This window comes from Cupriavidus sp. 86D6, from assembly GCF_057815095.1.
In genome coordinates this window covers 172,017-285,672 of sequence record NZ_JBYPSB010000002.1, presented here as the reverse complement: position 1 = coordinate 285,672, position 113,656 = coordinate 172,017, and the positions used below count along the sequence as shown (strand labels likewise).

At 66.3% G+C, this 113,656-nt stretch carries 98 protein-coding genes and 1 tRNA gene (1 of these 99 running past the window's edge); 49 read left to right on the top strand and 50 right to left on the bottom strand.

Features of this window, described 5'->3' with window-relative positions; all coding sequences use genetic code 11:
- Positions 1–9: 9 nt before the first annotated feature.
- From fdhD to AC3G88_RS06325, 4 genes are all read right to left on the bottom strand, one after another.
- Positions 10–858 (bottom strand): formate dehydrogenase accessory sulfurtransferase FdhD, encoded by an 849-nt coding sequence (gene fdhD, locus AC3G88_RS06340; protein WP_488770985.1) that lies wholly within the window; start codon positions 856–858, stop codon positions 10–12.
- Between the two features lie 13 nt (positions 859–871).
- Positions 872–3,745, bottom strand: a complete 2,874-nt coding sequence (fdhF, locus tag AC3G88_RS06335; RefSeq protein ID WP_488770983.1) for a formate dehydrogenase subunit alpha — start codon at positions 3,743–3,745, stop codon at positions 872–874.
- Positions 3,746–3,818: 73 nt separating this feature from the next.
- Positions 3,819–5,375: a formate dehydrogenase beta subunit gene (locus tag AC3G88_RS06330; RefSeq protein WP_488770981.1), complete on the bottom strand. Its 1,557-nt coding sequence runs from the start codon at positions 5,373–5,375 to the stop codon at positions 3,819–3,821.
- Positions 5,372–5,890: a formate dehydrogenase subunit gamma gene (locus AC3G88_RS06325; protein WP_488770979.1), complete on the bottom strand. Its 519-nt coding sequence runs from the start codon at positions 5,888–5,890 to the stop codon at positions 5,372–5,374. The genes AC3G88_RS06330 and AC3G88_RS06325 overlap by 4 nt, the downstream gene beginning before the upstream one ends.
- Before the next feature lie 136 nt (positions 5,891–6,026).
- Between AC3G88_RS06325 and AC3G88_RS06320 the strand changes: the two genes are divergently transcribed.
- The gene (locus tag AC3G88_RS06320; RefSeq protein ID WP_488770978.1) at positions 6,027–7,118 is read left to right on the top strand and encodes a substrate-binding domain-containing protein; all 1,092 of its coding nucleotides are present in this window, start codon (positions 6,027–6,029) and stop codon (positions 7,116–7,118) included.
- Positions 7,119–7,163: 45 nt separating this feature from the next.
- On the opposite strand, the gene AC3G88_RS06315 is transcribed toward AC3G88_RS06320, so the two are convergent.
- The 3 genes from AC3G88_RS06315 to AC3G88_RS06305 form a co-directional block, all read right to left on the bottom strand.
- The gene (locus AC3G88_RS06315) at positions 7,164–8,870 is read right to left on the bottom strand and encodes a M30 family zinc metallopeptidase (protein WP_488770976.1); all 1,707 of its coding nucleotides are present in this window, start codon (positions 8,868–8,870) and stop codon (positions 7,164–7,166) included.
- A 196-nt stretch (positions 8,871–9,066) separates the two neighbouring features.
- Complete coding sequence (gene ppk2, locus AC3G88_RS06310; protein ID WP_488770975.1) at positions 9,067–10,017, bottom strand: polyphosphate kinase 2; 951 nt, start codon at positions 10,015–10,017, stop codon at positions 9,067–9,069.
- A 100-nt stretch (positions 10,018–10,117) separates the two neighbouring features.
- Complete coding sequence (locus AC3G88_RS06305; protein WP_488770974.1) at positions 10,118–11,173, bottom strand: transporter; 1,056 nt, start codon at positions 11,171–11,173, stop codon at positions 10,118–10,120.
- A 245-nt stretch (positions 11,174–11,418) separates the two neighbouring features.
- Between AC3G88_RS06305 and adh the strand changes: the two genes are divergently transcribed.
- Entirely contained in the window at positions 11,419–12,939 is a 1,521-nt protein-coding gene (adh, locus tag AC3G88_RS06300; protein WP_488770973.1) for an aldehyde dehydrogenase, read from the top strand.
- A 34-nt stretch (positions 12,940–12,973) separates the two neighbouring features.
- On the opposite strand, the gene AC3G88_RS06295 is transcribed toward adh, so the two are convergent.
- Together AC3G88_RS06295 and AC3G88_RS06290 are read right to left on the bottom strand one after the other, a co-directional pair.
- Complete coding sequence (locus tag AC3G88_RS06295; protein ID WP_488770971.1) at positions 12,974–14,872, bottom strand: sigma-54-dependent Fis family transcriptional regulator; 1,899 nt, start codon at positions 14,870–14,872, stop codon at positions 12,974–12,976.
- 69 nt (positions 14,873–14,941) lie between these two features.
- On the bottom strand, positions 14,942–16,450 hold the full coding sequence (locus tag AC3G88_RS06290; RefSeq protein ID WP_488770969.1) for a sigma-54 interaction domain-containing protein: 1,509 nt from the start codon (positions 16,448–16,450) through the stop codon (positions 14,942–14,944).
- Positions 16,451–16,724: 274 nt separating this feature from the next.
- Between AC3G88_RS06290 and AC3G88_RS06285 the strand changes: the two genes are divergently transcribed.
- The 3 genes from AC3G88_RS06285 to AC3G88_RS06275 all read left to right on the top strand — a co-directional run bounded on the left by AC3G88_RS06285 (position 16,725) and on the right by AC3G88_RS06275 (position 20,654).
- A complete protein-coding gene (locus tag AC3G88_RS06285; protein ID WP_488770967.1) occupies positions 16,725–18,116 on the top strand; it encodes a GntP family permease in 1,392 nt (463 codons plus the stop codon).
- 19 nt (positions 18,117–18,135) lie between these two features.
- Positions 18,136–18,912: a 3-hydroxybutyrate dehydrogenase gene (locus tag AC3G88_RS06280; protein ID WP_488770966.1), complete on the top strand. Its 777-nt coding sequence runs from the start codon at positions 18,136–18,138 to the stop codon at positions 18,910–18,912.
- Between the two features lie 173 nt (positions 18,913–19,085).
- Positions 19,086–20,654: a diguanylate cyclase gene (locus AC3G88_RS06275; protein ID WP_488770965.1), complete on the top strand. Its 1,569-nt coding sequence runs from the start codon at positions 19,086–19,088 to the stop codon at positions 20,652–20,654.
- A gap of 10 nt (positions 20,655–20,664) precedes the next feature.
- Here AC3G88_RS06275 and AC3G88_RS06270 read toward each other — a convergent pair whose 3' ends face one another.
- From AC3G88_RS06270 to AC3G88_RS06245, 6 genes are all read right to left on the bottom strand, one after another.
- Positions 20,665–21,408: a response regulator transcription factor gene (locus AC3G88_RS06270; RefSeq protein WP_488771355.1), complete on the bottom strand. Its 744-nt coding sequence runs from the start codon at positions 21,406–21,408 to the stop codon at positions 20,665–20,667.
- Positions 21,409–21,561: 153 nt separating this feature from the next.
- Positions 21,562–21,969, bottom strand: coding sequence for a cupin domain-containing protein (locus AC3G88_RS06265; RefSeq protein WP_488770964.1), 408 nt, complete (start codon positions 21,967–21,969; stop codon positions 21,562–21,564).
- Between the two features lie 4 nt (positions 21,970–21,973).
- Positions 21,974–22,453, bottom strand: a complete 480-nt coding sequence (locus AC3G88_RS06260) for a carboxymuconolactone decarboxylase family protein (RefSeq protein ID WP_487523267.1) — start codon at positions 22,451–22,453, stop codon at positions 21,974–21,976.
- 196 nt (positions 22,454–22,649) lie between these two features.
- A complete protein-coding gene (locus AC3G88_RS06255) occupies positions 22,650–23,150 on the bottom strand; it encodes an Ohr family peroxiredoxin (protein WP_487523035.1) in 501 nt (166 codons plus the stop codon).
- A 15-nt stretch (positions 23,151–23,165) separates the two neighbouring features.
- A complete protein-coding gene (locus AC3G88_RS06250; protein WP_488770962.1) occupies positions 23,166–23,915 on the bottom strand; it encodes an SDR family oxidoreductase in 750 nt (249 codons plus the stop codon).
- Positions 23,916–24,070: 155 nt separating this feature from the next.
- Complete coding sequence (locus tag AC3G88_RS06245; protein ID WP_488770960.1) at positions 24,071–25,042, bottom strand: GlxA family transcriptional regulator; 972 nt, start codon at positions 25,040–25,042, stop codon at positions 24,071–24,073.
- 521 nt (positions 25,043–25,563) lie between these two features.
- Between AC3G88_RS06245 and AC3G88_RS06240 the strand changes: the two genes are divergently transcribed.
- The 3 genes from AC3G88_RS06240 to AC3G88_RS06230 are packed head-to-tail and all read left to right on the top strand — an operon-like array spanning position 25,564 to position 28,357.
- The gene (locus tag AC3G88_RS06240) at positions 25,564–26,391 is read left to right on the top strand and encodes a sensor histidine kinase (protein WP_488770958.1); all 828 of its coding nucleotides are present in this window, start codon (positions 25,564–25,566) and stop codon (positions 26,389–26,391) included.
- Positions 26,392–26,414: 23 nt separating this feature from the next.
- Positions 26,415–27,464 carry a LysR family transcriptional regulator gene (locus AC3G88_RS06235; RefSeq protein ID WP_488770956.1) on the top strand — a complete coding sequence of 350 codons (1,050 nt, stop codon included), beginning with the start codon at positions 26,415–26,417 and terminating at the stop codon, positions 27,462–27,464.
- The gene (locus AC3G88_RS06230) at positions 27,461–28,357 is read left to right on the top strand and encodes a DMT family transporter (RefSeq protein WP_488770955.1); all 897 of its coding nucleotides are present in this window, start codon (positions 27,461–27,463) and stop codon (positions 28,355–28,357) included. Before AC3G88_RS06235 ends, AC3G88_RS06230 begins: the two co-directional genes overlap by 4 nt.
- 100 nt (positions 28,358–28,457) lie before the next feature.
- Here AC3G88_RS06230 and sodB read toward each other — a convergent pair whose 3' ends face one another.
- Positions 28,458–29,036, bottom strand: a complete 579-nt coding sequence (gene sodB / locus AC3G88_RS06225) for a superoxide dismutase [Fe] (protein WP_066739371.1) — start codon at positions 29,034–29,036, stop codon at positions 28,458–28,460.
- A gap of 184 nt (positions 29,037–29,220) precedes the next feature.
- Positions 29,221–30,606 carry an exodeoxyribonuclease VII large subunit gene (gene xseA / locus AC3G88_RS06220; RefSeq protein WP_488770954.1) on the bottom strand — a complete coding sequence of 462 codons (1,386 nt, stop codon included), beginning with the start codon at positions 30,604–30,606 and terminating at the stop codon, positions 29,221–29,223.
- A 1,006-nt stretch (positions 30,607–31,612) separates the two neighbouring features.
- On the opposite strand from xseA, the gene AC3G88_RS06215 reads away from it, so the two are divergent.
- The 7 genes from AC3G88_RS06215 (at position 31,613) to AC3G88_RS06185 (ending at position 36,975) form a co-directional block, all read left to right on the top strand.
- Positions 31,613–32,233: a MotA/TolQ/ExbB proton channel family protein gene (locus tag AC3G88_RS06215; RefSeq protein WP_400395938.1), complete on the top strand. Its 621-nt coding sequence runs from the start codon at positions 31,613–31,615 to the stop codon at positions 32,231–32,233.
- 18 nt (positions 32,234–32,251) lie between these two features.
- Complete coding sequence (locus AC3G88_RS06210) at positions 32,252–32,683, top strand: ExbD/TolR family protein (RefSeq protein WP_400395937.1); 432 nt, start codon at positions 32,252–32,254, stop codon at positions 32,681–32,683.
- A gap of 128 nt (positions 32,684–32,811) precedes the next feature.
- Complete coding sequence (gene lpxK, locus AC3G88_RS06205) at positions 32,812–33,927, top strand: tetraacyldisaccharide 4'-kinase (RefSeq protein ID WP_153946656.1); 1,116 nt, start codon at positions 32,812–32,814, stop codon at positions 33,925–33,927.
- Positions 33,908–34,108, top strand: coding sequence for a Trm112 family protein (locus tag AC3G88_RS06200; RefSeq protein WP_153946655.1), 201 nt, complete (start codon positions 33,908–33,910; stop codon positions 34,106–34,108). The genes lpxK and AC3G88_RS06200 overlap by 20 nt, the downstream gene beginning before the upstream one ends.
- Positions 34,109–34,152: 44 nt before the next feature.
- Positions 34,153–34,962: a 3-deoxy-manno-octulosonate cytidylyltransferase gene (gene kdsB, locus AC3G88_RS06195; protein ID WP_488893239.1), complete on the top strand. Its 810-nt coding sequence runs from the start codon at positions 34,153–34,155 to the stop codon at positions 34,960–34,962.
- A 398-nt stretch (positions 34,963–35,360) separates the two neighbouring features.
- Positions 35,361–36,026, top strand: a complete 666-nt coding sequence (gene adk / locus AC3G88_RS06190; protein ID WP_488770952.1) for an adenylate kinase — start codon at positions 35,361–35,363, stop codon at positions 36,024–36,026.
- A gap of 190 nt (positions 36,027–36,216) precedes the next feature.
- On the top strand, positions 36,217–36,975 hold the full coding sequence (locus tag AC3G88_RS06185) for a 3-hydroxyacyl-CoA dehydrogenase (RefSeq protein WP_066739379.1): 759 nt from the start codon (positions 36,217–36,219) through the stop codon (positions 36,973–36,975).
- Positions 36,976–36,987: 12 nt separating this feature from the next.
- Here AC3G88_RS06185 and AC3G88_RS06180 read toward each other — a convergent pair whose 3' ends face one another.
- Positions 36,988–37,782 carry a helix-turn-helix transcriptional regulator gene (locus AC3G88_RS06180; protein WP_488770950.1) on the bottom strand — a complete coding sequence of 265 codons (795 nt, stop codon included), beginning with the start codon at positions 37,780–37,782 and terminating at the stop codon, positions 36,988–36,990.
- A gap of 132 nt (positions 37,783–37,914) precedes the next feature.
- On the opposite strand from AC3G88_RS06180, the gene AC3G88_RS06175 reads away from it, so the two are divergent.
- Positions 37,915–38,685, top strand: coding sequence for a class I SAM-dependent methyltransferase (locus tag AC3G88_RS06175; protein WP_488770948.1), 771 nt, complete (start codon positions 37,915–37,917; stop codon positions 38,683–38,685).
- 36 nt (positions 38,686–38,721) lie between these two features.
- Here AC3G88_RS06175 and AC3G88_RS06170 read toward each other — a convergent pair whose 3' ends face one another.
- On the bottom strand, positions 38,722–39,627 hold the full coding sequence (locus AC3G88_RS06170) for a LysR family transcriptional regulator (RefSeq protein ID WP_400393042.1): 906 nt from the start codon (positions 39,625–39,627) through the stop codon (positions 38,722–38,724).
- A gap of 94 nt (positions 39,628–39,721) precedes the next feature.
- Between AC3G88_RS06170 and AC3G88_RS06165 the strand changes: the two genes are divergently transcribed.
- Complete coding sequence (locus AC3G88_RS06165; RefSeq protein WP_153946648.1) at positions 39,722–40,747, top strand: bile acid:sodium symporter family protein; 1,026 nt, start codon at positions 39,722–39,724, stop codon at positions 40,745–40,747.
- 66 nt (positions 40,748–40,813) lie between these two features.
- Here AC3G88_RS06165 and AC3G88_RS06160 read toward each other — a convergent pair whose 3' ends face one another.
- A complete protein-coding gene (locus AC3G88_RS06160) occupies positions 40,814–42,325 on the bottom strand; it encodes an N-acetylmuramoyl-L-alanine amidase (protein ID WP_488770946.1) in 1,512 nt (503 codons plus the stop codon).
- A complete protein-coding gene (tsaE, locus tag AC3G88_RS06155; RefSeq protein ID WP_488770944.1) occupies positions 42,319–42,852 on the bottom strand; it encodes a tRNA (adenosine(37)-N6)-threonylcarbamoyltransferase complex ATPase subunit type 1 TsaE in 534 nt (177 codons plus the stop codon). Before tsaE ends, AC3G88_RS06160 begins: the two co-directional genes overlap by 7 nt.
- 16 nt (positions 42,853–42,868) lie before the next feature.
- On the opposite strand from tsaE, the gene queG reads away from it, so the two are divergent.
- Positions 42,869–44,062, top strand: coding sequence for a tRNA epoxyqueuosine(34) reductase QueG (gene queG / locus AC3G88_RS06150; RefSeq protein WP_488770942.1), 1,194 nt, complete (start codon positions 42,869–42,871; stop codon positions 44,060–44,062).
- Between the two features lie 46 nt (positions 44,063–44,108).
- Here the strand turns inward: queG and AC3G88_RS06145 are convergent, their stop codons facing one another.
- Complete coding sequence (locus tag AC3G88_RS06145) at positions 44,109–45,002, bottom strand: AEC family transporter (protein WP_488770940.1); 894 nt, start codon at positions 45,000–45,002, stop codon at positions 44,109–44,111.
- A 153-nt stretch (positions 45,003–45,155) separates the two neighbouring features.
- On the opposite strand from AC3G88_RS06145, the gene AC3G88_RS06140 reads away from it, so the two are divergent.
- From AC3G88_RS06140 to plsY, 6 genes are all read left to right on the top strand, one after another.
- Positions 45,156–45,773, top strand: coding sequence for a chalcone isomerase family protein (locus tag AC3G88_RS06140; protein ID WP_400393052.1), 618 nt, complete (start codon positions 45,156–45,158; stop codon positions 45,771–45,773).
- 105 nt (positions 45,774–45,878) lie between these two features.
- On the top strand, positions 45,879–46,868 hold the full coding sequence (locus tag AC3G88_RS06135; RefSeq protein WP_488770937.1) for a tripartite tricarboxylate transporter substrate binding protein BugE: 990 nt from the start codon (positions 45,879–45,881) through the stop codon (positions 46,866–46,868).
- 270 nt (positions 46,869–47,138) lie between these two features.
- Positions 47,139–47,618, top strand: coding sequence for a methylated-DNA--[protein]-cysteine S-methyltransferase (locus AC3G88_RS06130; RefSeq protein WP_488770935.1), 480 nt, complete (start codon positions 47,139–47,141; stop codon positions 47,616–47,618).
- Positions 47,615–48,523 (top strand): site-specific tyrosine recombinase XerD, encoded by a 909-nt coding sequence (gene xerD / locus AC3G88_RS06125; protein WP_488770933.1) that lies wholly within the window; start codon positions 47,615–47,617, stop codon positions 48,521–48,523. Before AC3G88_RS06130 ends, xerD begins: the two co-directional genes overlap by 4 nt.
- A gap of 22 nt (positions 48,524–48,545) precedes the next feature.
- Positions 48,546–49,037, top strand: a complete 492-nt coding sequence (locus AC3G88_RS06120; protein WP_488770931.1) for an aminoacyl-tRNA deacylase — start codon at positions 48,546–48,548, stop codon at positions 49,035–49,037.
- Positions 49,038–49,152: 115 nt separating this feature from the next.
- Positions 49,153–49,761 (top strand): glycerol-3-phosphate 1-O-acyltransferase PlsY, encoded by a 609-nt coding sequence (gene plsY, locus AC3G88_RS06115; RefSeq protein ID WP_153946639.1) that lies wholly within the window; start codon positions 49,153–49,155, stop codon positions 49,759–49,761.
- Positions 49,762–49,767: 6 nt separating this feature from the next.
- Here plsY and AC3G88_RS06110 read toward each other — a convergent pair whose 3' ends face one another.
- Both AC3G88_RS06110 and AC3G88_RS06105 read right to left on the bottom strand, forming a co-directional pair.
- The gene (locus tag AC3G88_RS06110; protein ID WP_488770929.1) at positions 49,768–51,051 is read right to left on the bottom strand and encodes an ATP-binding protein; all 1,284 of its coding nucleotides are present in this window, start codon (positions 51,049–51,051) and stop codon (positions 49,768–49,770) included.
- Positions 51,052–51,087: 36 nt separating this feature from the next.
- The gene (locus AC3G88_RS06105) at positions 51,088–51,822 is read right to left on the bottom strand and encodes a response regulator (protein ID WP_066739401.1); all 735 of its coding nucleotides are present in this window, start codon (positions 51,820–51,822) and stop codon (positions 51,088–51,090) included.
- Positions 51,823–52,130: 308 nt separating this feature from the next.
- Here AC3G88_RS06105 and AC3G88_RS06100 point away from each other — a divergent pair, with 308 nt between their 5' ends.
- The 4 genes from AC3G88_RS06100 to AC3G88_RS06085 are packed head-to-tail and all read left to right on the top strand — an operon-like array spanning position 52,131 to position 61,657.
- Positions 52,131–53,660, top strand: coding sequence for an MdtA/MuxA family multidrug efflux RND transporter periplasmic adaptor subunit (locus AC3G88_RS06100; protein ID WP_488770927.1), 1,530 nt, complete (start codon positions 52,131–52,133; stop codon positions 53,658–53,660).
- A 22-nt stretch (positions 53,661–53,682) separates the two neighbouring features.
- Positions 53,683–56,862 (top strand): MdtB/MuxB family multidrug efflux RND transporter permease subunit, encoded by a 3,180-nt coding sequence (locus tag AC3G88_RS06095; RefSeq protein ID WP_488893238.1) that lies wholly within the window; start codon positions 53,683–53,685, stop codon positions 56,860–56,862.
- On the top strand, positions 56,862–60,158 hold the full coding sequence (locus AC3G88_RS06090) for an efflux RND transporter permease subunit (RefSeq protein WP_488893237.1): 3,297 nt from the start codon (positions 56,862–56,864) through the stop codon (positions 60,156–60,158). The genes AC3G88_RS06095 and AC3G88_RS06090 overlap by 1 nt, the downstream gene beginning before the upstream one ends.
- A gap of 14 nt (positions 60,159–60,172) precedes the next feature.
- Entirely contained in the window at positions 60,173–61,657 is a 1,485-nt protein-coding gene (locus AC3G88_RS06085; RefSeq protein WP_488770924.1) for an efflux transporter outer membrane subunit, read from the top strand.
- Here AC3G88_RS06085 and AC3G88_RS06080 read toward each other — a convergent pair.
- Positions 61,642–63,285, bottom strand: a complete 1,644-nt coding sequence (locus AC3G88_RS06080; protein ID WP_488893236.1) for a hypothetical protein — start codon at positions 63,283–63,285, stop codon at positions 61,642–61,644. The genes AC3G88_RS06085 and AC3G88_RS06080 overlap by 16 nt on opposite strands.
- Before the next feature lie 137 nt (positions 63,286–63,422).
- The gene (locus tag AC3G88_RS06075) at positions 63,423–64,322 is read right to left on the bottom strand and encodes a LysR family transcriptional regulator (protein WP_153946632.1); all 900 of its coding nucleotides are present in this window, start codon (positions 64,320–64,322) and stop codon (positions 63,423–63,425) included.
- Positions 64,323–64,445: 123 nt separating this feature from the next.
- Here AC3G88_RS06075 and AC3G88_RS06070 point away from each other — a divergent pair, with 123 nt between their 5' ends.
- Both AC3G88_RS06070 and dacB read left to right on the top strand, forming a co-directional pair.
- Positions 64,446–64,907, top strand: a complete 462-nt coding sequence (locus AC3G88_RS06070; RefSeq protein WP_488893235.1) for a PACE efflux transporter — start codon at positions 64,446–64,448, stop codon at positions 64,905–64,907.
- A 93-nt stretch (positions 64,908–65,000) separates the two neighbouring features.
- Entirely contained in the window at positions 65,001–66,590 is a 1,590-nt protein-coding gene (gene dacB, locus AC3G88_RS06065; protein WP_488770921.1) for a D-alanyl-D-alanine carboxypeptidase/D-alanyl-D-alanine endopeptidase, read from the top strand.
- A 143-nt stretch (positions 66,591–66,733) separates the two neighbouring features.
- Here dacB and AC3G88_RS06060 read toward each other — a convergent pair whose 3' ends face one another.
- The 7 genes from AC3G88_RS06060 to AC3G88_RS06030 form a co-directional block, all read right to left on the bottom strand.
- Positions 66,734–67,726, bottom strand: a complete 993-nt coding sequence (locus tag AC3G88_RS06060) for an L-threonylcarbamoyladenylate synthase (RefSeq protein WP_488893234.1) — start codon at positions 67,724–67,726, stop codon at positions 66,734–66,736.
- 6 nt (positions 67,727–67,732) lie between these two features.
- The gene (locus AC3G88_RS06055; RefSeq protein WP_488770919.1) at positions 67,733–68,977 is read right to left on the bottom strand and encodes a 5-(carboxyamino)imidazole ribonucleotide synthase; all 1,245 of its coding nucleotides are present in this window, start codon (positions 68,975–68,977) and stop codon (positions 67,733–67,735) included.
- A 27-nt stretch (positions 68,978–69,004) separates the two neighbouring features.
- Positions 69,005–69,502 carry a 5-(carboxyamino)imidazole ribonucleotide mutase gene (gene purE / locus AC3G88_RS06050; RefSeq protein ID WP_488893233.1) on the bottom strand — a complete coding sequence of 166 codons (498 nt, stop codon included), beginning with the start codon at positions 69,500–69,502 and terminating at the stop codon, positions 69,005–69,007.
- 18 nt (positions 69,503–69,520) lie between these two features.
- Positions 69,521–70,429 (bottom strand): phosphoribosylaminoimidazolesuccinocarboxamide synthase, encoded by a 909-nt coding sequence (locus tag AC3G88_RS06045; RefSeq protein ID WP_153946626.1) that lies wholly within the window; start codon positions 70,427–70,429, stop codon positions 69,521–69,523.
- 107 nt (positions 70,430–70,536) lie between these two features.
- Positions 70,537–71,601, bottom strand: a complete 1,065-nt coding sequence (gene fba, locus AC3G88_RS06040; protein ID WP_153946625.1) for a class II fructose-bisphosphate aldolase — start codon at positions 71,599–71,601, stop codon at positions 70,537–70,539.
- A gap of 112 nt (positions 71,602–71,713) precedes the next feature.
- Positions 71,714–73,159: a pyruvate kinase gene (gene pyk / locus AC3G88_RS06035; RefSeq protein WP_153946624.1), complete on the bottom strand. Its 1,446-nt coding sequence runs from the start codon at positions 73,157–73,159 to the stop codon at positions 71,714–71,716.
- Positions 73,160–73,255: 96 nt separating this feature from the next.
- Complete coding sequence (locus AC3G88_RS06030; protein ID WP_488893232.1) at positions 73,256–74,452, bottom strand: phosphoglycerate kinase; 1,197 nt, start codon at positions 74,450–74,452, stop codon at positions 73,256–73,258.
- Between the two features lie 369 nt (positions 74,453–74,821).
- Here AC3G88_RS06030 and AC3G88_RS06025 point away from each other — a divergent pair, with 369 nt between their 5' ends.
- Entirely contained in the window at positions 74,822–75,931 is a 1,110-nt protein-coding gene (locus AC3G88_RS06025) for a helix-turn-helix transcriptional regulator (RefSeq protein WP_488770916.1), read from the top strand.
- 146 nt (positions 75,932–76,077) lie between these two features.
- Positions 76,078–77,235 (top strand): helix-turn-helix transcriptional regulator, encoded by a 1,158-nt coding sequence (locus AC3G88_RS06020; RefSeq protein ID WP_488893231.1) that lies wholly within the window; start codon positions 76,078–76,080, stop codon positions 77,233–77,235.
- On the opposite strand, the gene AC3G88_RS06015 is transcribed toward AC3G88_RS06020, so the two are convergent.
- The 5 genes from AC3G88_RS06015 to AC3G88_RS05995 all read right to left on the bottom strand — a co-directional run bounded on the left by AC3G88_RS06015 (position 77,232) and on the right by AC3G88_RS05995 (position 84,801).
- Positions 77,232–77,555, bottom strand: coding sequence for an AzlD domain-containing protein (locus AC3G88_RS06015; protein ID WP_092595218.1), 324 nt, complete (start codon positions 77,553–77,555; stop codon positions 77,232–77,234). The two genes, AC3G88_RS06020 and AC3G88_RS06015, sit on opposite strands and share 4 nt — an antisense overlap.
- Complete coding sequence (locus AC3G88_RS06010; RefSeq protein ID WP_153946620.1) at positions 77,552–78,349, bottom strand: AzlC family ABC transporter permease; 798 nt, start codon at positions 78,347–78,349, stop codon at positions 77,552–77,554. Before AC3G88_RS06010 ends, AC3G88_RS06015 begins: the two co-directional genes overlap by 4 nt.
- A gap of 239 nt (positions 78,350–78,588) precedes the next feature.
- Complete coding sequence (locus AC3G88_RS06005) at positions 78,589–79,920, bottom strand: MFS transporter (protein ID WP_488893230.1); 1,332 nt, start codon at positions 79,918–79,920, stop codon at positions 78,589–78,591.
- Between the two features lie 58 nt (positions 79,921–79,978).
- A complete protein-coding gene (locus AC3G88_RS06000; protein ID WP_488893349.1) occupies positions 79,979–81,466 on the bottom strand; it encodes an amidase in 1,488 nt (495 codons plus the stop codon).
- 404 nt (positions 81,467–81,870) lie between these two features.
- On the bottom strand, positions 81,871–84,801 hold the full coding sequence (locus AC3G88_RS05995; protein ID WP_488893229.1) for a DEAD/DEAH box helicase: 2,931 nt from the start codon (positions 84,799–84,801) through the stop codon (positions 81,871–81,873).
- Between the two features lie 243 nt (positions 84,802–85,044).
- Between AC3G88_RS05995 and AC3G88_RS05990 the strand changes: the two genes are divergently transcribed.
- The 5 genes from AC3G88_RS05990 (at position 85,045) to AC3G88_RS05970 (ending at position 88,453) form a co-directional block, all read left to right on the top strand.
- Complete coding sequence (locus tag AC3G88_RS05990) at positions 85,045–85,239, top strand: zinc-finger domain-containing protein (RefSeq protein WP_029051276.1); 195 nt, start codon at positions 85,045–85,047, stop codon at positions 85,237–85,239.
- 129 nt (positions 85,240–85,368) lie between these two features.
- Complete coding sequence (gene waaF / locus AC3G88_RS05985) at positions 85,369–86,391, top strand: lipopolysaccharide heptosyltransferase II (protein ID WP_488893228.1); 1,023 nt, start codon at positions 85,369–85,371, stop codon at positions 86,389–86,391.
- Between the two features lie 10 nt (positions 86,392–86,401).
- Positions 86,402–86,842, top strand: a complete 441-nt coding sequence (locus tag AC3G88_RS05980; RefSeq protein WP_153946616.1) for a YybH family protein — start codon at positions 86,402–86,404, stop codon at positions 86,840–86,842.
- 14 nt (positions 86,843–86,856) lie between these two features.
- A complete protein-coding gene (locus AC3G88_RS05975; protein ID WP_488893227.1) occupies positions 86,857–87,873 on the top strand; it encodes a YheT family hydrolase in 1,017 nt (338 codons plus the stop codon).
- A gap of 10 nt (positions 87,874–87,883) precedes the next feature.
- On the top strand, positions 87,884–88,453 hold the full coding sequence (locus AC3G88_RS05970; RefSeq protein ID WP_488893226.1) for a DUF2946 family protein: 570 nt from the start codon (positions 87,884–87,886) through the stop codon (positions 88,451–88,453).
- 48 nt (positions 88,454–88,501) lie between these two features.
- On the opposite strand, the gene AC3G88_RS05965 is transcribed toward AC3G88_RS05970, so the two are convergent.
- Positions 88,502–90,376, bottom strand: a complete 1,875-nt coding sequence (locus tag AC3G88_RS05965; RefSeq protein ID WP_488893225.1) for a beta-barrel assembly-enhancing protease — start codon at positions 90,374–90,376, stop codon at positions 88,502–88,504.
- 137 nt (positions 90,377–90,513) lie between these two features.
- Between AC3G88_RS05965 and moaC the strand changes: the two genes are divergently transcribed.
- The 3 genes from moaC to AC3G88_RS05950 all read left to right on the top strand — a co-directional run bounded on the left by moaC (position 90,514) and on the right by AC3G88_RS05950 (position 92,200).
- Positions 90,514–90,990 carry a cyclic pyranopterin monophosphate synthase MoaC gene (gene moaC / locus AC3G88_RS05960; protein WP_153946612.1) on the top strand — a complete coding sequence of 159 codons (477 nt, stop codon included), beginning with the start codon at positions 90,514–90,516 and terminating at the stop codon, positions 90,988–90,990.
- 212 nt (positions 90,991–91,202) lie between these two features.
- Positions 91,203–91,679, top strand: a complete 477-nt coding sequence (locus AC3G88_RS05955) for a hypothetical protein (protein WP_488893224.1) — start codon at positions 91,203–91,205, stop codon at positions 91,677–91,679.
- On the top strand, positions 91,676–92,200 hold the full coding sequence (locus AC3G88_RS05950; RefSeq protein ID WP_153946610.1) for a glycine zipper family protein: 525 nt from the start codon (positions 91,676–91,678) through the stop codon (positions 92,198–92,200). Before AC3G88_RS05955 ends, AC3G88_RS05950 begins: the two co-directional genes overlap by 4 nt.
- 8 nt (positions 92,201–92,208) lie before the next feature.
- Here the strand turns inward: AC3G88_RS05950 and AC3G88_RS05945 are convergent, their stop codons facing one another.
- The 9 genes from AC3G88_RS05945 to recA form a co-directional block, all read right to left on the bottom strand.
- Positions 92,209–94,047 (bottom strand): PglL family O-oligosaccharyltransferase, encoded by a 1,839-nt coding sequence (locus AC3G88_RS05945; protein WP_488893223.1) that lies wholly within the window; start codon positions 94,045–94,047, stop codon positions 92,209–92,211.
- A gap of 143 nt (positions 94,048–94,190) precedes the next feature.
- Positions 94,191–94,676, bottom strand: coding sequence for a pilin (locus tag AC3G88_RS05940; RefSeq protein ID WP_488771351.1), 486 nt, complete (start codon positions 94,674–94,676; stop codon positions 94,191–94,193).
- Between the two features lie 266 nt (positions 94,677–94,942).
- A complete protein-coding gene (locus tag AC3G88_RS05935) occupies positions 94,943–95,479 on the bottom strand; it encodes a pilin (RefSeq protein WP_488893222.1) in 537 nt (178 codons plus the stop codon).
- Positions 95,480–95,773: 294 nt separating this feature from the next.
- Positions 95,774–96,469, bottom strand: coding sequence for a TerC family protein (locus AC3G88_RS05930; RefSeq protein ID WP_249640939.1), 696 nt, complete (start codon positions 96,467–96,469; stop codon positions 95,774–95,776).
- A 321-nt stretch (positions 96,470–96,790) separates the two neighbouring features.
- Positions 96,791–97,672, bottom strand: coding sequence for a succinate--CoA ligase subunit alpha (sucD, locus tag AC3G88_RS05925; protein WP_092595242.1), 882 nt, complete (start codon positions 97,670–97,672; stop codon positions 96,791–96,793).
- Between the two features lie 58 nt (positions 97,673–97,730).
- Positions 97,731–98,897 carry an ADP-forming succinate--CoA ligase subunit beta gene (sucC, locus tag AC3G88_RS05920; protein WP_092595244.1) on the bottom strand — a complete coding sequence of 389 codons (1,167 nt, stop codon included), beginning with the start codon at positions 98,895–98,897 and terminating at the stop codon, positions 97,731–97,733.
- Between the two features lie 90 nt (positions 98,898–98,987).
- A complete protein-coding gene (locus AC3G88_RS05915) occupies positions 98,988–99,659 on the bottom strand; it encodes a DUF2889 domain-containing protein (RefSeq protein ID WP_092595246.1) in 672 nt (223 codons plus the stop codon).
- A 402-nt stretch (positions 99,660–100,061) separates the two neighbouring features.
- Complete coding sequence (recX, locus tag AC3G88_RS05910) at positions 100,062–100,529, bottom strand: recombination regulator RecX (protein ID WP_488893221.1); 468 nt, start codon at positions 100,527–100,529, stop codon at positions 100,062–100,064.
- Positions 100,530–100,629: 100 nt separating this feature from the next.
- Positions 100,630–101,691, bottom strand: a complete 1,062-nt coding sequence (gene recA, locus AC3G88_RS05905; protein WP_488770892.1) for a recombinase RecA — start codon at positions 101,689–101,691, stop codon at positions 100,630–100,632.
- A gap of 280 nt (positions 101,692–101,971) precedes the next feature.
- Between recA and AC3G88_RS05900 the strand changes: the two genes are divergently transcribed.
- From AC3G88_RS05900 to AC3G88_RS05865, 8 genes are all read left to right on the top strand, one after another.
- Complete coding sequence (locus AC3G88_RS05900; RefSeq protein WP_092595252.1) at positions 101,972–102,661, top strand: response regulator; 690 nt, start codon at positions 101,972–101,974, stop codon at positions 102,659–102,661.
- Positions 102,662–102,673: 12 nt separating this feature from the next.
- The gene (locus tag AC3G88_RS05895) at positions 102,674–104,248 is read left to right on the top strand and encodes a sensor histidine kinase (protein ID WP_092595254.1); all 1,575 of its coding nucleotides are present in this window, start codon (positions 102,674–102,676) and stop codon (positions 104,246–104,248) included.
- The gene (locus AC3G88_RS05890; protein ID WP_488893220.1) at positions 104,245–104,625 is read left to right on the top strand and encodes a DUF4212 domain-containing protein; all 381 of its coding nucleotides are present in this window, start codon (positions 104,245–104,247) and stop codon (positions 104,623–104,625) included. Before AC3G88_RS05895 ends, AC3G88_RS05890 begins: the two co-directional genes overlap by 4 nt.
- Positions 104,626–104,932: 307 nt before the next feature.
- Positions 104,933–106,624 (top strand): MFS transporter, encoded by a 1,692-nt coding sequence (locus AC3G88_RS05885; protein WP_488893219.1) that lies wholly within the window; start codon positions 104,933–104,935, stop codon positions 106,622–106,624.
- Between the two features lie 224 nt (positions 106,625–106,848).
- Positions 106,849–106,925, top strand: a tRNA-Met gene (locus tag AC3G88_RS05880).
- Between the two features lie 134 nt (positions 106,926–107,059).
- A complete protein-coding gene (locus tag AC3G88_RS05875; protein ID WP_488893218.1) occupies positions 107,060–108,424 on the top strand; it encodes a DUF6538 domain-containing protein in 1,365 nt (454 codons plus the stop codon).
- A gap of 455 nt (positions 108,425–108,879) precedes the next feature.
- Positions 108,880–109,323 (top strand): hypothetical protein, encoded by a 444-nt coding sequence (locus tag AC3G88_RS05870; protein WP_488893217.1) that lies wholly within the window; start codon positions 108,880–108,882, stop codon positions 109,321–109,323.
- 228 nt (positions 109,324–109,551) lie between these two features.
- The gene (locus tag AC3G88_RS05865; RefSeq protein WP_488893216.1) at positions 109,552–110,679 is read left to right on the top strand and encodes a hypothetical protein; all 1,128 of its coding nucleotides are present in this window, start codon (positions 109,552–109,554) and stop codon (positions 110,677–110,679) included.
- Positions 110,680–111,262: 583 nt separating this feature from the next.
- Here the strand turns inward: AC3G88_RS05865 and AC3G88_RS05860 are convergent.
- Positions 111,263–111,550 carry a type II toxin-antitoxin system Phd/YefM family antitoxin gene (locus AC3G88_RS05860; protein ID WP_488893215.1) on the bottom strand — a complete coding sequence of 96 codons (288 nt, stop codon included), beginning with the start codon at positions 111,548–111,550 and terminating at the stop codon, positions 111,263–111,265.
- Positions 111,551–111,965: 415 nt separating this feature from the next.
- Between AC3G88_RS05860 and AC3G88_RS05855 the strand changes: the two genes are divergently transcribed.
- Positions 111,966–112,577 carry a hypothetical protein gene (locus AC3G88_RS05855; RefSeq protein WP_488893214.1) on the top strand — a complete coding sequence of 204 codons (612 nt, stop codon included), beginning with the start codon at positions 111,966–111,968 and terminating at the stop codon, positions 112,575–112,577.
- 984 nt (positions 112,578–113,561) lie between these two features.
- Here AC3G88_RS05855 and AC3G88_RS05850 read toward each other — a convergent pair.
- Positions 113,562–113,656, bottom strand: partial view of a hypothetical protein gene (locus tag AC3G88_RS05850; protein ID WP_488893213.1) — the 3' portion only. It continues 184 nt past the right edge of the window; the window shows 95 of its 279 coding nt (coding positions 185–279); its start codon lies beyond the right edge, outside the window; its stop codon occupies positions 113,562–113,564.

The window sequence follows — 113,656 nt, the reverse complement described above, 5'->3', positions numbered from 1 at the left end:
GCCAGACCCTTATCCAGTATGTAGTCGTTGAGGATGGCTGTAGACCACCATGGTGCCGCCCCGCACGAAGCCGGCCAGCGTGATGCCTGCCGTCTCGGCCAGGCGCACCGCCATGGCCGTGGGGCCGGACACCGCCGCCAGAACGCCGGCGCCGATGGCGGCGGTCTTCTGCACCATCTCGTAGCTCGCGCGGCTGGTCACGATGACCGCGCCGCGCGCAATGTCTTCCTGGCCGCCGCGGGCCAGTGCGCCGGCCAGCTTGTCCAGCGCGTTGTGCCGGCCCACGTCCTCGCGCACCAGCGCGACCTCGCCATCAGGCCGCATCCACGCCGCCGCATGCGTGGCACCGGTGTCGCGCAGCAACGCCTGGCGCTTGTGCAGCACCGCGAACGCATGCTCGAACACGCGCGGATCGAATTCGGCCTGGCTGCGCACCGGTTCCGGCATGCGCATGACCTCGTCCAGCGATTCGGTGCCGCAAAGTCCGCAACCGGTACGCCCGGCCATGGCCCGCCGGCGGCCCTTGAGTTCGACGAAGGCGCCCGTGGCAATCTCCACCTTGACCGTGATGCCCTGCGCGCCGGCCTCGACGTCAACGCCGTAGATGTCGCTGGCGGCCGCCACAATGCCTTCGCTGAGGCTGAAGCCGAGCGCAAAGTCCTCCAGATCGGCCGGCGTGGCCAACATCACCGCATGCGAGATGCCGTTGAACTCCAGCGCCACCGGCACTTCCTCGGCCAGATGATCGACCTCGGTCGTCAACACCCCATGACGCCAGCGGCTGACCGGGAACGTGCGCTGCGCCGGCACCTCGTCGGTGCCGGCCGCGCTGTCCGGAGATGGCACGTCGCGTTTCATCGCCGCTCCCGGGTCAGCCCGCCTGCGCCGTCTCGCTGGCGGCGCGCAGGTGGCCAAGCTGCTCTTCGTTGAACGCCTGGTAGTTGCGCTGCCAGGTGGACGGCTGCGCCACCGGCATCACCTGCACCGCCGTCACCTTGTACTCGGGGCAGTTGGTGGCCCAGTCCGAGTTGTCGGTGGTAATCACGTTGGCGCCCGACTCGGGGAAGTGGAAGGTCGTGTAGACCACGCCCGGCTGCATGCGCTGGCTGACGATCGCCCGCAGCACGGTCTCGCCGGCCCGGCTCTGCACGCCCACCCAGTCCCCGTCCTTGATGCCACGCTCCTCGGCATCATGGGGATGGATTTCCAGCCGGTCCTCGTCGTGCCAGTGCACGTTGTGCGTGCGCCGCGTCTGCGCGCCCACGTTGTACTGCGACAGGATGCGGCCGGTGGTCAGCAGCAGCGGGTACTTCTGCGTCACCTTTTCGTCGGTCGGCACGTACTTGGTGATGATGAACTTGCCCTTGCCGCGCACGAATCCGTCGACGTGCATGGTCGGCGTGCCCTGCGGCGCCTCGGCGTTGCACGGCCACTGCACGCTGCCCAGCTCGTCGAGCTTCTGGTAGCTCACGCCCGAGAACGTCGGCGTCAGGCGCGCGATCTCGTCCATGATCTCGGACGGATGCTTGTACTCCATCGGATAGCCCAGCGCCTTCGACAGCAGCAGCGTCACTTCCCAGTCCGAATAGCCGGCCTGCGGCGGCATCACCTTGCGCACGCGCGAGATGCGACGCTCGGCGTTGGTGAACGTGCCGTCCTTTTCCAGGAACGACGAACCGGGCAGGAACACGTGCGCGTACTTGGCCGTCTCGTTCAGGAAGATGTCCTGCACGACGATGCATTCCATTGACGACAGCGCCTCGGCCACGTGCTGGGTGTTCGGGTCCGACTGGACGATATCCTCGCCCTGGCAGTACAGGCCCTTGAACGTGCCGGTCAGCGCGGCCTCGAACATGTTCGGAATCCGCAGGCCCGGCTCGGGGTTGATGCCCACGCCCCACGCGGCCTCGAAGCTGCTGCGCACGGTCGAATCCGACACATGGCGATAGCCCGGCAGTTCGTGCGGGAACGATCCCATGTCGCACGAGCCCTGCACGTTGTTCTGGCCGCGCAGCGGATTCACGCCCACGCCTTCGCGGCCGACGTTGCCCGTGGCCATGGCCAGGTTGGCGATGCCCATTACCGTGGTGGAGCCCTGCGCGTGTTCCGTCACGCCCAGGCCGTAGTAGATGGCTGCATTGCCGCCGGTGGCGTAGAGCCGCGCGGCGCCGCGCAGCGTTTCGGCCGGCACGCCGGTGGACGCCTCCAGCACTTCCGGCGAATTCTCGGGCAGGGCCACGAAGTCGCGCCATTGCTGGAACGCGCGGTCCTCGCAACGCTCGGCGATGAACTGCTCGGCCAGCAGGCCTTCGGTGACGATCACGTGGGCCATCGCCGTGACCACGGCAACGTTGGTGCCCGGGCGCAGCTGCAGGTGATAGTCGGCACGGATGTGCGGCGAATCCACCAGATCGATCTGGCGCGGATCCACGACGATCAGCTTGGCGCCTGCCCGCAGGCGGCGCTTCATGCGCGAGCCGAACACCGGGTGGCCGTCGGTCGGGTTGGCGCCGATCACCATGATCACGTCGGACTTGGCCACCGAGCGGAATGTCTGGGTGCCCGCCGATTCGCCCAGCGTGGTCTTCAGGCCATAGCCGGTGGGCGAATGACAAACCCGAGCGCAGGTATCGACGTTGTTGTTGCCGAACGCCGCCCGCACCAGCTTCTGCACCAGGTAGCCTTCCTCGTTGGTGCAGCGCGACGACACGATGCCGCCGATCGAATCGGTGCCGTGTTCGGCCTGGATGCGCCTGAACTGCGACGCGGCGTAGCCGATGGCCTCTTCCCACGACACTTCGCGCCAGGGATCGGTGATCTTCGCGCGGATCATCGGCTTGAGGATGCGGTCCTTGTGCGTGGCATAGCCCCAGGCGAAGCGGCCCTTCACGCAGGCGTGGCCTTCGTTGGCGGCGCCGTCCTTGTGCGGGACCATGCGCACCACCTCGTTGCCCTTCATCTCGGCCTTGAACGAGCAGCCCACGCCGCAGTACGCGCAAGTGGTCACCACGTTGTGCGACGGCTGGCCCAGCTGGATCACCGACGTCTCGGTCAGCGTCGCGGTCGGGCAGGCCTGCACGCACGCGCCGCACGACACGCAGTCCGATTCCATGAACGGCTGGCTGGTGCCGGCGGACACGCGCGAATCAAAGCCCCGGCCGCTGATGGTCAGCGCGAAGGTGCCCTGGGTTTCCTCGCAGGCCCGCACGCAGCGGTTGCAGACGATGCACTTGGACGGGTCGTACGTGAAGTACGGGTTCGACTCGTCCTTCTTCATGTGCGTGTGCGTGGCGATCGGCGCGGCACCGCCGGCGCCGTCCGCGTAGCGCACTTCGCGCAGGCCCACCACGCCGGCCATGTCCTGCAGTTCGCAGTTGCCGTTGGTCGGGCAGGTCAGGCAGTCGAGCGGGTGATCGGAGATATAGAGCTCCATCACGCCACGGCGCAGTTCGCCAAGCTTGCCGCTTTGCGTGCGCACCTTCATGCCCGGTTCCACGGGGGTGGTGCACGAGGCCGGATAGCCGCGCCGGCCTTCGATCTCCACCAGACACAGCCGGCAGGAGCCGAACGGTTCCAGGGAATCGGTGGCGCAGAGCTTGGGCACGCCAATGCCGGCTTCGGCAGAGGCGCGCATGACAGAGGTGCCGGCCGGCACGGTGACGGATACCCCATCGATCTCCAGCGTGACCAGAGTGTCGGAATCGATGGCCGGGGTGCCGTAGTCGAAATCGTCGCGAGCGTTCAAGGGATGTCTCCCGTAATGCACTGCTTTTTGTGGATGCGCGCCCCTGAGGGGCACGTCGGTTCTGGAATACCGTTCAGGCGGCGCGGGCCGGCTTGGCCGACAAGCCGAAGTCCTCGGGGAATTCGTTCAGCGCGGACAGCACCGGGTACGGCGTCATGCCGCCCATCGCGCACAGCGAACCCGCCAGCATCGTGTCGCACAGGTCGCGCACCAGCGCCACATGCTTCACGGGCTGGTCGCCCGCGATGATGCGGTCGATCACCTCGACACCACGCGTCGATCCGATCCGGCACGGCGTGCACTTGCCGCACGACTCGATGGCGCAGAACTCCATGGCATAGCGGGCCATCTTGGCCATGTCCACGGTCTCGTCGAACACAACGATACCGCCGTGGCCCACCACCGCGCCAAACGCGGCATAGGCCTCGTAGTCGAGCGGCGCATCGAAGCGCGACTCGGGCAGGTAGGCACCCAGCGGGCCGCCCACCTGCACGGCCCGGATGGCCCGGCCGCTGCGGGTGCCGCCGCCGAAGTCGAACATCAGCTCGCGCAGCGTCACGCCGAACGCCTTTTCCACCAGACCGCCCTGCCGGATATTGCCGGCCAGCTGGAACGGCAGCGTGCCACGCGAGCGGCCCATGCCGAAGTCCTGGTAGAACCTCGCGCCGCGCGCCAGGATCACCGGCACCGTGGCCAGCGAGATCACGTTGTTGATCACGGTGGGCTGGCCGAACAGCCCCTTCAGCGCCGGCAGGGGCGGCTTGGCGCGCACCACGCCCCGCTTGCCCTCCAGGCTTTCGAGCAGCGCGGTTTCCTCGCCGCATACATAGGCGCCGGCGCCCTTGCGGACTTCCAGCGTGAACCGCTTGCCGCTGCCCCGGATGTTGTCGCCCAGCCAGCCCGCCTGCGTGGCGGTGGCGATGGCGGCCTCGGTGGCGGCAATCGCGTGCGGGTATTCGGATCGCGTGTAGATGTAGCCGGACTCGGCGCCCACGGCCAGGCCGGCGATCGTCATGCCCTCGATCAGCATGAACGGGTCGTCTTCCATGACCATGCGGTCGGAGAACGTGCCCGAGTCGCCTTCGTCGGCGTTGCAGACGATGTACTTGACCGGCGACTGCGCAGCCAGCACGGTCTTCCATTTGATGCCGGTCGGAAACGCCGCGCCGCCCCGGCCGCGCAGGCCGGAGTCGAGCACCTCCTGCACGATCTGCGCGGGCTCCATGGTCAGCGCGCGGGTCAGGCCGGCATAGCCCTCGTGGGCGATGTAGTCGTCGAGCGACAGCGGATCGGTGATGCCCACGCGGGCAAAGGTCAGGCGCTCCTGCTGCTTCAGGAACGGAATCTCGTCGGTCAGCCCGAGCGACAGCGCATGCTGGCCGCCGGTCAGCAAGCCGGCGTCGAACAGCCCAGCGACGTCGTCTTCCGTCACCGGGCCGTACGCCGTGCGCCCGGCAGCGGTCTGTACCTCGACCAGCGGTTCCAGCCAGAACATGCCGCGCGAGCCGTTGCGCACGATACGCACGTCGGCGCCGCGCCGTGCGGCTTCGGCGGCGATGGCCTGCGCCACCTCGTGGGCACCCAGCGCCAGCGCGGTGGAGTCGCGCGGAACGAAGATGGTGGTGGTCATGCGCGGGCCTCCTGGTCTTCACGGACGGCATCGACAAGCTTGTCGAACCGTTTGGCATCGACGCGCGCGTGAATGCGGTCGCCAATCATCATCGACGGGCCGGTGGCACACTGCCCCAGGCAGTAGACCGGCTCCAGCGTATATTGGCCGTCGGCCGTGGTCTCGTGGAAGTCGCAGCCAAGCTTGCGGCAGGCGTGTTCGGCCAGCGCGTCGGCACCGACCGACTGGCACGCTTCGGCACGGCACACCTGCACGACGTGGCGTCCAGCCGGCTGCTCGCGAAAATGGTGATAGAACGTGATGACGCCATGCACTTCGGCACGCGACAGGTTCAGGGCCTTGGCGATGACCGGCACGGCATCGGCCGGGATATAGCCCCGGGTGTCCTGGATCTCGTGCAGAATCGGCAGCAACGCGCCGGGCATGTCACGCCTGGCCGCGACGATGCGCGCGATATCTGCGGAATCCGTCCGGCCATTGCCGGCTGGCGCCGTGGGGATGGCGGTGTCTGGCATGCTGTCTCCATTTTGTTCTGTCGGTTCCGAAATCGGCTTTTTTATTCATATTCCGGAACATCACAACGGGCTTTTTGGCCTCTTTATGCGACTATAGAACCGTGTTTTGCCCCGTTCAATATGCTATTTTCCGCATATGCTACGCATTTCGATCCTTCCGCACCTGCAGATCCGCGACGACGCCGCCCCGGCACCCGCGCCAGCACTGGATGTGTCGCGCCTGGTGGCCCTGCTGGGCCTGATCGAATCCACGGGAAATATCGCCCAGTCGGCCGAGGCCATGGCGTTGTCATACCGCTACGCCTGGGGCATCTTGCGCGATGCCGAGACGCTGTTCGGCGGCGCGCTGATCGCCAAGACCCGGGGCCGAGGGTCTACCCTGACGCCGCTGGCGCAACAACTGGTGTGGGCCAGCAAGCGCATTGCCGCGCGCCTGTCGCCCACGCTCGACAGCCTGGCCTCGGAACTGGAGATCGAACTCAAGAAGCTGATGGCGGCCAGCGATCCGGCCGTGCGCATCCACGCCAGCCATGGCTTTGCCGTGGCGGCGCTGCGTGACTTCCTGGACGAACAGAAGGTACGCCACGACCTCAAGTACTGCGGCAGCCTGGAGGCCGCCGCCGCGCTGTCCGAGGGCGCCTGCGACGTGGCCGGCTTCCACGTGCCGGTTGGCGAGTTCGAGGAAGAGACGCTGCGCGGCTTCTCGCGCTGGCTGCACCCCGAAAAGCATTGCCTGATCCACCTGGCCACGCGCCAGCAGGGGCTGTTCGTGCGCCCCGGCAATCCGCTGAACATCCGCTCGCTGGAAGACCTGACGCGTGCCGACGTGCGCTTCGTCAACCGCCAACTGGGGTCCGGCACCCGCCTGCTGCTGGACTTGATGCTGGCGCGGCGCGGCATCGACAGCAGCCGCATCGAAGGCTTCAACAACGGCGAATTCACGCACGCGGCCGTGGCCGCCTACATCGGCAGCGGCATGGCCGACGTGGGATTCGGCGTGGAAACGGCGGCCAGGCGCTTCAACCTGGAGTTCGTGCCGGTGCTCAAGGAACGCTACTTCTTCGCGCTGGAAACGGACGCCCTGCACAGCCCGGCGCTGCAGGGCGCGGTATCGGCGATGAAGAGCGGCAGCTTCCGCGAACGCGTCAACGCCCTGCCCGGCTACGACGGCGAACTGACCGGCACGGTGCAGACGTTCGCCGAGGCGTTTCCGGGGGTGGTGCTGTAGGCCGCAAGGCGCAGCCCCCGGCAATCGCCAACGCACCGCCTCCGCTCAATACACCACCACCGACAGCGTCACGCCGGCCGGCACGCGCACCTTGTCGCTGTACACGCCGTTGCTGCCGCTGCGCGGTGCGATGTAGCTGCCGTAGCCCTGGAGCATCGACGGTGCGGTGGCCGGCAACTTGCGCAGCGCGGTGTACGCGGCGCCGGACGGATCGATTTCCGGCAGGGTGTACGTGCCGTCAGACCACTGCGGATAGCCGAAGCCCTGCGGCGTGAGCGCCAGCGGCATGTTGCTGTTGGTGCTGGTGCGCCAGTTGGTCAGGGCCCGATCGAAGGTCCAGCCGCCGCCAGAGATTGCGGCGGCGAGCACCGCCTTGGAGCCCACCTGCGGGCGGGTCAGCAGGTCGCGGAAGAAGCCGATGCCCAGCTGGCGGTTCAGGAAGCCGCCGAAGCTGCCCGACACCGCATAGCTCTCGCACGACACGCCGAAGCCCGTGAACGCCGTCAGGTTGCAGTTGTAGTCGCTGTAGCGGTAGTAGTCCGGCAGGCGGACGTCGCGGATCGGGTTGTAGTTCGACAGGATGACGCCGCTCAGGAAGTCCTCCATCTGCATCGCCGTCATTTCCTCGAGCCAGGTGTCGTAGGCGTAATCGGCGCCCATGCTGATTTGGCGGCGATAGAAGTTCTGCATGTGCGTGCCTTCGTGCGCCATCGTGGTCTTGACCGACCGCAGGCCAGCCGCATTGCCCAGCGACAGCGTTTCGCTGTCCAGGTACAGCGACACCGACTCGTTGCTGTTCGGTTCCTTGGTCTTCAGGAAGTTGTGCAGACCCCAGAAGTAACCCACGGTGCCGTAGGGCTTGCCGTCGCGGTTGAAATTGAGCACGACGATATCCACCGGCACGCCGGCCGGCAGCATTGACGTGCCGTACGAATTGGGACCCCAGACCCGCCCGCCCACGTTGAGCAGCCGATCGTAGATCATGCTGCTGCCGGCAAAGGCGGTGGCCAGTTCGAGAACTGTCGGATCCGGCACATTGGCAGCCTCGGCGGTCTCCACCCAGACGTTAACGATGGTGCCGTCGCTGGCGGCCACCTGCTTGCGCAGCGTGGCAGCACGCTGGGTACCGTCCGTGTGATACCAGTTGCGGGTGGCGCCTTCCGCCAGGCCCGCGGTGCCGATCGACGCGGCCAGCGGCGCCGGCACGCCCAGCGTGCTGAGCATCGGATCACCCGACGTGCGCGTGGCATCGACCCAGCCCCTGCGGTTGTACTCGCCAATGGCCCGCTGGGTCGTTTCGTCGGCCGACGCCTGGCTCAGCGCCTGCGGCGCGATCATCTCTGCCGCCACCTGCGATGACAGCCCGGCCGGCATGGCCACGGCGGCATCGCCCTGATTGGACAGTTGCAGCCAGATCGTCTTGCCGGCCACGCCGGAAATTGCGTACTGCGCGTCGACCGCCGCGCCAGTGTTGTTCTGGTAGCCCCAGATTCCCGCACTGGAACCCGCGTAACTGCTGACGCTTGCGGCGCCACAGGCGTCGCAGGCCAGGTTCAGGCCGGTGACTGGCACGGGCTGCGTGGTGGGGGTGGTGCCGGTGGCCGTGCTGGCGGCCTGGCCGGCGGCGGCGCTGTCGCCCCCATCACCGCCCCCGCCGCAAGCGGCCAGGGCAAACGCGGCCAGGGCCGCAAGGCCGGTCAATCCGGCGGGAAAACGATGGCGCGTGCCGGCACGCGGGGTCATGCGACGCATTGGGTGGCTCCGAAACTAAGCGGTCTCCGGGGCCGGGCGCGCGCATCGCGCCCGATCGGAGTGGTCACCCAATAACGACGCGGAACGCAGCAGGTTTAGCGCCATTACATCGCTTTTCCGCGATGGTTGGCGCCAACAACCGTTTCAATCTGTCGTGATACGCACGCAGGCCCGCTGCGGGCGCCGACACCGTTCGCTAGTAAATCTCCGGAATGATCATGTTGTCCGGCACGGGCTGGCGGACATAGTCGGCATGCCGCTCGCGCTCGGGCAGGACGATGGACGGCTGCGCCGGCTCCACGTAGGGCATCTGCTGCAGCAGGTGGTGGATGCAGTTCAGCCGGGCGCGCTTCTTGTCCACGGCCTGCACCACCCACCACGGCGCCTCGGAGATATGCGTGCGCTCCAGCATGATTTCCTTGGCGCGCGTGTAGTCTTCCCAGCGGCGGCGTGACTCCAGGTCCATCGGGCTCAGCTTCCACTGCTTGAGCGGGTCGTGGATGCGGCTCAGGAAGCGCATGTGCTGTTCGTCGTCGGTGATCGAGAACCAGTACTTGATCACCTGGATACCCGAACGCACCAGCATCCGCTCGAACTCGGGCACGGAACGGAAGAATTCCTCGTACTGCTCGTCGGTGCAGAACCCCATCACGTGTTCCACGCCGGCGCGGTTGTACCAGCTGCGGTCGAACAGCACCATTTCGCCAGCGGCGGGCAGATGTGACACATACCGCTGGAAGTACCACTGGGTGCGCTCGCGGTCGTTCGGCGCCGGCAGCGCGGCCACGCGGCAGACGCGCGGATTCAGCCGCTGCGTGATGCGCTTGATCACGCCGCCCTTGCCGGCCGCGTCGCGCCCCTCGAACAGGATCACCACCTTGTGGCCCGTGGCCACCACCCAGCTCTGCAGCTTTACCAGTTCGCCCTGCAGGCGGAACAGTTCGCGGAAGTAGAGACGACGCTCGGCGCGCTCGGCTTCGTCGCCGTTGAGATTGGTGTTGTCGCCGGGGCCGCCTGCCTCGCCCGACAGCACGCGCTGCACCACCAGCGGATCGCGGTCTTCCAGCTCCAGTTCGAGCTCTTCGTCGTAGTAATCCGCCACCTCGCGGTGAATGCGCCGGATCAGGGCTTCGTCGTTGTAGTCCATGGCTTTCCTCCATTGCGCGCGCCGAACGGCGGGCGCCTTGGTGACTCATCGTACGCCTGCAATATGGCAATTTTACGAATTGTCATAGAGGCATCATGCATCACATCATGCCGCTTTCCTGCTTGCGGAACGCCCAGCGCCCGGCCAGCACCGTGAAGCTGGCCACCAGCACCACCAGCACCCAGAAACCGTGCGGATGTTCGGCAAGCGGAATCCCGCCCACATTCATGCCGAAAAAGCCGGCCACGATGTTGATCGGCAGCGCCAGCACCGTGACCAGCGTCAGCGTGAACAGCGTGCGGTTGGTCTGTTCGTTGAGCTTGGCGGCGATCTCTTCCTGCAGCAGCTTGATGCGTTCCACGAGCGCGGCCAGGTCATTGAGCACCAATGAGAATTCTTCGGTCGATTCGCGCAATTCCTGCAAATCGGTTTCGAGCAGCCACGCGGGCGGCCGGTTCAGCAGCCGGAACAGCGCGCCGGGCTCGGGCGCCAGCAGCCGCTGCAGGCGCACCAGGCCTCGCCGCATGGCGCCCAGGTCCGCGCGGTTCGACTGCAGCCGCTGCGACAGCAGCTGGTCTTCGATCTGGTCCACGCTGACACCCGTCTCGCGCACGATCTGTACCAGCACGTCGGCCTGGTCCTGCAGCAGGTGCACCACCAGATTCAGCGGCGACCGGAACCGCTCGCCACGCCGCACGGCGGCGCGCAGCCGGTCCACCGACCGCAGCGGGCGCGCGCGGGCGGTGACCACCAGCCGGTGGTCGGCATGCGCCCAGAGCGTTGAAATATCGGTCGAGGCCACGCCGAAGTTGTAGATCACGTCGTTGACCACGGCCAGCAGCGCGGCGTCCTGGCGTTCGATGCGGGTCGAATGGGAACCCTGCCGCAGCGCCTCGAAGAAATCGTCGGGCAAGCCAAGCTGGCCGCGCATCCAGCGTTCGCAGGCGCTGTGCGACAGATTGAAGTGCAGCCAGACAAACGGGCGCTCGGTCTGCGCCACCGCGTCGTCCGGGCCCGCCGCCGGATGCGCGCGAAGCCAGGCGGCCGCGGCACTGGAATCGATCTCGCGCCCCGGCTGCCCCGGTTCGAACAGGAAACCGCTGACCAGACCGACCGGGTCGGAACCATAGCCGGCTTCGACAATGCCCGATTGCATGCAAACTCCCTTCACGTTGCCTCGCGTGACGTTATCACGCCGCCATGACGCCCGGTGCGGCGGCCGCACCCTTTGTACCAGCCTGCAACACCTGCTCCATTCTGGAACACCCCGCCGCCCCTGCCCCCGCGCCCGCCGGCCGCCATCCCGCATGGCAGCGTCGGGCGCGGGCCCGGCACGGCGCTTGCAGTCGGTCCCGGCGTGCCCGATGGCACGACCAACGATATCGACAAGTGGAGCGAGACATGAACATGGCTGAAATTGCCCAGCTGGGCGTGCCCTACCCGTTCAAGGAACAGTACGACAACTACATTGGCGGCGCCTGGGTGCCGCCGGCTGACGGCCAGTACTTCGAAGCCGTCACGCCACTCACCGGCAAGCCGTTCACGCGCGTGCCGCGCTCGAACGAAAAGGATGTGGAAGCCGCGCTGGATGCGGCCCACCGCGCCCGCGCCGCGTGGGGGCGCACGTCCACCGCCGAGCGCGCGAACCTGCTGAACCGCATCGCCGACCGGATCGAGGCCAACCTGACGCTGCTGGCCGTGGCCGAGACCATCGACAACGGCAAGCCCGTGCGCGAGACCTCCGCTGCGGACCTGCCGCTGGCCGTCGACCATTTCCGCTACTTCGCCGGCTGCATCCGCGCCCAGGAAGGCACCATCTCGGAAATTGACCACGACACCATTGCCTATCACTTTCACGAGCCGCTAGGCGTGGTGGGGCAGATCATCCCGTGGAACTTCCCGCTGCTGATGGCCGTGTGGAAGCTGGCCCCGGCGCTGGCGGCCGGCAACTGCGTGGTACTCAAGCCGGCCGAGCAGACGCCCGCGTCGATCCTGGTGCTGATGGAACTGCTGCACGACCTGCTGCCCCCGGGCGTGATCAACGTCGTCAACGGCTTCGGCGTGGAAGCGGGCAAGCCGCTGGCGTCGAGCCCGCGCATCGCCAAGGTGGCCTTTACTGGCGAAACGACGACGGGCCGGCTGATCATGCAGTACGCGTCGCAGAACCTGATCCCGGTGACGCTGGAACTGGGCGGCAAGTCGCCAAACATCTTCTTCGAGGATGTGATGGCTGCCGACGACGCCTACTTCGACAAGGCGCTGGAAGGCTTTGCAATGTTCGCGCTGAACCAGGGCGAAGTCTGCACCTGCCCGTCGCGCGTGCTGATCCAGGAGTCGATCTACAAGGCGTTCATGGCGCGCGCGGTCAAGCGCGTGGAGGCGATCCGCCAGGGGCATCCGCTGGACAAGTCGACGATGATCGGCGCGCAGGCCTCCGAAGAGCAGCTGCAGAAGATCCTGGCGTATATCGACATCGGCAAGCAGGAAGGCGCCCGCGTGCTGACCGGCGGCGAGCGCAACGCGCTGGGTGGCGATCTGGCGGGCGGCTACTACGTCAAGCCGACGATCTTCGAGGGCCACAACAAGATGCGCATCTTCCAGGAGGAAATCTTCGGCCCGGTAGTTTCCGTCACGACCTTCAAGGACGAGGAAGAGGCGCTGGCGATTGCCAACGATACGCTCTACGGGCTGGGCGCCGGGGTGTGGACGCGCGACGGCGCACGCACGTTCCGCATGGGCCGCGGCATCGAGGCCGGCCGCGTGTGGATCAACTGCTATCACGCCTATCCGGCCCATGCCGCGTTCGGCGGCTACAAGCAGTCGGGCGTGGGCCGCGAAAACCATCGGATGATGCTGGACCACTATCAGCAGACCAAGAACCTGCTGGTCAGCTACAACCCTAATCCGCTCGGATTCTTCTGACCCGCCAGGCGCAACGGCGCCGGCCAGGCCGGTGCTAGCGCCGCCGGTAGATGGTATTGCGCGACACGCCAAGCTCGCGCGCCGCGGCACTGACGTTGCCGCCGTGGCGCGCCAGGGCTTCCCGAATGCGCGCCGCTTCCCAGTCGCGCATGCTGCCCGTTACGGCATCGGCATCGTCATCACCCGTGGCCCGGGCGGCCGGCGTGGCCGGCATTGCCGGCTGCGCGGCAAAGTCGTCCGGCAGGTGCTCGACGTCGATCCGCGCCTCGCCTTCGGCCATCAACGCAGCGGTACGCAGCACGCTGGCCAGTTCGCGCAGGTTGCCCGGCCATGCATGCCGGCGCAGCAGCGCCAGCGCCGGTGCGGAGATCGCCTGCGGCCCGTGTGCGCATTCGTCCTGCAGGATGCGCGACACCAGCGCGTCGAAATCGCTGCGCCCGGCCAGCGTCGGCAAGGTCACCGCCAGCCCGTGGATGCGGTAGTACAGATCTTCGCGGAACGTGCCGTCGGCCATCTGCGCGCGCAGGTCGCGGTGCGTGGCGCAGACGATGCGGATATCGACCGGCGTGCTGTGCGTGCCGCCCAGCGCGGTCACCGCGCGCTCCTGCAGCACGCGCACCAGCCTCACCTGCTGCGCCAGCGGCATGTCGCCGATCTCGTCCAGGAACAGCGTGCCGCCGTGCGCCTGCGCGATCTTGCCGGCGTGGCCGCGTCGCCGCGCGCCCGTGAATGCGCCTTCTTCGTAGCCGAACAGCTCGGCCTCGATCAGCGTCTCGGGAATGGCCGCGCAGTTGACGGCCACGAACGGGCCGCTGGCCCGAGGCGAATCGGCATGCACGGCCCGCGCCAGCCATTCCTTGCCGGACCCGGTGCGCCCCAGGATCAGCAGCGGAATATCGCGCCCGCGCAGGCGCGCCACGCGCTGGAGCACGGCGGCCATGCGGGCGTCGCCGGTGTCCAGGCGCGCCAGCGCCGACGACGGCTGGACCGCCGGCTGCGGCACGCTCAGCGAGGCGGCAGCTTCCGCCCGATGCGACAGCCGCGCGTAAATGCGCACGCCGCCCGGCAACGCCAGGTCGCGCAGCAGCGTATCGGCGGTGCCGGACGGCGGCATCGGCAGCCCGAACAGTTCGGTGAAGGTGGCACCGGCCAGCACATCGGCGCGCATGCCAAGCTGGAACCAACCGCTGCGATTGGCGGCCAGGAACGTGCCATCGAACGCAAACGCGGCCATGCCCTCGAACAGGGTGCCGACCAGTTCGGGCCGGCCGTGAAAGCGCACCAGCAGTGCATCGGCAAACTGGGCGGCGAACAACTGGTTCTCGATGGTCTGCGCCGACATGCGCACCAGCGCCATCGTGTGCGGATGAAAACCGCGCGGGTCGCCACTGACGTCAAGCGCGCCCAGCCAGTCGCCCGTCGGGCTGGCAATCGGCGTACAGGAACAGGTGAGCTGGCGATTGGCGTGCAGGAAGTGCTCGTCGCCATGGATGATGGCGGAGCGTCCCTCGGCCAGCGCGGTGCCGATGGCGTTGGTGCCCTTGCTGGCCTCGGACCACGATACGCCGGGCGCCAGCGCCACGTCGCGCGCACGCGCGGCAAAGCCGCTGCCATCGCCGTCGCCCACGCTGTGCAGGATGACGCCGCCGCTGTCGCTCAGCAGCACCAGGCTGTCGGTACCGGCCACCTGCCGGTACAGGCCTTCCATCACGGGCAGCGCCAGGCGGTACAGCGCGCGGTTGCGCTCGACGCGTTCGCCCAGCGCGCGGCGGCTCAGTGGTTGATAGTCGGGAACTTGCGCGGCGTCGAGCCCGAAACCGGCCGAGCGGCGGTGGGCACGGCGCAGCAGTTCGCTGCGGTCGGCCACCTCATCGTGTCCGGCGGCAAGCACGTCGGCCTGCAGGGCATCCTGGAATGTCAGCGCATTGCGCATCGGCGGTCTCCTGGCTGGCGCTCTCGCCGCGATCAACACCAGGGCGGAGCGTCTCTGCCGGCGACCTTATCACAGCCCGCCGCGCGTGGCGGCCAACTTCTTGTAGAAGGCCGCCCGGCTGATGCCGATGCGCGCGGCGGCCTCTGCGACGCGTCCGCCACATGCATCGAGCGCCTGGGCCAGGAACGCGGCTTCGAATTGCGCCATGGCCTCGGCGTAGGTCTGCGCGGGCGCTGCCGGCGCCGGCCCGGGCACGGCGGCCTGCGGGGTCTGCGCGACAGGTGCGGAGGCTTCTTCCCTGGGAACCTCCGGTTCGGCCATCGGCGCCGGGCCGGTGCGCCGCGTGCCAAGCAGCGGCGCCAGCGTGGCCGCGTCCACCGAATCCTCGTCGCACAGCATCACCACGCGCTCCAGCACGTTGCGCAGTTCGCGCACGTTGCCGGGCCAGTCATAGTCGTGCAGCAGCCGCAGGGCATCGTCGCGCAGGCCCATCGGGTGGCGCTCGGCCTTGATGCTAAGTTCCTCGACGATGGCGTACACCAGCGGCAGCAGGTCGGCCCGGCGCTCGCGCAGCGGCGGCAGGTCGATCGACAGCACATTGAGCCGGTAATAGAGATCGGCGCGGAAGCGGCCTTCGGCGACCAGCGCGGGCAGGTCCGCGGACGTGGCCGCGATGATCCGCACGTCGCTGCGCACGATGCGGTTCGACCCCAGCGGCTCGAATTCGCGGTCCTGCAGGGCGCGCAGCAGCTTGCTTTGCAGCGCCAGTGGCATCTCGCCGATTTCGTCGAGGAACAGCGTGCCGCCATCGGCCAGCTCGAACTTGCCGACGCGCCCCTTGCGGTCCACGCCCGTGTAGGCGCCCGGCGCGGCACCGAAGAACTCCACTTCCAGCAACGTATCGGGAATGGCCGCCACGTTGACGGTGACCAGCGGCCGCTCGGCACGCGCCGAACCCGCGTGGATGCCGTGCGCCAGCAGTTCCTTGCCCGTGCCCGTTTCGCCCAGCAGCAGCACCGGCGACTCCACCAGCGCGGCCCGCCGGGCCTGGCGCTTGACCTCCTGGGCCGCCGGGCTGGCACCGACGAAACTGGCGAACGTGTACTTGGCCCGGCGCGCATGATCGAGCGAGCGGCGCGCCGCTGCCAGCTCGGCCTGGGCCCGCGAGTAATGCGCAAAGATCGGCGTCAGCGCCTTGAGTTCGTCAAACAGTGCGAACCCGACCCCGCCGATGGTGCGCCCGTTGTCGTCCTTGATCGGCAGGCGCGTGACGATCATCGGCTCGCGGTCGGTTTCGAGCAGGTCCAGCAGGATCGGCTTGCCCGTGGTGACGACCTCGCGCATCAGGCTGTTCGGAATCACCTGCTCGCAATCGAGCCCGATCGCGTCCTGCGGGTTGGTGAACCCGAAGCGCGCCGCATAGCGTTTGTTGATCCAGACCACGCGCGCGTGCTCGTCCACCACGAACGTGCCTTCGCTGAAGTTTTCAAAGGTGCGGAACAGCGACTCCATGGCACGCCGCGCCACGTAGTCGTAGTCGAACAGCAGGGCGCCACCTGGGTCGGCGATCTTGTGCATGGCTGCGGGTCCGGGGATGGTTGTCTCGATTTGTAGACGCGAAGTGTCTCATAACGGAGACTTCAACGCCGTGCGCATCGCTTGCTTTGTCTCAATGAAGAGACAACGCGAGCCAGACTACACTATTTGCGCCTTATCCTTAACTTTTGGATGTGGCACGGAGCCTGCTAATCAAGCGGTCCCCTGTCATCTGCGCAGGGGACTCTCGCATTACACGGCACCGGGGTAACCTGCCACGGCTCGACCGCATTCAAGAACAAGCAATGGAGACCTCATGTCTTTTGTCATAGTGCTCGCCGCACTGGCCTTTCTCATGTTCGCCGCCTATCGCGGCTACAGCGTGATCCTCTTCGCGCCGCTGGCTGCGCTGGGCGCGGTGCTGCTGACCGACCCGTCGGCGGTGGCGCCCGTGTTTTCCGGCATCTTCATGGAGAAGATGGTCGGCTTCGTCAAGCTGTACTTCCCGGTGTTCATGCTCGGTGCCGTGTTCGGCAAGGTCATCGAACTGTCGGGCTTTTCCGAATCGATCGTGGCCGCGGCCATCCGCTACATCGGCCGCTCGCGCGCCAACGCGGTGATCGTGGCGGTCTGCGCGCTGCTGACCTACGGCGGCGTGTCGCTGTTCGTGGTGGTGTTCGCGGTCTACCCGTTTGCCGCCGAGCTCTACCGCCAGAGCAACATCCCCAAGCGCCTGATGCCGGGTGCCATCGCCCTGGGCGCGTTCTCGTTCACGATGGATTCGCTGCCGGGCACGCCGCAGATCCAGAACATCATCCCGACCACGTTCTTCAAGACCACCTCGTGGGCCGCACCGGCGCTGGGCGTGGCGGGCTCGCTGTTCATCATCATCGTCGGCCTGTCGTATCTGGAATGGCGCCGCCGCGCGGCCGCCGCCCGTGGCGAGGGCTACGGCACGAACCTGCTGAACGAGCCGCAGCGCGTGGAAGGCGGCAAGCTGCCGCCGCCGCTGCTGGCCATCCTGCCGCTGGTGGTGGTCGGCGTGTCCAACTTCTGGCTGACGCGGATGATCCCGCTCTGGTACGGCCAGTCCAACAGTGTGTCGCTGCCGGGCCTGCCCAAGCCGGTGGAAACCAAGATCGCCAGCGTGACCGCCATCTGGGCCGTGGAAGGCGCCCTGCTGCTGGGCATCGTCATCGTGCTGCTGACTGCGTTCGGCGCCGTCAAGGCGCGCTTTGCCGAGGGCACCAAGAGTGCCGTGTCGGGCGCGCTGCTGGCGTCGATGAACACGGCGTCGGAATACGGCTTTGGCGGCGTGATCGCCGCGCTGCCGGGCTTCCTGGTGGTCAGCGATGCCCTGCGCAGCATTCCGGACCCGCTGGTCAACGCCGCCGTGTCGGTCAGCACGCTGGCCGGCATCACTGGCTCCGCATCGGGTGGCATGAGCATTGCGCTGGCCGCCATGTCCGACGTGTTCATCCAGGGCGCGCAGGCCGCGCAGATTCCGCTGGAAGTGCTGCACCGCGTGGTGTCGATGGCCAGCGGCGGCATGGACACGCTGCCGCACAACGGCGCGGTGATCACGCTGCTGGCCGTGACCGGCCTCACGCACCGCGAGTCGTACCGCGACATCTTCGCCATCACGCTGATCAAGACGCTGGCCGTGTTCTTCGTGATCTTCGTGTTCTACACGACCGGTCTGGTCTGACCGCACCCAGGGAAGCATCATGGTCAATCTGCATGGCAAGACCGCGCTGGTCACCGGCTCCACGAGCGGTATCGGCCTGGGTATCGCCCAGGCGCTGGCGCAGGCCGGTGCCAATATCGTGCTCAACGGCTTCGGCGACATCGAGGCCGCCCTGGCAAGCATCCGCACCGTCGGTGCCGAGGTAATCCATCACGCCGCCGACATGCGTCGCCCCGACGAGATCGACGCCATGTTCGCGCTGGCGACCGCGCGTTTCGGCGGGGTCGATGTGCTGGTCAACAATGCCGGCATCCAGCATGTGTCGCCCGTGGAGGATTTCCCGGTGCAGAAGTGGGACGACATCCTGGCGATCAACCTGACCTCTGCCTTCCATACGTCGCGCCTGGCGCTGCCGGGCATGCGCGCCGCCAACTGGGGCCGCATCGTCAACATCGCCTCAGTGCATGGGCTGGTCGGCTCCGCCGGCAAGTCGGCCTATGTGGCCGCCAAGCACGGGCTGGTGGGCCTGACCAAGGTCACCGCGCTGGAAACGGCCGCCACCGGCATCACCTGCAACGCGATCTGCCCGGGCTTCGTCCTGACGCCGCTGGTCGCCGCCCAGATCGACGCGATTGCCCAGCGCGACGCCATCACCGCCGAGGCCGCGCAGGCCCGCCTGCTGTCCGACAAGCAGCCCTCCGGGCAATTCGTCACGCCCGAGCAACTGGGCAACCTGGTGCTGATGCTGTGCTCGCCGTTCGGCGACCAGGTGCGCGGCGCCGCCTGGGCGATGGACGGGGGCTGGACGGCGCAATAGCCGTTTCCTTCCCCTTGTCGCCTGCTCGATGGCCCTGGCACCCGCCGGGGCCATTTTTTTCGCATAAACCGCGGCCAGCTTGTATGCTCTGGGCGTCAGTCTCCCCCGTCGGCCGCTAGCCTGCGCAGGCTGCGGCAAACGCTTCCCGCCCGGAACGCAACCTCCGCACGCTCATGGCACGCCAGAAAATCGACCTGCGAACCCTGATTCTGGGCCTGACGCTGACAGCGTGCATCGTCACGCTGGGCAACTGCCTCTACGCCGCGTACCGGATCGAGCGGCAAACGCTGGTGGAGCGGTCGCTGGAAGCCAACCGGGCCTACAGCGCGCGCGTTGCGTCCTCGATCGACGGGTTCCTGCGCGAGGCGCAGTTTCGGTTCCAACAAGCCGGCGACCGGCTTGCCGATCACTTCGACGACCCCGCGGCCCGCCGCGACGCCGTGGAGCGGCTGACGTCGCTGGGCCGGGATTTTGACGCCGTCGCCATCGTCGACGCCAACGGCCGCATCGTCGCGGCCCTGCCCGAGGCACTGCACCTTGAGCAACGCACGGTCGAGTCGCCGGAACAGATCGGCGCGGTCCGTGGTCGCAAGCCAGTCGTCAGCAACGCGTATCAGTCGCTTGCCGGCAACCTGGTGATCTTCGTCTCCGTGCCGATCTTCGACCGCCATGGCACGTATCTGGGACTGATCGGCGGATCGCTCCATCTGCTGAAGGATGGCCGCCTGCATGAACTGATGAGCCAGCATTTTTTCCTCACCGATTCTGAAGTCTACGCGGTCGATGGCCGGCACCAGCTGCTGTTCCATCCGGTCAAGGCGCGGATCGGCGCCGTCGCCGCGGCCAATCCGGCCACCGAACATGCGCTGGGCGCCCGACAAGGCAGCATCGAGATGGTGGACGCCGACGGCCGCGCGATGCTGGCGGGCTATGCCAGCATCCCCACCGCGCACTGGGCCATCGTGAGCCAGCAGCCGCTGGCTTCGGTGCTGGCACCGATCGACACGCTGATGAAGCGGTTTGTTGTCGCCAGCGCGCCGATTGCCGTGATCGGCTTCGTGCTGATCTGGATCCTGACACGGTACATTGCCAGGCCGCTCAGGCAGCTGGCCGACAGCACCACGTCCACGGGTCTGATCGAAAGCACCGGCTCCGTGGCGCAGGTCAATGCCTGGTACTTCGAGGCCAGCCATCTGAAGCAGGCGCTGCTACACGGCATCGACCTGGCCAGAATGCAGGTGATGGGGCTCGAAATCGCGTCGCAGACCGATCCGCTGACCGGCCTGCTCAATCGCCGCGCGCTCGACGCCAGCTTGGCGGCGCTGGAGGCCAGCGGCCAGCAGGTGGCCGTGATTGCGCTCGACATCGACCACTTCAAGCGGGTCAACGACACCTATGGCCATGATGTTGGCGACATCGTGCTGCAGCGGCTGGCGGAGATGATGCGCCAGGTGTGCCGCGCCACCGACCTGGCGTTCCGGGTGGGCGGCGAGGAGTTCCTGATGCTGCTGCCCGACATGCATGCCGGGTCGGCGGGCGAAGCCGCGGAACGCCTGCGGCGGCTGGTCGAGCAGACCGCCATCGCACCGGTCGGTCACATCACCATTTCGCTTGGCGTCACCACGTGGCCGCGCGACGCCGCGTCGCTGGCCGAAGCCCTGAAGGACGCCGATACGCTGATGTACCAGGCGAAGCAGGCCGGCCGGAACCGCACGGCCGTCGCTGGGCAGGCGTCGGCGTAGGTCTGCGTTGTCAATGCGCGACCATCGGCTGGTCCACCGCGCCCAGGCCGGCGCGCGGCGCCTGGGCGGCCGGCGGCGCGGCCAGCGTCGCGGCCATACGGGCGGTGTCGGCATCCAGTCGCAGATCGAGATCGATCGCCATCTTGACCAGGTCGGCAAACGTGCGCGCGGCCATCTTGCGCATGGCGCGGCTGCGGTGGATCTTGATCGTGACCTCGCTGATGCCGATCTTGCCGGCAATCTGCTTGTTCATCAGACCCGACACGGCCAGTGCCATCACCTCGCGCTCACGGCCGCTCAGCGTCGCAAAGCGCGCGCGCAGATCGTCACCGCATTGCAGTGCCTGCCGGTTGCAGCGGTCCACGGCAATCCCCTCGGTCACCGCGTCCAGAAAGTCCTGGTCGCGGAACGGCTTGGACAGGAAATCGAGCGCGCCGGCCTTCATGGCGCGCACCGTCATCTCGATATCGCCATGGCCGGTGATGAACACCACCGGCAGGCAGATGCCGCGCCGGATCAGCTCGCGCTGGACCTCCAGGCCATTGGCGCCACGCAGCCGCACGTCCATCACCACGCAGCCGGGCACCGGTTCGAGCGGCGCTTTCAGGAACGCGTCGGCCGACAGGAACGAACGCGCCCGCAGGCCGACCGACCGCAGCAGGTCCGCCAGCGCGTCGTTCAGGTCCACATCATCGTCGACGATATAGACCACGGGTTCGGTGGCCTCGCGGCGGCCGCCGGGCGTTGACGTCATCGCGTTCACGATGGGACTCCGGTATCTCTGCGGTGGCCTGGCGGGACGGAACAACGATCGATACGCATGGCGGAGGGATGGGTGAAACCGAGGGGGGAACGGGTGCGGCAGGCGCGCACGGAACTGGCGCGCCTGCCGGCCCGATGGCACCGGCTACTTCACGGGTGTCAGGATCGGCGCGCCCTGATTCTTGATCAGGAACACGATAAACCTGGCCGGCTTGGTGGTGCTGGCGTTGCGCCCGACCGTATGGATGTCGTCGGGACCTTCATGGAAGGTCTGGCCCGGCTTGAGCGTGACTTCCTTGCCGCCCTTCACGCCCATGATGATGGTGCCCTCGAGCACGTAGATGAAGCCGTGGGCATCGTGGCGATGCACCGGATCGTAGCCGCCCGGCGGGTATTCCACCATGACCATCTGCACCTCCTTGCCCGGATACTCGGGCAGCGGTTCGGTGGCCAGCGGCGTGACCTTCGCGTCGGCCGCCGCGGCAAAGGCCGGCGGTGCCAGCAGCGCACATGAGGCAGCCAGCATGGCCGCGATGGACAGGACGCGTCTCATGGCCTTACTCCAGTCCGGCCTTGTCGAGACCGAACATCTTGTCGGCCGAGCCCGGCACCATCTGGAATGCCACGTTAAGCCGGTTCCACGCATTGATGGCGCCGATCTGGAACGTCAGGTCGGACAGCTCCTTCTCCGAAAACTGCGTGCGTACGTGCTCGAACACCTCATCGGGCACACCGTGGGCGGGCAGCTGGGTCAGCGCCTCGGTCCAGGCCAGCGCGGCGCGTTCGCGCGGCGAGAACAGCGTGGACTCGCGCCAGATGGCCACGTGATGCAGGCGCAGTTCGCGCTCGCCGTGGATCTTGGCCTGCTTGACATGCATATCGACGCAGAATGCGCAGCCGTTGAGCTGCGACGCGCGGATTTCCACCAGCTCGCGGATGTGCTGCTCGAGCGTGGTCTTCTGGAACAGGGCACCGAGTTCGACGAGCTTCTTCGTCAGTTCCGGCGATTGTTGGAAGTAGTTCAAACGTTGTGACATGTGTCGCTCCTGCGGAACCAAGGGGAATACGTTCGCCGACCCGCCGCCGCGCGTTGCGCAACGGGATCGGCTTGATATGGATCGTAGTGCGCGGCCCGCCGTGCCGGTAGTACCGCCAAGGTGCGCAGTCTGTTGCCGACCCGGCACCAATGGCGCACTGCCCGGCACGGCGGGCCCTCATGCACCGGTCAGTGGCTCAGTCGATCACGCGCACGATGCTGTAGATGCCCCCGCGGGCCATCTTCGCGTACGGGCACAGCCGCTCGGTGTCACGCACCAGTTCCTCGGCCACGTGCCGGGCCACGCCGGGCATGCGGATGCGGATCTCGGCAATCAGCGCGTAAGCGCCGTCAACGGGATCGCGGCCAAACGAAACTTCGGCTGCAACGGTGGCGTGGGCCATATCCACCTGCGCGCGCCTGGCCAGCAGGCTTAGCGCACCGTGAAAGCACGCAGCGAAGCCAGCGGCGAACAACTGCTCGGGGTTGGTTCCGCCGCCAGGGCCACCCATGGCCACCGGCAGCCGAAGTTCGAGGAAGAGACTGCCATCGTCGGACCTGGCGACGCCGGAGGCGCGGCCATGCGCGGTCTGGCCCCCGCCGACCGTGACGGTCGTCGTGTACAGCGCCGTGAAGCCCTGGCCCCGGTATCTGTCGAGCAGCGTCAATGGCGGAGGCTGCAACCTCTCGTTCTCCATCGCGTCGTCTCCAGACTATTTCTGCAGTTGACGAATCCAGTCTTCGAAATGCATGTGGCCCAGACGCGCCTCGCCTTCGGGCACGAGCGTGCCTTCCTGCAGGTCGGCGCCGAAGTAACGCGCGGCGGGGTCGGCCACGACCGTGCGGCGGTCGCCGGTGGCCTGCAGGTAGCGTTGCACCAGGTCGCTCATGCGGAAGCGTTCGGGCCCGGCGATGTCGATCGTGCCGTTGACGGGGGCGGCCAGCGCGGCATCGGCTACCGCATCGGCCACGTCGTCCGACGAGATCGGCTGGATCAGGGCCGGGGTGAGGCGGATCGTGTCCGCCTGCCCCGCCGACTGGGCAATGCCGGCCAGGAATTCCAGAAACTGTGTCGAGCGCACGATCGTGTACGGAATGCCCGCCTGACGGATCAGGGCTTCCTGGGCGATCTTGGCGCGGAAGTAGCCGCTTTGCGCGAGCTTGTCGGTACCCACCACCGACAGCGCCACGTAGTGCGCCACGCCGGCTTCCTTCTCGGCGGCCGCCAGGTTGCGGCCCGAAGTCTCGAAGAAGTGCAGCACCGCCTGATCTTCGAACGATGGCGAATTGGCCACGTCCACCACCACCTGGGCCCCGGCCAGAGCCTGTGTCAGGCCTTCGCCCGTCAGCGTATTGACGCCGGTGCCCGGCGACGCGGCCAGCACGTCATGCCCCTGCGCGGCCAGCCGCGCCACCACCTTCTTGCCGATCAGGCCGGTGCCCCCTACGACTACGATCTTCATGATGCGTCTCCATGCTCGAAAAGTGGAACGGGTCCACGTGTCTTGCATGCTAGATGCGGCCGGGGCGGCTCACCAGACCGACGCCCGGCGCACGGTGTTTCCCGATTTGCACCAATCGGATCGAAAAAGAACGCAGGGGCGGACGGCGCGCGGTCCTAGCGATTGACCTTGAGCCGGTATTCGCTCGGCGACAGCCCGAAATGGCGCTGGAACGTCACGCGCATGCGCTCCTCGCTGCCAAAGCCGCACTCGTGGGCGATCACGTCGATGGGCCGGCCCGGGTCCTGCAACTGCCGCCGCGCCGCTTCCAGCCTGAAGTGCTCCACGCCCTTGGCCGGCGTACGGCCGGTCTTTTCCTTGTAGACCCGCGCAAAGTTGCGCGGACTCATGCCGACGTACCCGGCCAGCTGCTCGACGGACAGGTCCTGCGTGGCCAGGTTCTGCACGATCCACAGGTGCAGCGCCTCGAACACCGGCACCTGCCGGCTCTGGGAGATCAGGATCTCGCTTAGTTGCGGCTGCGCGCCGGGCCGCTTCATGTACACCGCAAGTTCCTTGGCGGCATTGAGTGCCACCTCGTGGCCATAGTCGGCCTCCACCATGGCCAGCGCCAGGTCGATGCCGGTGGTGACGCCGGCCGACGTCCACAGGTTTTGCTGCCGCACGAAGATCGCGTCGGGATCGAGGTCCACCGTGGGAAACAGTTCGCGGAAGCGATCGAGCATGGCCCAGTGCGTGGTGGCACGCTTTCCGTCGAGCAGGCCCGCGAATGCCAGCAGGAAGGCGCCGCTGCACACCGACGCCATGCGGCGGATCGTGCCCGACGCATTGGCCAGCCAATCCAGCAGCGCGGTCTCGTGCTTCGCCACCTCCAGGATGATGGGCGACCCCGGCACGATCACGGTGTCGATCATCCGCAAGTCGAACGATGCCAGCGACACCGAATCCATCGTGGTGCCCTCCACCGTCGCCACCATGCCGCCGGCAAAGCTGGTCGTGTAGCAGCGATAGCCGGGCAGCCCACGCGCACGTGCGTAGTTGGACGCGGCCCAGAACACGGTCTGGGGCCCGGCAAGGTCGAGCAGGCTGACATCGGGGTATGCCACGAACAGGATGTTGCGCGGCATGTCTTCAATGTTTCCGGCGGAGGGAGGCGGCTGGTGCTGAAGCATGAGGGGGATTGCGGTAGACGACCGATGCTATGCCAACGGGACGATCCCTTGCAAGCCGGCGCCCCGGCCGGGATGGGGCGCGCCGGCGGCACGGCCGTTTCACCGCCGGCACACCCGGGACGATGCGCGTGAGCGTTGGCAAGGCGGTCATGGTTCGTCTCCTCCCGTGTGTCGCGGGCTCGGTGTCACGTATGGGACCTGGCCGGCGCCCGGGCATGGGCCGGGCATCCCCGCGACGGCTCGGGCCGGCGGGGTCGTGGCGGCAAGGCAAGTTGGGCGCGAGTCTAGGGAGTGCGAGGGCCCGTCACAAGCCCGCGCCCCGCGCAGGGCTGTTTCCACAAATGCACCAATTGCACAGGACGTTTGCCCGACGTGCCGGGAGCGGCCGGCAGTCTGGCAGAAAAAACGGGAACGCTGTCATTTACGGTCAATTCACCGGTTATTAACATCAAGTCCAGGTCGGCAAGGGGGTGGGCATGAGTGCCGGCGGTCATATCGACAGCGAGAAGGACATGACGGAACCAGTTCGCGGCGCCCCGGCGTGCAGGGGCGACCATGGACACGTGCGCCTGCAGGCGCCGTCCGTGCACGCGGACCGGCTGGCGCTACTGGGTCGGTGCGTGGCAATGGTCGTCCACGACGCCGTGCAGCCGGTGGCCTCGGTGGTGACACGGGGCCAGTCGGCGCTGCGCTGGCTGCGACACGACCCGCCCGACGTGGAGGCGGCCATCGCGTCGCTCGAACGCCTGGTGGCCGACGCGCAGCGCGCGGGCACGCTGCTGGGCCATCTCAGGGCGCTGGCATCGCCCGTCGTACGGCCACGGCAGCCGGTGCTGCTCCACGCGGTGCTGCGCGACACGCTGCACTGGCTCGACGACGACCTGCGGCGTGAAGGTATCCACGTGACGGCGAACGCGCGCCACGATGACATCGTCGTCATGGCCGAACCCGCGGCACTGCAGCAACTGTTCGGCAACCTGATCGTCAACGCAATGGAAGCCATGGCCGAAACGCCAAGACAGGGCCGCCAACTGACCGTGGATCTGTCGGCGGACGGCCACGATGCGGTGGTGGCCATCCGCGACCGGGGTTGCGGCATCGCGGCCGACGACCTGCCGCGCCTGTTCGACGCGTTCCATACCACCAAGGACCATGGGCTGGGCGTCGGGCTGGCCATCTGCCATCGCATCGTGACCGACCACGGCGGCAGCATCCGCGCGCAAAGCCGCCCCGAAGGCGGCGCGTGCTTCGAAATTCGCCTGCCCCGGCAGGATCAAACGGCTTCCCGCGCGGCACCAAGGTAGCGCCGGGAAGCGCAGGGGAAATCATGAAACCGATACAACCGGCCGACGCGCCGGACCGCAATTTCAGGCTCAGCCTGCCAAACCGCGCCGACGCACTATCGACCAGCTTTGCCGCCAGCTACGCCGGCATCATGGCATTCATGGCCGTGGCCAGCGAAGGCAGCTTCGCCAAGGCCGGCGAGCGCCTGGGCATCGGCCGCTCGGCGGTCAGCCGCAACGTACAGAAGCTGGAAACCCAGTTGAGCACGCGGCTGTTCCTGCGCACCACGCGCACCACGCAGCTCACGCGCGAAGGCCAACGCTTCTTCGAAAACTGCCATCAGGGCGTCACGCATATCGTGGAGGCCATGAATGACATGCTGGAACTGCGCCAGGGCCCGCCACGCGGCCTGGTGCGCATCAGTGCCACCGTGGGGTTCGGCCGCAAGATCGTGGCGCCGCTGCTCGACAAGTTCGTCCAGCTCTACCCGGACATCGCCATCGACCTGTTGCTGGACGACCGGCCCACGGACTTCGCGTCGGAACAGATCGACGTCGCCTTCCGCAACGGGCGGATCGAGGATTCGAGCATCATCGCCAAACAGCTCATCCCGATGCAGATGGCGCTGTGCGCCGCGCCGTCTTACGTGGCCCGCCACGGGCTGCCGCAGACGCTGGACGACCTGCCGCAGCACGAATGCATCAACTTCCGCTTTTCCAGCGGGCGCATCTTCGAATGGGAGTTCAAGGCCGACGGCATCGTACGCAAGTTCCTGCCCCGCGCGCGCATGACGTTCAACGACGCCGACCTGGTGCTGCACGCGGTGCTGGCGGGTTGGGGTGTCGCGCAGATGGCCGGCTACCAGATCTGCGACCACATCGCTCGTGGGGAACTGTTGGTGGCGCTTGCGCGCCATGCGCCCGACGATCGGGGCCACTACATCTGCTACCTGAGCCGCCAGCATCTGCCCACGCGCATCCGCGTGTTTATCGATTTCATGACCGAGCAGATCCGCGCCATGAAGCTGAACTGCCTGACGGACTTCAACGTGGCGGACGACTGCGAAGGCACCGCCCTGGGAGCGGCGGCATGAGGCTCGCCGCATGGCTGTGCGCCGCCGGCGCGATCCTGCTCTGGGCGTCGTTTGCAACGCTGGTGTCCCACGCACCCGACGTACCGCCGCTACTGCTGACGGGCCTGGCGCTGTGCCTGGGCAGCGCGACCTGCCTGCACCGCGTACGCGAGTGGCGTGTGCCCCCGCGCACGCTGGCGTTCGGCGTGACGTGCCTGTTCGTGTACAACGCGGGCCTGGTCATGGCGTTCAGGCTGGCGCCGATTGCCCACGCCAACCTGATCAACTACCTGTGGCCGTTGATCCTGGTGCTGCTTGGCACCACGGTCTGGCGCGGCATCGACGGCATCACCAAGGTCGCCGGCGCGCTATGTGGCTTTGGGGGCTGCATCGTTGCCATCACGGCGGGATCGGGCGCCGGCGCATTCGGCGCGGACGCAGGCGGGCCGGACGGCACGCACATGGCAGGCTATGCGCTGGCGCTGCTGGCCGCCATCGTCTGGGCGGTCTATTCGCTGGGCGCGCGTTGGCTGCCGCCGTTCTCGTCGTGGGCCGTCGGCGGCTTCTGCCTGGGGGCCGGGCTGCTGGCCATTGCCAGTCACCTGCTGATCGAGCCGCGCTTCGTGCCATCGGCCAGCGACCTGGCGTGGGTCGCGGCGATCGGGCTGGGGCCGCTAGGCATCTCGTTCGTGCTGTGGGACTACGCCATGCGGCATGGCAACGCCGCGCAGATCGGCATCCTCGGCTACGGCACACCCGTGTTGTCGATGCTGTGCCTGGCGCTGGCCGGCAAGGTCACCGACCGCGACGGGTCGATGATCTTTCTGGCCTGTGCGCTGATCGTGGCAGGCGTGACGCTGGCGTCGATGGGGCCCGTGGCATGGCGGCGCACGGGCTGGGCGCGCGAACCGTAACCCTGCGCGCCGTTCCGAGCGCAAAAGAAAAAGCCCCGGAATTTCCGGGGCTCTTTGCTGGGGACTGCACCTGGCCGCCTGATGCGGCCAGCGCAGGCGCTCAGGCGAAGTTCTTCGAAGCGAAGTCCCAGTTCACGACGTTCCAGAATGCCTCGACATACTTCGGACGGGCATTGCGGTAGTCGATGTAGTAGGCGTGTTCCCACACGTCGCAGGTCAGCAGCGGCTTGGCGTCGGTGGTCAGCGGCGTGGCGGCGTTCGAGGTGGACACCAGGTCCAGCGAGCCGTCGGTCTTCTTGACCAGCCAGGCCCAGCCCGAACCGAAGGTGCCAACGGCCGTCTTCGTGAATTCTTCCTTGAACTTGTCGAACGAACCGAACTTGGCGTTGATCGCGTCAGCCAGGGCACCGGTCGGCTGGCCGCCGCCGTTCGGCTTCATCGATTCCCAGTAGAACGTGTGGTTCCACACCTGGGCAGCGTTGTTGAAGATGCCGCCCGACGACTTCTTGACGATCTCTTCCAGCGAAGCGTTCTCGAACTCGGTGCCCTTGATCAGGTTGTTCAGGTTCGTGACGTACGTCTGGTGGTGCTTGTCATGATGGAACTCCAGGGTCTCCTTGGAGATGTGCGGAGCCAGGGCGTCATGCGCGTACGGGAGAGGAGGGAGCGTGTGTTCCATTGTTCTGTCTCTACGGTTTTGGTGGGGAGAATGGCCGATTGTAGGTGACTTGCCAGACCCGCGCAAACGGCCCCGGAAAGCCCCCTGACCTCATGTTAGTTTCCCCTGCGGCCGCTCAGGGAAAGCCATTGCAATCGACTGAGAATCAGTCGCAACCAGGGCGGCCAGCGCGCCTCGGAAACCCTCAGAACGCCGCCAGTTTGGCCTGTACATTGGCGATTTCCAGGTCCGCCGTGCCGTCCGCCAGATGCGCCTCGACAATGCTGCCGGCGCGCAGGTCGCTGGGCGACCGCAGCGCCCGCCCGCGATTGTCGAGCAGCACCGCGTACCCCCGTTCCAGCGTGCGCTGCGGGGCCAGCAGTTCCAGCGCCCCGGCCGCGCGTGCCAGCCGCTGTGTTTCACGTTCATGACGGCGTTCCAGCGCGGCGTCCATGCGCGCCGCCATACGGTCCAGCGCCGCCTGTGCCGCACCGGTATCCGGCCGGCAGGCCCGCCAGCGCATGGCCAGCACGTCATGCCGATGGCGCTGCGCGGACACCGTATCGCGCAGTGCCGCACGCAAGTGTCGGGCCAGATTGTCGACCTGCGCGCGCCGTTCCTGCACTTGCGCCTGCGGGCTGCGCAACTGGCGCGACAGCCACTGCAGATGCTGCGCGCGACGTTCGAGCTGACGGTCCATGCACTGCGCCAGCGCCTCGCGGGCGCGGCGGGCGGCCTGCAGCAGATGCGCGCGGTCCGGACTGACCATTTCGGCTGCGCCGGTCGGCGTGGGGGCGCGGACATCGGCCACGAAATCGGCAATCGTGAAATCGGTTTCGTGACCCACCCCGGACACCACCGGTACGCGGCTGCGCGCGATGGCCTGCGCCACCACTTCCTCGTTGAACGACCACAGGTCCTCGATACTGCCGCCGCCGCGACACAGGATCAGCACATCGCATTCGTCGCGTGCGCTGGCCGTATCGAGCATGGCCGCGATCTTGTCCGCCGCGCCGGCGCCCTGGACCGGCACGGGGTATACGATCACGTTGACGTGGGGCGCACGCCGCTGCAGCGTGGTCAGTACGTCGCGCATCGCGGCGGCCTGCAACGACGTGATCACGCCGATGGTGCGCGGATGCGACGCGATCGGCCGCTTGCGTGCGGGATCGAACAGACCCGCCTGTGCAAGTTTTTCCTTGAGCCGCAGGAACGCTTCGTAGAGATTGCCCAGGCCGGCGCGGCGCATGGCTTCCACGCCCAGCTGCAGTTCGCCGCGCGCCTCGTACATCGACACCACGGCGCGCACTTCGACGGCCTCGCCCTCGCGCGGCGCGAAGTCCACGTGCTGGTTACGTCCCCGGAACATCACGCAGCGGATCTGCGCGCGGGCATCCTTGAGCGAGAAATACCAGTGGCCGCTGGCCGCCCGGGTGAAGTTCGAAATCTCTCCCCTGACCCAGGCCAGAGGAAAGCTGCGTTCGAGCACGCCGGCAATCGCATGGTTGAGTTCGCTGACCGGAATCACGTCGCGCGTGCGCGAGGGCGGCTGAGACGGCGCAAAACGCGAAAGGTTCTCGTTCTCTGGCATGGTGCACAACCGCGCAGGCGGCGTGAGATGGACATGTCCACAGCATAACCGCTATGTCAAGAGGCACCGGGCAGTCCCCCTGTGTTCGCCGGCAGTCCGCATGAGTCGGTACAAGCTATTGATTCGCTTGAGGTTTCTGGCGGGACCAAAAAACAGGCAATGTAAGAGAAAGCCTTACGCGTCAACCACTTAGAAAATCGGGCCGGCGCTTGTTCACAAAGTTATCCACAGAAGCTTTGGATAATGGATTTGTCAAGGGTCTGGCCTGTGGACAACGTATACTTTGCGCATCGAAGCGCGCTGTGGCAACGCATGCGCGAGCGGGAAGTCGACCGTGCCGCACGGCACGCTTGGGCACCAGGACTGCCCATTTTTTAGGCAGAGACGTATACCGTCATATGGATCAAGGGGTTAGCCGGCTTCTCCCGGCCTTATCCACAACCGATCCACAATCCTGTCCTGTGCGGATGTGGAAAGTTAACGGCCCTTAGGCGGACAGCAACGGGTGCGCGCCGCGCCAAAGCGTTGACCGTTTTTTAGGCACAACAACGCTTTCCCTTTCCGGTCAATGGGTTAGCGCCACTCTTCGACGGCTTTCCACAGCCGATCCACAACACTGTCCCGCCAGCGTGTGGAAAGCTGCGACGGAAACGCCCGATGGCGCTGGTCGAACTGACAAACCCCATCGATTCCGTGTGCTTTGCCCTTACTGCACAAAAAACAGGCAATAGGCCAGCAATTCTTTCAAATCAACGGGTTAGCCCGTTTTTCCGAAGGCTTTCCACAAGTGGTCCACAATGCTGTCCCGCGTCAGTGTGGAAAGCCGCAGACAGCGGCATCCCACGCGGCTTGCCGGGCTGGCCGGGAGCGGGTTAGAGTGGCGCCTGCAATTTTTCGAGCATTGCCGGTGCGCACGGGAGCCAGCGCGCATCAAAGGCTGCCGCGCAGGTTGTCGTCACGCCGTCCATTTCGGGTCTGTCGCTTTCGTAGAATTTCGGGGGTCCACGTGTTTTCCATCATTCAAGCGGCCGGCTGGCCGATCTGGCCGCTGCTGCTGGCCTCGGTCATTGCGCTCGCGCTGATCGTCGAACGCTTCGTTTCCCTCAAGCGCAGCAAGATCCTGCCGCCGAAGCTGTACGAGGAGGCGCTCTCCGCCGCCCAGCAGCGCAAGGCCACGCCCGAGGTCGTCAACAATCTCGAAAAGAACTCCCCGCTGGGCCGCGTGCTGGCCGCCGGCCTGCGCCATGTGGTGCTGCAGCCGCAAACGTCGCGCGACGCCGCCAAGGACGTGGTGGAAGAAGCCGGCCGCATCGTGGCGCACGACCTGGAACGCTACCTGAACGCACTGGGCACGATTGCCTCGGTGGCGCCGCTGATGGGCCTGCTGGGCACGGTGATCGGCATGATCGAGATCTTCGGCAACCAGGGCGGCACGGGGGCCAACCCCGAGCAGCTGGCGCACGGCATCTCGGTGGCGCTCTACAACACGGCCTTCGGCCTGATCGTGGCGATTCCGGCCCTGATCTTCTGGCGCTACTTCCGGCGCCTGGTGGACGACTACGTGGCCGAGCTCGAATTCCGCGCCACCGCGTTCCTGGACGCCATCCTGCCGCAGCGCAGGGCCTGACGCGGCCGGGAGCACGCCATGCGTTTCCGTTCCCGCCAGCGGCGCGAGGAGCCGGAGATCAACCTGATCCCGCTCATCGACGTGCTGCTCGTGATCCTGATCTTCCTGATGATCACGACCACGTACTCGCGCTTTACCGAACTGCAGATCCAGCTGCCCACGGCCGATGCCGACCGCGCGCAGCAACACCCGACCGAGATCGTCGTATCGGTGTCGGCGCGCGGGGTCTACTCCGTCAACAAGCACGTGCTGGAGCAGAAGGACGTCACCAGCCTGGCCGACCAGTTGCGCAGCGCCGCCGGCCCGGCCGGCAGCGGGCAGCAGCCGGTGGTCATCGTCAATGCCGATGCCCAGGCCACCCACCAGGCCGTCATCAACGTGATGGAAGCGGCCCGCGTGGCGGGCCTGTCGCGCCTGACCTTCGCCACGCAGACCGCGCAGCAACGCTGACCCCCGCACCGGGCACGCAGGGCCGGACGGGCGGCAAACTTGCCGCATGCGCTGCGCAATGCCCATAATGTCTGCATCGGGCCGATGCCACCCCAGGGTGGCATCGCCTTTTTCCATCCGTCCCGCTCATGCCCGCTCCCCGACACGCCCTTGCCGACTTCGTCACCGCCCAGTGGCAGCGCCGCGGCTGGTTCGCCTGGCTGATGTGGCCGCTGTCGCTGCTGTTCGGGCTGATCGCGCGCATCCGGCGCCACGGCTACCGCCAGGGCTGGTTTCAGTCGACGCGCCTGCCGATGCCGGTGATCGTGGTCGGCAACGTGACGGTGGGCGGCACCGGCAAGACGCCGGCCGTGATCGCCCTGGCCCATGCGCTGTGCGAGGCCGGGCTGCGCCCCGGCGTGGTATCGCGGGGCTACGGCGTGGCACTGAAGCACCCGCGCCGGGTCAAGCCGACCTCGAAGGCCGTGGACGTGGGCGACGAACCGCTGCTGATCGCGCGTGCCACCGATGTGCCCGTCTGGGTGTTCCCCGACCGCGCGTTGTGCGCGCAGACGATGCTGGTGTCGCATCCGGGCGTGAACGTGCTGCTGCTCGACGACGGGCTGCAGCATTACCGGCTGCAGCGCGACTTCGAGATCGTCATGTTCGATGCACGGATGGGCGGCAACGGCATGCTGTTGCCGGCCGGGCCGCTGCGCGAGCCGCTGAGCCGGCCGCGAGACGCCACGCTGATCAACGACCCGAACTTCAAGGCCACGCCGGACAAGCCCGACGTCTATGGAATGCGGCTGGAGCTCGATGACGCCTGGCAGCTCAACGACCCCACCATGGCGCGCCCGGTCGCGCAGTTCGCGGGCAAGCGCGTGCTGGCCGCGGCCGGCATCGGCAATCCGGAACGGTTCTTTGCCAGCCTGCGCCGCGCGGGCCTGACGCCCACGGCGACGATGCCGCTGCCCGACCACTACGATTTTGCCGACGACCCGTTCGCCGGCAACGACGATGCGCTCCATGCGGACGTGATCCTGATCACCGAGAAGGATGCCGTAAAATGCGAGCGTTTTGACGACCCGAGGATCTGGGTCGTCCCCACCACGCCCGTGATCGACGCGGGCCTGATCGACAAAATCCGGCGCGTCGTACTGGCGCGCAACCCGGCCGTCGCCACCCCCGTTACCACGGGGCAATCCTCCGGCGCGGCGACCGGACTCGACAAGGAACACCAGGATGGACAACCGGCTGCTTGAAATCCTCGTCTGCCCGCTGTGCAAGGGCAAGCTGGAGTACGACCGCGCCGCCCAGGAACTGATCTGCCACGCCGACAAGCTGGCCTACCCGATCCGCGACGGCATCCCGGTCATGCTGGCCGACGAAGCGCGCCAGTCGGTACCGGGCCGCGTGGTGCCCGTGGAACCGTCCGACCACTGAGCGGACCCCCGCGCCACCCGCGTCGGCGCGATCCGGCAATCATCATGAGCATTCCCGCATTTACCGTCGTCATTCCGGCGCGCCTGGCTTCCACCCGGCTGCCGAACAAGCCGCTGGCCGATATTGGCGGCCATCCGATGATCGTGCGCGTGGCCGAACGCGCGCACGCGTCGTCGGCGCAACGCACCGTGGTGGCCACCGATGCGCCCGACGTGGCGGCCGCCTGCGCCGCGCGCGGCGTGGAGGCCGTGATCACGCGCGCCGACCATCCGTCGGGCACGGACCGTCTGTCTGAAGTTGCCGCCCAGCTGGGCCTGGCGGACGACGCCATCGTGGTCAACGTGCAGGGCGACGAGCCGCTGATCGATCCGAACCTGATCGACGAGGTGGCGCTGCACCTGGCCGCGCACCCCGATTGCGCGATCGCCACGGCCGCGCATCCGCTGGACGATGTGGCCGAGGTCTTCAATCCCAACGTCGTGAAAGTGGTGTGCGACAACGCGGGCCGCGCGCTGTACTTCTCGCGCGCGCCGATTCCATGGGCACGCGACGCCTGGGCCGCCGTGCCGACGCAGCCGGCCGCCACCGCGCAGGTGCCGATGCCGGCCATGCCCGTGCTGCGCCATATCGGCATCTACGCCTATCGTGCCGGCTTCCTGCGGCGATTCCCGACGCTGGCGATCTCGCCGGTCGAACAGGTGGAGGCGCTGGAACAGCTGCGCGCCATGTGGCATGGCGAACGTATTAGCGTGATGGTGACGGCTGCGGCGCCAGCGCCGGGCGTGGACACGCCGGCCGATCTGGAGCGCGTGCGCGCGCTCTGGGCGCAGGGCATGGCACAGGACGGTCCCTGAGCATCACTCGGCCGGTGCCGTAGACCCCGGTTTCCCGCTGGAGTTCATACTGCTGCAACCTGGACGAAGGCCGAACCGGCATTGCCCATGGCATAATGCCTGCCGATACAGAGCCCGCAGCCGTGCGCGACACGGCGGCAAAGGCTCGGTGGGGAGATAAAGATCGAGCCGCCCGGATGCGCGCCGCTGGCCAGTCGCCGCGAATTGCAGGACTTTCGCACGACAGCCGGACGACGCCGCGCTTCGGGCGCCGCGCATGAGCGGACGCCGGCATATGCCTTGACCTTCACGTAGCGACGTCGAGGCATGGCCGGACGTAAGTCCCGCGTCAAGTTGCAGCGGTACCCTCCTTCCATAGATCCCGCCAGACCGAATTCAAATACCTTGAGGACCCGTAAATGCGTTTGATCCTGTTGGGCGCGCCTGGCGCCGGCAAAGGCACGCAAGCCAAGTTCATCTGCGAGAAGTTCGGCATTCCGCAAATCTCCACCGGCGACATGCTGCGCGCCGCGGTGAAGGCCGGTACGCCGCTGGGCATCGAAGCCAAGAAGGTGATGGACGCGGGCGGACTGGTGTCGGATGACATCATTATCGGCCTCGTGAAGGACCGTCTTAAGCAGCCGGACTGCGCAAAGGGCTATCTGTTCGACGGATTCCCGCGCACGATTCCGCAGGCCGAGGCCATGAAGGAAGCCGGCGTGGCCATCGACTACGTGCTGGAAATCGACGTGCCGTTCGATGCCATCATCGAGCGCATGAGCGGCCGCCGTGTCCACGTGGCGTCGGGCCGTACCTACCATGTGCGCTACAACCCGCCGAAGGTGGACAACGTCGACGACGAAACCGGCGAACCGCTGATCCAGCGCGACGACGACAAGGAAGAGACCGTGCGCAAGCGCCTGGAAGTCTATTCGCAGCAGACCCGCCCGCTGGTGGACTACTACTCGGACTGGGCCACCAAGGGTGACGCTTCGGCCAAGGTTGCGCCGCCGCAGTATCGCAAGATCTCGGGCGTGGGCGACGTGGACAAGATCACGGCAAGCGTGTTCGAGGCGCTGAAGTAAGCCGCTGAAGTCAGCCGCCCTGCGCTGCAGGACACCGGAAACGGCCCAGGCATTCCTGGGCCGTTCTTGTTTTTGGGGCTGACCCGGCTTACGTGAGGCGGCGGTTTACGTTAACGTAAACGGCAGCAATGCGCGGCACTCAACTTGCGGCACCCGGATCGCCGCATTTCAAGAACAAGGAGACAGACCGATGGACATCCAGGGCAACGTATTCATTGTTACCGGCGGCGCGTCGGGGCTGGGCGCGGGCACCGCGCGCATGCTGGCGCAGGCGGGCGGCAAGGTCGTGATCGCCGACCTCAACGAGGCGGCCGGCACGGCGCTGGCCCAGGAACTGGGCGGCCAGTACGTGAAGTGCGATGTCACGTCCGAGGCCGATGGCCAGGCCGTGGTCGATGCGGCCCGCAAGCTCGGCCGGCTGTCGGGCCTGGTCAACTGCGCCGGCATTGCGGTGGCCGCCAAGACCGTGGGCAAGAATGGCCCGCATCCACTCGACGCGTTCGAGAAGACCATCCGCGTGAACCTGATCGGCACGTTCAACATGATCCGGTTGGCGGCGGCGGCGATGGTGGAAAACACGCCCGATGCCGAAGGCGAGCGCGGCGTGATCATCAATACGGCGTCGGTGGCGGCCTTCGATGGCCAGATCGGCCAGGCGGCCTATGCGGCGTCCAAGGGTGGCGTGGTGGGCATGACGCTGGCCATCGCCCGCGATCTGGCCCGCGACGGCGTGCGCTGCATGACCATCGCGCCGGGGCTGTTCGAAACGCCGATGTTGCTGGGCATGCCGCCCGAAGTGCAGGACGCGCTGGGCAAGATGGTGCCGTTCCCGCCCCGCCTGGGCCGTCCGACGGAATTCGCCAAGCTGGCACAGGCCATTATCGGCAACACGATGATGAACGGCGAAGTGATCCGCCTGGACGGCGCGATCCGCATGCAGCCGAAGTAAGGCAACCCCGGCCTACGCCGGCGGCAGCAGCATCGCCAGCATCAAGCCCGGCACGGCTGGCGGCACCAGCGTCAGCTGCTCCAGATAGATCAGGCCGTGCGCGGGATGATGAAAGCCGCGCCGGCCGCCCTGCCGTTCCTCGACATCCTGCGACCGCCAGGCGTTGGCAAATGCCGGACTGTCCGCCATCAACTGCTCCACCAGCCCGCGCGTGGGCGGGTCTTCCGCATGGCGCAGGCTGTGCACGCGAAATTCCGCCACCAGCCGCGCCGCCCGGTGCGGCCAGTCTTCCACCAGCGTCTGCAGGCCGGGCGACAGGAACATGGCCCGCAACAGATTGCGCTCGGTGCTGGCGTCGTCGAGCCATCCCACGAACAGATCGGCCGCAGCATCGTTCCAGGCCAGGGCGGTCCACTGCCGATCGAGCAGATAAGCCGGTGCCGCAATCGCCTGCACGCTGGCCAGCAGCGCCGGGGGGACCATCGGCTCGGCGTCGTGCCGGGGCTCGGGCTTGCCGGCCAGCGCAAACAGATAGGCGCGTTCCGCGCGCGACAGGCGCAGGGCCTGCGCCAGGCTTTCCAGCGCACGCACCGACATCGCCACCGGACGCCCCTGCTCCAGCCACGTGACCCACGTGGCGCTGAGCCCGGCCAGTTGGGCCACTTCCTCGCGGCGCAGACCCGGCGTGCGGCGCCGCCGGCCAGGTGGCAGGCCGACATCGGCCGGGTTCAGCCGTTCGCGATGATTGCGCAGGAAGGCACCCAGTTCGGATTCGCGTGAGGGGGCGGGAAGGGGCTCGACGGACATGGCTGGTGGCGCTTATACCAGGATAAAAGAGTGACTTGTACCGGGAAAACACCGCGTCTACAGTACGTGAACCCCCGGGCCCGGGCAATCCCCCCTTCCTTTCATCCTTCCAAAAAGAACGAGGCACCCCTCATGCAACAGCAGGAACTCGTCGCCGCCCAGTTCGGCGCCACCGCCAGTGCATATCTCACCAGCACCGTCCACGCCCAGGGCGCGGATCTGGAACAACTCAGGCAGGCGCTGGCACACCTGAAGCCCGTGGCGCACAGCCGCGTGCTCGACCTGGGCTGCGGCGCCGGCCATGCCAGCTTTGCCGCCGCAACGGTTGCCAACGAAGTGGTGGCTTACGACCTGTCGGCCGACATGCTCGAGGTCGTGGCCGGCGCCGCCCGGGACCGTGGCCTGTCCAATATCACCACCCGGCAAGGCGCCGCCGAACGGCTGCCGTTTGACGATGCCAGCTTCTGCGCCGTGGTCTCCCGCATGAGCGCGCATCACTGGCGCGACGTGCCGGCCGCGCTGCGCGAAATCCGCCGCGTGCTCAAGCCCAACGGCAAGGTGGTGCTGATCGATATCGTCGGCGCCGAAGACCCGCTCTGCGATACCTGGTTGCAATCGGTGGAACTGCTGCGCGATCCGTCGCATATCCGCGATTACACGCCGGTGGGCTGGGCGCGGCTGTTCGGGCAGGCGGGATTCGAGGTAGAGGTGTCGCCGGTGTGGCGCATCGAGATCGAATTCCAGAGCTGGGTGGCCCGCATGCGCACGCCCGAGGTAGCGCAGGCGGCCATCCGCCACCTGTGGGACAAGGCGCCAGCCGAAGTGCGCGACCGCTACCGCGTGCAGGCCGATGGCAGCTTCGCGCTGGAGGCCGCGCTGGTCACGGCCGTGCCGGCGCGCTGATGCCCGGCAGCTTCGGAACGATGGCGGCCTGGTGACTTAGTCAGTCACCACTTCTGCCGGAATCGGCATGGTCTGGACCATTTCCCAGACCGCGGCGGCGGCCGGCGACAGCGATCTGTCTTCGCGCCGCACCATGACGATGCGGCGTTCCTCGCGCGGGGTCAGCGGCCGGGACACCAGCGGCGACGCCGCCGGCAACGGCAGCGAGAACGACGGCAGCACCGAAGCACCGATCCCCGCCTCCACCATCCCGAACACGCTGGCCGAGTGGCCCAGTTCCTGTACCACCTGGGGCGCCACGCCGTGGCGCGCCAGAATGCGGTCGATCAGCGGCCGGCTGCCCGACGCAAAGTCCAGCAGCACCAGGCGCTCGCCGTGCAGGGCGCTCCAGGGCACGGAATCGGCGCCGGCCAACGGATGGTCGCGCCGGCATACGAAGCAGAACGGATCGGTGGCCAGGGGTGCAATCGTCAGCCCTTCCCGTGCCAGCGGATCGATCAGCACGCCGAAGTCCACCGCCCCGGCCCGGATCTGTTCGAGCCCGTCGGCCTGCACGTTGTCGCGTACAAACAACCGGATCTCGGGGTACCGGCTGGCGCAGGCCGCCACATACATCGGCATCAGCCGCGCCGAAATGGTCGGCGCGCTGGCTATCACCACCCTCCCCCGATAGCGCTCACCTAACTGCCGGGTTTCTTCGAGCGTGTCGTCGAGCTGGCCCAAAAGTCGCTCCAATGCCGGGACCAACGCGGTGCCGGCGTCAGTCAGCACCACTTCACGCGTGGTGCGGTCCAGCAAACGGACGCCAAGCGCCTCTTCCAGTTCGGCCACACCCCGGCTGACGGCCGGCTGGGTAAGGCCGACGGCATCCGCGGCCCGGCTGAAACTGCCGTGCGCCGCCACCGCAAGAAAGACCCGTAACTGCCGGAGTGTGTAATTCATGCAACTAAAAAATGAATAAATACGATAAATGAATTTGCATTCTAAGCAAGACAAGCGTCCAATACCAAGCGGAAACCCTTACGCACTATCCCCAATGGCTACCCTTCTCGCCCCTTTCAAAAAGATCTACGACCTGATTGACGGGTTCGTCCTCATCATGCTGTGTGCGATCGGCATTGCGCTGGTGGCACCGGAGATTGGCGCCGGCAATGGCCCGCTGCATCTCGGCATCGTCACCAGCCTGGGTGTCGCGCTGGTGTTTTTCCTGCACGGCGCCGCATTGTCGCGCGACAAGCTCGTGGCCGGGGCCAAGCACTGGCGCCTGCACGTCTTCGTGCAGTCGTTCACGTACATCGTGTTTCCGATCGTGGGTGTACTGCTGATGCTGTCGCTGCGCAACACGCTGCCGGCTGAACTGCTGCTTGGCGTGTTCTACCTGTGCGCGCTGCCGTCCACGGTATCGTCGTCGGTAGCCATGACGTCGATGGCGCGCGGCAATGTGCCGGGCGCCATCTTCAACGCCACCATCTCGGGCCTGATCGGCATGGCGCTGACCCCGCTGCTGATGGGCCTCGTGATCAGCGCCAGCGGTGCCTCGATGCCGCTGGGCCGCGCGCTGACGGGCGTGGCGCTGCAACTGCTGCTGCCGTTTGCACTGGGCCAGGCATTCCGCCCGCTGATCGGCAACTGGCTGGCCAGGAAGAAGCAGATCACCAACAAGATTGACCGGGGCGTGATCGTGCTGATCGTATATTCGTCGTTCTGCGATGCCACCGCCGCCGGCCTGTGGCACCAGTACTCCTGGCAGACCATTGGCGCGGTGATGGGTATCGCCGCCGTGATGCTGTTCGTGATCCTGGGCACCACCACGTTCACGGCGCGTCGCCTGGGCTTCTCGGTCGAGGACGAAATCACGGCCGTGTTCTGCGGCTCGAAGAAGAGCCTGGCCAACGGCATCCCGATGGCCAAGATCCTGTTTGCCGGCCATCCGGCGCTGGGCCTGCTGGTGCTGCCGCTGATGGTCTACCACCAGCTGCAACTGATCGTCTGCTCGGTCATCGCCGCGCGCTATGCCAGCCGCGACGAAGTCAAGGAAGCCCGCAACGCGGTGCGCGCCTGATCGTAGCTCGTCCAGTCCAACAAAAAACGGCGCTTCGGCGCCGTTATTTTGTTGAGATGCGGCGTGTTACACCGACGGATTCCTCGACAGCGGCGGGTTCTTGGCGAAATACGCCTTGATACCGCGCAGAATCGCATTGGCCAGTTGCTCCTGGTGTGCGTCGTCGTTGAGCTTGCGCTCCTCTTCCGGATTGGAAATGAACGCGGTCTCGATCAGGATCGACGGGATATCGGGCGCCTTCAGCACGGCAAACCCGGCCTGCTCGACGCTGCCCTTGTGCAGCCGGTTGATGCCGCCGATTTCCTGCAGCACCGACTTGCCCACCTGCATGCTGTCGTTGATCTGCGCCGTGGTGGACAGGTCCAGCAGCACGCGCGACACCTGGGCGTCCTTGTTGCCCATGTTGGTGCCGCCGATCAGGTCGGCATTGTTTTCCTTGTTGGCCAGCCAGCGCGCGGCCGAACTCGACGCGCCGCGCTCGGACAGCGCGAACACCGACGCGCCGCGCGCCTCCGGCGACACGAAGGCATCGGCGTGGATCGACACGAACAGGTCGGCCTGCACGCGGCGCGCCTTCTGCACGCGCACGTTCAGCGGCACGAAGAAGTCCGAATCGCGCGTCATCATGGCGCGCATATTGGGCTCCGAATCGATCTTCTTGCGCAGGCGCGAGGCAATCTGCAGCACCACGTCCTTCTCGCGCGACCCGGCCGCGCCAATGGCGCCCGGATCTTCGCCGCCGTGGCCGGGGTCCAGCGCCACGGTCAGCAGCCGGCGCATCTTGAACTGGCTGGGCGGCGGCACATTGGTCTGGGCGATCGGCGGCGGCACGGGCGGCGCGGCCGGCTTGTCCACCGTGGACGGCGCCGACGGCTTCGGCTTCACGGCAGCGATGGCGGGCGGCGGGGCCGTGGTGGCCGGCGGCAGCTGGCCGCGGTCCTCGAACTTGCGAACGATGGCGCCGATGGCGTCTTCCTCGGCCCCGGCGGGCGCGCCGGCAACCGGGGCGTCACTGCCCGCGGGCGGCGTGGTCGAGGCAAAACGGCGCTGCTTGTCTTCGGTGTCGCGCACGAGCTTCCAGAGCGGATCGGGCGGATTGACCGGATACAGGTCGAACACAAGCCGGTTCTTGTACTCGGCAATCGGCAGCAGCGTGAACACCTGCGGAGACACGTCTTCCTTCAGGTCGAACACCATCCGCACCACGCGCGGCCGGTTCTGGCCCACCCGTACCGACTGGATATAGGGATCGTTCGGCGTGATCTTGGCGACCAGCTCGCGCAACGTGGGCGAGAGGTCCAGGCCATCGATGTCCACCACCAGGCGGTCCGGGTTGCGGATCATCTGGTGGACGGCCACGAGCTTCTCGTCCGATTCGATCGTGACGCGGGTGTAATCCTCGGCGGGCCAGACACGCACGGCAACGATGCCGGCGCCAAAGGCGATCTGCGGGCCGCACAGCGACAGCACCACCGTCCCGGCGCCGGCCTTCAGGGCCTGCGCCATCCATTTGCGGCGGGCCTGGAGCAGTCCGTCGGGTCCATCGGGTCGGTCGGTGGCAAGTCGTTTGATCAGCATGCGTTCAGCAGGGTAAGTCCAGTGGGAGTATAGGCGCGCAGCGTTGCCATGCGGCGATCCGCGCCATCTTCATTCCCATTAACGGCAATTTGTGGCACGCGGTTGTCCGATTGGAGCAACACGTGCAGGTCGGGTTCCCCAAGCAGGCGTCCGGCTTTCTCCGGCCACTCCACCAGGTTGAACGCAGGCTCGGCAAAACAGTCGCGAAAACCGGCGTCGATCCATTCCTCGGGATCGGCAAAGCGGTACAGGTCGAAGTGGTAGACGGTCAGCGGCGAGCCGTCGGCGCGCTGCACGTCGTACGGCTCGCACAACGTGTAGGTGGGGCTGCGGACCTTGCCGGCATGCCCCAGCGCACGCAGCACGGCGCGCGTCAGTGTGGTCTTGCCCGCGCCAAGGTCTCCGGACAGCTGGACATGCACCGTGCGCGGCGGCATGTGGCGCACCGCGCCGGCCAGCGCCGCGCCAAACCGTTCGGTGGCGATTTCGTCGGGCAGCGGCAGGATGCGTTCTTCGAGCAGGGGCATTGCGTACAATTCAGGGATGATCGACCGTGCAGTACCCGCCCCGACCCCCGCGCAACGCGCGCATCCCGCAGAAGATTCCGCTCCGGCGCGCCCAGATTCCGCCTCCGTCACCACGGACGTGGACCTGGCATCGCTGGCGGCGTCCCTGCGCGGCTGGGGCCGCGCGCTCGGATTCGACGACATCCGTATCGCCGATGTCGATCTGCGGCACGCCGAGGCGGGCCTGCTGGCGTGGTTGCAGGCGGGCTACCACGGCGACATGGATTATATGGCCAACCACGGCGCAAAGCGCGCCCGGCCGCATGAACTGGTGCCCGGCACGGTGCGCGCCATCGTCGCCCGCATGCCCTACCTGCCGGCGCAGGGGCCCGACGACTGGCGCCGCCACGAACTGGCGCGGCTCGACGATCCCGCCACCGCCGTGATCTCGCTCTATGCGCGCGGCCGCGACTATCACAAGGTGCTGCGCAACCGGCTGCAGCAGCTGGCGGCGCGCATCGAGACGGCCATCGGCCCGTTCGGCTACCGCGTGTTCACCGATTCGGCCCCGGTCATGGAAGTGGCGCTGGCCAGCCAGGGCGGCCTGGGCTGGCGCGGCAAGCACACGCTGCTGCTGGACCGCGACGGCGGGTCGATGTTCTTCCTGGGCGAGATCCTGGTCGATATCCCGCTGCCGGCGGACCCGGCAGAAGCGCCCCATTGCGGCAATTGCCGCCGCTGCATCGACATCTGTCCCACCGGGGCCATCCTGGAACCGTTCCGGCTCGATGCGCGCCGTTGTATTTCTTACCTGACGATCGAGCACAAGGGCGCGATTCCCGAGCCATTGCGCGCGCCGATGGGCAACCGGGTCTACGGCTGCGACGACTGCCAGCTGGCCTGCCCCTGGAACAAGTTCGCGCACCGGGCCACGCTGCCCGATTTCGACGTGCGCAATGGATTCGACGCCCCCGACATGGCCGACCTGTTCGGCTGGACCGAAGCCGAATTCAACCAGCGGCTCGAAGGCAGCCCGATCCGCCGCATCGGCCATGAACGCTGGCTGCGCAACCTGGCGGTGGGGCTCGGCAACAGCCTGCGCGTGGCATCGGCCAGCGATCCCGCCCTGGCCCAGCGCATTCGCGCCGCGCTACTGGCCCGGCGCGACGCCGCCACGCCGCTCGTGCGCGAGCACATCGACTGGGCCCTGGCCCAGGACACCGCCGTCTGAACCGTCTGAATGGCACGAGGGGCCTGAACCGCCTGACGCCCGAAACCTAGCTGACCAGCGACAGCCAGACCGGCGTGGTCACCACCGCCGCCACCGTCATGGCGGAAATGGTGGCGGCCACCATTGGCCCGTTGCCGCCCATGCGCACGGCCAGGATATAGGCGCTGGACGCCGTCGGCAGCGACGCATAGATGACCACGATCTGGTACTGCAGCGCGGTCAGCGGCAGGTATTTTCCGACCAGCCACGCAAAGCACGGCATGGCCAGCAGCTTCACGCCGCTCCACCAGGCCATCGGGCCGGCCGTGCCGGTGGCACCGCGCATCTGCAGGCCGGCGCCCACGGTCATCAGGCCCAGCGCGGTCGATGCCGAACCCAGGCGGCCCAGCGTCATGCCGATCACCTCGGGCGGATGCAGGCCCAGCAGGTTGGTGGCCAGGCCGACGGCCGTGGCCAGGATCAGCGGATTGCGCGCCAGTTCGCGCAGCAGCGTCGATTCGCCATGCCGCGCCAGCGCCCAGACCGCCGCCACGTTGCACAACGGCACGGTCACGCCCACCAGCAGCGCCATCAGCGCCAGCCCTTCTCCGCCACCGAGCCGCGCCGCCAGGGCCAGCCCGATATAGGAATTGAAGCGGAAAGCGGTCTGGAAGCCCGACGCGAAGTCGATCGGGGCGGGCCGCAGCACGTAGCGCACCAGATAGCCGGTGGCCATGCCGAAGACCATCGTGGCCAGCGCCAGGCCGAGCATCGCCGAGGTCGACGAGACGTCGAACTTCGCACTGTTGGTGGATTGCAACAGCAGCGCAGGGAACAGCACGAAATAGACCAGGCGTTCCACGCTGGCCCAGAACGCGCGGTCAAAGGGGGTAAATCGAACCAGCAGCCAGCCGATGAGGATCAGGCTGAAGTCCGGCACCAGCAGCAGGGCGGCAGACATGTCTCGAATGCTTTGTCGTTATCGTGGCGCCCGACGGCCGGCTTCGCGAAAAGTGAAGCCTAGGGCAGATCCGGATGGGTATTTTTTCAGAATTCCACGAACATGGCACGCTGAATCTGCCTTGCCCGCGGCTTTGCCGCCGCCTGCCGCACCATGAAGTCCACGCCGTCTTCGTTCCGCCGAGCCACGCCTGCCCGCCGCCTTGCCGTTTCGCTGTGCGCGACGCTGGCGCTCGGCCTGCTGTTGCCGTCGGTATCGGCGATGGAGATCGACGGCGTGCGATTCGACGACATGGCACGCCTGGGCGGCCGGCAGTTGTCGCTCAACGGCACGGGCCTGCGGCAGGTATTCGTGATCAAGGGCTACGCGGCCGGGCTGTACCTGCCCGAGCGGGCCCGCAACGCCACCGTGGTGCTGGGCTCGCCGGGCCCGAAGCGGCTGCAGATCCGCCCGCTGCGCGAGGTGGAATCGGCGCAGTTCGTGAAAGCCCTCAACGAGGGGCTGCGCGAGAACCACTCCGAGCTGCAGATGCAGCTGCTGTCCGAGCGCGTGACGCAGCTGGAACGCACGATGAGCCAGCTGGGCACGGCCCAGCGCGGCGACATCATCAATTTCGACTTCACGCCCAATGGCGGCACCGCCGTGACGCTGAACGGCATTCCGCGTGGCCAGGCCATTCCGGGCGAAGACTTCTACCAGGCGGTGCTGCGCATCTTCCTGGGCGAACACCCGGTGGACCGCAACCTGAAGCGCGGCCTGCTGGGCGGCTGATTCCGAAGCACGCCGGCGCACCGCCGCAACCGCTGCGGCACGCCGGTGTTTCATGACCTCCCCGGGCGCGATCCGCCCGGCTTCAACGACGGGAGACTCTCCTCAATGCAAGCTCACAAGAAAGCACTGATCCTGGCTTCGACGGTCTTCATGGCCGCCGGCTCCGTGGCATCCGTAGCACAAGCACAGAGCAACTATCCGACCAAGCCGATCCGCCTGATCATTCCGTTCGCGCCGGGTGGCACGACCGACATCGTCGGCCGCGGCGTGGCCGATCAGATGAGCCGTATCCTGGGTCAGCCGGTGGTGGTGGAAAACCGCGCCGGTGGCGGCGGCTCGATCGGCGCCGACGCCATCGCCAAGTCGGCCCCGGACGGCTACACGATCGGCATTTCCACGGTGTCGACGATGGCCGTCAACCCTGCCTGCAACCCGAAGCTGTCGTACGACCCGATCAAGGACTTCAAGCCCATCGCCAACGTGGCGAACGTGGCCAACGTGATCGCGGTGAACCCGAACTTCCCGGCCAAGGACTACAAGGAATTCCTGGCCGTGCTGAAGGCCAACCCGGGCAAGTATTCGTATGCGTCGTCGGGCACCTGCGGCTTTGGCCACATGCTGGGCGAGCAGTTCAAGGTGTCGACCAAGACGTTCATGGTGCACATTCCGTACCGTGGCGCGGGCCCGGCGCTGAACGACGTGCTGGCCGGCCAGGTGCCGATCATGGTGGACAACCTGCCCTCGTCGATGCCCTACATCAAGGCCGGCAAGCTGCGCCCGATCGTGGTGGCCTGGAACAAGCGAGTGGACGGCCTGGCCAACGTGCCGACCTTCGGCGAAATGGGCCTGAAGGAGCCGAACGACCCGGCCTGGTACGGCCTGGTGGCCCCGGCCGGCACGCCTGACGACATCATTGCCAGGCTGAACGGCGCGGTGGTCAAGGCGCTGCAGGACAAGGGCTTCGTGGAGCGCCTGCAAGCCGCCGGCGCCGAGCCGTCGGGCAACACGCCGGCCCAGCACGCCGCCGAAATCAAGAAGGAATTCGACAAGATGAAGAACCTGGTGAAGGTTCAGAACATCAAGCTGGAGCAGTAATCCGTTTGCCAGGCCCTGGTCTCCCCTCTCCCGCTTGCGGAAGAGGGGTCGGGGGAGAGGGTGAAGCGCCGGATTTCCCGGCAATTTCCGTCAAGGACCACTTCGCGTGGTCCTTCTTGTTTTGTGGTGCGGGTTCCGGCGTGGAAGGTGGCTGACGCGCCTTGCCCGCTCCCCCGCCCCTCCCCGGCGCCCGGGAGAGGGCAGAAAACCCGGGGTGTGCAAGACAAATAGGCATAAAATCCGGCCTAGCCCTCTCAACCGCCATCCTTCATGCCACATCCCTTCGATGCCGTCCTGCCCGCGCCATTCGGCAAGGTCGGCGTACGTATCGATGGCGCGCAGGTCCACGAGATCGTCTATCTGCCCGACAGCTTTGCCGAAATTGCGCCAACCAGCGCATTGACGCAGCGCGTGGCCGAGCAGCTCGCGGCCTACTACGACAACCCGGACATGGTCTTCGACCTGCCGCTGGCCACGCGCGGCACCGACTTCCAGCGCAAGGTCTGGGATGCCATCCGCGCCGTGCCGCGCGGCGGGCTGACCACCTACGGCACCATCGCCAGATCGCTGCAGAGCATGCCGCGCGCGGTGGGCCAGGCGTGCGGGCAGAACTGGTTACCGATCGTGATCCCGTGCCACCGGGTGGTGGCGGCCAACGGGCTCGGTGGCTTCGCCCATCACGGCGAGGAAGGCTTCCACCTGGGCGTCAAGCGATGGCTGCTGCGCCATGAAAGGGCGATGCTCCTATGAGCGCGGGGCTGGCCGAAGACCTGGCGCTGGTCGACCGCTTCTGCGATGCGCTGTGGCTCGAAGACGGGCTGTCGAAAAACACCATCGACGCCTATCGGCGCGATCTGGCGCTGCTGGCGCGCTGGCTGCACGAAAGCGACACCTGCGCGCTGCTGGCCGCCGACGACACGGCGCTGTCCGCCTACTTCGCGGCACGCCACGCCGCCACCCGCGCGTCGTCGGCCAACCGCCGCCTGACGGTGTTCCGCCGCTTCTACCAGTGGACGCTGCGCGAGCACATGATCGACGCCGATCCCTGCCTGCTGCTGCGCCCGGCCAAGCAGCCGCCGCGCTTTCCGAAGACGCTGTCCGAAGGCCAGGTCGAGGCGCTGCTGGAAGCCCCCGACGAGGACACCCCGCTGGGCCTGCGCGACCGCACCATGCTCGAATTGATGTATGCCAGCGGGCTGCGCGTGTCCGAGCTGACGAACATGAAGACGATCGAGATCGGGCTCAACGAAGGCGTGGCGCGCGTGGTGGGCGGCAAGGGCAACAAGGAACGGCTGGTGCCGTTTGGCGCCCAGGCCGGCGACTGGCTGCGCCGCTACCTGGCCGAAAGCCGCCCAGCGCTGCTGGCCGGCCGCGCCTGCGACGCACTGTTCGTCACCCAGCGCGGCGAAGGCATGACGCGCCAGACGTTCTGGCACCTGATCAAGAAGCATGCGCGCGAGGCCGGCATCCACGCCCCGCTGTCGCCGCATACGCTGCGGCATGCCTTTGCCACGCATCTGCTGAACCACGGCGCCGACCTGCGCGTGGTGCAGCTGCTGCTGGGCCATGCCGATATCTCCACCACGCAGATCTACACGCACGTGGCGCGCGAGCGCCTGCGCGAGCTGCACCAGCATCACCATCCGCGCGGCTGAGCCGGCGCTGACATTCCGTTCCATGAGCAAGCAGAAACACGTCTCCGAGACACCGGCCACGCAGATGCTGCGCAAGCAGAGTGTGGCGTTCGGCGAGCATACCTACGACTATGTCGACCACGGCGGCACCGGCGAATCGTCGCGCCAGCTTGGCGTGCCCGAGCACAATGTGGTGAAGACGCTGGTGATGGAGGACGAGGCCGCCAGGCCGATGATCGTGCTGATGCATGGCGACTGCTCGGTATCGACCAAGAACCTGGCGCGGCAGATCGGCGCCAAGAGCGTGCAGCCGTGCAAGCCCGAGGTGGCCCAGCGCCACAGCGGCTACATGGTGGGCGGCACATCGCCGTTCGGCACGAAGAAGCGCATGCCGGTCTACGTGGAAGGCACCGTGCTGGCGCTGGACACTATCTATATCAACGGCGGACGGCGCGGCTACCTGATCAGCATCGCGCCGGGCGTGCTGACCGATCTGCTGGACGCCAGGCCGGTGGCTTGCGCGTTGCCCGACTGATGGCGACCAGGCCACCCGCCCGATTGCCGGACGCTGGGGAAACCACGGCGTGCGCCGGCGCCGTGCCGCGCTACAATCGCGCCAGCCTGAAATTCCTTGTCTTTATTCCCACACAATGGTCAACCTGATATTTGCCGTCATCGCCTACCTGATCGGATCGGTGTCGTTCGCCGTGGTGGTCAGCAAGGTCATGGGCCTGCCCGATCCGCACAGCTACGGCTCCGGCAACCCCGGCGCCACCAACGTGCTGCGCACCGGCAACAAGAAGGCCGCGATCCTGACGCTGATCGGCGATGGCCTGAAGGGCTATGTGGCGATCATGCTGGTCAAGCACCTGGGCCCGGGCTACGGCGTGGACGATACCGGCATCGCGCTGGCCGCGCTGGCCGTGTTCCTGGGCCACCTGTTCCCGGTATTCCACCGCTTCGCGGGCGGCAAGGGCGTGGCCACCGCCGCGGGCATCCTGTTCGCGATCGACCCGCTGCTGGGCGCCGGCACGCTGGCCAGCTGGCTCATCATCGCGTTCTTCTTCCGCTATTCGTCGCTGGCCGCCCTGGTGGCCGCGATCTTCGCGCCGTTCTTCTACGTGCTGATGTTCGGCGTGGATATCATTGCCGGCGCCGTGCTGGTCATCGGCATCCTGCTGATTGCCCGCCACCGTAGCAATATCGCCAAACTGCTGGCCGGCAAGGAAAGCCGGATCGGGGAAAAGAAGAAGGTTTGAGCGCGATCAGGCCGCCTGGGCCATCGCCGTGAACGGGAACACCATCTCCACGCGCAGGCCGCCTTCGTCGCGGTTGCTGATCGTCAGCCTGCCGCCGCCCTGCCGGACCAGACGGTCGACAATCGCCAGGCCCAGCCCGGAATGCGCATTGCCGCCGCGTGCCGGGTCGAGCCGCACGAACGGCATGGTCACACGCTCGATGGCGTCGGCCGGGATGCCCGGGCCCTGGTCTTCCACGGTCAGGCACCAGCCCTCGGTGGTGCGCGACGTCGCCACATAGACCGGCGGGGCCCCGTAGGCATACGCGTTGTCCACCAGATTGCCGATGATGCGGTCCAGCTGGGTGGCGATCATGCGGAAGCCGTCGCCGGCGGTCAGTTCCAGCACCACCTGCCTGTCCTGCTCCTGCAGCGACGCCGCCAGTTCTCCAATGCGCTTGTCCACCGGCACCGGCCGGGCCGTGGACTCGCTGCTCTGCGCAAAGGTCAGGAACTGCTCCACGATGGCCGACATCGAGTCCACGTCGCGCGTCACACCGGCCGCCGCCTTGGGATCCGACAGCATCTCGGCCCGCAGGCGCAGCCGCGCCAGCGGCGTCTTCAGGTCGTGCGCGATGCCGGCCAGCATCGTGTTGCGCTCCTGGTCGATACGGAACAGGTCGGCCACCATGCGATTGAAACGCACGATCAGCTGGCGCAACTCGTGCGGCCCGCGCTCGCGCAGCGGCGGCACGGCCTGCTGGCGCGACAGCTTTTCGGCCGCCTCGGCCATATCGCGCACCGGGCGCTGGATCTGCCACGCCACGAACAGCGCGAAGACGATGGCCACCCCTACCACCAGCACCACGCCCGGAATCAGCCTGTTGTCGGGCGGCGGGTTATGCACGAACAGGATCGGCATGGCGATCCAGCGATTGCGGTTGGGCAGCTTGATCCAGAGCCGGGGCGTGGACAGTTCGTCCTCCAGCCGCACTTCGGAGCCCGGCGGCAGGCGGCGCGTGAACTGGTCCACCAGGCGGCGCGGCCGCCCCCCTTGCGGGCGGCCGGCGTGCTCGTCCGCCGCGGCGGTATCGGCCACTTCGACCAGGCTCGGCAGCGGCACGGGCGGCCTGGCGTCGAGGGCGCGCTGGATGCTGTCCAGCTGGAACAGCATCTGCTCGACCGAATAGTCGATCTGCTGCTGGCGCCGATCCATGCGCAGGATGGCAAGCCACGAGAAGTGGCTGATCATCAGCACGGCGGCGATCAGCAGCGCCATGCGGCCGAACAGGGTGTCGATTCTTAGCTTCATGCCTTGGCTTCATGCGGAGGCTCCGTGACGGGAGCCTTATTGCGGAACGCTGTCCTCGGCTTCGTCAGGCACAAAGGTGTAGCCCCGGCCACGTACGGTCTGGATATAGCGCGGGCGCTGCGCGTCTTCATCGAGCAGCCGGCGCAGGCGCCAGATCTGGACGTCGATGCCCCGGTCGCTGATGCCGTTGGCGGTGCCATACATCAGCTCGACGATCCGCTCGCGCGACAGCACTTCCAGCGGATGCATCAGCAACAGCTTCAGCAGCGCGAATTCGGTATCGCTGATCGACACGGCCTGGCCGCTGCGTTCCAGCGAACGCTGGCGGAAATTGACCCGGAACGGCCCGAAGGCGATCGATTCGCGGTCTTCCGGCGCGGCGGCCGGCCGGGCCAGCTTGCGGCGCAGCACGGCGTTGATGCGGGCCAGCAGCTCGCGCGGCGAGAAAGGCTTGCCCAGGTAGTCGTCGGCGCCAATCTCCAGCCCGACGATGCGGTCGATCTCGTCGCTGCGCGCGGTCAGCAGGATCACGGGGATGTCGTCGTTCTTGGCCCGCAGGTTGCGCAGGGCGGTCAGGCCATCGACCTTGGGCATCATCAGGTCCAGCACGATCAGCGCCGGGCGCTCGCGCTCCAGCCGGGCCTGCAGGCCATCGCCATCGTGCAGCACCGACACCGCAAAGCCTTGCGAGGTCAGGTATTCGCGCAGCAGGTCGCGCAATTCGGGATCGTCGTCGACGACGAGAATCTGTGTGGGCTGGTTTGTACGCATAGGCACATGATAGTCAGGACGGGCATGCAACCTTGCAAATGCCCGGGACGGTTTTGTTTCTGGACGTTACACCCAAGCCGCCCGTAACCCACTGTAATAAAAGCGGGAAACCGCGAAATACGTGGGATCACGGCTGCACATTATGCTTGCATCCATGACGCGCCCCGCCGGGCGCCATCCCACCTGACGGCGGGTCGCCCTGCCCTCGCGATGCGGCATACTGCTGCCACTTCGCCGTCACAGTCGCTGTGCGAATACCGTTTGGCACGCGCGCCTTTTATGTCGTGCCGGTTCCCAGGATTCCGTTCATGTCCCACCCAGAACAAGGTCAACCTATTCCCCCCACCCCGCCACGCGGCCCGGTCCGTTCGCGCCGCCGCACCTGGATTGCCGTCGCCGTCATGGTCGTGCTGGCGGGCGCCGGCTGGTACTGGCACAGCCACCGCAAGGCGGCGCAGGAGGCCGCGGCCGGCACACCCGGCGCCGCCAGCGGGGCGGCGGGCATGGGGGCAGGCCGGCGCGGGGCGGGCGGGCCCGGCGGCCAGGGCGGGCCGAACGCCATGCCGCGCTCGCCCGTGGTGGTCAATACGGTCAGCAAGCGCAACATGGATGTGGTGCTCAATGGCCTGGGCAATGTGACGCCGGTGGCCAACGTCACCGTGCGCGCGCAGGTGTCCGGCCCGCTGCTCAAGGTGTTGTTCAAGGAAGGCCAGATGGTCAAGGCTGGCGACGTGCTGGCCGAAATCGATCCGCGCCCGTTCCAGGCCGCGCTGGACCAGGCCGTGGGCCAGCTGGCCCGTGACCAGGCGCTGCTGCAGAACGCCAGGCTGGACCAGCAACGCTACAAGACGCTGCTGGCGCAGGATTCGATCTCGAAGCAGCAGGTGGACACGCAGGACGCGCTGGTGCGCCAGTACGAAGGCGTGGTCAAGACCGACCAGGGCAACGTCGACAACGCGCGGCTGAACCTGGGCTACACGCGCATCGTGGCGCCCACCTCGGGCCGCATCGGCCTGCGCCAGGTGGACCCCGGCAACATCGTCAGCACCGGCGACACCAATGGCATCGCCCTGATCACGCAGATCCAGCCGATCACCGTGCTGTATACGATTCCCGAGGACAACCTGCCCGCCGTGCTCAGGAAGCTGAACGCCGGCGAGAAGCTCCAGGTGCAGGCGTGGGACCGGCAGATGCGCAACCAGCTGGCCGAGGGTTCGCTGCTGACCACCGACAACCAGATCGACACCACTACCGGCACGGTCAAGCTCAAGGCCATCTTCCAGAACACCGACGGCATGCTGTTCCCGAACCAGTTCGTGAACGTGCGCACCCGCGTGGATACCATGGAAGACGCCACCGTGATCCCGGTGGCCGCCATCCAGCGTGGCCAGCAAGGCACCTTTGTCTACGTGGTGGGCGACGACAACACCGTGAAGGTTCAGGTGGTGACGCTGGGTCCGAGCGATGGCGCCCGCACCGCCGTGCTCAAGGGCGTGGAGCCCGGCCAGCGCGTGGTGGTGGACGGCGCGGACCGCCTCAAGGAAGGCATGGTCGTGGAAGCGGTGGACCCGGCCGCGCGCGCCGCGCAGCTGCAGCCGTCGAGCGCCGCGCGGGCGCGTGGCCGCCGTGGCAACTGGGGCGGCGCCAGCGGCGCGCATGGCGGCGCAAGCGGCACCCACGCGGCACCGGGCGCGGCCGGAGACGGGGCGGGCGCTTCGGCAGCGGCTGGCGCACCGGGCGAACGCCGACGCATGCGCGACGCGGACACCAGCCCGAATCCGGCCACCAGCACGCCGGCGAACCCGGGCGCCAGCGTGGGCCAGCGGCCGCAGCAGTAAGAGAAGAGGACAGGGAAGCGGCATGAATCCTTCACGCATCTTTATCGAGCGGCCGGTGGCGACGGCCCTGCTGATGCTGGCCATCCTGCTGTCGGGGCTGGTCGCATTCAAGCTGCTGCCGCTCTCCGCCCTGCCCGAGGTCGATTACCCGACCATCCAGGTCACCACGCTGTACCCCGGCGCCAGTCCCGACGTGATGACGTCGTCGGTCACGGCGCCGCTGGAGCGCCAGTTCGGCCAGATGCCGGGCCTCAAGCAGATGTCGTCGTCGTCATCGGGCGGCGCGTCGGTCATCACGCTGCAGTTCGAGCTGACGCTGTCGCTGGACGTGGCCGAGCAGGAGGTGCAGGCCGCCATCAACGCCGGCGGCAACCTGCTGCCCGCCGACCTGCCGATGCCGCCGGTCTACAGCAAGGTCAATCCGGCCGACGCGCCGATCATGACGCTGGCGATGACGTCCGACACCCTGCCGCTGCCCAAGCTGCAGGACATGGTGGACACCCGCGTGGCCGCCAAGATCTCGCAGATCCAGGGCGTGGGCCTGGTCACCATCAGCGGCGGCCAGCGCCCCGCCGTGCGCATCCAGGCCAACCCGACGGCGCTGGCCAACCTGGGCATGTCGATCGACGACCTGCGCACCGCCATCGGCAGCGCCAACGTCAACGGCGCCAAGGGCAGCTTCGACGGCCCGTCGCGCGCCTCGACCATCGACGCCAACGACCAGCTCAAGTCGGCCGACGAGTACCGGCAGATCATCATCGGCTACCAGAACGGCGCGCCGATCCGCATCACCGACGTGGCCGACATCATCGACGGCCCCGAGAACAGCCGCCTGGCCGCGTGGGCCAATGCCAAGCCGGCCATCGTGGTCAATATCCAGCGCCAGCCGGGCGCCAACGTGATCGAGGTGGTGGACCGCATCAAGACGCTGCTGCCGCAGCTGCAGTCGGCGCTGCCGGCCTCGGTCCATGCGCAGGTGCTGACCGACCGCACCACCACGATCCGCGCCTCGGTCAAGGACGTGGAGTTCGAGCTGCTGCTGGCCATCGCGCTGGTGGTGATGGTGATCTTCGTCTTCCTGCGCAACCTGTCGGCCACGATCATCCCGGGCGTGGCCGTGCCGCTGTCCCTTGTGGGCACGTTCGGCGTGATGTACCTGGCCGGCTTCTCGATCAACAACCTCACGCTGATGGCGCTGACCATCGCCACGGGCTTCGTGGTGGACGACGCCATCGTGATGATCGAGAACATCATGCGCTACATCGAGGAAGGCGATTCCCCGATGGAGGCCGCGCTGAAGGGGTCGAAGCAGATCGGCTTCACGATCATCTCGCTGACGTTCTCGCTGGTGGCCGTGCTGATTCCGCTGCTGTTCATGGGCGATGTGGTCGGGCGGCTGTTCCGCGAGTTCGCGATCACGCTGGCGGTGTCGATCCTGATCTCGGCCGTGGTGTCGCTGACGCTGACGCCGATGATGTGCGCCCGCCTGCTGCGTCATGTGCCGGAAAGCGAACAGTCGCGCTTCCACCTGGCCACGGGCCGCTTCTTCGACAATGTGATCGACCGGTACGGCCGGGCGCTCGAATGGGTGCTGGCGCGCCAGACCGCCACGCTGGTCGTGGCCGTCGGCACGCTGGTGCTGACCGGCCTGCTCTATCTGGTGGTGCCCAAGGGCTTCTTCCCGGTGCAGGACACCGGCGTGATCCAGGCCATCACCGAGGCCGCGCAGACCAGTTCGTTCCAGTCGATGGGACGCAAGCAGGAAGCCGTGCAGAAGGTGATCCTGGCAGACCCGGCGGTGGCCAGCGTGTCGTCGTTCATCGGCGTGGATGGCACCAACCAGACCATCAACGCCGGGCGCATGCTGATCAACCTGAAGCCCAAGGGCGAGCGCGATTCGATGGCCGTGGTGACCGACCGCCTGCAGCAGGCGGTGCACAAGCTTGGCGGCGTGTCGCTCTACATGCAGCCCGTGCAGGACCTGACGATCGAAGACCGCGTGGCGCGCACCCAGTACCAGTTCACGGTGGAAGATCCCGACCCCACCGTGCTGGCCGAATGGGTGCCGAAGCTCGTCGAACGGCTGCAGCGCGAGCCCGAACTGCGCGACGTGGCCAGCGACCAGCAGAACAACGGCCTGCGCGCCTTCGTGGAGATCGACCGCGACGCCGCCGCGCGTTTCGGCATCACCACGGCGGTGATCGACAGCGCGCTGTACAGCGCGTTTGGCCAGCGCCTGATCTCGACCATCTTCACCCAGTCCAGCCAGTACCGCGTGGTGCTGGAAACCATGCCGGAATTCCGCACCAGCCCCGCATCGCTGGCCGAACTGCGGCTGCCGTCGTCGTCGGGCGGACAGGTGCCGCTGGGCTCGATCGCGCGGATTTCCGAACGCACCGGCCCGCTCGTGATCAACCACCAGGGGCAGTTCCCGGCGGCCACGATCTCGTTCAACCTGGCGCCGGGCGAATCGCTGGGTGCCGCTGTCGACAAGATCACCAAGGTGGAACAGGAAATCGGCCTGCCGATCTCGATGTCCACCGAATTCCAGGGCGCTGCGCTGGCGTTCCGGGCCTCGCTGTCGAACACGCTGTGGCTGATCCTGGCCGCCGTGATCACCATGTACATCGTGCTGGGCGTGCTGTACGAGAGCACCATCCACCCGGTGACGATCCTTTCCACGCTGCCCTCGGCGGGGGTCGGCGCGCTGCTGGCGCTGCTGGTCTTCCAGCAGGACCTGGGCATCATCGCGATCATCGGCATCATCCTGCTGATCGGCATCGTCAAGAAGAACGCGATCATGATGATCGACTTCGCGCTCGAAGCCGAACGCGAGCATGGCATGAAGCCGTACGACGCCATTTTCCAGGCCTGCCTGCTGCGCTTCCGGCCCATCCTGATGACTACCATGGCCGCGCTGCTGGCGGCGCTGCCGATGATGCTGGGCTCCGGCATCGGCTCGGAACTGCGCCGGCCGCTGGGTATCACGATGGTGGGCGGCCTGCTGGTCAGCCAGGTGCTGACGCTGTTCACCACGCCGGTGATCTACCTGGCGTTCGACCGCGTGGCATACCGCCTCAAGGACTGGCGCGTCCGCAGGTCCGGCAATCCGAACGGCGGCGACGATGACCGCGGCGACGGCGACGATGGCAGCCACGGCGGCCACCGCGTGACGCCGCGTCCGCAGGAACCGAACGCCTGATGAACCTCTCGGCCACCTTCATCCACCGCCCGGTCGCGACCGCGCTGCTGACCATCGGCATCCTGCTGGCCGGCATTGCCGCGTTCCGGCTGCTGCCGGTGTCGCCGCTGCCGCAGGTGGACTTTCCCACCATCTCGGTCTCGGCTTCGCTGCCCGGCGCCAGCCCCGAGACCATGGCCGCCACCGTGGCCACGCCGCTGGAGCGTGCGCTGGGCGCCATCGCGGGCGTGACCGAGATCACGTCGAGCAGTTCGCTGGGCTCCACGCGCGTGACGCTGCAGTTCGACCTGTCGCGCGACATCGACGGCGCCGCCCGCGACGTCCAGGCGGCCATCAATGCGTCGCGCGCCACGCTGCCCACCAGCCTGCCGAACAACCCCACCTACCGCAAGGTGAACCCGGCCGACGCGCCGATCATGATCATCGCGCTGACGTCGCCGACGATGACGCGCGGCCAGCTGTACGACGCGGCGTCGACGATCCTCGCCCAGAAGCTGTCGCAGGTGGAGGGCGTGGGCCAGGTGACGATCGGCGGCTCGTCGCTGCCGGCCGTGCGGGTGGAGCTGAATCCGACCGCGCTGAACCACTACGGCATTTCGCTGGAGGACGTGCGCAACACGATCAGCGCCACCAACGCGAACCGGCCGCTGGGCATCCTGGACAACCCCAGCACGGCATGGCAGGTCTATGCCAACGACCAGGCGATGGCGGCCAAGGATTACATGCCGCTGATCATCCGCTACGCCACGCCGGGCACCTATTCGTCGACATCGGCCGGCGCGCTGATCGCCAGCACGGCCAACGCGGCCGCGGGCGGCAACGTCAGCACCAAGACCGTCAACGGCGTCACCACCACCACGATCACTACCAGCAGCGGCACCACCACCATCAGCACGGGTGCCACGGGCGGCAACGTCAACAGCGGCGGCCCGAACTCGTTTGCGGTGCCGGTGCGGCTGCAGGACGTGGCCAATGTGGTGGATTCGGTGCAGGACATCCGCAACGCGGGCTCGGCCAACGGCCAGCCGTCGGTGCTGCTGGTGCTGAACCGCTCGCCGGGCGCCAACATCATCGAGACCGTGGACCGCGTCAACGACCTGCTGCCGCAGTTGCGCAAGATGGTGCCGGCCACGATCTCGCTGGACGTGATGATGGACCGCACCCCCACCATCCGCGCGTCGCTGCGCGAGGTGGAGCACACGCTGATGATCTCGGTGGCGCTGGTCATCATGGTGGTGTTCGTGTTCCTGCGTAACGTGCGCGCCACGCTGATCCCGAGCGTGGCCGTGCCGGTGTCGCTGGTGGGCACGTTCACGATCATGTACCTGGCCGGGTTCTCGCTGAACAACCTGTCGCTGATGGCGCTGACGATCGCCACGGGCTTCGTGGTCGATGACGCCATCGTGGTGCTGGAGAACATCTCGCGGCACATCGAGGAAGGCATGAAGCCGTTGGCCGCCGCGCTGCGCGGTGCGCGCGAAGTGGGTTTCACGGTGCTGTCGATGAGCCTGTCGCTGATCGCGGTGTTCATCCCGCTGCTGCTGATGGGTGGCATCGTGGGCCGGCTGTTCCAGGAATTCGCAATTACGCTGTCGGTGGCCATCCTGGTGTCGCTGGTGGTCTCGCTGACCACCACGCCGATGATGTGCGCCCGGCTGCTGCGCCCGGTGCATGAAGAGACGCAGGGCCGCTTCCACCGGGCCACGGAACACCTGTTCGTGCGCCTGCAGAACGGCTATGCGCGCACGCTGGGCGTGGCGCTGCGCCATGGCCCGGTGGTCTGGATCGTGCTGCTGCTGACCATTGCGCTGAACGTCTACCTGTACGTGATCGTGCCCAAGGGCTTTTTCCCACAGCAGGACACCGGGCGGCTGATCGGCTTTATCCGTGCGGATCAGGCCACGTCGTTCCAGCTGATGCGCACCAAGCTCGACAACTTCATCAAGATCGTGCAGTCGGACCCGGCCGTGGTCAACGTGACGGGCTTCACGGGTGGGTCGCAGCGCAACACGGGCCAGATGTTCGTCACGCTCAAGCCGCTGTCCGAGCGCAAGGAGACGGCCGACCAGATCGTGGCGCGGCTGCGCGGCAAGCTGGCCAGGGAGCCCGGCGCGAGCCTGTTCCTGACGCCGGTGCAGGACATCCGCATCGGCGGCCGCCAGAGCAGTTCGGCCTACCAGTTCACGCTGCAGTCCGATGACCTCGAAGTGTTGCGCACGTGGGAACCCAAGGTGCGCGCGGCGATTTCGAACATCAAGGGCCTGGAGGACGTGGACACCGACACCAACGACAAGGGCCTGCAAACGTCGGTCATCATCGACCGCGATACGGCATCGAAGCTCGGCGTCACGGCCCAGCAGGTCGATGCCATCCTGAACGACGCGTTCGGGCAGCGGCTGGTGTCGACGATCTATCACCCGCTGAACCAGTACCGCGTGGTCATGGAGCTGAGCCCGGAATACCTGCAGGGCCCGCATGCGCTGCAGGACATCTACGTGGTCACCGGCGGCGGCAAGCGCGTGCCGCTATCGGCCTTCGCGCGCGTGACGCCCACCAGCACGCCGCTGGGCGTGAATCACCAGGGCCAGTTTGCCGCGTCCACCATCTCGTTCAACCTGGCCGAGGGCTATTCGCTGTCGCAGGCCACCGACGCCATCAAGCTGGCCATGGCGCAGATCGGCGCACCCGAGACGCTGCAGGCCAACTTCGCAGGGGGCGCCAAGGCCTTCCAGGATTCGCTCAAGAGCCAGCCGCTGTTGATCCTGGCCGCCATCATCACGATCTACATCGTGCTGGGCATACTCTACGAGAGCTACGTTCACCCACTGACGATCCTGTCGACGCTGCCGTCGGCGGGCGTGGGCGCGCTGCTGGCGCTGCTGCTGTTCAAGACCGAGTTCAGCATCATCGCGCTGATTGGCGTGATCCTGCTGATCGGCATCGTCAAGAAGAACGCCATCATGATGATCGACTTCGCCATCGACGCCGAACGGCGCGACGGCCTGAGCCCGCGCGACGCCATCTACCGCGCCTGCCTGCTCCGTTTCCGGCCAATCATGATGACCACGGCCGCCGCGCTGCTGGGCGCGGTTCCGCTGGCGCTGGGTCGCGGCGATGGCGCCGAACTGCGCGCGCCGCTGGGTATCTCGATCGTCGGCGGCCTGGTGGTCAGCCAGTTGCTGACGCTCTACACGACGCCGGTGGTCTACCTGACGCTCGACCGCTGGCGCCTGAAGGTCAATGCCTGGCGCACACGCCGGCAGCAACGCGGCGCCGCGCCGCAACTCGAACACTGAAGAATTCATCCGCCATGTTCCAACGCTCCTATTCATTTTCGGTGGTGGCCCTGGCCTGTGCCCTGCTGGCCGGCTGCGCGGTCGGCCCCGACTACAAGCGTCCCGACGCACCCGTACCCAAGGCCTTCAAGGAAGCCAGCGACGCCATGCCCGCCTGGACCGGCGACTGGAAGACCGCCGAGCCGCAGGACGCCGCCGGCCGCCCCGACTGGTGGCGCGTGTTCAACGACCCCACGCTGGACGACCTGATATCGCAGGTGCAGGTGTCGAACCAGAACATCAAGGCAGCCGAGGCGATCTACCGCCAGGCCACCGCATCGCTGGCGGCCGCACGCGCGGGCTATTTCCCGACGGTGGGCGCCAATGCCGGCGTATCGCGTGGCAAGTCCAGCGCGGCCGGGCATGTGGTCGACGGCCAGAACGCCACGCTGTCGGCGAGTTGGGAAATCGATATCTGGGGCCGCATCCGCCGCCAGGTGGAAAGCGCCGAAGCGGGCGCGCAGGCCAGCCAGGCCGACCTGGCATCGACGCTGCTGTCCACGCAGGCCACGCTGGCGCAGAGCTACTTCTCGCTGCGCGTGGCCGACGCCCAGCGCGCGCTGCTCGATCGCACCGTGGCCGACTACGCCAGGTCGCTGCAACTGGTGCAGAACCAGTACAAGGCCGGCACCGCGCAACGCTCTGACGTGCTGCAGTCGGAAACACAGCTCAAGTCGGCCCAGGCCCAGCAGCTCGATATCCAGATCAGCCGCGCGCAGCTCGAACATGCCATCGCCATCCTCGTCGGACGGCCGCCTTCGGAACTGAACATCGCGCCGGCCGATTTGCAGACACCGGTGCCCGTGGTGCCAGTGGCCGTGCCTTCGCAAATGCTGGAACGCCGCCCCGACATCGCCGCGGTCGAACGCCGCATGGCGGCGGCCAATGCCGATATCGGCGTGGCGCAGGCGGCCTACTATCCCACCCTGTCGCTGTCGGCCACGGGCGGCCTCACGGCCAGCACGCTGGCGCGCTGGCTGTCGCTACCCGACCGCGTGTGGTCCGTCGGCGCCGGCCTGGCCGGCACGGTGTTCGACGGCGGCCTGCGCAGTGCGGCCAAGGCGCAGGCCGTGGCCGCCTACGACCAGACCGTGGCCAACTATCGCCAGACCGTGCTGAGCGCCTTCCAGGAAGTCGAAGACAACCTGGCCTCGGCACGCGTGCTTGAGCAGGAAGCCGTGGTCCAGGGCGACGCCCTGCGCTCCGCGCGTGAGGCGCTGTCGCTGGTCAACAACCGCTACAAGGCCGGCACCGCCGGCCTGCTCGACGTGCTGACCGCCCAGACGGCGGCCTACACCGCCGAAACCACGACGCTGCGCATCATGGATCGCCAGTACACGGCCGCCATCACATTGATCAAGGCGCTGGGAGGCGGATGGCATGGGTATGACGCCGAGGCGGCGCAGCAACAGCCCGCGCCGCCGTCATCGGCGTCCGCCCCGGATCAGCACTCGTCGTAGTCCGGGAGGTAGGTCCAGTCGGCGTTGCTGCGCTGATTGACCGGCATCGGGCCATAGCTGCTCTTGTTGAGCTGGTAGTACTCGCGCAGCCCGGACGTTGCCTCGACCTGGTAATAAACCGTGCCGATCAGGCCTCGATTGTTCGGGGCAGGCTGCCAGGTATTGGGGACGGGCTTGTAGCAGGCCCGGATGCTCGAGATATTGTCGTTCATTCCCAATCGGCTCAAATCTGTCTGACTCGCGTCGCCTCTCAGGATATGGCATCGCCCGGCAAAGCCAGCGTCTTCGCAGATCTTGTAGGCATGATCGGCAGGCGCCTCGATGGAGCTGATCGCATTGTTGCTGCGGCCTTCCAGCCGGGCAACAATGCCACTTGGCGGCAGACACAGCAGCAAGGTCTTGTGTCGGGCCGCGTCATAGGCACACACGCCCGATTCGGTGTACGGCAGATCGGGGTAGAACGGCCGTACCGTCAGCCCCGACCACCAGTTGCCGGTGGTATTGCTGAAGACGTCATAGATCGAATAGCCATAGTCGGCCAGCGTGTAACGCGTATTGACGACCGGAATTTCCGAGCTTTTGCGACCCCACCATTCGCCCTCGACCCCATCGTCGAAGCTTTTGTCCACCCATGTGTTGGCCTTACCTCCTGCCCCGATGGAAACCCGGAATCTTCTGACATTCCGCAGGCCATCACACTTGACGGCGACCAGATCGGCCAGCGGAGCGGCGCCCGTCACCGTCTGACACCCCAGAGGCGTCTCGATGCTGGAATAGCCATTGCGCTGCACGCGCGTCTGCCATGGCACGTAACGCTTGACTTCCTCGCCGGTGATCGGATCGACAACCGACGCCGGCGAGTCGTCCTCGCGAATCGAAAAGTAATTGCAGGCCTTGGCCTGGGTGGAAGCGTCCGCCGACCGCTTGCGGCGGCGATCCTCCTCTTCTTCCTCGGTGATGTTGCAGAGCGAACAGACCGAAGCAAGCGCACCCGATGTGCCGGGCAACGCGGGAGTTACAAGCTGCACCGTACTGGTCGGGGCCCTGCGAATAAAGAACGGATGCTGGTTCGCCACTGTGTTCCCCGCGACGTAAGCCGGATTCCGCTGCTCGGCGACGACTTCCATTTGCCCCGTGTCGGCATTGCGCTCGAATATCTGGACGGATTCCACCAGGTTGTTCGGCACGCCGCTGTACGCCATCCATTCGTCCTCGTGCCGGAAACGCTCGGCGGTGGTCCGGAAAATCACGTTCCCCAGTCGCGTGTACGCGTCCCGCAACGACGCATAGGCGCTATAGAACCTCGCCGTGGCCCGAATGCGATACACATAACTGCGGCTGCCGCGCCCGACCAGCCATCGGCTGGCAAACTGATGCGCAACGGATTCCTGTGCCGACGTCGGAACGAACGCGGAGGTCCTCTCCATGCATGAGCTGCCGCCCACGTGGTCGTACACGTCGTTGTTGGTTCCCGGGCTCGGGAAGCCATTGTGGAACACCTGTTCCGGCGGCACATTCGAACCGCGATAGACAAAGGCTGGCGGCGTGGCGAATGCCGACCCCACTACCAGCATCAATATCGCCGCCAGCATGGCCGCGCGCATGTACGACAAGACAGATACCCGCATCGTTACCTCCTTGCGTTGAAATGCAACTATCTATATCGATGCGGCGACCTTCCGTCTGCCGTAGACCATCCAAATGCAGCGTTTCATGCGAATCATCAAATATGGCGTGATCGGCAATGCGTTTCTCCGGCGCCCGTCTACCGCCCCTCCGGCACCGGTAACGCCTGCTGGCTGACCCGTTCCTTCAGCCACGTGGCGGCCTTGCCCAGGGGGCGCTGCTTGTGCCAGACGATTTCCATGGCGACGGGCCAGTCCTGGTCCTGGAATGTCAGTTGCGGCGACACCAGCCCGGCTGCCGCCGGCGAGTTGGCGGCGACGTGCCAGGGCACGAACGCCCAGCCCAGGCGGCGCTTGACCAGTTCGACGATGACCCACTGGCTTTCCACCCACCAGACTTCGGCGGCCACGCGCAGGCGTTTCTTTTCCTCGCTGTCGCTGCGCGTGGCCACCATCAGTTGGCGGTAGCGTTTCAGTTCCTCGAAATCCACGCGCGGCTGCGCGGCCAGCGGGTGGTCGGGTGCGCAGATGATCGGCATCGGCACCCAGCCGAGCGCGTGAAAGCCCAGTTCCGGCGGCAGGATTTCCTGTCGCCACATGATGCCCAGGTCCGCGCACTGGCTCAGCACCAGGCGGCTGACGTCCTCCATCAGCGGGAACAGGATTTCGAGTTCGACCGACGGGAATCGCTCGGAAAACTCGGTCAGCAGTTCGCCCAGCGTTTCTTCGGGATACAACTCGTCCACGGCCAGCGTGAGGCGCGACTCCACCCCCTCGCCCAGGCTCTTGGCCACGCCACGGAAATGCTCGCAGCGTTCCAGGATCACGCGCGCTTCCAGCAGCAGCCGTTCGCCGGCCGGTGTCAGCACCGGGTAGCGGGCGCTGCGGTCGAACAGCGTGGCGTCGAGATCGACTTCCAGATTGGCCACGGCGGCGCTGATGACCGACTGGGCCTTGCCAAGCTGGCGGGCGGCGGCAGAGAACGATCCGGTCTCCGCGGCGGCCGCAAACGCCTGGAGTTGGTCGAAGGACAGAGACATGGGGAAATGCGGCGCGGATTCGCCGCCATCTATCGTATTTTCAGATGGTATCCAACTTGCGATCAGCTGTCTCGCCGATAGAATGCCGTGTATCGTTGAAATTCGCTGAAATTGGAGAGCCTCATGCGTACCACTGCAGACCGTATTCGTCACACCGTCGGTTTCGAGGTGATCGGTCTGGTCGCATTCGCGCCGCTGGCCAGCCTGGTGTTCGGGTACGAGTTGCACCAGATGGGCATCGTTGGCGCGGTGGCGGCCCTGATCGCCGCCACGTGGAACTACATCTACAACATCCTGTTCGACCGCGCGATGCTGCGCTTCACGGGCCAGCTCAAGAAGTCGACGCCGATCCGCGTGCTGCACGCGATCCTGTTCGAAGGCGGGCTGCTGATCGTGTTCCTGCCGTCGGTGGCGTGGTACCTGAAGATCGGCCTGGTGGAAGCCTTCATCATGGACATTGCCGTGGCCGGCTATTACATGGTCTACGCGTTCTTCTACAACTGGGCCTACGACGCGATCTTCCCGATTCCGAATGCCACGCCTTCGGCGTCTCCGTCGGCACCCGATTGTCAGTCGGCCAACTGAGCGGACCGAGCGCCGCGTAGTCGACCTCGCTCACGAAATGCGGCCTGAAACGGCCGCATGACGTCTCCCGGCACGCATGGGCCATGCGTTAACATGCTCGCCATGCCCATCCGCCCGCCCCTGCTCCGCCGCAGCCTGTCGCCCGCCGTCGTCGCGGCCACGCTGCTCATCCTCGGTCTGTCCGCAGCCCAGGCCAAACCCGTCAAGAATGCCAAGGCCGCCCGCGCGGCCACAGCCGCCACGGCCGTCGCCGCGACAGCCGGTGCCGCCCGTGCCAAGGCCGAACCCGCCGATCCCGCCGCCGCGCGCAGCGGCCTGCCGGCCACCGTGACCGCCGCGCTGCGCCGCGCCCATGTGCCGCTGTCCGCCGCGAGCTTCTACGTGGTCAAGGTGGGCGCCCCGCAGGCGCGCGTGAGCTGGAACGCCGAGACGCCGATGAATCCGGCCTCGACGATGAAGGTGGTCACCACCTTCGCCGGCCTGCAGCTGCTGGGGCCCGATTTCCGCTGGCTGACATCGCTCTACGCCGACAACCAGCCCGGCCCCGATGGCACGATCAACGGCAACGTCTATCTGCGCGGCCGGGGCGACCCCAAGCTCGTGCCCGAGGAAATGGCCAAGCTGGTGGCCACGGCCCGGTCCGCTGGCGCCACCACCATCAACGGCGACGTGGTGCTCGACCGCAGCTTCTTTGCCGACGGCATGGACGGCAGCTACACCATCGACGGTGAGACGCAGCGCGCCTACAACGTGAATCCGGACGCCCTGCTCTACGCATTCAAGACGCTGTCGTTCACGATCACCCCGGACGCCGCCAACCGCACCGTGGACGTGGCCGTCACGCCCGCGCTGGCGCAGTTGCGCGTGGACAACCGGATGACGCTGGCCAACGGCCGCTGCGGCGACTGGAAGTCGCGCGCCACGCCCAGCATCATGCCCCAGCCGGACGGCACGGTCGTGGCATCGTTCGATGGCAGCTACGCGGCCGATTGCGGCGAGCACATCGTCAACCTGGCCACGCTGAGCCACAGCGACTTCATCTGGGGCGGCTTCGTCGCCGAATGGCAGAACGCCGGCGGCCGCTTCGCGCGCCCGCCCGGCCTGCGCAGCGGCCCGGTGCCGCGCAACGCCTTCCTGCTGGCGCGCCACTACGGCCAGCCGCTGGGCGATATCGTGCGCGACATCAACAAGTTCTCGAACAACGTGATGGCCCGCCAGCTGTTCCTGACGATCGGCGCGGAAATGGATCGCAAGGGACCGGCCAGCACCGACAAGTCGTCGCGGGTGATCCACCAGTGGCTGGCCAGGCAGGGCCTGGACATGCCGAACCTGGTGCTGGAAAACGGCTCCGGACTGTCGCGCGACGAGCGTATCAGCGCCTACGACATGGCCCGCCTGCTGCAGCAGGCGCTGGCCAGCAACGTGGGGCCGGTGCTGATCGATTCGCTGCCGATCCTCGGCGTGGACGGCACGCTGCGCAACCGCCTGACACGCGCCAATGCGGCAGGCAACGCCTACCTGAAGACCGGCACGCTGGCCGATGTGCGCGCGTTGGCCGGCTATGTCGATGCGCTCAATGGCGAGCGCTATGTGGTGGTGGCCTATATCAACCACCCCAACGCCTCGGGTGCCCAGGAAGCACACGATGCGCTGATGCAGTGGGTTTACAAGGGCGCGCCTTGAGGTTGGATCCGGGCGTGGCGAGGATTTGACACGCCTGCCCTCTCCCCCGCCCCGCTCCCGCGTGCTCGGGAGAGGGAGAAAACCAGGGGGCATATCAAGAGCTTTCGGTTTGCGGGCCGGGGGAGAGGGCCAGCGTCTACATCTCAGCTGTCTTCGAACGCCGCCGCGGCGCGGCCCAGGCGGTCGCGCACACCGTCCCACTCGTGCGAATCGGGCACCGGCTCGAACACCAGCCGCTGATAGCCTTCCTTGTCGAGCTTGCGCAGCAGGCCGTACAGCGCCTGGGCATAGGCGTCGGGCGTGGCCGGTGCGGCCACGAACACGCAGCGCGGATCGGCGCTGGCGGACGTCTTGCCGACAAACGCCAGCCGTCCGCCCTCGGGCAAGCCCTGCAGCAGTTGCGGCAGGGCCTCGGCCTGCGCCAGCGTCAGCGTGGTGCGCGGCGCGTAGTGGGCCTTGAGCGTGCCCGACGCGCGCGGCGCGGCGGCATCGGGCGGTAGCGGCAGCGTGCCCAGCACGTCGGCCATCATTGCCGCCGTGATCGCGCCGGGGCGCAGCAGCACGGGGCCCAGCGTATCGAGACGCGACAGGTCAACGATCGACGATTCGATGCCGACATCCACGCCGTCGCCTTCCAGCACGTAGACCGTGCCGCCGAATTCGTCGCGCACGTGCTCGGCCGTGGTCGGGCTGACCTGGCCGAACTTGTTGGCCGACGGCGCGGCAATGCCGCCCCGGCCTCGCCTGAAACGCGACAGCAGCGCCTGGGCCACGGGGTGCGACGGGCAGCGCAGGCCGATGCTGTCCTGCCCGCCCGCCACGGCTGCCGGAATATGCGCGGCGCGCTTCAGGATGATCGTCAGGGGACCGGGCCAGAAGGCGTCGATCAGCTTCTGCGCGGCCTCGGGCACCTCGTCGGTCCAATAGCTGACGTCGCCGCCATCCACCACATGCACGATGACCGGATGGTTCGACGGGCGGCCCTTGGCGGCGAAGATGCGCGCCACGGCCTCGGGGTTCTCGGCGTCCGCGCCCAGGCCGTAGACGGTCTCGGTCGGAAACGCCACGAGCTGGCCGGCTTCGAGCAGGCGAACTGCCTCGTCAAGCTCGGCGGCCGTGGGCATGCGTGAAGACATCGAATCTCAGAGCGGGATATGCAGGGCGGTGGCGGCGGCGTCGAACGCGGCGGCCGCGGCCTCCGCCCGGTCGCCCACGCAGTTCACGTGGCCCATCTTGCGCGACGGGCGCGCGTCGTTCTTGCCATACAGATGCAGCTTGGCGCCGGGCTGCACCAGCACCTCGTCCCAGGCGGGCGTGCGCTCCAGGCCGAACTCGAACCAGCAGTCGCCCAGCAGGTTCAGCATCTTGCCGGCCGAATGCTGGCGCGTGCTGCCCAGCGGCAGGCGGGCCATGGCGCGCACCTGCTGCTCGAACTGGCTCGTCTCGCAGACATCCATCGTGATATGACCGGAATTGTGCGGGCGCGGGGCCATCTCGTTGGCCACCAGCGTACCGTCGGTCAGCACGAAGAACTCGATGCACAGCACGCCGACGTAACCCATTTCCGAGGTGATGGTGGCAGCGGCGGCGCGGGCGCGCGTGGCGATGTCGTCTGACACGCTCATCGACGGCATCGTCGTGGAAAACAGGATACCGTCGCGATGCACGTTCTCGGCCAGCGGCCAGGTGGCCGTGGTGCCGTCGGCGCCGCGGGCCGCCAGCACGGAGACCTCGTAGGCCAGCGGCAGCATCTGCTCCAGCACGCAAGGCACATGCTGCATGGCCTTCCAGGCGGCGCGCACGTCCTCGCGGGTCTTCACGCGGGCCTGGCCCTTGCCGTCGTACCCCATGCGCGCCGTCTTGAGGATGCCGGGCAGCACGTTGTCGGGCACGTTGTCCACGTCGGCGTCGTGCTGGATCACCCAGTGCGGGGCCGGCGGCACGCCCGTACGCTCGGCGCACGAGGCAAAGAACTTCTTCTCGCCAATACGGTTCTGCGCAATCGACACGCAGTAGCCGCGCGGCGCCACGAACACGCCGGCCTGTTCCAGGCGGTCCAGCGAGATCGACGGCACGTTCTCGAACTCGGTACTCACGGCCTGGCACAGGCTGGCCAGCTCGGCCAGCGCGGCGTCATCGGTGTAGGTGGCGCAGATATGGCGGTCGGCCACGTTGCCGGCCGGGCTGTCCTGGTCGGGGTCGAGCACGCAGACGCGATAGCCCATCGACTGCGCCGCGTGCGTGAACATGCGGCCCAGCTGGCCGCCGCCGAGCATGCCCAGCCAGGCGCCGGGCAGGATGGGCGCGCCGGGGGCGTCCACGCCAAATTCGGCGCGCGACTCCGGCGTATGGGCTTCGGACAGGTAAGGATGGATATCGGTCGGCATGGCTCGGGCTTTTGTTACGGCTGAAACTTAGACAGGCAGGGTCATCGCGCGCGCGGCGTCGGTCTGCCTGGCGCGGAACGCTTCCAGTGCGCTGGCCAGCGCATCGTCGGTGGTGGCCAGCGTGGCGATCGCATGCAGCGCCGCGTTGGCGGCACCGGCTTCGCCGATCGCGAAGGTGGCCACGGGCACGCCCTTGGGCATCTGTACGATCGACAGCAGCGAATCCTCGCCGCGCAGGTACTTCGACGGCACGGGCACGCCGAACACCGGCACGATCGTCTTGGCGGCGATCATGCCCGGCAGGTGCGCGGCACCGCCGGCGCCGGCGATGATCGCGCGGATGCCGCGGCTGCGCGCCGACTCGGCGTAGCGGAACATGTCGTCGGCCATGCGGTGCGCCGACACGACCTTCGCCTCGAACGCCACGTTGAAATCCTTGAGCATGGCCACGGCGTGCTGCATCACGTCCCAGTCGGAACTGCTGCCCATCACCACGCCCACCACCGGCTTTGCTGCATTGCTCATGTTCTTGTCCCTTGCGCCTTACTGCAGCTGCTCGCCGGTCAGGCGGGTCAGTGCTTCCTTGTACTTGTCGGCGGTCTTCTGCACCACGTCATCGGGCAGCTTCGGCGCCGGCGCGGTCTTCGGCCACGGCTTGCCGTCGATGCGCACGGCTTCCAGCCAGTCGCGCACGAACTGCTTGTCGAACGACGGCGGATTGGTGCCCACCTGGTACGAATCGGCCGGCCAGAAACGCGACGAATCGGCGGTCAGCACCTCGTCCATCAGCGTCAGCGTGCCGTTTTCGTCCAGGCCGAACTCGAACTTGGTGTCGGCGATGATGATGCCGCGCGTGGCCGCGTACTCGGACGCTTCCTTGTACAGGCGGATCGAGATGTCGCGCATCTTTTCGGCCAGTTCGCGGCCGATGCGCTGCACCACCTCGTCGAACGAGATGTTCTCGTCGTGCTCGCCCATCTCGGCCTTGGCCGCCGGGGTGAAGATCGGCTCGGGCAGCTTCTGCGCGTTCTGCAGGCCGGCCGGCAGTGCGATGCCGCACACCTTGCCCGTGGCCTGGTAATCCTTCCAGCCGCTGCCAGCCAGATAGCCGCGCACCACCGCTTCCACCAGGATCGGCTTCAGGCGCTTGACCACCACGGCGCGGCCCTTGACCTGCGCCACTTCGTCGGGCGCCACCACGCTTTCCGCCGTCACGCCCGTCTCGTGGTTCGGCACGATGTGCGCGAGCTTCCGGAACCAGAAGTTGGCCATCTGGTTCAGCACGCGACCCTTGGCCGGAATCGGCTCTCCCATGATCACGTCGAAGGCCGACAGGCGATCGGTCGTCACGATCAGCAGCTTGTCGTCGCCGACGGCGTAGTTGTCGCGGACCTTGCCGTGGCCGAGCAGCGGCAGGGACTGGATGGAGGATTCGTAGAGGGCGTCAGACATGGTGTGAAAGCGGCTGCGGCTGAAAACAAGCGGGGCTTCGTACGGTTGGCGAAGCCCCATGAAGTACGAACGCCCCGCGCGCCGGGCGGGCGGGGCGGTGAAACGATTTACTGCACGACCTGGGCGAGCTTGCCCGACGCGTACTGGCTAGCGATATCGGCCAGCGACACGGCCTTGATCTTGCTGGCCTGGCCTTCGCAACCGAAGGCGATGTAGCGCGCCTTGCACACCTGCTTGGCGGCTTCGCGGGCCGGCTTCAGGTATTCGCGCGGGTCGAACTTGCTCGGGTTTTCCGCGAAGAAGCGGCGGATCGCGCCGGTCATCGCCAGGCGGATGTCGGTGTCGATGTTGATCTTGCGCACGCCGTACTTGATGGCTTCCTGGATCTCTTCCACCGGCACGCCGTACGTTTCCTTCATGTCGCCACCGAACTGGCGGATCTCGGCCAGCAGTTCCTGCGGCACCGACGACGAACCGTGCATCACCAGGTGCGTGTTCGGAATGCGGGCGTGGATTTCCTTGATGCGGCCGATGGCCAGGATGTCGCCCGTGGGCTTGCGCGTGAACTTGTAGGCGCCGTGCGAGGTGCCGATGGCGATGGCCAGGGCGTCCAGCTGGGTGGCCTTGACGAAGTCGGCCGCCTGCTCCGGATCGGTCAGCAGCATCGAGTGGTCGAGCTTGCCTTCGGCGCCGATGCCGTCTTCCTCGCCCGCTTCACCGGTTTCCAGCGAGCCCAGGCAGCCCAGTTCGCCTTCCACGGTCACGCCCAGCGCGTGGGCCATCTGCACGACCTTGCGGGTCACGTCGACGTTGTATTCGTAGTCCGCCGGGGTCTTGCCGTCTTCCTTCAGCGAGCCGTCCATCATCACCGACGAGAAGTTCAGGTCGATGGCGGCCTTGCAGATCGCCGGCGACTGGCCGTGATCCTGGTGCATCACCACGGGGATGTGCGGATAGGCTTCCACGGCGGCTTCGATCAGGTGACGCAGGAAGTGCTCGCCAGCGTATTTGCGCGCGCCTGCCGAGGCCTGCATGATCACCGGGGCGTTGACCTCGTCGGCGGCCTGCATGATGGCCTGGACCTGTTCGAGGTTGTTCACGTTGAAGGCCGGCAGACCGTAGTTGTTCTCGGCGGCATGGTCCAGCAGCTGGCGCATGGATACGAGTGGCATGTCTAACTCCTGAATAAAAAAACGGTATCTGGTATTTTTTCGATGCTGCGCCGGGCAGGTTCGCGCATCCGCGGTGCGCCGTCCGTGCAGCGCACCACATCGGACGTCATCTTTACTTGAACTTGCTGCCGACCCTCACGATCTTCAGCGTGTTCGTGCCGCCGGCCTGGCCCATCGGCTCGCCGATCGTCAGCACAATGAAATCGCCATGCTGCACGGCGCCCTGCGCCAGCAGCAGTTCCTCGGCCTGTTCCAGCGCCTCGTCCCGGTCGGTGCTCGACTGCAGCGGCAGCGGCACCACATTGCGGTACAGCTGCATCTTGCGCTGCGACGCCAGATTGGGCGTCATGGCATAGATCGGCACATGAATGCGGTGACGGCTCATCCACAAAGCGGTGGCACCCGAATCGGTGAGCGCGGCAATGGCCTTCACGCCTAGATGATAGGCCGTGAACAGCGCACCCATGGCAATCGACTGGTCGATGCGCGAGAACGTCTGGTTCAGGAAATCGGTGTCCAGCTGCACGACCTCGGACTTTTCGGCCTCCAGGCAGATCGCGGCCATGGCCTCGACCGTTTCCACCGGATAGCGCCCGGCGGCGGTCTCTGCCGAGGTCATCACGGCGTCGGTGCCGTCCAGCACGGCGTTGGCCACGTCCGACACCTCGGCGCGCGTCGGCACCGGGTTGACGATCATGCTCTCCATCATCTGGGTGGCCGTGATGGTCAGCTTGTTGGCCTCGCGGGCCAGCCGGATCATGCGCTTCTGCAGCGCCGGCACCGCCGCGTTGCCCACTTCCACGGCCAGGTCGCCACGGGCCACCATGATGCCGTCCGACGCGTTCAGGATTTCCTCGAGCACGCCCGGGCGGATGGCCTCGGCGCGTTCGATCTTGGCGATCATGCGCGCCTTGTGGTTGTGCGGCTGGCCGGCCACGTTGGCCAGCTGGCGCGCCATTTCCATGTCGGTGGCGTTTTTCGGGAAGCTCACGGCCACGTAGTCGGCGTGCAGGGCCATGGCGGTCTTGATGTCCTCCATGTCCTTGGCGGTCAGCGCCGGCGCCGACAGCCCGCCGCCCTGGCGGTTGATGCCCTTGTTGTTCGACAGGTCGCCGCCAACGCGCACCGTGGTGAAGATCTCGGTACCGATCACGCGGTCCACCACCAGCACGATCAGGCCGTCGTTGAGCAGCAGCACGTCGCCCGGGCCCACGTCGCGCGGCAGGTCCTTGTAGTCCAGCCCCACGCGGTCCTGGTTGCCGGTCTCGCAGTTCGAGTCCAGCACGAACGGGTCGCCGGCCTTCAGCGTGACCTTGCCGTTCTCGAACCTGCCGACGCGGATCTTGGGGCCCTGCAGGTCGGCCATGATGGCCACCTCGCGGCCGCAGGCCGTGGCGGCCTCACGCACCAGCGCGGCGCGGTCGATATGGTCCTGCGCCGTGCCGTGCGAGAAGTTCAGGCGCACCACATCGACACCGGCCCCGATCATGCGGGTCAGCACTTCCAGCGAACTGGACGCGGGGCCAATCGTGGCGACGATCTTGGTGGAACGGGTCATGCGGGCGGTTTCCTGGGGTTAGCTGGCGGGGGGCCTGGGGGCAACTGGCAACTGGGCTATGGGCCGGCCGGCTCGCGCCGCCAGCCCGCACGGGCTTCAGCCGGCAGCGCGTTGTTCCAGCACTTCGAACGCCGGCAGCTTCTTGCCTTCCAGGAACTCCAGGAAGGCGCCGCCGCCGGTGGAGATGTAGCCGATGCGGTCGGCGATGCCGTACTTGGCGATGGCGGCCAGCGTGTCGCCGCCACCGGCGATCGAGAACGCCTTCGACGATGCGATGGCGTCGGCCAGCACCTTGGTGCCGTTGCCGAACTGGTCGAACTCGAACACGCCGACCGGGCCGTTCCAGACGATGGTGCCGGCGGCCTTGAGCTGGTCGGCCAGCATGGCGGCCGTCTTCGGACCGATGTCCAGGATCATGTCGTCGTCGGCCACGTCCTTGACGTCCTTGACCGTGGCGGCGGCCGTGGCGCTGAATTCCTTGGCGCAGACCACGTCCACCGGAATCGGCACCGATGCGCCGCGCGCGGCCATGATGTCGATGATGGCGCGGGCGTCGCCCACCAGGTCGGGTTCGGCCAGCGACTTGCCGATCTTCAGGCCGGCTGCCAGCATGAAGGTGTTGGCGATGCCGCCACCGACCACCAGACCGTCCACCTTGTCGGCCAGCGCCTTCAGGATGGTCAGCTTGGTCGATACCTTCGAACCGGCCACGATGGCCACCAGCGGACGGGCCGGCTGGCCCAGCGCGCGGCCCAGCGCATCGATCTCGGCGGCCAGCAGCGGGCCGGCGCAGGCGATGGGGGCGAATTTGGCGATACCGTGGGTGGTGGCTTCGGCGCGGTGCGCGGTGCCAAAGGCGTCATTGACGTAGACGTCGCACAGCCGGGCCATCTTCTGGGCCAGTTCGTCGCTGTTCTTCTTCTCGCCCTTGTTGACGCGGCAGTTTTCCAGCAGGACCACCTGGCCGGGCGCCACTTCCACGCCATCGACCCAGTTCTGTACCAGCTTCACCGGCTTGCCGAGCAGTTCCGACAGGCGCGTGGCGATGGGGGCCAGCGAATCCTCGGGCTTGAATTCGCCCTCGGTCGGGCGGCCCAGATGTGACGTCACCATCACGGCAGCACCGGCTTCCAGGCAGGCCTGAATGGCCGGCACCGACGCGCGGATGCGCGTGTCCTCGGTGATGTTGCCTGCGTCGTCTTGCGGCACGTTCAGGTCGGCGCGGATAAACACACGCTTGCCGGTGAGTTTGCCTTGGGAAATGAGATCGGAAAGACGCAGGACAGAGGTCATGGCGATAAGAGCGGGGACGGGGACGGCATACAACCGTCCACAGAAGTCTGGAAAACCGCCATTTTACCTGATCGCCGTGACGGATTTGCGCCTTGCCGCGGGGGTGCCGCAGGGGCATCACATGGCGGGCCGACAAAGACCCTACTTAAGGAGGGGATGTTGTCTTAACAACTCTGCCCCGTATGCGGTAATGTACGCCCTAAATGTACTAAACGTATGCATAGTCAGACACTCGAACTATTTTTGATAGTTTTAGTACATCATGACACCAGACGACAGCCGGCAAAGACTGGCTAGGCCATTTCCACGGACGTGCACGACGGATAAGTGGAAAGGAACCGATGTTGGCGAATGCAAGGGGGTAGTCAGATGGAACAAGCCGCCGCCATTCACGGCGCTATTCGCGGGTTGTATGAAGGCGTCCTCGATCCCGCCGCGTGGCAGCAAAGCCTGCGGACGCTGACCGAGATTGCCGACACGGCGCATGCGTCGATGATGGTGTGGGACACGGTGCGCGACCAGGTGACCGTCAACGAAGTGGTCAACCCGGTGGCGGAGCTGTTCACCACCTATGAGAACGATTTCCAGTCCATCGATCCGGCCAAGGCCTTCGCGCCCCGGCTGGTGCCGGGCGCGTGGTACATCGACGCGCGCGACCTTGGCCCGCAGGCCATGGCGCGCCATCCGTTCTATCGCGATTTCTTCAACCGGTTCGAACTGCGCTCGTACGTGGCCTGCCTGGTGGAACGGCAGCCGCATTACGAGGTGTATTTCTCGATGCAGCGCGCGCTGTCGCAGGACGCCTTCTCGGGCGAGGACACGCGCCGGCTCGACTGGGTCATCCCGCACATGCGCAGCGCCATTGCCATGCGCGACCGCACGCTGGCGCTGTCGACCATGGCCTCGATGTCGGCCCGCCTGCTCGAACGGCTGGCCTTCGCCGTGGGCGTCTACACGCCGGACCGGAACCTGCTGCTGGCCAACACGGCTGGCGAACGCTGGGCGCGCCGCCTGGAACCATCGGGCAAGACCACGACGTGGCACCTGTCGCGGCCGTTTGCCGAGATGGTGCAGGCGGCCTGCGACCCCGGCAATCCGCTAGGCGCGCAGGCCGCGCGCGCCAGCGACGATCACGGCAACCATGCCGAAGTGCTTGTCCTGCCGTTGCCGCCCACGCACGCGTTTGCGTCGCAATGGCAGCAGCCGGCGGCGCTGGTGGTGGTGCACGAGGCGGGCGCCCCGTCCGTCCTGCTCGACACCGTGCTGCGCAACCTCTACGGCCTGACCCCGGCCGAAACGCGGCTTGCAGCGCGGCTGGCGACGGGCGAACGCTTGCCCGAGGCGGCGCAGCACATGCGGATTCGCCACGAGACCGCGCGCACCCAGCTCAAGGCCGTCTTCCTCAAGACCGGCTGCACGAGCCAGGCGCAGTTCACCCACCTGCTGACGAAGCTCTCGGCCACGCTGGACGGCGGCTGACGCCCCTTCCGCCCTCCACCGCAGGCAATTCCGCGCCCCAGCCCTGGCACGCAAGGACCACGTCGCCCCTTTTCGCAGGGTCGCGATGCACGGCGGCACCCTTCGCTCGCGCGCTCGCCGTCGAACAGGACAAAGGAAGTAACGTAATGAACGCATCTGACATGCACGAGACCATTCGCGGTCTCTATCTAGGAGTCTTCGACCCCCTTGCGTGGCAACGCAGTCTGCACGCGCTGTGCGAACAAAGCGGCAGCCTCCAGGCATCGCTGCTCGTGCTGGATACCGCGCAGCAGACCGTACAGGTTCGCCATCTGGTCAACCGCGCCCCCGACAACCTGGCCATCCTGCCGCCGCCCTACCGGCTGCACGGCGGCATGCCGGCGTCGGGGTCCATGGCGGTGGGCGGCTGGTATATCGACCAGCGCGACACCGCCGGCGCCACGGCCCAGCACCATACGTTTCGCGGCGAACCGTTCGACGACGTGGCGCTGACATCGGTCATGGCCTGCCTGGTCGACCGCCGTCCGGCGCATGAAATCTACCTGGTGCTCCAGCGCCCGGCCAGCGAGGACGGCTACGCGGAGACCGACGCACGCGCGCTGGATTGGGTCATTCCGCACCTGCGCGAAGCCATGGCCCTGCGAGACCGCACGCATGCCGTCGCGGCGCGCGGCCACGTTTCTGCCGACCTGCTCGACCGGCTGCCTTTCGGGGTGGTCGTCTTTTCGGAATCGGGCAAGGTCCTGCTGGCCAATGCCGCCGGGCAGCCCTGGACGCGCCGGCTGCAGTCCGGCGAGGCCGCCGACCCGCACGCCGGCATCCAGGGCAACGGCAATGGCTGGCGCCTGTCGCGGCCGTTTGCCGATGTCGTGCGTGCGCTGTGCGACCCCAACACGCTGCAGCCGGCGCAGGCCATCCACGCCACCGGCGCCGATGGCCGCGGGGCACAGATCGTGGCCGTGGCGCTGACGCCGGCGCTATACCTGTCGTCGGAATGGGAAGGACAGCCCATCCTGGTGGCCATCCACGAGACGAATGACCCGCCGCGTGCGGTGCCGGCCGTGCTGCGCGATCTCTACGGCCTGACGCCGGCCGAAAACCGGCTGGCCATGCTGTTGGTCACGGGCATCGGCCTGCCCGATGCGTGCATGCAGCTCGGGATCAAGCGCGAAACCGGGCGTTCGCAGCTCAAGGCCATCTTCACCAAGACCGGGACCAGCACCCAGGCCCAGCTGGCCCACCTGCTCACCCGCCTGGGCAGCATCCTGGCCGAGCCGGCCCATCGGGAAGCGCAGCCCGTCTAGCCCAGCAGGCGCAGGGCGGTGTACACCGCCATGCCCACCACGATCATCCCGACCATGCGTTTGGTCAGCACATAGCAGACCGTGGCGGCGATGCCCGCCATCAGCTTGTCGTTGCCGGGGCCGATCGTGAAATGGCCTTCGAAGGTCAGCAGATCGGGCAGGATGATGGCCGCCAGCGCGGCGGCCGGCGCGTAGCGCAGCGCGCGCTGGATGCGGTCGGGCACCGTGACGCGCTCGCCCGCCATCAGGAACAGCGCCCGCGAGAACACGGTCACCACGGTCATGCCGAGGATGGCGATCCAGGTATCGAGATGGCTCATGCCTGGTCTCCGGTCGGCTGGCGGCCCTTGCGGGCGCGGATACCACGCAGCGTGGCGCGCGCCGCCATCTCGTCGCTGGCCATGCCGGCGGCAATCGCGGCCACCACGGCAATCACCAGCGCCAGACGGTACGGCAGGTCGAAGCACAGCAGCGCCACCACGGCCGCCACCACCACGGCCATCAGCGTCGAGCGCGAGTTGATCGTCGCGATCATCACCGGGATCAGCGCCAGCGTGCCGGCCAGCGCCAGCCCCCAGCTGTCCGGGAACAGGCTGGCCAGCACGATGCCGATGATCGACGACACCTGCCACGTGGCGCAGTTGATCAGCGCCATGCCCCAGAAATACCCCTCCTTGCCCGGCGCGTAGCCCGGCTCGGCGTACCGCTGCATGAAGTAGACAAAGTGCAGGTCGCCGTTGAAGAAGCCCAGCAGCGTACGGCGCCAGCCCGGCAGATAGTTGAAATGCGGCTGCAGCGCGGCGCTGAAGATCACGAAACGCAGGTTGACGACGGCGGCCGTGAGCCAGACCGTCCAGATCGGCATGCCCGCCGCGAACAGCGGCAGCACGGCCAGTTGCGCGGACCCGGCATAGACCAGCAGCGACATGCCGATGGCCTCGGGCACCGTCAGCGCCGATTTGCTCATGGCCACCCCGGTGACCAGGCCCCACGAAAATACCGCGGGCAGCGAGGGCGCGAAAAATCGCGCGCCGTCGAGAAAGGCGTTGCGCTCCACCTCGGCAAAGCGATGCCAGAGGCGCAACCACACCGGGGACGACTGTCGGGGTGTCATGGCGAGATGAGAAGAGACGGTACGGCAGGCCGTCCTGTGCGGCATTGCCGTCAGGAAGGACCATCGGCCACGCGCGAAACGCGTGGCCGATGGCGGAGCAGCCATTATAGGGCCGCCGACGCCGCTGGTAAGCAGCGGCTTAATTCGCCAGAGGCGACTGTTGTTTCGAGGTCAAAACGCCGCCGTCACATGGCGAACCGGCCGCCTCCTGCCGCACTCGCTGGCGAATCCCGTCCGGTTCAGGCCGGCTTGCTCGCCGGCGCGGCAGGCGCCAGCGGCGCCGCGGTGGCGCCCACGGGCTCGGCGGCATCGTCGTGGTCGCCGCCGCCGGCCTGTCCCAGGTCGATGCCCGACGTTTCGGGCAGCAACGCCGCCGATACCATCACCAGCGCGTAGCCGACGCCGGCCACCATGGCGATGGCCAGCGCCAGCGACGTGCGCCCGCTGTTGAGCCAGCCCACGGCCAGCGGGAAAAACGACCCAATCACCCGGCCCATGTTGTACGCCACGCCGTAGCCGGTGGCCCGCACGCTGCTCGGGTACGACTCCGAGATCGTGGCGCCGATGCCCGAGAACACGCCCTGCATCAGCACCCCGAGCGGAAAGCCCAGGAACAGCATCGACGTGTTCGATACCGGAATCACCATATAGATCATGGCCATCACGAAGGCGCCCGCCGCAAAGGCGATGTAGGTCAGGCGCCGGCCCCAGCGATCAGTGGCATAGGCGCCGGCCACATAGCCGACCAGCGAGCCGAGGATCGTCACGGCCAGATAGGAACTGGTGCCGAATACCGACAGGCCGCGCTCGGTCTTCAGGAACGTCGGCAGCCACGTGGCAATGGCGTAGTAGGCACCGAGCATGCCGCCCGACAGCAGGCTGCACAGCAGCGTCTTCTTCAGCAGCGGCTTGCGGAACACGCGCGCCAGGTCGGCAGTGGCCGAGGCCCTGCCGCGCTCGGCCCGGCTCTTCAGGAAGACTTCGGGTTCGTCCAGGTTGCGGCGCAGGTAGACCACCACCAGCGCGGGCAGGATGCCCAGGAAGAAGCAGACCCGCCACGCCGTCTCCGGCTCGAACAGGTTGAACGTGATGGCATAGGCGATGGCCGCGCCGCCCCAGCCGAACGAATAGCTGCTGGCCGTGAAACCCGAATATTTGCCGCGATGCGCCGGATTGCGGATCAGTTCGGTCACCAGCACCATGCACAGCGACGATTCCCCGCCAAAGCCCAGGCCCTGCAGCATGCGGAATACCATCAGCTGTTCTGGCGAATTGGCGATGCCGCACAGGAAGCAGGACACCGCGAACACCAGGATGGTCCAGCGCAGCACGCGCACGCGGCCAAAGCGGTCGGCCAGCAGGCCCGCGCCGACGGCGCCCACCAACGACGACACCAGCGTCCACGTGACGATGGCGCCGGCCATCGACTTGCTCATGCCCCATTGCGCCAGCAGCGTCGAAATCAGGAACGAATAGATCATGAAGTCGAACACATCGACCGCATGCCCCAGGAACGCCCCGTAGAACCCCTTGCGCTCGGCGCGCGACAACTCCTTGAACCAGTCCAGCATGATCGCCCTCCCCTTTTAGCGATGTTGCGATGTTGCGATGTCGTAACTTGTTGGTGATTTAGCGATTTGGCGATTCGGCGATGCGCGGGGGCCGGAAGCCATGGCCGGCGTCTTCCAGCAACTGCGCGAGGCGCAGCGATGTGAGATCGCCGTAGCGGCGCGCCACGATCTGCACGCCCACCGGCAAACCGTCGCGCGCCGGGCCGATCGGCGCCACCGTCGAGGGCAGACCGCACAGCCCCGAATGGCCGGCCCAGAACAACTGCGACGTCAGCGGCCACGGCTGGCCATTGACCGTGATCGTGCGTTGCCACGGCTCCCCGTCTTCGTCGAGTGGAAAGGCCGTGGTGGACGCGGCCGGGCATAGCAATACGTCGAAATCGCAGAAGAAGCGATTCCAGGCACGGGCAAAGGTCTCGCGCGCATGCTGCATCAGCAGCCAGTGCCGATGGCTCAGCGCGGCACCAGTGAACTGCATCGACGCGTAGTCGGCGTCGTCGCCGTTGGGGTCGCCGGCACGTGCCAGCGCATCGGCAAATGCGGCGTCATCCATATGCAGCGACGTGGTGGCGCGCAACAGCAGCACGTAGATGCGCCACAGTTGCGCGGCATCGAAGTCTGGTCGGACATTCCAGGCCACCTGCGCGCCGGCTGCCGCCAACTGGTGCCCCAGCTGCTCGATGGCGCTGCTGACGGTGCCATCGACCTCGGCCAGCGGGTGGGTCGGCAGCACGGCCACGCGGAAATCGGACAGACGGGTGTGGTCGCACGGCGGCAGGTCGAGCCGCCATGCCGGGGCGTCGGCGGCATCGGGCCCGACGATGGCGCGCAGCACCAGTTCCAGGTCGCGCGCGCTGCGGGCCACGGGGCCGGCCACGTTGATGTCCTGCGCGGCAAACCCGGCCCGCGCATTGCCATGGCCGCGCAGCGGCACGATGCCGTGGCTGCTCTTGTGCGAGAACACGCCGCAGTAATGCGCCGGATTGCGCAGCGACGAGCCGATGTCCGAGCCGATATCGAAAAAACTCATGCCGGCGCAGACCGCCGCCGCGCTGCCGCCCGACGACCCGCCCGGCGTGCGCGACAGGTCGTGCGGATTGCGGGTGGTGCCGTAGACCGCGTTGTAGCTCTGCCAGTCGCGCAGGCCCAGCGGCACGTTGGTCTTGCCCAGCAGCACGGCGCCGTGCGCGCGCAGGCGCTCTACCACCACGGCGTCGGCCCCCGCGCGATGCGTGGCGCGCGCCGGCACGCCGCACGTGGTCGGCCAGCCGGCCACATCGAACGATTCCTTGATCGAGAACGGCACGCCGTCGAGCGGCCCGCGCGAACGACCCGCCTGCCGGCGCGCATCGCTTTGCATGGCCGCCTCGCGGGCCGCCTCGAAATCGGCCAGCACGATCGCATTGACCTGACCGTGATGGGCGTCCCAGGCCGCCTGGCACGCATCGACCAGCGCCAGCGCCGTGGTCTCGCCGCGTGCCAATTGCGCGGCAGCAGCGTGGGCGGGCATCCAGCGGACATCTGGCCGGGACGGATCGGCCGGCATGGGGTCGGGCAGGGTCACAGTGGCTCCGTTGTTGTCGTGGGCGCGGCGCAAAAGGTTGGCCGGACCTGTGGGGGGCGTGTCGGAAGCTGGACGTCGAATCTCGACGATTCGGTATACTATATTCCGCATTCGCAGAATCTCAAGGCAGTATTTGTGCCAAGGCCCGATGCACCGCAGCAAGGACGCGGGACCGCCATGAATTCCCCTCTCCCGCTTGCGCGAGTGGGGCCGGGAGAGAGGGCAGGCGCCTGACACCCGGTCACGCCGCAAAAAACGCACCTTGCCAAGAAGACCTGAGATTGTGCGTCCGCACCAAATGCGTGACGATTTTGTATACCGTTTGGTGCAATCCCTCAGACCACTCTGCCGCAGGCGGAGAGGGGAGACAAACATCAGGAGCGAGTTCAGCGCCGCAGCAAGCCCACCAGTTCGTCGATATCGGGCAGCGGCACGTCGCGGCCGGTGGCTTCATCGGCGGACGCGTCGAGCACCCCTTCGGCCAGGGCGCGCTTGCCCTGGTGCAGATCGACGATGCGCTCCTCGATCGTGCCGGCCGTGATCAGGCGGTAGACCGTGACCGGCCGCTGCTGGCCGATGCGGTGCGCGCGGCCCATCGCCTGGTCTTCGGCGGCCGGGTTCCACCACGGGTCCGCGATCACGACGTAATCGGCCGCGGTCAGGTTCAGCCCAAAGCCACCGGCCTTCAGGCTGATCAGGAACACATCGCCCTCGCCGGCCTGGAAAGCCGCCACGCGCCGGGTGCGTTCGGCGGCGGGCGTGGCGCCGTCCAGGTACTGGCAGGTCAGCCCGGCCTCGTCCAGCGGCTGGCGCAGCAACTGCAGGAAATCGACAAACTGGCTGAACACCAGCGTCTTGTGGCCATTGGCCGCCAGCGTGGCCGCCAGTTCGGCGAAGGCGCGCACCTTGGCGCCGGGATGGCCGGTCTCGGGCGTGACCAGGCGCGGATCGCAGGCCGCGCGGCGCATGCGCATCAGTTGCGCCAGCACGTGGATGCGCGCCTGCGGCTCGGGCAGCGTGGCGCGCGCCTTGCGGTCCGTCTTCGGCCGGAACAGCGCGCGTTCGGCCTCGGACAGCGCCTGGCGGCGCAGCGCCTCGTAATGCGCGGCCTCGGCCGGTTCAGGGGCCACGCGGATCACCAGCTCCGTGCGGGATGGCAGTTCGTCCAGAACTTGCGCCTTGATCCGGCGCAAGACGAATGGCGCGATCATCCGGCGCAAGCGGGCGCGCGGGTCGCGGGCGCCGTTGCGCTCGATCGGATTCGCGAAATGCTCGTTGAAGCGCGCCAGCGATCCCAGCAGGCCGGGATTGCAGAAGCGCATCACGGCCCACAGTTCCGCCAGGCGGTTTTCCACGGGCGTGCCGGACAGCGCGATACGGCCGTCGGCCTGCAACGCGAACATGGCCTGCGCGCGTCGCGACGACGGGTTCTTGAACGACTGTGCCTCGTCGGCCACCACGGTGTGCCAGGACCGCTCGCAGAACGCGCGGCGCGCCTGTTGCAGCAGGTTGTACGAGACGATCACCAGATCGTGCGCGCCAGCCTGTTCGACGATGGCCGACCGGTCGCCTTCGGCATAGACATGCACCCGCAGCGCCGGGGCAAAGCGTCGCGCCTCGGCCGCCCAGTTGCCGCAGACCGACGTGGGGGCCACCACCAGCGCCGGGCCGCCCGCCGCGCGCGCCAGCAGCACGGCCAGCGCCTGCAGCGTCTTGCCCAGGCCCATGTCGTCCGCCAGACAGGCGCCGAAACCGGCCTCGGCCAGCGACATCATCCAGCGATAGCCCTCCACCTGGTACGCGCGCAGGTCAGCCGCCAGCGTGGCGGGTACCGGCGCATCGGCCGCCCGCGCGGTGTGCAGCCGCTTCACGCGCGTGCGGAAGTGGGCGTCGGGATCGATGCCCACGCCGGCCAGCACGTCGTCGAGCCACGGCGTGGCCACCAGCGGCACGCGGATGCCATCGCGCACGCCGTCGCCCACGGCGGCCAGGTCGCGCAGGCGCTCGCGCAGCTGGCGGGTCAACGCCACGTACACGTCGTGGTCCATCGCGATAAAGCGACCCGCATGGCCATGGGCCCAGGCCACGAGCTTTTCCAGCGACAGCACCAGTCCTTCGGCCACGTGCAGTTCGCCCACAAGCTTGAACCATTCGCTGCCGGTTTCCACGCTGACCGCCAGTTGCGGCAGATCGGCCGACAGCACGCGCAGTGCACGGCCGCGCGGCCATTCGAGGTCGATCACGCCGGCCAGGCCTGGCAGGGTCTCGATCACGGTCAGCGCGTCTTCGGGGTCGTCCAGCGTCCAGCTATGCTCGCCGCCGGCGGGCGCCTGCTGCACCAGGAACGGCAGCGCATCGAACACCTCGGCCACATGGGCCTGCTCGGCGGCCAGGTCGCGATGGGTGACCAGCGTGTCGCCGCCAATCGTCGCCATCAGCTGCGCGCGGCCATGCGCCGGGGCCATGCGCGGGCCAAGGGGCCCGAGCGGCGTCACCACCAGGCGCAGGCTGATGCCGCGCCCGACCGGCGCCACTTCGGCCCGCAGCCGCGATTCGGGGTCGCGTTCGCGCGCCTGGCCCGAACTGTCGGCGTGGATCTGGAAGTGGCCGGCCAGCGCGCGCAACGTGCTGTCCAGCCGCGCCTGCGCGGTGGCCGGCACGGTCAGGCCCCCGGCGATCAGCCTGGCCGCCTCCTGCTGGGCCGGGGTGAAGCGGATCACGCGCAGGCGGCGCGCGCCGTCCTGCAGCACCGTCACCTGGCGCAGGGCTTCGGCTTCCTGTTTCGCGGCGGCCGGCAGGAAATCCTCCATCGACTTCGGCGCACGCATGGGCGGCACGATGCGCAGCGCAAAGCGGTCGCCTTCGCGCACGGCCTCCAGCGCGGGTGCCGCCTCAAGCACCTCCATCGGCACGGTGGGCGCGTGCGCCAGCACCACGGCAGGATGGCCGACCATCGCCATGATGGCGGCGGCGCGGTCCAGCACCAGACGGCGGTTGCGTGAACTGTCGCGCCGGATGGCGCGCGCCACGCGGGCATCCCAGGGCGGCAGGGTGTCGTCGTCGGCCACGCGCGCCAGCGTCACGGGGCGCGGGCGCGTCCAGCCCCGCGCGCCCCAGCTTTGCTCCATCGGCTCGATGGTGCCGATCTCGCCGTCCGCATCGAGCGTCAGCGCCCACAGCAGGCGGCGGCCCGTCCCGGTGGCGTCCGGGGCGGGTTCGCCACCGGCCAGTGCCTCGAGCGCGCCCAGCGCGTCCTGCCAGCGGTCGCCGCGGGTGGGATCGTCAGGTTCGGGGGAGGCGGGATCGGGCTGGGACACGGGTAGCGGGCGGCGCGCGGGTCGGATCGAAGGTGCGATTGTAGAACGCCGTGTGTGCCGCGCCGCGTTGGCACGCAAGGCCCCCCGGCTTACAATGGCGCCTTTACGGCTTTTGTCTGTGCCACGCGTGCGGCTCGGCCGTGGGCGGTACCGACGAGAAGTACAGGAAGTGGCTGACGCCGGTCTGATCCGGTGCCATCCGCAAACAATCCGCATCCATCCCTGCAACACAACCGCAAGACCATGACGCAAACCGCAACCGTCGTCGAAATCGGCGCAGAAGACATTCCGCTGCATTGCCCCACCGGCAACACCCCGGCCTGGAACTACCACCCGCGCGTCTTCCTGGACGTGGTGGACACTGGCGAAGTGAAGTGCCCGTACTGCGGCACCGTGTACAAGCTCAAGCCCGGCACCGTGCTGAAGGGTCACCACTGACCTGCCCGGCCCACGCCATTTCCTGCCGTTTCGACCTGACGCCCCGGGCCGCCCAGCGCCCCGGGGCGTTGACATGCCCGGGCAAGCAAAACAGGGCCACGCAACAAAGGGCCAGCAATACCCACAGACATGAAAAAAGCCCTAGTCATCGCCCCTAACTGGATTGGCGACGCGCTGATGGCGCAACCGCTGTTCGCGCTGCTCAAGGCACGCCATCCACGCCTGGTCATCGACGCCCTGGCGCCCAAATGGGTAGCCCCGGTGCTGGCGCGCATGCCCGAGATCAGCAAGGTGTTCCCGAGCGATCTGGCGCACGGCAAGCTGCAGCTCAGCGCGCGGCTGATGTTCGCGCAGCAGCTCAAGCACGAAGGCTACGACGTGGCCTACGTGCTGCCGAATTCGCTGAAGTCGTCGCTGATCCCGTTCCTGGCCGGCATCCCGCTGCGCGTCGGCTATCGTGGCGAAGCGCGCTTCGGCATGCTCAACGTGCGCCATGCCAACCCGCCGCGCGACAAGCGTCCGCCGATGGTGGAGCACTACGCCCGCCTGGCGCTCAAGCCCGGCGCGCGGCTGCCCGAATCGATTCCCGATCCGCGCCTCAAGGTGGACCCGGCGCGCATGGCCACCACGGCCGCGCGCTTCGGCATCGCGCCGGGCACGCGCGTGATCGCGTTCTGCCCCGGTGCGGAATACGGCCCGGCCAAACGCTGGCCTGCCGCGCACTTCGCGGCGCTGGCGCAGATGCTGCGCCGGTCCTATCCGTATGCACAGATCGTCACGCTGGGGTCCGGCAAGGATGCCGAGATTGCCGAAGCGATCGTGCAAGGCGCGCCGTTCGTGCGCAACCTGTGCGGCCAGACATCGCTGGACGATGCGGTGGACCTGCTGGCGCTGTCCGAGGCGGCGGTCTGCAACGACTCGGGCCTGATGCATGTGACCGCCGCGCTGAACCGGCCCCAGGTGGCCGTCTACGGTTCCAGCGACCCGCGCCATACGCCCCCACTGTCACAGGCAGCGAGTATCATGTGGCTGCAACTTGAGTGCAGCCCCTGCTTCAAGCGCGAGTGCCCGCTGGGCCACCTGCGCTGCCTGAAGGAAATCGAACCCGAAATGGTGTTCGTCGAGTTGCGCAAGCTCCTGCACCGTCCCTGACCCAATCAACATGCCCCGTTTCGCCCGTCTGTTCGATTCCGCCGAAGACATCGTCGAGGCCTTCCGTGAAGCCATGAAGCTGCGCGACGCCGATGGCGCGCTGCGCCTGTGGCTGGACGAGGATTCGGTCACCTGCGTCATGCCCGACGGCCAGCGCCTGATTGGTCATGAGAACCTGCGCCAGGCCTTTGCGCAATTGCTGGAAGAGCAGCCCGTGCTGATCGACGCCATCGAGACCAGCAGCCATGCGTCGCTGGGCGTGTCGATCTTCGACGTTACCGAGGCGCTGCGCTTTGGCGAAGGCCGTGTGGAAGCCGACCTGTTCGTCCACACCACCTATGTGCTGATGCAGAACCACGAAGGCTGGCGCCTGGCCCATATCCACTGCAGCCCGGCCAACGCCGTGCAGGTGGCCGCCGTGGCCACCGCACCGGGGCAGGCCCTGCATTGACGGCTGCGCGGGCCATGCTGTTCGGCGACACGTTCCAGACACCGTGGTGGCTGCGCGGCGGCCACGCCCAGACCATCCTGCCGGCCCGCTTCACGCGGCACCGCCGCATCGCGTTCCGCCGCGAACGCTGGGCCACGCCGGACGGCGACTTCATCGACCTCGACTGGACCACCCACCCCACGGCGCCCGGCGCGCCGCTGGTGGTGATGTTCCACGGCCTCGAGGGCGACTCCAGCAGCCACTACGCGCAGACGCTGATGACGGCGCTGCAAGACCGTGGCTGGCAAGGCGTGATTCCGCATTTCCGGGGCTGCTCGGGTGAACTGAACCAGGCGCCGCGCTTCTATCATTCGGGCGATTCGGCCGAGATCCGCTGGGTACTGCACCGTCTGCGCGACCAGCAGCAGGCCACCGGGCCAGGCCGGCCGATGCTGGCGGTGGGCATCTCGCTGGGCGGCAACGCGCTGCTGCGCTTCCTGGGCGAGGATGGCAGCGAAGCCGGCTTCCTGCGCGGCGCGGCGGCCATCTCGGCGCCGCTGGATCTGGCAGCCGGCGGCGCCGCGCTCTCCAGCGGCTTCAACATGGTCTACACGCGCATGTTCCTGCAGACGCTCAAGCGCAAGTCGCTGGCCAAGCTCGACCAGTTTCCGGGCCTGTTCGACCGCGAAGCCATGCTGCGCAGCCGCGACCTGTACGCGTTCGACAATGTGGTGACCGCGCCGCTGCACGGCTTTCGCGATACCGACGACTACTGGGCCCGCGCCGCCAGCAAACCCATCCTGGGCGAGATCCGCATTCCAACGCTGGTGCTCAATGCCCGCAACGACCCGTTCCTGCCCGCCCGGCACCTGCCCGGCCCGGCCGATGTCAGCGCGGACGTGCTGCTGGAGCAGCCCGAGTACGGCGGCCACGTCGGCTTCATGACGCCGCGCGGCGGCCTGCTGGGCCAACTGCCGCTGCTGCCCCGAGCCGGCCATATCGAATGGCTGCCCGAGCGGATCCTGGCTTTCTTCGACGGCATCGGCAAATAAAGGAGACACCATGGATGAAGTGGTCAAGCAAGCCATGGCCCGCTGGCCGAGCGTGCCGAACTGTTTCGGCTGGCTGGCGCTGGACCGGCGCGGCCAATGGCGCATGCGCAACGAATTCGCGCAGCAGCACGGCCTTTCCGGCGACCCGATCCGCCATGAGGCGCTGATCGGCTTTATCGAACGCAACTACACGCACGACGGGCGCGGCGCCTGGTATTTCCAGAACGGCCCGCAGCGCGTGTTCGTGTCGCTGGCGTATGCGCCATGGATCGCGCGCCTGCACAACGGCGCGCTGGCCACGACCACCGGCCGGGCGTTCACGCCAGCCGCGTGCTTTGCCGACGAGCACGGCAACGTCGTGCTGTCCGGTACCGTGGAAGGGGTGGAAGGCGAGCAGGCGGTGCTGCTGCACGATCACGATCTGGACGCCTTCAGCACGGCCAGCGACTGGCATGGCGACGCATGCGGCGCGGTGCTGGGTATTTTTCACCACGCCGGGCGCAATCTCGACATCGAACCGATCGTGGAAGCGGAGGTGCCGAAGCGGTTCGGCTTCGTGCGGACGCCGGCGGCGGAGTAAGCGCAACAAGGCGCAACAAGGCGGAGTCAGTCCTCCGCCCCCGGGGCATTAGTTCGGCATACCCTTGTTGTCCTGCCGGTCTTCCTTGAACTGAAGCTGCAACTGGTGCAGGCGCGCGTCGACTTCCGACAGCGTATAGAAATCGCCGTCCCCGGCCTTGCGCGCAATCTGCAGCTGTTCGATGGCCGCCTGGTACGAGCCGTCCATCGCGTATTTCTCGGCCAATGCCTGATGCTGCTGCAGCCGCTTGCCCTGCGCGGCATAGGCGCGCGCCAGCAATTCCCACCATTCCGACCGGCCCGTTTCCTCGCGCGTGCGCGCGCGCAGGAAGGTCACCGCGTCGTTCAGCCGGTTGGTGGCCAGCAGCGTGTCGGCATAGGTCAGCGCGGCCGCGTGCGAGAGCGGGAAGGCCTTCAGCGTGGCGGCGGCCTGCGTGAGCGCATCCTGCTGGCGGCCTTCGCTGCGCGCCAGTTCCACCGCCATCACATCCAGCATCGGCGTGCCCGACGTGGCGCCCGGAATCGTGCCGTAGAGGCGACGTGCCTCGGCCAGGGCCTTGTCGGCCTCCACAAAACGGCCCAACTGCTGGTTGGCGAACGCGATGCCGTAATACACCGCCGGCAGCCGGACAGGCGGGGCCTTGGACACCTGGGCCTGGAACGAGGCCAGCAGGTTGCGCAGGTCGTTCGGCGTGGGCGACTGCAACACCGCCGCGCGCACGCGGGCGAATTCATAGTCCGGGGTATTGCCAACCTTGTGCGCGGCCACGTGCCGCACGCGATCCTGCATGTCCGCGATACGCTCGGAAGTCAGCGGGTGGGTACGCACGTAGGCGGGCACGGAATTGTCCGAAATCCCCATCACGCGCTGCAGGCGCTGGAAGAAATCAGGCATGCCCTGCGGGTCGAAGCCGGCTGCGGTCATGATCTGGAAGCCCACGCGATCGGCTTCGCGCTCGGCGCCCCGCGAAAACGACAGCTGGTTGGCGATGGCCGCGCCCTGCCCGCCCATGGCCAGGGCCGCCGCCGCGTCACCGCTCTTGGTGGCGGCCAGGCCAGCCAGCACCATCGACGCCAGCGCAATCCACATCGACTGGTCCTGGCTGGTGATGCCGCGGGCGATATGCCGCTGCATGACGTGGCCGATTTCATGGCCCAGCACCGACGCCAGTTCGGATTCCGTATCGGACTGCACCAGCAGCCCCGTGTGCACGCCGATATAGCCGCCCGGCATGGCGAACGCGTTGATCGACCGGTCGCGCACGCCGAACAGTTCGAACCCGGTGGCAAAGGTGCCGGCGCCGTTCGAGCCGGCGATGTTCATGCGCCGCGCGGCCTGCACCAGACGGTAGCCGAGCGCGTTCAGGTAGTCATTCAGCAAGGCATCCGACACATAGTCCGGATCGCGCCGGATGCTGCGCATGATGCGGTCGCCAAGCCGCTTTTCCATGTCCGGCGACAGCGATGCCGTGGACGGATCGCCCAGGTCCGGCAACTGGATGCCGGCGCTTTCCACCACCGTGTTGCCGCTGCGCAGGCCGAATTCCGACTTCTGGCCGGCGCGAACGCTGCGGTTGAGGTTGTCATAGACCTGGTCGCTGACCGCGCCGTTCAGCGTGGGGACCGGCGCCGCGACCGCCGCGGATGGCGTTGCCGTGGCTGGGGACGCGGACACCCCCGGTGTTGCCGTGGCCAGCTTGGCATTGGCGGCCGCCGCGGCACTGGTCCGCCCCGGCTGCGCCGTGGTCGCGGCAGGGGCCGTCGTGGACGTGCCCTGCGGCCATGCCGGGGCCGCCATGGTCAGCACGAGCGCGGCCGCGACGGCGCGCGTCAGATGTGACGCACGGACGGCAGGCACGGTGGGCGCCGGGGCGCGGGCACTCGACCGGACGGGCAGGCGGCGAGGCCATGATGTCTTGGGCATGTTGCTATGATAGCGGCCTCTGCAACCCGTTCCCATCGGGCTGGCCCCGGCGCGGGCCACCGTTGTGTTGCGCCACGTTCCGGCCCGGTGCGATCAGGCTGCCCGCCCACCTTTGCGCTTATCTTCCTTCGCCGCCCATGAGTCAGCTCACCCACTTCGACACCGCCGGCCAGGCCCACATGGTCGACGTCGGCAACAAGACCAGCACCCATCGCGTGGCCGTGGCCACCGGCACGATCACGATGCTGCCCGAAACGTTCGCGCTGGTCCGCGACGGCACGGCCAAAAAGGGGGACGTGCTCGGCATTGCGCGCGTGGCGGCCATCATGGCCACCAAGCGTACGGCCGACCTGATTCCGCTGTGCCACCCCATCGGCCTGACCCGCGTGGCCGTCGACTTCGCGCTCGACGAACCGAGTTCCACCATCGCCTGCGTGGTGCGCACCGAAACCCACGGCCAGACCGGGGTGGAAATGGAAGCCCTGACCGGCGTGCAGGTGGCGCTACTCACCATCTACGACATGTGCAAGGCGGTGGACCGGGGCATGGTGATGGGCAACGTCAAGTTGCTGGAAAAGCACGGCGGGAAGTCGGGGGATTGGGTGGCGGCATAAGTCGGCGGTGTCGCGCCCTGGTCGCGCGCCCGTGCCGCTGCGTTCGCTGTCTTCGTCCCGCCCGTAATAAAGGTAACGCCACATTTCCGGATGCGCCGAAATGCCCCTGCCGGCGGCAAATTGATATTCAATGCAAGACATGGCGGTTGCCGCCAGTCGTCCGGGCGCCAGATTCGGACGTTAAGCACAGGCAGGGACTCGAGGTACACATCATGAACGGGCGCAAGCTCTGCCAGATCGTTCTGGCATTGGCCGCGATGGGCGCGGCGGGGTACAGCACGACATCGCTGGCCCATGGGTATTACCGTGGCGGGCACGGGCATGGTCACGTGGGCGTAGGTGTCTACGTGGGACCGGGCTGGGGATGGGGGCCGGGATGGGGTCCCGGCTGGTATCCATATGGACCGTATTACGCACCGGGCTACTACCCTGGTTACTATCCTGCGCCTGCCGTCGTGGCGGCGCCTCCGGCGGAACCGCCGCAATACATCGAACAGGGCAGCGACGGCAATCCCACCATCACCGATGGGTCGTCGCCCAACGCGTGGTGGTATCACTGCGCCCGGCCCGAAGGTTACTTTCCGTACGTGAAGGAATGCCCGGGTGGCTGGCAGCGCGAGCAGCCCCATGCGCCGTCGTCCGCTGCCCCTATCCCTGCCCCTATCCCTGCTCCTGGAGCCACCTCATGAGATTGCGCTCACTGAGTCTGCTGATGGCCGCGTCGCTGGGCCTCGGTGCCTGCGCGGTGATGCCGTCGGGTCCGAGCGTGATGGCGCTGCCGGGCACCAACAAGACGTTCGACCAGTTCCGTGGCGACGACTACAACTGCCGGCAGTTCGCTTTCGGGCAGGTGGGCGGCACCACGCCGCAGCAGAACGCCAACACAGCCGCCGTGGGCAGCGCCGTGGTGGGCACGGCGCTGGGCGCGGCGGCAGGTGCGGCATTCGGTGGCGGCGAGGGCGCCGCCGTGGGTGCCGGGGTCGGCTTGCTGACCGGCTCCGCAGTCGGGGCCGGCAATTCGTACAACGCCGGATACGGCTCGCAGCGCGCCTATGACGCCGCCTATGTCCAGTGCATGTACGCCAGCGGCAATCGCGTACCGGTCTATGGACAAATGGTGACGGCACAGCCGCCGGCGCGCGCCGCGATGCCGCCGTCCAACTACCAGCCGTACTATCCGCCCCCGCCTCCGCCGGGCTACGTACGCTGATTCCTGCCTTAGTTGTCCTGTGTCGTGTCCTGTGTCTTGCCCTGCGTCGCCCCATGCTGACCGCGCTGGGCGCGCAGGCGGACCCACGCGCAGAATTCGCGCGGCCGGCGATCGGCGCCCAGTGCATCGCAGTCGCGCGACAGCACGCCAAACTGTGCCGCCTCATCCCCTTGATAGTAATAGCGCAGGCGCTCCATCCAGAGCCGCGCCCGGTCCTGCTCGCCAGTCAGCGCAAGCAGCCACGCACTGCGGCGGATCAGGTTGGGCGTGGGCAGCAGGTGTAGCGCGTCGATATGGGCCGGCAGCAAGCCGGCTGCGCTATCGGGCGTGATGGCCGCCTGCTCGGCGACGTCGGATGCCGCATGCTGACGGAACCAGACACGAGGCATCGGCAAGGCATCGCGATGCGCTTCACTCGCGTATTCGCGCGCTTCGACACGCTTGTAGTCTTGCCACAGCGTGACAAGCGCCGCCGCCGACACGGCCACGAACGCCAGGCTCGCCAGCATCGCGCCCGCCCGACGCCATGGGCGACCAAAGCCCGACGGCTCCAGCCAGGCCAGCAGAAAGCAGAACGGCAGGAAGAAGTACAGATAGTGCAGCGGATACTCGAGCATCGAGTGCGCCACGAGCATGGCCAGCCAGACCAGCACCGGCACCGCCATGCTTCGCTCGGCCGGGGTGCCGCGCCAGACGCGGTCGCGGATCACGCGCCAGAACCAGGCCGCCAGCACCACGACGACGCCCACCGTGCCGACCGCACCCGTCTTGGCCAGCAGGTCGAGCATCGCATTGTGTGCATGCAGCGACATTTCCGCGACGACCTGCACTTGCGATGCCACCTGGAACTGCGCCCAGCCGAATTCGCCATAGCCGACGCCGAGCCACGGATGCGCGTGAAACATCGCCAGCGCCTGGGACCACAGCGCGCCGCGATACGAAATCTGATTGCCCGACTGCAACTGCGACACGGTATCGAACAGCCGCCAGTCGAACGCCTGCCCCGCCATCTTGATGGCCGGCTGCAGCGCCACGATGCCCACGACCAGCAGCACGGCAGCGGCGACCAGGCCGGGCGCCCGGTGCATCGGGCTCGCGCCGCGCGGCGTACCGCGCGCCATGGCGGCCGCCAGCAACGCGTAGACCGCAGTCAGCCCGACATGTACCAGGCCGGTCCGCGACCCGGACAGCACGATGCCGCTTTCCAGCAGCATCGTCGCCACCAGCCACGACGGAAACTGCAGCCAGCTGCGCGTCGCCAGCCAGATGGCGGCGGCCAGCGCCAGCCCGTTGAGCGTCGCCTGATGATTGGGCTGGTTCAGGTTGCCCCAAAGCCGGCGATTGGTGTCATAGAAATATTCCGAGACGAGCCCGAACGCCTGGTCCTCCAGGTGGAAGACCTGTATCCACTGCGCCAGCGTGCCAAGCAGCCCGGCCACCAGAAAGGCGATGGCCAGCGCATCGACGATGCTGGCCCGGCGATCGACCGACGACGCCTGCCCCATGCGCCAGGCGCCCAGCATCACGGCCGTGCCCAGACCCAGCACCAGCTGCGTGGTCAGACGGCTGCCGGAGACATCGGCCATGCCCGAGGCCGCCTGCAGCACCGTGGTCGCCATCAGCCAGAGTGGGAACGCCGCCACCCACGGAAACGCCTTGCGTGGCCGCGAGCCCGACACATCGACGCGCACCAGGGCCAGTACGGCCACTAGCGCCACGCCGAGCAGCGCCGCCGTCCATTCGCCAAAGAACGTCGCCAGCGGCAGCGTGTGCCGCGACACCAGAAACGGAAGGGTAAAGGCGACGACAATCGCCGTAGCGGGAAGCGTGGCTCGGTGCAGCGGCATGCGCGCAGGGGCTCAAGGGGGCAAAGGCGCCATGATAGCGTGGCGGCCTGCGCCGATGGGGCAGAACCGCTCCGATACACACGCTGCGGGACGAAGGTCCGATTGGAAACGTTCGACCCGCAATGCCGACGATAGCGTCCAGATCAGGACTTCTTGATTTCCCCCGTGCATGCTTGCGGCAGGAAACGCTGCGCGATCTTGTCTGCCGAGCATACCCACTTGATGGAACCTTTGTCGGCATTGTCCATCATCAGCGTCATGGCCTTGCCTTTCAGTTCCTTGGAAACGCCGTTCTGCCGGAATGTGGAGATGATGGTGCAGTTGCCGCTGTCATTGGCCGTGCCGCCAACATTCACGCGCTCCACGTACTTGCCATTGATATCGGCTGCAGCCGGAATGCCATTGGCCATCGCGTTTGCATTGTTCGGGCAAGTCCCGGTTTGCGAGAATGTTTCCGTGACCGACGCCTTCTGTCCCGACGCCAGCGTCAGCCCTTCGGATACCTGCGCCCGTGCGATGTAGTCCTGGTACTGCGGAATGGCAATCGCCGCCAGAATGCCGATGATTGCGACCACGATCATCAGTTCGATGAGCGTGAAGCCGGCCTGGCGACCATGTTGGTAGTGCATGTTGACCCCCTTCTGAAGAAGTTGTTGGAATGGCGATGCGCCGACAGCCGCCAGGGCCATCGGCACGGCAATCTTCGGGGGAGTGGCGGCGCCTACGGATTGATGCAGGGCAAAGCGGCAGGCAATGTCGCAATTGCGGACAGGTGCGATAAACACGTTACGTATTGCCACGGCCAGCCTTTTCCGAGAGGCGGCTCGGATCGCTCCGAGCCGCCTTCGGGGCTGGCACCGCTAGCGGCCACGGGCGCTGCATGCCCGCCAGACGCTCATCCAGCTGTCGACTTCGCGAGCTGCGTGCACGCTTGCGGCAGGTACTTCTTGTCGGCCGACGATTCGCACTTCCACGTCACCGAGCCCTTGTCGGCGTTGCCCATCGTCAGCGTCACGTACTTGCCGGTCAGGCCTTTGGCGATACCACTATCCTTGAAGTTCGCGGTAATCGTGCAGCCGCCCGCTTCGGTCGCGGTGCCGCCGACCTGCACGCTGTCGATGTAACTGCCGGAAATGGACGTTGAAACGGGAATGCCACTGGCGGCGCCACTGGTGTTGTTGGGGCAGCTGCCCGTGTTGGAAAACGCCTCGGTCACCGGCGCCTTCTGCCCCGATGCCAGATTGACCCCTTCGGAGAACTGCGAGCGCGCCACGTAGTCCTGGTACTGCGGAACCGCGATACCGGCCAGGATGCCGATGATGGCCGCCACGATCATCAGTTCGATCAGCGTGAAACCTTGTTGCAATGCGGGCGCGGCATGGCCGCTGGTGCGGCGCGCGCCGCGATGGATGGCGTTGAGTGTGCGTTGCATATTGACCCTTTCGTTTTCGTCGTCGAGCCGACGTGTTGGATTGGAAGTTCAGCCACGTGCCGCGTGCCCGAAGGCCTGTGGCGCGTGACCGGGGTCATGATCGGAAGAACGCTGGCGAGGCACCAATGACCTCGGACAATTCCTACAGAAATGTGGGAATTGTTTGGAAATCCGCAGGAGTCCGTGGCGCGGATGCTGCAATTCGGGTGTTGTAAAAACAAAACGGGCGACCCGCATGGGGTCGCCCGTTTCAGGCTCGCGATACGACTTTCTGGGTACTGCCCGATGCAATCGTCAGGCGGTCTGTGCGCTTCTGCGGCGCATCAGCTTGCCGATCAGCACGACCAGCACGGCGCCGATCACGCCGAACACCAGGTGCGCATGCGGCACGTGCACCTGGAACCATTCGGCATCCACCGGATCGCTGACCAGCATTTCGCCAGCCAGGTAGCCCAGCAGCGCGGCGCCCAGCACGATGATGATCGGGAAACGCTCCATCACCTTCAGCAGCAGCGTGCTGCCGAAGACAATCAGCGGAATCGACAGGCCCAGGCCGATGATCAGCAGCATCAGCTGGCTGCCTTCGGGGCCCTTCTGCGCGGCGGCGGCCACGGCCACCACGTTGTCCAGCGACATGACCAGGTCGGCGATCAGGATCGTGCGGATCGCGGCCCAGATGTTGTCCTTGGCGTCATGACCTTCTTCGTCGTCATCGCCAGTCAGCAGTTGCACGCCGATGTAGACCAGCAGGACGGCGCCCACGATCTTCAGGTACGGCAGGCTCAGCAGCTTGACGGCTGCCACGGTCAGCACCACGCGCATGATGATGGCGGCGGCGCTACCCCAGAAAATGGCCTTCTTCTGCTGGGCGGGGGGCAGGTTGCGCGATGCGAGCGCGATCACCACGGCGTTATCGCCCGACAGGACGATATTGGTCAGGATGATCGACCCCAGCGCAATCCAGAACGTGCTGCTGGACAACAATTCCACGGCTAGACTCCTCGAAATTCCAAAATTATGTTCCGTGCCCGCGGGAGCGGCCGGATGCGGCCAACTGCGGACTTTCGGATGTCTGAACTACCAGACATGAAGATTTATCGTACGAACCTTTCGATTCGGTTTCAACCGGGGTGGTTCATGTCTCCGGATATACCCTAGGACATTGCCACGCCAGAACGACATTGCCCCCGCCACAAGGACGGGGGCAATGAATCGCGGTGCGCGAGGCGTCATGTCGACTCTCGCGCACCGCAGGTACGGCATGCCGTGCAATGTGCCGGATAGCGCACTGGCACGGCATCGGCTGGCTGCTTACAGCATTGCCTTCAGCAGACGGCCCATTTCCGACGGGTTCTTGGTGACCTTGATACCGCAGGCTTCCATGATTTCCAGCTTGGCCTGGGCCGTATCGGCACCGCCCGAGATCAGCGCGCCGGCGTGGCCCATGCGCTTGCCCGGAGGCGCGGTCACGCCAGCGATGAAGCCAACCACCGGCTTCTTCATGTTTTCCTTGATCCAGTAAGCCGCGTTGGCTTCGTCCGGACCACCGATCTCACCGATCATAACCACGGCGTCCGTATCCGGATCGTCGTTGAACATCTTCATCACGTCGATGTGCTTCAGGCCGTTGATGGGGTCGCCACCAATGCCCACAGCCGACGACTGGCCCAGGCCCAGCGCGGTCAGCTGGCCCACGGCTTCGTACGTCAGCGTGCCCGAGCGCGACACCACGCCGATGCGGCCCTTCTTGTGGATGTGACCCGGCATGATGCCGATCTTGATCTCGTCCGGCGTGATCAGGCCCGGGCAGTTCGGTCCCAGCAGCAGCGTCTTCTTGTTCTGCTTGCGCATCTTGTCCTTGACTTCCATCATGTCGCGGACGGGGATGCCTTCGGTAATGCAGACCACCAGGTCCAGGTCGGCGTCAACGGCTTCCCAGATGGCGGCAGCTGCGCCTGCGGGCGGCACGTAGATCACCGACACGGTCGCGCCGGTCTGTGCCTTGGCGTCCTTCACGCTGGCATAGATAGGAATGCCTTCGAAGTCTTCGCCGGCCTTCTTCGGGTTCACGCCGGCAACGAACGCGTTCTTGCCGTTGGCATAGTCGCGGCAGCCACGGGTGTGGAACTGGCCGGTCTTGCCGGTGATGCCCTGGGTGATGACCTTGGTGTCCTTGTTGATCAGAATGCTCATTTGCTAGTCCTTTTAGTCGCCCCGCCCGGCTGCGGCCAGGCGGCAACGAAAGTTGTCCTTACTTGCCAGCGACAGCGGCCACGACCTTCTGGGCGGCTTCTTCCATCGTGTCGGCCGAAATGATCGGCAGACCCGACTCAGCCAGCATCTTGCGGCCCAGCTCTTCGTTCGTGCCCTTCATGCGGACGACCAGCGGCACGCCCAGCTGCACGGCCTTCGACGCGGTGATCACGCCTTCGGCGATCACGTCGCAGCGCATGATGCCGCCGAAGATGTTGACCAGGATGGCCTGCACGTTCGGGTTCTTCAGCATCAGCTTGAAGGCTTCGGTCACTTTCTCGGTCGTGGCGCCGCCGCCAACGTCCAGGAAGTTGGCCGGCTCGCCGCCGAACAGCTTGATGGTGTCCATCGTGGCCATGGCCAGACCGGCGCCGTTCACCAGGCAGCCGATGTTGCCGTCCAGCGAGATGTAGGCCAGGTCGAACTTCGAGGCTTCGATTTCGTTGGCGTCTTCTTCGTCCAGATCACGGTACGCGACGATTTCCGGGTGACGGAACAGTGCGTTCGAGTCGAAGTTGAACTTGGCGTCCAGGGCGATGACCTTGCCGTCGCCGGTCAGGATCAGCGGGTTGATTTCGGCCAGCGAAGCGTCGGTTTCCCAGAACGCCTTGTACAGGCCTTGCAGTGCCTGGCGAGCCTGGGCGATGCTGGCGTCGGGCACGCCGATCTTGCGGGCGATGTCGTCGGCGTCAGCGTCCTTCAGGCCTTCGGCCGGATCAACGATCAGCGTGTGGATCTTTTCCGGGGTGTGGGCAGCGACTTCCTCGATGTCCATGCCGCCTTCGCTCGATGCCATCAGGGCCACCTTCTGCGACACGCGGTCCACCACCAGCGACACGTACAGTTCCTTCTTGATGTCGGCGCCTTCTTCGATCAGCAGGCGGTTGACCTTCTTGCCTTCCGGGCCGGTCTGGTGCGTCACCAGCGTCATGCCGAGGATGTTGCTGGCGTAGGTCTTCACCTCGTCGATGCTCTTGGCCACCTTCACGCCGCCGCCCTTGCCGCGGCCGCCTGCGTGGATCTGTGCCTTGACAACCCACACCGGGCCGCCGAGCTGTTCAGCCGCCTTCAGGGCCTCTTCGACCGAGAAAGCCGGGATGCCGCGCGGAACCGGCACATTGTATTTGCGCAGGATTTCCTTGCCTTGATACTCATGGATATTCATGCGTGTTTCCTTTCGGGTAGGCGTAAAGGGATTGGAAAAATAGTTGGAGACGAAGGGCTTGCGCCTGTTTCCTTGGGCCGACCATGACGGTCAGCCCGACGTACCGTTGGGCCGGTGGGCCAGGGTGTCTTCGCCACCTGATGCGGGGGCATCGGCGCGTGACGCGGTCTGGGGGGACGACGCCGCAGCGCCGGCTTTCGGTTTCGGCTGGTGACCATACCAGCGCGGGTAAAACTGGCGAACCACCTCGCCCTCGAAATGGAGCGCGTGGCATCCATGGAGCTGCATCGGCGGTTCGGGATTGGGGTCGTCGGCGCCGTCGCGAATCTTGAACACATCGCCCGCGAAGGCCTGGATGGCGGCGGTCGGCAGCACGCCGGCCAGTTCGGTGAGATGGGTGCAGCCGGCGACATGGCCCAGCCGGTCGCGCACGGCCTTGCGGAACCCCTTTGTCAGGTTCAGGCCGATCAACTGGCGGTAGGCCGGGCCGATCGTGTCGCAATGCGTCGGATAAGGCACCCAGTCAGAACACGCCTCGGCGTCCACGATATTCAGGCGCAGGTCGATCGTCACGCGCAGCCAGAGGTCGTGCAACGGCTGGCCTTCCGGGCGGATGCGGTTACCGGCCAGTTCGATATCGCGCGGCTTCGTGTCGGTCAGGCGCGCCTCGATGTCCCAGAGGCCGTCATCCCGCAAATACGCTTCGGCCGTGATGGCACGGCGATGACGCAAGGCACGGTTGACGGGCGGGGAAAGCGGCATGACTGCGGGGCTGAAGCGGCAGGCTGAACGTGGCGGAATTCTGAGGCAGTACTTGCGCGGCGTTCGCTACGGCAAACTTCGCGGCTTCTCTTCGGTCCGGACGGCCCGGCGCATGCCGGACGGCCGTCTGGGCCGGATAACCCATGGAGTTTAACATGCCGCGCTGCTTTGACCGGGAACATCCTGCGCGACAGTCTGTCCGGCCCGGATTGTTGCAACGACAATGGCGGCAAACCGGCCTCACACCTGGGTTTCCGGCCGCCGACACGGCGCGGCGCTGCGTTGCATCAGTGGTACGACAACTTACTTGACGGCCACGCAAATACCCCTTATGCGTACGCAGGTATGCAGATGGCCACCCGGCGTAGGGTCCGCCGTTGCTCGCCGTTGGTACTCGTGCTGCTACTCGCCCTCGTACCCGTCCTCGGCGCCCCGGATGATCTTGCCGATCACGCTCCGCGAGAAGCCCCGGGCCATCATGAACCGGATCTGCTTGGCCCGCGCTTCGGGTGAATCAGGCGGCACACCAAACCGCTTGCGCCACACCTCGGCGGCCCGCTCCACTTCTGTATCGCGCAGCCGGTCCTGGAGTTCCCGCAGTTGGTCGTTGCCAAGCTGGTGGGTCTTCGCCTCCTGCATCACGCGCGCCGCGCCATACCGGCCGGCGCGCCGGTGGACCAGGCTATCGACGAAGCGATCATTCGACAGCCAGTTTTCGCGCTCCAGCGCATCGAGCAAGGCCTCCACTTCTTCGGCCGATTCGGCATGGGGCGCCAGCTTGCGCGCCAGTTCGACGCGACTGTGCTCGCGGCGCGAGAGATAGCCAACGGCGCGGGCCTTGAGGGAAAGCGGGGGACGGGTTCCGGCCATCAGGAATCAGGAGAGCGTTTGGGGGGCAAGGAGGGGACGAAAAACAAAAAAGCCGCCGCACTGTCATGCGACGGCTTGTTGTTGCCGGCAGGCGTCAACCTCAGTCTTCGATCTCGGCCGGCGCGCCCAGCGCGGTGTTCGTCGGGGCCACGCCCAGCGCCGCACGCACCTTGTTTTCGATCTCGGCGGCGATGTCCGGATTCTCGCGCAGGTATTCACGCGCGTTGTCCTTGCCCTGGCCGATCTTGTCGCCGTTGTAGCTGTACCACGCGCCCGACTTTTCGACGATCTTGGCGTCCACGCCCAGGTCGATGATCTCGCCCTGGCGCGAGATCCCCTGGCCGTAGAGGATGTCGAAGAACGCCTCGCGGAACGGCGGCGAAACCTTGTTCTTGACGACCTTGACCTTGGTCTCGTTGCCGACCACTTCGTCGCCCTTCTTGATCGAGCCGATACGGCGGATGTCCAGACGCACCGAGGCGTAGAACTTCAGCGCGTTACCGCCGGTCGTGGTTTCAGGCGACCCAAACATCACACCGATCTTCATGCGGATCTGGTTGATGAAGATCACCAGGCAGTTGGTACGCTTGATGGTGCCGGTCAGCTTGCGCAGTGCCTGGCTCATCAGGCGGGCCTGCAGACCCGGCAGCGAATCGCCCATCTCGCCTTCGATTTCGGCCTTCGGCACCAGCGCGGCCACCGAGTCGATCACGATCAGGTCGATCGAGCCCGAGCGCACCAGCGCGTCGGTGATTTCCAGAGCCTGCTCGCCGGTGTCGGGCTGGGAGATCAGCAGGTTGCCCACGTCCACGCCGAGCTTGCCCGCGTACTGCACGTCCAGCGCGTGTTCCGCGTCGATGAACGCGCAGGTGCCGCCCAGCTTCTGCATTTCGGCGACGACCTGCAGCGTCAGCGTGGTCTTGCCCGACGATTCCGGACCATAGATCTCGACCACGCGGCCGCGCGGCAGGCCGCCGACGCCCAGCGCGATGTCCAGGCCCAGCGATCCGGTGGACACCACCTGGATATCCTTTTCGACGTCGCCATCGCCCAGGCGCATGATCGAGCCCTTGCCGAACTGCTTTTCGATCTGGGAGAGCGCGGCGGCAAGCGCCTTCTGCTTCTCAGCACTTACGCCGGCGCCGGCCTTCTTGTCGTCCATGGTCGTCCTTCAGTCAATGGGTGGTCAATTGGTGTATAAATAGGCCGCATGCGGCGTGGCGCCTGCTTTTCAAGCCTTTTCCGATGGATTTCGGGCGGCTTTCGAAGGCTTTTGGCGCCTGGACTCGCCAGTCCCGGCCCTGCGCAGTCCCTTCCGGGACGACTCGCGCGGAATGTCGGGTACTGTATAAAAAAACAGTATGCTTGGCAAGCCCCACCGGCACCGCAAACCGGCTGCGGGCGATGCAGCACAAAAAAGGTGACAAGGGTGGAGACAAACCATGCGGATTCTGATCGCCGAAGATGACGACGTGCTGGCAGACGGCCTGACACGGTCGTTGCGCCATTCCGGCTATGCCGTCGATCACGTCGCCAATGGCGTGGAAGCCGACTCGGCCCTTTCCACGCAGAGTTTCGACCTGCTGATCCTGGACCTTGGCCTGCCCCGCATGCCCGGGCTGGAGGTGCTCAAGCGGCTGCGTGCGCGCGGCGCGATGCTGCCCGTGATGATCCTGACCGCGGCCGACGGCGTGGACGAGCGCGTTAAGGGGCTGGACCTGGGCGCCGACGACTACATGGCCAAGCCCTTCGCGCTGTCCGAGCTGGAGGCACGCGTGCGTGCGCTGGTGCGGCGCGGCGCCGGCGGGGGCGCCACGCTGATGCGCCACGGCCCGCTGGCCTTCGACCAGGTCGGCCGCATCGCCTTCCTGAACGACCAGATGCTGGACCTGTCGGCGCGCGAGATCGGCCTGCTCGAAATCCTGCTCACGCGCAGCGGCCGGCTGGTGTCGAAGGAACAGCTTGTCGACCACCTGTGCGAATGGGGCGAGGAAGTCAGCAACAACGCCATCGAAGTCTACGTGCACCGCCTGCGCAAGAAGATCGAGGTGGGCGGCATCCGCATTGCCACCGTGCGCGGCCTGGGCTATTGCCTGGAGAAATTCCAGCCGGCCATGGCCACCCACGGCTGACGCAAACCGCCCATGAGCCTGCTGCGCCTGCCCTGGCGACGCCATCCCGCCGCAGGCGCCGCCCCGCTGCCCGAGGCCGCGCGCCCCACGCTGGCCGACGCCGCCGCCGAGGATTCGGCGCTGGCGGACGCCCTGCCCCATCTCGAGGAAACCTCGGCCCATCCCGCCCCGCGATCGCTATTCGGCGAGATCCTGGACTGGATGCTGGCGCCGCTGCTGCTGCTCTGGCCGATGAGCATCGCGGTCACGTACCTGGTGGCCAAGTCGATCGCCAACGGACCGTTCGACCGGGCGCTGGAGGCCAGCGCCATCGTGCTGTCGCAGCAGGTGCGCGAAGTAAACGGACGCGTGACGCTGCAGCTGCCGCTGTCGGCGCGCGAGATCCTGCGCGCCGACGAGACCGACAACATCTATTACCAGGTGGTGGGCAAGCGCGGCGAGTACGTGGCCGGCGACCACGACCTGCCGCTGCCGTCCGAAGAGGAACAGGGCCATGCCGGGCTGGTGTCGATGCGCGACGACCGCGTGGCCGGTAACGATGTGCGCGTGGCTTATACCTATGTCGATCTGAAAAACGTCGGCGGCAACCAGCCGGTGCTGGTGCAGGTGGCCGAGACACTGGACAAGCGTGCCCGGCTGGCCAACGAGATCATCAAGGGGGTGATCCTGCCGCAGTTCGTGATCCTGCCGCTGGCCGTGGTGCTGGTGTGGTTCGGGCTCACGCGCGGGCTGGCGCCGCTGACGGCCATCCAGCAGCGCATCCGCTCGCGCAACCCTGGCGATACGAGCCCGATCGACGAACGCGCGGCGCCGCAGGAGATCACGCCGCTGGTGGCGTCGTTCAACGACCTGCTGGCCCAGCTCGACCAGTCCGTGCAGACACAGAAGCGTTTCATTGCCGATGCCGCGCACCAGATGAAGACCCCGCTGGCGGGCCTGCGCATGCAGGCCGAACTGGCGCAGCGCGAGCAGTCGCCCGAGGAACTGCGGCGGTCGCTGGCGCAGATCGCCGGCAGTTCGGAGCGCACGGCGCACCTGGTGACGCAGCTGCTGTCGCTGGCGCGCATGGAAAACCTGGCCGGCGCCGGCGGCATGGCGCCGCTGGACCTTGCCGCACTGGCTCGCGACGTGGTCAAGGACTGGCTGCCGCAGGCATGGGCCCGCAATATCGACCTGGGGCTGGAAGCCGACGATCACCCGGTCATGATCACCGGCAACCGCCTGATGCTGACCGAAATGCTCAACAACCTCGTGGACAACGCCATCCGCTACACGCCGGCCGGCGGCCATGCCACCGTGCGCGTGGCCAGCGACGCCTTCGAGCCGTTCGCGTACCTGGACGTGGAAGACACCGGGCCGGGCATCGCGCCGGCCGAGCGCGAACGGGTGATGGAACGCTTCTATCGGGTGCTGGGCACCAACACCGAGGGCAGCGGGCTGGGGCTGGCCATCGTGCGCGAGATCGTGCAGCAGCATGGCGGCGAAGTCGCCATCGACGACAACGTGTACCAGGCGTCCCCGCGGCTGGCCGGCGCGCGCCTGCGCATCACGCTGCGCCGGCTCGCCCCCGACGAGAATCCGGCATGAGCAGGAAAACGCCCCGCGACCGGATGACGCCCCTCGAACGGCGCGCCTGGCACCACAACGTGCGATGGATCGTGGGGCTGCTGGCGGCCTGGTTCCTGATCACGTTCGGCGTGAGCTGGTTCGCGCGCGAACTGCGCTTCGATTTCATGGGCTGGCCCTTTTCGTTCTGGATGGCCGCGCAGGGATCGCTGATTCTTTACGTGCTGATGGCCGCGCTGTACGCCTGGCGCATGAATCGCGCCGACGACGAGATGCATGCCCGCGAGCACGAACTGGCCCGCACGGACGCCGGCATCGACGCCGGCATCGAAACCCATCCGGCGCCCCCCGCCGAACCTGACGACGCCGGCGGAAAACCGCGCCACGCCCCCTTCTAAGGGTTTCCTCTTGGGCCGCGCCCTTTGCTGCGGCGCAAGACGGCGTCCCGGCCCGCCAGCGGGCGCCCCGCGCCCCGAATGCCTCGCAATGCAGCACGCGCCGGGCCGCGCATCGGCCCGGTTTGCCTAGCGTATACCCCGACCGATTCCAGCCGGTTTGCCCCGGATCTGTCAGAACTCAGTAAGTTTCGCCTCCCACAATCGTTCCAACCTTGGCGCAATGGGCCGGTACGTGCACACGTACACGGCCCTGACGGCGGGGACCTGAAGATTTTCGACGGAAGAACGGAAACGGAGGAGACAACACATGGCAAACGCGCAAAACGTGGGGACCGTACCTGCGGCCCACAATGCGCCGATGACGAAGGAAGAGAAAAAGGTCATTCTGGCCTCTTCCCTCGGCACGGTATTCGAGTGGTACGACTTTTACCTGTACGGTTCGCTGGCGGCGGTCATCGCCAAGCAGTTCTTCGCCGGCCTGGACCCGACGTCGGCATTCATCTTCGCGCTGCTGGCCTTTGCCGCAGGCTTCATCGTGCGGCCGTTCGGGGCACTGGTGTTCGGCCGCCTCGGCGACATGATCGGCCGCAAGTACACCTTCCTGGTGACCATCCTGATCATGGGCCTGTCGACGTTCATCGTCGGCCTGCTGCCCGGTTACGCCACCATCGGCTGGGCCGCCCCGATCATCCTGATCGCATTGCGCATGCTGCAGGGCCTGGCACTGGGCGGCGAATACGGCGGCGCGGCCACCTATGTGGCCGAACACGCGCCGCACGGCAAGCGCGGCGCCTACACGGCATGGATCCAGACCACGGCCACGCTGGGCCTGTTCCTGTCGCTCATCGTGATCCTGCTGGTTCGCGAAGCCACCGGCCCGAACTTCGACGTATGGGGCTGGCGCATCCCGTTCCTGGTTTCGATCCTGCTGCTGGCCATGTCCGTGTACATCCGCCTGTCGATGAGCGAGTCGCCAGCCTTCCAGAAGATGAAGGCCGAGGGCAAGACGTCGAAGGCACCGCTGACCGAAGCCTTCGGCCAATGGCGCAACCTGAAGATCGTGATCCTGGCACTGGTGGGCCTGACCGCCGGCCAGGCCGTGGTCTGGTACACGGGCCAGTTCTACTCGCTGTTCTTCCTGACCCAGGTGCTGAAGGTCGATGCCAAGACGGCCAACCTGCTGATCGCCGGCGCGCTGGTGATCGGCACGCCGTTCTTCATCTTCTTCGGCTCGCTGTCGGACAAGATCGGCCGCAAGTGGATCATCATGCTGGGCTGCGCCCTGGCCGTGCTGACCTACTTCCCGCTGTTCAAGGCGATGACCCACTACGCCAACCCGGCGCTGGAGCGTGCCCAGCAGTCGGCCCAGATCGTGGTGACGGCCGACCCGGCCACCTGCTCGTTCCAGGGCAGCCCGATCGCCCGCGAGATCGACTTCCGCAGCTCGTGCGACATCGTCAAGCGCACGCTGGCCCAGGCATCGGCCAGCTACGAGGTGGTGAACGCCCCGGCCGGTACCGTGGCTTCGGTCAAGATCGGCGACAAGGAGATCAAGGCCTTCGACGCCACCGTGGGCAACGGCACGTTCGACGACGCCAGCAAGAAGCAGATCGCCGATTTCAAGAAGTCGGTCAGCGGCGAGATGACGGCGCACGGCTACCCGACCAAGGCCGACCCGGCCCAGATGAACACGATCATGGTCCTGGTGATCCTGGTCATCCTGGTCATCTACGTCACGATGGTGTACGGCCCGATCGCGGCCATGCTGGTCGAAATGTTCCCGACCCGCATCCGCTATTCGTCGATGTCGCTGCCGTATCACATCGGCAACGGCTGGTTCGGCGGCCTGCTGCCGACCATCTCGTTCGCGCTGGTGGCCCAGAACGGCAATATCTACTACGGCCTCTGGTACCCGATCATCATCGCCGCCATGACCTTCGTGCTGGGCGCACTGTTCGTCCGCGAGACCAAGGACGTGGACATCTACGCCAACGACTGAACGGCCACACGACACATACGACAACGACGCGGCAATCCCGGCATTCACCGGAGGGATACAACCGGTAACCCTCGCTCAGGATGGCTGGCCTACCGGCCAGCCGCTCCTTCCAGGCAGACCCTCGGGTCTGCCATTTTTTTTTTGGGCGACCGCCGAAGCTTGCAGAAAATTGTCACAAAGGTGTTGACAGGCCGAAAACCGAAGGTATAATTTCGATCTTCGTTGGCGAATTAGCTCAGTCGGTTAGAGCGACGGAATCATAATCCGCAGGTCCGGGGTTCGAATCCCTGATTCGCCACCATCTATTAGAAAAGCCGCAATCTCTCACGGGATTGCGGCTTTTTGCTTTGGGGCTGGCCGAAGGTGTCACACAGGGGTGTCACACACGGAGGCACTGTGGCTGGCGATTTCCTGCAGCGGTCGCGACATGGGACGATGTTCATGTTCCGGCGACGCATTCCCCTGGACCTAGTGTCCGCCTTTGGACGGGCAGAACTCTACCGAAGCGTCGGGACGGCGGATGCTCGCCTGGCGACAATACGCGCCAGGTTCCTGGCCGGCATCTGCGATGCGCTCTTCCAGCGAGCTCGCCAGCTTCTCAAAAGCGGCCGGTCGCTTGGCCCCAGCGAGATCGGGCTCTTGGCAGAGATAGCACTTCCCTCTCAGGACAGCTGGCCTAGCATTCCAGGTTGTGCCCAGACAACAAATACGCATTCAGCACCAGCTCGGGACGAGCCTGCGGTCGCGCAACCTCCCGCACGATCAGCAAAACTAGTCACGATCTCCCTGCAGTCGGCGATCGACGCCTATCTCTCTCAGATCAACGTAAAGCCCGCGACCAAGACCCGGTATCGGACTGTCCTCGATCGGCTTGTTTCGCATTTCGGCGCGGTCTGCGACCTGACAACTCTGAATCAGGACAAATTCGTCGGGTTTGCCGATCATGTCAACGCCGACTCCGCGCTCGCTATCAAGAGCAAGCAGGTCACGATCACGGCGGCCGCAACGTTCATCAACTGGCATGCATCCCGGAACAGCACGATAGCCCAGGTCACGGCGGCCTCACTGAAACCGAAACGCATTGCCCCATCCTGGTCCGACCGGGCCGACTTTGCCCTCAAAGAGATGGCCGCGATCTTCCAGCACGCAATTGCCAACCGTCGAAGCGCACCCCACGAATTCTGGGTAACGGTCGGCTGCGCACTCACGGGCTGCCGGCTGGAAGAACTTGCGCAGTTGCACATCCCGACCGACCTGAAGCAACACCCCACAGGGATCTGGTATCTGGATCTTAACGAGCGTCCGGACCCCGATGGCATCGTTCGGAAATCGCTAAAGAAGCTCTCGAGCTGGCGGGTAGTCCCGATCCACCCTCTCCTGGTTGAACTGGGATTTGTGGAGTTCCTTCAGACCGCATCGCGATCGGAGACGGGCCGCCCGTTTAGCTCACACTGGGCTCCTCATGGCGAACCGACGCCAGAAGGCGCCTCTATCCGCGCCGACATCAAATGGAGCCACAAGATATCAAAGTGGGGAGGTCGCAGACTGAAGGAGCTACGGACGGTTGACATGGTAGCGCCAGGCAGCGCGACTTATTTCCACAGCATGAGGCATACCTTCATTACCACTCTGGCAAAGGCTGGGGTTCCAGAACCCTTACGAGCAGCCCTCACTGGGCACGACAACGGCGGCATAAATGGGCAGATCTACACGAAGTTCAAAGATGATCCCACGTCGACCTTCGATGCCTTGGTCATGGGGGCGTCCGACCTGGCGTCAACTTTGCGCGCCAACCTTTGAGCCCCGCCTCGCAGCGCCGGGAAGAAGGGCGCCGCCGTTAGAGCAGTGCGGCGCAGGATTGGCAAGGATAGGATTTCCTATCCTAGGATTGCATAGCATTGGCCGCCGCGACTCGCCACTTCATCTTCACCCATATATCAAGGATGACAATGCGTGAAGGCATGAATCAAATATTTCGCCATCTTATTTACGGGCAATAATCCATTAACTACTGACTTACATTACCAGAACCCGCGAGCTCTACAGTGCATCGAAGCAGCCTAAAAAGGTCGCGATATCTCATAAGTAAGCCATGACTTATTTAGATACTGATGACCCCAGATCAGATTCAATCTATTTGATTTCACAAAGCATCAACGCCCTATACGCTTCCGATCTTTCTCAAAGATAGGTCCACCCTTCATCCGTTGCGAGTTCACATCGAGATGTAGAGGCCGACCCCAAGACATAGATCGATGAATGATGGCGACACCACGCTCCAACAACTGCATTGGGGCCTACTCCGATTTTTCCAGGATCACGATTCTAACGATGCTTACCCGAAATCTCATTCAAGTGGCATTGGGACGCAAGATAACTCAGCACCGCCTCGGTCAACGCGCCGCTCGACGGGGCCGCTGTCATCTCAGATTGTGGGCTACGCAACAAGGCGGCCCCATAGCAGCCACCACTACATAAGTTCGCGCCTGCAACTGGGAGGGAATCCACAGATCATCAAGCAGTTCCAGCTTCGCTTTCCCGAGCCGCTAAAGAACGTGCTCGACTTTCTATGTGCCGAGCATTTCCACATGAATGCGCATCGTTTCATCGTGGCCTTAGTTTCTGATGCTTTGACTGTCGCGCTAGAGGAATACCTGAATACGCGCATTCAGAATGGCTTGGAGCACACTGGCGCATAGGCGGGCATACGAATCTTGTGGCTCACCGCATCCACGTGCAAAAAAACAACGATGAAATGCCGCTCTTGAAATGCCTACGATTTGTCGCTCCACCGCACCATACCGGGGAGGCCCTTGTCCCGCGGCACGTATCGTAGGCACATTTGTAACAGAACCGCATACTCCCATTGAATTGCCTAACTTCGACCTCTAGCATTCGTGCGTCGAAGCTTTTGAGGGGTAGTGCGAATGAATCAAATTGCAGAGCAAGGTTTGAGGTTAGCGTGCTTTGATGATCCCAAGATGGGCGATCAGCCCGGCGCATTCGAGTGTTCTGAATGCCAGGAGAAACTCGAATGCGCTAAGCACGCGAACTCAAAATTGCCGAGACAGCGCAAGCGGGAGCCTATTTATCGCAGTCGACGAGCTGGCGATGTTGCAAAACCGGTGACCATCGATCCTGACGACTTAGACGCCTTGCTATCTGAGTTCGAGGATAGGCCTCTTGTCGCGCAGCGGAACGGGCGACACGAAGACGAAGATGTGACCCCGTCACCAGGCGCAGAAAAACGCCCCCTGACGTCCAAGGTCCCTCACCGTTCGTTAGGCGTCCCAAGCGCAACGAAGCCGTCGTTTCCTGCGACGTGCAACGCTACCTACGCCAAGTTCACCGCGGCCGGGCTCGTTGAGGCCATTCAAGACATTACGAGAGCTGTCCGCCAGACCCATTCATCCTACGAAGACCATCGCGAATCATTCTGCGCCCTCAGTCTTGAGTTGAATCGGAGGGAGGTCACGTTTGCACCCCGCTTCCGCGGCAGCCCCCGCCCGAGTCATAGGGCACCGACGCCTGCCGAGCAGTTGCTTGGACTCGACCGCCAGATCATTGATCTTCATTGGCTTCACAGCCAAGGAATCAAACGGCGCATCGCCACCGAAATTTATGAGGACCTGTTGCTCGAGAAAGAGTTTGATTTCGGCCAAGCACAAGAATTCGCGACCGAGGCTTGGACCAGTGACCACAAGGCAAAGCTACTTAGCCTGCCGATGGACTTGCAATGGCAACTCGACACTATTCAACCTTCAAACTTCGCCGACCGCTTCCGACGATTGCGCAATGGTGACCGGTCTGGTGGGCGCATCAGGATGAAGGGCTTGCCTCAGATCCTCGTCGAACTCGAGAATTCGACCATCAACGCGCCGCATCATCGTGGAAGCGTTAAGGAGTGGCTAACGCTGTGGCTTTGTTATCAGATGATTGGCGACAAGGCACCGGCCGCCCTTGCGTCGCTGTATAGCTTGGCAACCGGCTCAACTCCAATGGCACCCAGCAGCATCTCACGCAAGCTCAATCGTGTTCTTGCCCGCCTGGGATAAAACCCGGCTTCGAGCACGGCCCGGTATCAAGGTCAGCATACTGGGCGAGTGCCTATCCGGATTGCAGCCAACACCCCGACGCCTGTCAGGCCGCTGATCGCGCCGGATGTGCAACCTGGTCTCCCGAGAGAAATTTCCTTCTTCATCATGGACTTATGCGGAATTGGTAGGACCTTTGTCGCGCCTAGTATTTTAGTGGTTAGTGTTGTAGTGGCCCTAGTGAAAAGTATTTCGCTCCGCGTAGCGGAGCGAGGCGCTTCGCGCCTTCATTCCGGCCCGCCCTCAATGGTCTGAAATTCGGAGGGAGCCCGCCGGGAGCGGACGCTGGAGCGTCCCAACACATATAAGGCTTGAGGGAAGCATGCGGCGTCGCGACGCCGCATCTCTTCGGAGCGACGTTGCTGAGGGACTTCGCATGCCCCAACAAGCTTGGATTGGAAGTGTCACGCGCCGGCTGACGCCTCACCTCGCCACGCCGAAACAAGCATGCCATGCGCTCATTGAAACTGTGCCGAGCATATTCAGCTTTACCCCCTACCACGAACGGTAGGGCTGGCTGCCTGAGCGCACTATGCACAACGAATCAGGGACCACTCCCCTTTTCGTCCTCCCCGTAAAACAATCGCGCTATCTCGGCATCGCTTGCGTTGAATTCTTCCAAGGTCATGTTGTCGATCCAATCCAACTGGGCCTGGGTGAAACACGCCCGACCGCCACCGATACGCCGCGAAACATCAGGCTTGTCGTATGGCACCAACTTCGCCATGGGCTTGCCATCGAGTGTCAGCACTACCTCACACTGGTCCTGAACAACTATGCCAACAAGGTCCGATAGTTGCTCCATTGCGTCCCGAATCTCCAAGGTGAGCATTTTGTTCTCCTGCTCTGAGCTCCAAGCTTACTATTGTGGCAGTCGGCAGAACACCCGAATGAGCCGTCGGTCGCTGAACCCAACTCCCCATCCTTTCTCTTTCCACACCCGGCACGACTTTCCTTATACAGCCAGCGGCCGAGCCTCGCCACGTTAGTCGGCCCGGCGCTAGTGGCACACCTTCTGCCTGAGCCAGGCCTTTGAAAATCAGAGTTGCCGCCAGTTTGTGGAGAGCAAGGTGCCGCGCTCATCCAAAGGATCCCGTCCAGGCACGCCTTGGCCTCCACGGCGCGCCTGCAGACGCATCGCTTAGTAGCGGATAGTGCCTGATGAAAATTCGTTAGGTAGTGACATGGGGTGCTACATTCACCTCCTGCCCGCACGGGCAGCGCTATCCGGTCTGCTGAAACACAGAATGCAAGAAGAAGAGACACGAAACGAGATCCCAATTGGACGGGACACCTACGACCTGAGGCACCTTGCGCCGAAGATGCACCGATCCACGGTGATGCTGATGGCCGAGCCCCTCCAGGTGAAGTCGCTGCCGGTCGAGGTCGCCTATACCATGCACTGCTGGACGCGCGGCCTACGTGCGGGCGAGACCGAGGACAATGTTCCTGCCACGCACCTGTTCTATGACGGCAAGGTGCCGCGCCTTTTCTGCCAGCGCCGTTATGACCTGTCGAAGCAACTTCCGGCATTGATCGAGAACATGCTGGCCGAGCATCCGGTCGTCTACGCCGTCAAGGGCGGCAACTTCGTGCACTTCGAAATGGTGGAGGAGCTGGACGATGGCACGCAGATCAAGATCACCTACTACATGATCCTGCACCTGCGGAAAAGCACGCCGGACAAGGGGCGCTTCATCAAGCTGCGTGTCGAGACGGCCTACCCGGAGGACCTCGTCAACTACGGTCCAACCCACTACGACCCCAAGGGCTTCAACCTGGAGAAGCTGCTACGCGAAACGTGGATGCAGCGCGAAGGCGCACCCAAGCCTGGCAAGCCTAAGAAAAAGAAGAAGTAGAAAGGAAAACGCCCCCTGCGATGGAGGGGGCGTTTAGGAATAACGCGGGGGTTCTCTTGGGTATTCCACTCCTGGTGGAACCACTGCTCAAAGAGCTGTGGCGGCTCTTAGCTTTCGAAACCGGACACCCCGCAAAGCTAAGTCTTTCCGACCCGCGATTGCTCTTGGATCGGGCCTCCTGCCGGCTTTAGACTCAAAGATCATCAGCGGACAAGTGGACTTCGTTTAAACGGATTGTAGCGGAAAACGCATCACGAAGCTAATCAAAACACATTGCAATGTAAGGGTTCTTGCACATCCGTTGCAGGCGTCCGACACCGGATTGCAGGAATTGTTTCACCCCCAATTTGCCTCGCAAACGTCACAACTTGTGACGAGAAAAACGCCCTGCAGGCGTTGCCCCAGGCCGCTTGACCTTGATCCAGGACGGTTGAGAGCCTTCTATATAGGTGCTTTGGGCCTGCTTTCCAACCATCCCCTCCAACTGCAACCGCAGCAACTGCTCGTAGAGCTAGGCCCCGTGCTACCCTGAACTCCATAAAGAGGACGTTGGATCACTTTTATAACAACTCGTGTAGCCGCTCCTTGCGTGCCAGGAATAGCTCGTTGCGCACAGCCTTGCCGTTAGCCACCATCAGGTCAAAGACGCATTAGACCCCGGATCGGCACCCGCATACCAGCCTTTGCGGCGCGCTCGCGCATGCCCTCGGTAGAAGTCACTCCGGCCAATTTCGTCCAGCCCACAAACCTCGCCATCCAGGACGTGATAGCTTCGCGCCAGACGCGCGAGGACGTGGCGCGACTAGGTTGTCGCGTCAGCGCCGTTGCGGGTCTTCAAAGCGAACGGTTTGGTGCTCGCCAGCATCCGGTAGCCGAACTTCAACTCCCAGCGCCAAATCCAGACGCCGGCACCCTCGGTCGAGCCTGGACCAGCATGGGGTGCAAATTGCGGAGACCCAGCACGGCATTTGGCATATGCCAAATTTAGTCTGGTTTCGGTCCTTTCGGGTCAAGCACCTTTTGGACTGCCCACAGCAGGCCGGCAGCGACGAGCCCACCAAGCAACAATCCCCCCGCCA

Bases quoted from the DNA above. Each gene is read 5' to 3' on its own strand.
- AC3G88_RS05855 (WP_488893214.1), top strand. From the start codon at position 111,966: ATGCAAGAAGAAGAGACACGAAACGAGATCCCAATTGGACGGGACACC.
- AC3G88_RS06080 (WP_488893236.1), bottom strand. From the start codon at position 63,285: ATGCGGGTATCTGTCTTGTCGTACATGCGCGCGGCCATGCTGGCGGCG.
- AC3G88_RS05915 (WP_092595246.1), bottom strand. From the start codon at position 99,659: ATGCCGCTTTCCCCGCCCGTCAACCGTGCCTTGCGTCATCGCCGTGCC.
- AC3G88_RS06015 (WP_092595218.1), bottom strand. From the start codon at position 77,555: ATGAGCCATCTCGATACCTGGATCGCCATCCTCGGCATGACCGTGGTG.
- AC3G88_RS06175 (WP_488770948.1), top strand. From the start codon at position 37,915: ATGCAACAGCAGGAACTCGTCGCCGCCCAGTTCGGCGCCACCGCCAGT.
- AC3G88_RS06250 (WP_488770962.1), bottom strand. From the start codon at position 23,915: ATGAAGATCGTAGTCGTAGGGGGCACCGGCCTGATCGGCAAGAAGGTG.
- plsY (WP_153946639.1), top strand. From the start codon at position 49,153: ATGGTCAACCTGATATTTGCCGTCATCGCCTACCTGATCGGATCGGTG.
- AC3G88_RS05895 (WP_092595254.1), top strand. From the start codon at position 102,674: ATGAGCCTGCTGCGCCTGCCCTGGCGACGCCATCCCGCCGCAGGCGCC.
- recA (WP_488770892.1), bottom strand. From the start codon at position 101,691: ATGGACGACAAGAAGGCCGGCGCCGGCGTAAGTGCTGAGAAGCAGAAG.
- AC3G88_RS05900 (WP_092595252.1), top strand. From the start codon at position 101,972: ATGCGGATTCTGATCGCCGAAGATGACGACGTGCTGGCAGACGGCCTG.
- AC3G88_RS06325 (WP_488770979.1), bottom strand. From the start codon at position 5,890: ATGCCAGACACCGCCATCCCCACGGCGCCAGCCGGCAATGGCCGGACG.
- AC3G88_RS05975 (WP_488893227.1), top strand. From the start codon at position 86,857: ATGCTGTTCGGCGACACGTTCCAGACACCGTGGTGGCTGCGCGGCGGC.
- AC3G88_RS06315 (WP_488770976.1), bottom strand. From the start codon at position 8,870: ATGCGTCGCATGACCCCGCGTGCCGGCACGCGCCATCGTTTTCCCGCC.
- sucC (WP_092595244.1), bottom strand. From the start codon at position 98,897: ATGAATATCCATGAGTATCAAGGCAAGGAAATCCTGCGCAAATACAAT.
- AC3G88_RS06110 (WP_488770929.1), bottom strand. From the start codon at position 51,051: ATGAAGCTAAGAATCGACACCCTGTTCGGCCGCATGGCGCTGCTGATC.
- AC3G88_RS06030 (WP_488893232.1), bottom strand. From the start codon at position 74,452: ATGACCTCTGTCCTGCGTCTTTCCGATCTCATTTCCCAAGGCAAACTC.
- AC3G88_RS06185 (WP_066739379.1), top strand. From the start codon at position 36,217: ATGGACATCCAGGGCAACGTATTCATTGTTACCGGCGGCGCGTCGGGG.
- AC3G88_RS06010 (WP_153946620.1), bottom strand. From the start codon at position 78,349: ATGACACCCCGACAGTCGTCCCCGGTGTGGTTGCGCCTCTGGCATCGC.
- AC3G88_RS05890 (WP_488893220.1), top strand. From the start codon at position 104,245: ATGAGCAGGAAAACGCCCCGCGACCGGATGACGCCCCTCGAACGGCGC.
- AC3G88_RS06285 (WP_488770967.1), top strand. From the start codon at position 16,725: ATGTCTTTTGTCATAGTGCTCGCCGCACTGGCCTTTCTCATGTTCGCC.
- adk (WP_488770952.1), top strand. From the start codon at position 35,361: ATGCGTTTGATCCTGTTGGGCGCGCCTGGCGCCGGCAAAGGCACGCAA.
- AC3G88_RS06255 (WP_487523035.1), bottom strand. From the start codon at position 23,150: ATGGAGAACGAGAGGTTGCAGCCTCCGCCATTGACGCTGCTCGACAGA.
- ppk2 (WP_488770975.1), bottom strand. From the start codon at position 10,017: ATGGACTACAACGACGAAGCCCTGATCCGGCGCATTCACCGCGAGGTG.
- lpxK (WP_153946656.1), top strand. From the start codon at position 32,812: ATGCCCGCTCCCCGACACGCCCTTGCCGACTTCGTCACCGCCCAGTGG.
- dacB (WP_488770921.1), top strand. From the start codon at position 65,001: ATGCTCGCCATGCCCATCCGCCCGCCCCTGCTCCGCCGCAGCCTGTCG.
- AC3G88_RS05970 (WP_488893226.1), top strand. From the start codon at position 87,884: ATGGATGAAGTGGTCAAGCAAGCCATGGCCCGCTGGCCGAGCGTGCCG.
- AC3G88_RS06170 (WP_400393042.1), bottom strand. From the start codon at position 39,627: ATGAATTACACACTCCGGCAGTTACGGGTCTTTCTTGCGGTGGCGGCG.
- AC3G88_RS06180 (WP_488770950.1), bottom strand. From the start codon at position 37,782: ATGTCCGTCGAGCCCCTTCCCGCCCCCTCACGCGAATCCGAACTGGGT.
- AC3G88_RS05870 (WP_488893217.1), top strand. From the start codon at position 108,880: ATGAATGATGGCGACACCACGCTCCAACAACTGCATTGGGGCCTACTC.
- adh (WP_488770973.1), top strand. From the start codon at position 11,419: ATGAACATGGCTGAAATTGCCCAGCTGGGCGTGCCCTACCCGTTCAAG.
- AC3G88_RS06290 (WP_488770969.1), bottom strand. From the start codon at position 16,450: ATGCACAAGATCGCCGACCCAGGTGGCGCCCTGCTGTTCGACTACGAC.
- sucD (WP_092595242.1), bottom strand. From the start codon at position 97,672: ATGAGCATTCTGATCAACAAGGACACCAAGGTCATCACCCAGGGCATC.
- AC3G88_RS06135 (WP_488770937.1), top strand. From the start codon at position 45,879: ATGCAAGCTCACAAGAAAGCACTGATCCTGGCTTCGACGGTCTTCATG.
- AC3G88_RS06045 (WP_153946626.1), bottom strand. From the start codon at position 70,429: ATGTCTGACGCCCTCTACGAATCCTCCATCCAGTCCCTGCCGCTGCTC.
- purE (WP_488893233.1), bottom strand. From the start codon at position 69,502: ATGAGCAATGCAGCAAAGCCGGTGGTGGGCGTGGTGATGGGCAGCAGT.
- AC3G88_RS06330 (WP_488770981.1), bottom strand. From the start codon at position 5,375: ATGACCACCACCATCTTCGTTCCGCGCGACTCCACCGCGCTGGCGCTG.
- waaF (WP_488893228.1), top strand. From the start codon at position 85,369: ATGAAAAAAGCCCTAGTCATCGCCCCTAACTGGATTGGCGACGCGCTG.
- AC3G88_RS06265 (WP_488770964.1), bottom strand. From the start codon at position 21,969: ATGAGACGCGTCCTGTCCATCGCGGCCATGCTGGCTGCCTCATGTGCG.
- AC3G88_RS05945 (WP_488893223.1), bottom strand. From the start codon at position 94,047: ATGCCGCTGCACCGAGCCACGCTTCCCGCTACGGCGATTGTCGTCGCC.
- AC3G88_RS05940 (WP_488771351.1), bottom strand. From the start codon at position 94,676: ATGCACTACCAACATGGTCGCCAGGCCGGCTTCACGCTCATCGAACTG.
- AC3G88_RS06000 (WP_488893349.1), bottom strand. From the start codon at position 81,466: ATGCCGGCCGATCCGTCCCGGCCAGATGTCCGCTGGATGCCCGCCCAC.
- AC3G88_RS05860 (WP_488893215.1), bottom strand. From the start codon at position 111,550: ATGCTCACCTTGGAGATTCGGGACGCAATGGAGCAACTATCGGACCTT.
- AC3G88_RS06280 (WP_488770966.1), top strand. From the start codon at position 18,136: ATGGTCAATCTGCATGGCAAGACCGCGCTGGTCACCGGCTCCACGAGC.
- AC3G88_RS06240 (WP_488770958.1), top strand. From the start codon at position 25,564: ATGAGTGCCGGCGGTCATATCGACAGCGAGAAGGACATGACGGAACCA.
- AC3G88_RS06130 (WP_488770935.1), top strand. From the start codon at position 47,139: ATGCCACATCCCTTCGATGCCGTCCTGCCCGCGCCATTCGGCAAGGTC.
- AC3G88_RS06020 (WP_488893231.1), top strand. From the start codon at position 76,078: ATGAACGCATCTGACATGCACGAGACCATTCGCGGTCTCTATCTAGGA.
- AC3G88_RS06210 (WP_400395937.1), top strand. From the start codon at position 32,252: ATGCGTTTCCGTTCCCGCCAGCGGCGCGAGGAGCCGGAGATCAACCTG.
- AC3G88_RS06260 (WP_487523267.1), bottom strand. From the start codon at position 22,453: ATGTCACAACGTTTGAACTACTTCCAACAATCGCCGGAACTGACGAAG.
- AC3G88_RS06120 (WP_488770931.1), top strand. From the start codon at position 48,546: ATGAGCAAGCAGAAACACGTCTCCGAGACACCGGCCACGCAGATGCTG.
- AC3G88_RS06060 (WP_488893234.1), bottom strand. From the start codon at position 67,726: ATGTCTTCACGCATGCCCACGGCCGCCGAGCTTGACGAGGCAGTTCGC.
- AC3G88_RS05885 (WP_488893219.1), top strand. From the start codon at position 104,933: ATGGCAAACGCGCAAAACGTGGGGACCGTACCTGCGGCCCACAATGCG.
- AC3G88_RS06270 (WP_488771355.1), bottom strand. From the start codon at position 21,408: ATGACGTCAACGCCCGGCGGCCGCCGCGAGGCCACCGAACCCGTGGTC.
- sodB (WP_066739371.1), bottom strand. From the start codon at position 29,036: ATGGAACACACGCTCCCTCCTCTCCCGTACGCGCATGACGCCCTGGCT.
- AC3G88_RS06305 (WP_488770974.1), bottom strand. From the start codon at position 11,173: ATGCAATCGGGCATTGTCGAAGCCGGCTATGGTTCCGACCCGGTCGGT.
- tsaE (WP_488770944.1), bottom strand. From the start codon at position 42,852: ATGCCCCTGCTCGAAGAACGCATCCTGCCGCTGCCCGACGAAATCGCC.
- AC3G88_RS06085 (WP_488770924.1), top strand. From the start codon at position 60,173: ATGTTCCAACGCTCCTATTCATTTTCGGTGGTGGCCCTGGCCTGTGCC.
- fba (WP_153946625.1), bottom strand. From the start codon at position 71,601: ATGCCACTCGTATCCATGCGCCAGCTGCTGGACCATGCCGCCGAGAAC.
- AC3G88_RS06295 (WP_488770971.1), bottom strand. From the start codon at position 14,872: ATGCGCAATGCGCTGACATTCCAGGATGCCCTGCAGGCCGACGTGCTT.
- AC3G88_RS05980 (WP_153946616.1), top strand. From the start codon at position 86,402: ATGCCCCGTTTCGCCCGTCTGTTCGATTCCGCCGAAGACATCGTCGAG.
- AC3G88_RS06055 (WP_488770919.1), bottom strand. From the start codon at position 68,977: ATGCCGACCGATATCCATCCTTACCTGTCCGAAGCCCATACGCCGGAG.
- AC3G88_RS05990 (WP_029051276.1), top strand. From the start codon at position 85,045: ATGACGCAAACCGCAACCGTCGTCGAAATCGGCGCAGAAGACATTCCG.
- AC3G88_RS06235 (WP_488770956.1), top strand. From the start codon at position 26,415: ATGAAACCGATACAACCGGCCGACGCGCCGGACCGCAATTTCAGGCTC.
- AC3G88_RS06165 (WP_153946648.1), top strand. From the start codon at position 39,722: ATGGCTACCCTTCTCGCCCCTTTCAAAAAGATCTACGACCTGATTGAC.
- AC3G88_RS06075 (WP_153946632.1), bottom strand. From the start codon at position 64,322: ATGTCTCTGTCCTTCGACCAACTCCAGGCGTTTGCGGCCGCCGCGGAG.
- AC3G88_RS05875 (WP_488893218.1), top strand. From the start codon at position 107,060: ATGTTCATGTTCCGGCGACGCATTCCCCTGGACCTAGTGTCCGCCTTT.
- queG (WP_488770942.1), top strand. From the start codon at position 42,869: ATGATCGACCGTGCAGTACCCGCCCCGACCCCCGCGCAACGCGCGCAT.
- xseA (WP_488770954.1), bottom strand. From the start codon at position 30,606: ATGCCAGAGAACGAGAACCTTTCGCGTTTTGCGCCGTCTCAGCCGCCC.
- moaC (WP_153946612.1), top strand. From the start codon at position 90,514: ATGAGTCAGCTCACCCACTTCGACACCGCCGGCCAGGCCCACATGGTC.
- kdsB (WP_488893239.1), top strand. From the start codon at position 34,153: ATGAGCATTCCCGCATTTACCGTCGTCATTCCGGCGCGCCTGGCTTCC.
- AC3G88_RS06070 (WP_488893235.1), top strand. From the start codon at position 64,446: ATGCGTACCACTGCAGACCGTATTCGTCACACCGTCGGTTTCGAGGTG.
- AC3G88_RS06160 (WP_488770946.1), bottom strand. From the start codon at position 42,325: ATGCTGATCAAACGACTTGCCACCGACCGACCCGATGGACCCGACGGA.
- recX (WP_488893221.1), bottom strand. From the start codon at position 100,529: ATGGCCGGAACCCGTCCCCCGCTTTCCCTCAAGGCCCGCGCCGTTGGC.
- AC3G88_RS06320 (WP_488770978.1), top strand. From the start codon at position 6,027: ATGCTACGCATTTCGATCCTTCCGCACCTGCAGATCCGCGACGACGCC.
- AC3G88_RS05950 (WP_153946610.1), top strand. From the start codon at position 91,676: ATGAGATTGCGCTCACTGAGTCTGCTGATGGCCGCGTCGCTGGGCCTC.
- pyk (WP_153946624.1), bottom strand. From the start codon at position 73,159: ATGACCCGTTCCACCAAGATCGTCGCCACGATTGGCCCCGCGTCCAGT.
- AC3G88_RS06230 (WP_488770955.1), top strand. From the start codon at position 27,461: ATGAGGCTCGCCGCATGGCTGTGCGCCGCCGGCGCGATCCTGCTCTGG.
- AC3G88_RS06105 (WP_066739401.1), bottom strand. From the start codon at position 51,822: ATGCGTACAAACCAGCCCACACAGATTCTCGTCGTCGACGACGATCCC.
- xerD (WP_488770933.1), top strand. From the start codon at position 47,615: ATGAGCGCGGGGCTGGCCGAAGACCTGGCGCTGGTCGACCGCTTCTGC.
- AC3G88_RS06275 (WP_488770965.1), top strand. From the start codon at position 19,086: ATGGCACGCCAGAAAATCGACCTGCGAACCCTGATTCTGGGCCTGACG.
- AC3G88_RS06245 (WP_488770960.1), bottom strand. From the start codon at position 25,042: ATGCCGCGCAACATCCTGTTCGTGGCATACCCCGATGTCAGCCTGCTC.
- AC3G88_RS05965 (WP_488893225.1), bottom strand. From the start codon at position 90,376: ATGCCCAAGACATCATGGCCTCGCCGCCTGCCCGTCCGGTCGAGTGCC.
- AC3G88_RS06095 (WP_488893238.1), top strand. From the start codon at position 53,683: ATGAATCCTTCACGCATCTTTATCGAGCGGCCGGTGGCGACGGCCCTG.
- AC3G88_RS06145 (WP_488770940.1), bottom strand. From the start codon at position 45,002: ATGTCTGCCGCCCTGCTGCTGGTGCCGGACTTCAGCCTGATCCTCATC.
- fdhD (WP_488770985.1), bottom strand. From the start codon at position 858: ATGAAACGCGACGTGCCATCTCCGGACAGCGCGGCCGGCACCGACGAG.
- AC3G88_RS06100 (WP_488770927.1), top strand. From the start codon at position 52,131: ATGTCCCACCCAGAACAAGGTCAACCTATTCCCCCCACCCCGCCACGC.
- AC3G88_RS06005 (WP_488893230.1), bottom strand. From the start codon at position 79,920: ATGCTGGACTGGTTCAAGGAGTTGTCGCGCGCCGAGCGCAAGGGGTTC.
- AC3G88_RS05955 (WP_488893224.1), top strand. From the start codon at position 91,203: ATGAACGGGCGCAAGCTCTGCCAGATCGTTCTGGCATTGGCCGCGATG.
- AC3G88_RS06090 (WP_488893237.1), top strand. From the start codon at position 56,862: ATGAACCTCTCGGCCACCTTCATCCACCGCCCGGTCGCGACCGCGCTG.
- AC3G88_RS05935 (WP_488893222.1), bottom strand. From the start codon at position 95,479: ATGCAACGCACACTCAACGCCATCCATCGCGGCGCGCGCCGCACCAGC.
- AC3G88_RS05865 (WP_488893216.1), top strand. From the start codon at position 109,552: ATGAATCAAATTGCAGAGCAAGGTTTGAGGTTAGCGTGCTTTGATGAT.
- AC3G88_RS06140 (WP_400393052.1), top strand. From the start codon at position 45,156: ATGAAGTCCACGCCGTCTTCGTTCCGCCGAGCCACGCCTGCCCGCCGC.
- AC3G88_RS06025 (WP_488770916.1), top strand. From the start codon at position 74,822: ATGGAACAAGCCGCCGCCATTCACGGCGCTATTCGCGGGTTGTATGAA.
- AC3G88_RS06200 (WP_153946655.1), top strand. From the start codon at position 33,908: ATGGACAACCGGCTGCTTGAAATCCTCGTCTGCCCGCTGTGCAAGGGC.